Source organism: Frankia sp. CcI49, assembly GCF_001983215.1.
Classification (GTDB): domain Bacteria; phylum Actinomycetota; class Actinomycetes; order Frankiales; family Frankiaceae; genus Parafrankia; species Parafrankia irregularis.
Map to the genome: position 1 here is coordinate 288,357 of NZ_MOWP01000017.1, position 115,343 is coordinate 403,699.

The window sequence follows — 115,343 nt, forward strand, 5'->3', positions numbered from 1 at the left end:
CGGTATGCTCGGCGGCCGCCGCCAGCCTCGCCCGGGTGCCCTCGTCACAGAGCGCACCGGCCAGCCCGGCGGCGAACACCTCCCGCAGCGACACCCCGAGGCCCGCGGCGATCGCGTACTCCCGTTCGAGGTCGGTACCGAACATCGCTGGGTCGTCCGTGGCCAGCGAGCAGCGCAGTCCGGCCGCGACCAGCGCGGGCAGCGGATGGTCGGCCAGGTCGCGCACAACGCCGGTACGCAGGTTCGACACCGGGCAGACGTCCAGCACGATGTTCCGCTCGACGAGCTCCGCGACCAGGTCGGGGGCCTCCAGCGCGCGCACGCCGTGCCGGATCCGCCGCGCGCCCAGCGCGTGCAGCGCGCCACGCACCGACTCCGCCCCGGCCGTCTCCCCCGCGTGCGGGACGGCGGCGAGCCCCGCGTCGGCGGCGGCGGCGAAGACCGGCGCGTACGGCTCCGGCGGATGGCCCACCTCGGGGCCGCCGAGGCCGATCCCGACGACACCGCGGTCGACGAACCGCGACGACCAGCGCACGACGTCCATCGCGGCCTCCGGGGGGAGCACCCGGTCGATGTCGGGGGTGAGCCGCACCTCGACCCCGAACCGCTCGCGTGCCTCGCACGCGCCGTCCGCGTAGCCGGTGAAGATCTCCTCCCACGGCACGCCCCGGTGCACCCGGTACCAGGGGGAGAAGATTCCCTCCAGGTACACGGCGCCCTGCTCGGCCGCGCGGCGGGCGTAGTCGACGACGACCTCCCGGAAGTCGTCGGCCGTCCGCATGACGTGGGTGGTGAGGACCCAGACCTTGATGAAGTGGTCGAAGTCCCGGTACCGGTAGAGCTCGGCGATGCCCTCGACGGTGCGGGCCGGCAGCGCCTCGTTGTTGCGGCGGCCCATCGCGAGCAGTATCTCGGGCCGCACCGTCCCCTCCAGGTGGACGTGCAGCTCGATCTTCGGCCCGGTCTCGGACACCGACCCGACTTCGGACACCGACCGGTGCGCGGGCGCGGACACCGACCGGTGCTCGGACACCGCCGGCCCGGATTCCGCCGCGGCGCCCCGCTCGGGGGTCAGCTCGCCACCAGCGGCAGGGCCGTCGACGAGAAGTGGGAGGCCACCCGGTCGTCGACCGGGTCCAACGCCGGGTCCCTGTGCACGACCAGGTGCCGGTAGAGGGTGTCCCGCTGGGCCGGAATCCGCCCCGCCGACCGGATCAGGTGGATCAGCTCGGCGCGGTTGGTCCGGTGCCGGGCACCGGCGGAGGAGACGACGTTCTCCTCCAGCATGACCGAGCCGAGATCGTCGGCGCCCATGTGCAGGGTGAGCTGCCCGACCTCCTTGCCGGTCGTCAGCCACGAGCCCTGCAGGTGCGCGACGTTGTCGAAGAACAGCCGCGCGACGGCCACCAGCCGCAGGTACTCGAGGGTGGTCGCCTGCGTCCGGCCACCCAGGTGGTTGTTCTCCGGCTGGTACGTCCACGGGATGAACGACCGGAACCCGCCGGTACGGTCCTGGACGTCCCGGATCATCCGCATGTGCTCGATGCGCTCGGCGTTCGTCTCGCCGGTGCCCATCATGAACGTCGCCGTCGACTCCAGGCCGAGGCCGTGCGCCGTCTCCATCACCGACAGCCAGACATGGCCCGGCTCCTTGAGCGGCGCGATCGCGTGCCGCGGCCGCTCGGTGAGGATCTCGGCACCGGCGCCGGCGAAGCTGTCCAGCCCGGCGTCACGCAGCCTGGTGATGACCTCCGCGTGCTCCAGCCCGGACGTCCGGGCGATGTGGACGACCTCGCTGGCCCCGAGCGAGTGCAGTGCCAGCTGCGGGTACGCCGCCTTGATGCCGGCGAACGTCCGCTCGTACCACTCGATCCCGAACTCGGGATGGTGGCCGCCCTGGAGCATGATCTGGGTCGCCCCGAGCTCGACGGCCTCACCGCACCTGGCCACGATGTCGTCCAGCTCGCGCACCCAGCCCTCGGCGTGCTTCGGCGCCCGGTAGAAGGCRCAGAACCGGCAGGCGGTCACGCAGACGTTCGTGTAGTTGATGTTCCGGTCGATGATGTAGGTGGCGATCCCGTCGGGGAACCGGCGGCGGCGCACGGTGTCTGCGGCCAGGCCGAGCGCGTGCAGCGGCGCGGACGTGTAGAGCAGCAACGCCTCTTCCGGTGAGATCCGCCCACCGTCGGCCGCGCGATCCAGCAGGGCGCGGATCTCGCCGTCAGCCACGCGGGCCGGGCCCGCCGGGGACTCACCGTCGGCATCAACAAGGCTCACCCGTCAGATCGTACGACCTGTACCGCTTGAACCGATCGAATCGCGAGCACGTCGGCCCCGCGGCCCACCACCGGCGCAGAACCCGAGGATTGCGACCGGTAACAAACCTGCCACGGACCGACTCGGGATCGTTTCGTGAAGGGTGAAGGATTTTGGTCGTCAGGACGACCAAAATCCTTCACCCATGTCCGGTGGCAACGCGAGCGAGCTGCAGCCGCAGCCGGCGGCAGCCGCCGCGCGACGTTCGCCCTGGGCGGATCCCGGGCTTCGGGGCACCGACCGGGCGGAGGCGAGGCCTGGCCGCCCGCCGTCACGAGTTACGCAAAGAACTACCCGACTACTCAAAAGGGACCGTAGTCCGACGGGTTGTCGCCGGAGCCGCGCCCCGCGCCGCCGATCGGACCGGAGGGCCCGGTGCTCGGCGTGCTCGACATGCTGGACGTGTGGCCCTGGCCGGCCGAGCCGCCGCCGCCCGGTCCCCGGCCCTTGCCGGTGAACTTGCTGGTCAGCTGCTTGAACTTCGCCCGGTTCTCCGGCTTGTTCGCCACCGTCTTGGCCTTGTCGACCATCTCCTGGGCCTTGGGGCTGTGGAGCAGCTCCTGGACCTTGCTGGTGAAGTTCGCCATACCCTCGGTGTACCTGCGTCAGGCCCGGTTCATGCCGACAACCCTGTTCGGCCGGGACACTGCCGCACCCCGGGTCACCCCGAACCGGTCGGCAGCAGGTCGGAGACGCCGCCGCGCAGGTCCTGAAGCCGGTCGCGCAGGCTCTCGTCGCCCGCGGGCGGGATCTGGATCTGGTCGTTCGATCCGGGGAGCTGGTCCCGCGCCTCGTCGCCCTTGCCGCGGAACCAGTCGATCTGATCGTCCACCCAGTCGTGCACCGAGGTGACGGTCCTGTCCCAGATCTGCTGGCGCTTGTTGTCCACCATCGTCGCGATCTGGTCGGCCGCGGACAGCAGGAGCAGCACCATCAGCACGAAGATGATCGTCCGCTTGAACGGGATCCGCAGCCGCCACCGCCGCCGCGGGCGGCGCGGCTCACGGTAGGGAGCTGGTTCCGGTGCGGGCGGAGGCGCGGGCGGCGCCGGGCGGTGCGCGTCGCCGTAGGGCGGGCGGTGGGCGTCGCGGTACGCCGAGCGCGGCGCGTCCTCGTAGTAGGGGGCCGCGGGTGGTGCGGGTGGCGGCGCCGGGCGGGCGGCGCGCGGTGCGGCCTGCCCGGGGCCGGCCGAGCCCGCCGGGTAGGGGGCACCTGACCGGGCCAGGTCGGGTTCGTCGCCGTACTGGACGAATCCGCCCTTGCGTCGACGCGCCGGCTGCGGACCACCCGCGCCTGGCACGGCCTTGCCGGGCTGTCCGGGCTGGTATGCCTGGCCAGCCCCCGCCGAGCCGCCGCGGGCGGCATCCGGGGGCGCCTCCCACCAACGGCCGCTGACGTCACCGGGGCCCGCGACCCGGGTCTGCGCCGGCCGCTGGGCCGCGCCGGCGCCGTACCCGGCACCCGCACCTGCGGCGGCCGCGCCCAGCCCGAGGCCGGCGGCTGCCGCGGCGGCGGACCGGCTGCGGGGCCAGGTGTTGTCGATGACCTCGGTGGCCGCGACCCGGGGGTTCGCCTTGGCACCGCTGCGGTCACCGAGCAGGCGCAGCAGCAGCTGCTCCGCGGACGGGCGCCGCCGCGGATCACGATGCAGGGCGGAGCCGACGATCCCGGCCAGCGCGGGCGGAACCTGGCGCAGATCGGGTTCGGTGGTGAGCACCCGCTCCGACATCTCCAGGTAGGTGCCGTCGCCGTAGGGGTGATCACCAGCCGCGGCGTACGCGACGAGCAGGCCCCAGGCGAAGACGTCGGTGGCCGGGCCGACCGGCGCCGTACCCTCCATCTGCTCCGGAGCCATCCAGCCGACCGAGCCCAGGACCAGCCCGGTCTGGGTCCTCCCGCTGACCGCGTCGAGTGCGCGGGCGATCCCGAAGTCGATCACCCTGGGGCCGGAGTAGGACAGCAGGACGTTGCTCGGCTTGAGATCGCGGTGGACGATGCCGGCGCCGTGGATCGCGGTCAGCGCCGAGGCGACGCCCACGGCCACACCCTGCAGGGTCGACAGCGGGAGCGCCCCGGATTCGTCCACCACCCGGTCGAGGCGGGCGCCGTCGATGAATTCGGTGACCAGGTAGGGGCGGCGTGCGTGCGGGTCCGCGTCGAGGACCTGTGCGGTGCAGAAAGGAGCGACCCGGCGCGCGGCGGCGACCTCGTCGGCGAAACGGTCCCGGAACTCGGGATCCACCGCGAGATCCGACCGGATCACCTTGATGGCCACCTTGCGGCCCTGCTGGTCGAGGGCGAGGTAGACCCGGCCCATGCCACCGGCACCCAGCCGGCCGATCACCTCATACCGCCCGATCGACGTCGGATCGTCCGGGTGCAGAGGTTCTCCCTGCGACCGGAGGGCCGATCGGTCCGCCACGTCTCGCCCGCTCTCCGCTCGTCGGCGCGGCCGCGAACGACGCGCCCCGGTTCACGCGCGTCGCGCGAACACAGCCATCATCACGCTTCGGCGGCGCCCATGACAGACCTCCGAACACGGGTCATGTAACGCACCGCCGACCGCGACGCTAACGCGCCCGCGGCCCCAGGGCCGTGCGCTGTCCGCATTCCGACGCCGCGGCGCCGACCGGTAGCCTGATCGGCACGGTCGCGCTGGTCGCGTTCTCGCGGAGAAGCCGAGGAAGTGGGGGAAGCCGAGCAGGAGGTCGGCTTCGGCGCGGCCCTGGCGCTTCGGGCACCCGGCGAGGAGAGAGCCTACCTGCGGCCGCCGACGGGACAGGGCCGGCGGCAGCAGGTACGGGAAGAGCACACCATCACCGAACTGCCCATGTCGAACGCCTGTTCACACCATTGGGGAGTGAAAGCCCGTTCTCGTGGGCTTGCACCGACTTCGACCACCCGGGCGTGTTACCCAACCGGGTGGCTGGGGCGATTCGCCCGGTATTCTCCCGCTCCGCCCGATACCTGCCATGGCTCCGCCCCCGCCTCCCCCCGCCCCCGTCCCCCGGTCCCCCGCCAGCGGCGGCGCGTCGCGGGCGGAGGCAGACTAGAGGTCATGCGCGGCCTGCTGGTGATCGGACACGGCTCACGCCGAGACGAGGCGAATGCCATGGTGATCGAGCTCGCGCGCGCGCTCAGCCGCGGCGGCGACCCCGCGTGCGAGGAGACGTCCGACGCCGGCACGGCGGACAGCGACGCGGCAGGTGCGGACGCGGGCACGTTCGACGCGGGCACGTTCGACGCGGGCACCGCGGGCACGTTCGACGCGGGCACCGCGGGCACGTTCGACGCGGGCACCGCGGGCACGTTCGACGCGGGCACCGCGGGCACGTTCGACGCGGGCACGACGAGCGCGGACGGGGGCGCGACGGAATCGGCCCCGCGAGCCGGCGCGGGCGCGGGCGCGACGAGCACCGTACCGGCCTGGCAGGCGGTGGAAGCCGCCTTCCTCGACGTCGTCCACCCGGACATCGCCCAGGGCTATGCCGCGCTGGTCCGTGCCGGCTGCTCGGAGATCATCGCGCACCCGTTCTTCCTGTTCGAGGGCAACCACACCACCCGCGACATACCCGCGGCACTGGCCGCCGCCCAGGCGGAGCACCCCACGACCCGCTGGACGATCACCCGCCCGCTCGGGCTGCATCCGGGCGTCGTACAGGCGGTGCGGGCCCGCATCGACGACGCCGTCGGCCGGCCCGGCGCCGACTACGACCCGGGTGTCGGCCGACCGGTCACGAGTTCGCCGACGACCGCCGCGAGTGGGTAGATCCCGGGCTCCGCCGGCACGGCGTCCACCCGCAGCCCCGCCGCCTCGCAGGCCTCGACGGTCCGGCGGCCCATGGCGGCGACCCGGACGGTGTCGGGCAGCGGCCCGTACAGCTCGGACAGGCAGCGCGCCGCGGTCGAGGAGGCGAGCGCGACGGCGTCGAGGTCGCCGTGCCGCAGTTCCTCGGCGATCCTCGGGTCCGGCTTTGCCGCGACGTCCGTGAGCAGCCTGACCCGGCGCAGCGTCCGAATCCCCGCCGGCGGTGGCGCCGACCCACAGATCACCACCCGCAGACCCGGCACGGGCACCTCGGTCACCACCCGGTTGGCGACCTGGACCTCGGCCGAGGAGCGCACCGAGACGAGTCCCAGCGCGTCCAGGGCGGCGGCAGCCGAGTCGGAGGCGGCGACGAGGGTCAGACCGGCGAGGGCCCGTACGTCGGTGCCGGCCGCACGCAGCAGCGTCACAGTCGCCGCGACCTCGTCCGCGTCCGCCAGCACCAGGCCGTCCGCGCCGGGCAGCGCCTCCCGCAGGGCAGCGCCGTCGGTGGCCGGGACGAGACGGCTGACCACGGTCTCGACCGCCTCCGCGCCGAGCTCGCGCAGCCTTCGGGCGAGCAGGCTGTCTCGAGCCCGCGTCCGCGGCACGAGCACTCGGATGCCCGCCAGCGGCCCGGCGGCCGCGGTCCGGTCGCCGTCGGTATCGGCCGCCGCGCCCGTCGCCGCCTGATCAGGCAGAACGGCGGCGTCGCGCCTGGCCGCGACCGGACCGACCACCAGCACGGCCGGTGAACGCAGCCGAAAGGCGACGGCGTCGACAGCGATGGCCTCCAGCGTCGTCCTGAGCACCCGCTGGGCGGGCGTCGTCCCACGCTCGATGACAGCGGCCGGGGTCTCCGGCGGACGTCCGCCGCGCAGCAGGGCATCGGCGATGTCGATCAGTCGGGCGACCCCCATGAGCACGACGACCGTGGCGCGCGAGGCCGCCAGGGCCGCCCAGTCCACCGTCGAGTCGGGATGGCCCGGCGGGACGTGGCCCGACACGATGGTGAGGTCCTGCGCCACCCCGCGATGGGTGACGGGAATGCCGGCGTAGGCCGGCGCGGCGATCGCGGAGGTCACACCGGGGACCACGGTGCAGCGGATGCCTGCGGCGGCGCAGGCCTCGGCCTCCTCACCACCGCGGCCGAGCAGGAACGGGTCGCCGCCCTTGAGCCGCACCACCGTCGCACCGGTTCGGGCCTCATCCACCAGGATCTGGTTGACCTCGTCCTGGCTGCGCGACCGCGTCGGGCTCTTGCCGACATGGATGATGCGAGCGTCCGACCGGACCGCGTCGAGCAGCACGGCCGCGGCCAACCGGTCGGTGACCACCACGTCCGCGGTGGCGAGGAGCTCGCGGCCGCGGACCGTCAGCAGCCCGGGATCACCCGGCCCGGCACCCACCAGCCAGACCTCACCGGCGCCGCCGCGGCCGACGCTCGGGCGCCCCGTCGTCGTGGGCTCCAGGGCCGGGGCCGAGCCCGGGGCCAGGGCCGATCCAGGTTGGTGGGCACCCGGCCCGGTCATCGCGAGAACCACGGCGTGCACGGTACAGGCCAGAGGTCACCACAGGCCGGGGTCACCGTCCACCAGGCTCGCAGGATCCCGAGCTACGGGCTACGAGCTACCGCTGTCGCTGTCGCCGAGCAAGGGTCGCCAGGCCGCTGCGCTGGCCTCCACGGATGCAGGCGATCTGAGCATCCCGGTCGGCAGAGGGCGCGAACCCCACCCGCACGACCACCCATGGAGGATCCCGCGCCACCGCACCGCACTAGCGATCCACCTCGAAAGGCGCAAAAGGGTCAGAGATTCACCTGACAACCCGCAAGAAGTGAGGATTCTGGTCGTTGGAACGACCAGAATCCGTCACTCTTGCGACTCGCCAAACCGGGCCGCCGGCCGAAGCCGCTGCGCTGCAGTACTAGTGGATACCGCACTCGGTCTTGCTGGTGCCGGACCAGCGGCCCTCCCGGCCGGTGCCCCGCCTGGTGCACGGCCAGCAGCCCACCGAGTCGTAGCCGTCGCTGAGCAGCGGGTTGACGATCACGTTGTGCTCCTGGACGTACCGGCTGACGTCCTCGTCCGTCCATGCGGCCAGGGGGAGCACCTTGACCTTGCCACGGCGCTGGTCCCAGCCGATGACCGGCAGGTCCCGCCGCCCCGCCGACTCGGCGCGGCGGGATCCGGCGGCCCAGGCCCGGTACGGCGCGAGCGCACGGTCCAGCGGGACGACCTTGCGCATCCGGCAGCACAGGTCCGGGTCGCTCTCGTAGAGCCGCGGGCCGTGCACGGCGTCCTGCCCGGCGACGGTGAGCTGCGGGCTCGCGCTGATGATCGGCAGGGAGTAGGTCTGCGCGACGGCGTCGCGGGTGCCGATGGTCTCGGCGAAGTGGTAACCGGTGTCGACGAAGATCACCGGGACGTCCGACCGGATCCGCGACAGCATGTCGGCGAGAACCGCCTCGGCCATGGAGGCCGCGACAGCCAGCCCGGTGCCGAACTCCTCCACCGCCCAGCCGAGGATCTCCTCGGCTGGCGCGCCTTCGAGCTCCTCGCCGGCCCGCAGTGCCCGGGCCTTCAGCGCGGCATCCATCAGTTCGTCTCCTCCACGTCCGACGGCGCTGCGGCGGTGCCGTTCGCCGAACCCGGTGTTCTGGCCGTCGTCCCGACGGCGACGTCCCTGCTGGTCTGATCGGTGCTGGTCTGATCGGTGCTGCTGTGATCGGTGCTGCTGTGATCGGGTGTCGCCGCCACCAGCGCCGTGAGGCTGAGCCGGAAGGCCCGCCGGCAGGCCCGGCAGGCCCAGTGCCCGTGCCCCTCGCCCGTACCGCCCGGGGCGGGCTCGGGCACGAGCTCCTCCTCGCCGCAGTACGGGCAGTAGAAGGGGACGGCGCGGGCGCTCACGTCGCACCTCCCGAGCCGCCGTGGCTGGGCGCGGTCAGCAGCGCCTCGTCGGCGTGCTCCGCCCAGTCGGCGAACGTGTCGCCCTCGGCCCGGTTCGCCTGGTAGGTCTCCAGCAGCCCGACGACGTAGTCGACGAGGCCGTCCGCGGTCACCTTGAGCCCACGGGACTTGCGGCCCAGCCGGGAACGGGTGCCGAGGTGCCCACCGAGGTGGACCTGGAAGCCCTCGACCATCTCGCCGTTGTCGTCGGGGACGAGGGAGCCCTTGAGGCCGATGTCCGCCAYCTGGAAGCGGGCGCAGGCGTTCGGGCACCCGTTGATGTTGATGCCGATCGGCTCGTCGAAGTCCGGCAGCCGGCGCTCGAGCTCGAGGATGAGGTCGCGGGCGTTGCCCTTGGTCTCGACGATCGCCAGCTTGCAGAACTCGATGCCGGTGCAGGCCATCGTGCTGCGGCGGAACACGCTCGGCTTCACGACCAGGTCGAGCTCGGCGAGCTCGGCCTCGAGCGCGTCGAGGTCGCTCTCCGGCACGTCGAGGATCACCAGCTTCTGCATGGTGGTCGCCCGGATCCGGCCCTGGCCGAAACGGTCCGCCAGGTTCGCGACCGCGGTGAGGATGGTGCCGCTCACCCGGCCGGCCCGGGGTGCGAAACCGACGGCGAAGCGCCCGTCGCGCTGGCGGTGGATCCCGATGTGGTCGCGGCCCTCGTTGCGCGGCGGGGGCGGCGGCGGGCCGTCCGGCAGCGGCGAGGCGAGGTACTCCTTCTCCAGGGTCGACCGCACCCACTCGACACCCATGTCGGCGACGAGGAACTTCAGCCGGGCCCGGGTCCGCATCCGCCGGTACCCGTAGTCGCGGAACAGCTGGATGACGCCGTGCCACACCTCGGCCACCCGGTCGGGGGTGACGAACGTGCCGAGGCGCACGCCGAGCTTCGGGTTCGTCGACAGGCCGCCGCCGACCCACAGGTCGTAGCCGGCGCCGAGCTCGGGGTGCACCACGCCGACGAACGCGATGTCGTTGATCTCGTGCAGGGTGCACTGGTCCGCGCAGCCCGACATCGCGCTCTTGAACTTGCGCGGCAGGTTGGACAGTGACCGGTCACCCACGAACCGCTCGACGACCTCGTCGATGACGCCGGTGGCGTCGATGACCTCGTCCTCGTCCACGCCCGCCAGCGGGCAGCCCAGGATGACCCGGGGCGTGTCGCCGCAGGACTCCTCGACCGTCATCCCGGCGGCTTCGAGCGCGCCCCAGATGGCCGGAACGTCCTCGATGCGGATCCAGTGCAGCTGGATGTTCTGGCGGTCGGTCACGTCGGCGACGTCGCGCCCGTACCGGGTGGAGATGTCCCCGATGACCCGAAGCTGGTCGGACGTCAGCCGGCCGCCGTCGAGGCGGATGCGCTGCATGAAGTAGCGGTCGTCGAGCTCCTCGGGCTCCAGCACGGCGGTACGCCCGCCACTGATCCCCGGCCGGCGCTGCGTGTAGAGCCCCCACCAGCGGAACCGGCCGCGCAGGTCCTGCGGGTCGATCCCGTCGAAGCCCGTCTGCGGGTAGAGGTTCAGAATGCGGTCACGGACATCGAGACCGTTCTGGTCCTTCTTCATCCGCTCGTTGGCGTTCAGCGGCTCGGTGTAGCCCAACGCCCACTGGCCCTGCCCCTTCGGTCGGGACGGAGCGTTCGAGCGCGCGGCACGCGGGTTCGGAGCAGGAGAAGTCATGGTATCTCTCGGTGAGCAGGGTCCACCCAGGCGTGACACGCCGAGGTGGGCGGAGTCAGCGGGAGCGGCGACAGCCGGCGCTGGAGACGCGCAACAGGTCGACGTGGAGACGCGCGACCAGGCGAGGGTCGATGGGACCGACATCAGTCGGCCGCGGCATGAGCCCGACCCGCGAGGAGGCCCCGAGGCCTGACAGCCCGGCCACAGGGAACGCGCCAGCACGCCGGCGCCGAGCGGCCATCCGCCGCTCGCCCGACGGCTCCAGCGCGTGGACCCGGGCAGTCACGCTGGCCATGTTCCCACAGATGAGGCGCAGACGTCGTGGATACGTCGTCACACCTCATCTGGGTCACAGGCCAGCCACAACCGGCGACCAAGCCCGCGTTCGGGCGGGGCGGGTTCCGATCCCCGGGCAGGGCTCAGACCAGACGGGGCCTGCGACACATCTGGCGAATCCGGTCCAGCAGGGCCCCGGTGGACAGGTCCTTCTCCATGAGCTCGTCGGCACCGAGCGCCATGGCCTCCTCACGCAGGCTTCGCTCCGAGAAGCCCGTGAAGATCACCACTCGCGCCTCGGGCACGGCCCGGCGGACGCGTGGCAGCGCACCGAGCCCGTCGAGGACGGGCATCGCCACGTCCAGCAGCACCAGGTCCGGCTCCGTCCGGGCGACGACCTCGACCGCTTCGGCACCGTTGGCCGCCCGGCCGACCACGGTGAAGTCCGGCTCGGTGTCGAACAGGAGGCACAGAAGCTCGCGGAGCCCGTCGGCGTCGTCCGCGACGACCACACGGTAGGGACCCCGCCGGCCGCCGCGTCCGCGGGCCACCGAAACCCGGTGCGCAGCCCCGGCGATACCGGCCTCGGGAAGGCCGGCCACCGAGACACCAGCCTCAGGGACATCAACCCCGGGGACATCAACCCCAGCGAGGTCGATCTCCTCATCCGTCGACGGCCAGGAGTCCATCACTCGTCTTTTGTACGCGCTACCCGGCGCCGCGCCCATCGTCATTCGGGATGGTTCCACGGTATGACCCAAACGCGCTGGACACCCACCCGTTCGCTCCGGCTTGAAGCACCTCTCGGGCCATCCACACCGGATACCCGTGACACTGCGACGAATTGTGGCGACGCGACGGCGACCAACGCTTTTTCAGTCCCATTTCCGGCGCGTCAATAAAAACGCCCAGCACACAACCAATTCACAATAGAACGGCGCCCACCGGTACGGACGCGAGACGCAGGGCGGGACGCCGATCCAGCTCGCGGCACAACTACATGGACCGCGGGAGCACCTCACACCCTAAGCCCTGAACGGCCGTCCGACTACGAAGAGTAGCCATCACGAAGGCAACACCGCTACCACAGGCCCACACGAGAGAGGTAACTGTCCGTGTCCAGGACCTTTGACCCAAGGCACTCCTTGTGCCGGGAGGAGTATTGTCATCACTCCAGGTGATGCTCCACCCGGTCACCTCTACGCACAGGTACAGCTAGCCGCAGGCGCAGCAGCGTCAGAGACAGCCCAAGCAGACACAGATAACCCGTACGCACACGGTGGCAGGCATCGGATTGTCCGGAGCGTGGGCGCGACCTCAGCCAGGGAGCATCCACCCCGTCGTCAACGGTGTCGCCACGCCCCCACGACAGTGAGCGGGCAGCCGACAGCGGCGCACGACCGGCGTTTCATCCGCCCCGCCCACTGGATGAGGCACGCCGGAGTGGTCGCGTCTCGGAGCCCCGGGCAGCGGAAGGATCGGCGCACATGCGGCAACGAAGCCGGGGCCGGCAGGGTTTGAGTACCGCGGAGGACATGCTCCCGACGGAGATTCGACGGCGCCGTTGCGAACGTGGCCTGACCCGGGAGGAGCTTGCCGGCCGGACTGGTTACAGCCGCCAGTACATCAGCCAGTTGGAGCAGCCCAGCCGCGGCATCCCCGCCCGGCCGGTCCTGGCCGCGGTGGACGCGGCACTGGAAGCCGGCGGCGCACTCGTCGACCTGCGCGAGGCCGCCGTCGCCGAACGCGCCGAACGGCGCGGGCAGCAGCCGGACGCCGAGGTCGAATCCCGCCGTCGGATCGGTGACCTGCTCGACCACCGCCGCTCCGATCGCGAGCTGGACTACCTCGACCGGCTTGCCGCTGATCTCATCGCCGCCGCGGACGCACTGGAACCGGCCGACGTCACCGCCCGGGTGCTCGACCAGCAGACCTTCGTCGACCAGCTCCTGGCGACCCCGATGCTGCCGCATCAGCAGTTCCGGCTCTTCATGATCGCCGGTCACCTCGCAGGCCTGCTGGCGATCTCCCTGCTCGACATGGACGAGCTGGCGAAGGCGAGCACCTGCTGCCTGGAGGCCGCGGTCTTCACCGAGCTGACCGGGCACGAAGGGCTACGAGCGTGGACGCTGGCGATCAACAGTCTCATCGACGCCGCGGCCCGGCATGCGGACGAGTCCGGAGCCTCGGCGGTGGCGGGCGCGGAGGCAACGGCCGAACGCTCGGAGCCGAGGCTGGTAACGGCGCGAACCGTCAGGAATCCCGACATCGGCTCGGGGGGTCGCGCTTCTCGGCCGCCGGTCAGCCGCGACCCCGACGGCGCCGACCTGGCACTGGAAAGTCCTCCCCGTAACTCCGGGTACACCGACGAGCAGCAGAACCGTGGGGAGACTCCGCAAGCGGGTGGCCCGTCCGACGCCCGTCCGGTGCTCCCCCACCGGCAGGCGGAGGACCTCTCGTCACTGTCCGCATCCAGTTTCGGCGATTCGCCGTTCGGCCCGCCGCCGAGCGTCGACGAGATGTTGATTGCTCCGGGCGGGCGCGCGACTCCGCCCCGGCTGATCGCTCTCGTCAAAAGGCGGATCGCTCGCTTCGCCACGGCGTCGGCCCAGCGAGCTACTCCACCGGTGGGCATCTCCCAGGCTTTCCGCCCGCCGGTCTGAATCTATAGACCGATTGATCGAAGCAATCGAGGAAACGAGATCCCGCCGCGCCGATTATCGGCGACGGTGCGTCACACCGCGGCGAAGATGATCTCGTCGAGTGGGGGTGCGTCACCGCGCGCCGCCGCCCGGCGGGCGAATTCGAGAATCCCCGCCTGCTGCCTGGCTCCCAGGCGAAAATCCAGGGTCGTGAAGTAGCGCGCGAGGGTCGCGGGGTCGAAAACCTCGAACCTCGCCGCCCGCCGGGCCACCTCGTCCACCTCACGCAGCGCCACATCGAGGCTCGACCGGAACGCGGCGTGCACCTCCTTGACCACTCCGGGATGGTCGGTGGCGAAGGAACGCCGCGCGGCCCAGACCGCGAAGACCATCGGCAGGCCAGTCCATTCGCGCCATTCGTTTCCGAGGTCGACGACCTGGAGGGGGTGGCCCTCACCGGCCCGCTCCGCGTCGTAGGTCGCCCGCAGCGCCACGTCACCGATGGTCACGGCCGCATCGGCCTCACGCAGCATCAGCGGAATCTCCGGCGGCATCGTGACGTACTCCGRCCGCAGCCCCCATCGCTGCTCGAACAGCATCCGGGCCAGCAGCACGCTCGTCCGGGACGTCGACCCCAGCGCGACGGTGCGGATCTGCTCGAACGGGACAGCGCTGCTGACGACGACGGACAGCACCGGGCCGTCCGAACCCACCGCCAGGTCAGGCAGGAGGACGAGCTCGTCCGCATGCCTCAGATACTCGACCAGGCTGATCGGGCCGATATCGAGATCGCCGGCGACCAGGGCTTCGTTGAGCCGGTCCGGGGAGTCCTTGGTCAGATCCAGGTCGAGCAGCGCGTCGGAATGGACCAGACCCCAGTACAGCGGAAGACAGTTGAGGAACTGGATGTGGCCGACCCTGGGCCGCGCGGCCCGCGCCAGGAGCCCGGCCTCCGTCGGCACTCCCGCGACCTGCTCGGGCACCCCCGCGCGGGTCGGCGCCGCCGGCCGTGTCTGGGCCCCGACCTGCTCGGGCACCCCTACCTGCTCCGGCACCCCGATCTGCTCGGGCACCCCGACGTGCTCACGCGCCCCGGCCCGGCCCGCTGTCTCCGGCGACCGTGCCCACGGCGCCGGGTCCGCCGCCGTCATCCGGACTCGCCGCCGCGCCGCGCGGCAACGCTGTCCAGCACTGCCCGGCGCTGCCGCAGCGCGAGTGGATAGCTGAGCAGCCCGCTGACAACCAGCGCAAGGGCGAAACCGAGCAGGCCACCCACACCGACGAGCAACAGCACCGCGAGAACCGCCGCGAAGAGCGCGGCGCGGATCGCGAAATACCGCAGGTTGAGGCCCCACATGCCGACCTCGCCAGCCGGCCGCTGGCTCCCTCGCGATCCACCGCGACGCGGCAGGCGGGACACCGGACCGGCCGGCGGTACGTCGTCAGCGGACATCATGCGCTCCGGTTTCTGGAGGTACGGCGTGCTCGGCGGCGTACCCAGCCAAGGCGCTGCAGCAACGCCGGATAGAAGCCCAACCCGAGAAAGATGATCAGCAGCCCGAGCAGACCGGCCGGGCCGATCGCGAGGCCGGCCCAGCGCAGCAGGCTGTAGGCGACCAGCCCCGGGACGAGGATCACCAGGAACGCCAGCACGAAGATCGAGCCCATGCCGGGCGCACCCGCCGGCCGGGCCGGACGAGCCTGACCGGCCCGCACGGGGCCCGCCGCGCCGCCCGAGGGGCCATCAGACCCGGACACAGCCACCGCCTCGGCCCGCACGGGCCCGGCCTCGCCCCCGGCAGGCCCGGCCGGGGATCTCTCGTCGCTGGTCATGACCGGTCAGGCGTCGATCGCGACGGGCTTGTCCCGCCTGGTGGAGTCCGGACCGTCATAGGTGCGAACGACCCGGTAGCGGGTGTCCCGCTCGACCGGGCGGAACCCGGCGTCGCGGATCACGCCGAGCAGGTCGTCGCGGGTCATCGTGGTGGGCGTGCCGAACCCGTCCGCATCATGTGTGATCTTGTATTCGACCACCGACCCGTCGAGGTCGTCCGCGCCGAAGTTGAGCGCGAGCTGGGCCGTGGTCAGCCCGTGCATCACCCAGAAGCACTTGATGTGGTTGACGTTGTCGAACAACAGCCTGGAGACGGCGAAGGTCTTCAGCGCCTCGGCGCCCGTCGCCATCGGCTGCCCCATCAGCCGGTTACGCGGATCCCCCACCGAGTCGTGCTGGAACCGCAGCGGGATGAACACCGCGAAGCCACCGGTCTCGTCCTGCAGCTCACGCAGGCGAAGCACGTGGTCGACCCGGTGCCGCGGCTCCTCGACGTGCCCGTAGAGCATGGTGCACGGTGTCCGCAGGCCCTTGGCGTGAGCGAGCCGGTGGATCCGCGACCAGTCCTCCCAGTGGGTCTCGTGCCCGACGATGTGCTGCCGGACCTCCCAGTCGAAGATCTCCGCGCCGCCACCCGTCAGGGACTCGAGGCCGGCGTCGATGAGCTCGTCGAGGATCTCGTCGGCCGGCAGGCCGCTGATCTTCTCGAACCAGTGGATCTCGGTCGCGGTGAAGGCCTTGAGCGCGACGCCGGGCAGTGCCTTCCCCAGCTCGCGCAGCGAGCGCGGGTAGTAGCGCCACGGCAGGGTCGGGTGCAGGCCGTTGACGATGTGCAGCTCGGTGATACCGGCCGGCTCCATCTCCTTCGCGAGCCGCACCGCCTCCTCGATCCGCATCGTGTAGGCGTCCGACTCGCCGGGCTTGCGCTGGAACGAGCAGTAGGCGCAGGACGCGGAGCAGACGTTCGTCAGGTTGAGATGCCGGTTGACGTTGAAGAAGGTCCGGTCACCGTTCTTCCGGGTCCGCACCTCGTGAGCAAGCCCACCGAGCCAGGCGAGGTCGTCGCTGGCATACAGCGCCTCGCCGTCGGCCCGGCTGAGCCGGGCTCCATCGTGGACCTTGGCTTCGATCTCTCGCTTGAGCCCGGCATCCATGGATCCCAGACTAGCGCCGCGGACCGTCGGGCCATGGCGGCCGCATCCGCCATCGGAGCCGTGACGCAGGACGCAGTTCGTTCCCGCCTGCCCCCGAAAGTGGACGTCAACCGCCCGACGGGGGTCCCTGGGGGCCCACGTCGCGGGAACGCGCGGCGGCCCGGCGCTGCATGCGCCCCAACGGCCAGGTGAGCAGTCCCGCGACCGCGAAGGCGATGAGCAGCGCCAGCACCAGGTTGACGCCCGCGACGATGAGGACCACGGCAAGGACCACCAGAACGGCCAGCCGGCCCAGAAAGTACGGCAGCTGAACACGCAGGTCGGGGGCGACCTCGGCCGGCTTCCCGGACTGCGCCGCCTTACCGGACTGTGCCGCCGGCCCGCGCCCCGGCTCCGGCTGCCCCTTCATGGAACGTCCCGCGGCCGGCCCCTTCCGGGCTGCCGACTTCCCGGTGCTCCCCGGCCGCTCCGTCCGCCTCCCTGCCATGGCCCCTGTCCGCTCCTCATCGCCTCGGGTGGCCGCGGTGAGCGGCCTGTTCATGCGGTCTGTTGTACCCGGATCGGGCCCACCCGGGTCAGGTCGGATCGGGCCCGGGCCCGGCCGCGGCGGAGCGGGCCTCGCCCAGGGTGCCCGTCCAGCGGCGGAACAGCTCGTTGGGAACCCCGGCGGCGTCGAGGACCCGGCCCGCGACGAAGTCGGCGAGGTCGTCGACATCGCGGGCGCCCGCGTAGAAACCGGGGCTCGCCGCCGCCACGACCGCGCCGGCGGCATCGAGATCGAGCATGTGGCGCAGCGTCGCCCGGGTGTAGGGCATCTCCCGGGGCACCACGACGAGGCGCCGCCCCTCCTTGAGGGTGACGTCGGCCGCGCGTTGCAGCAGGTCCTTGGACAGGCCGAGCGCGACCCCGGCGAGCGACGCCGTGCTGGCCGGAACGACGATCATGCCCCGGGTCGGGTACGACCCGCTGCTGGGGCGCGCACCGAGATCGGCCGGCGGATGCACCTCGACCAGACGGTCGACCCGGGCGCCTACCTCGTCGGCGTCCGGGCGGCGTGTCCCGTCGGCGCGCCTGCCCAGCCAGGTCGACAGCGGGTCGAGCCAGGCCGCGTCGCGCCAGCCGATGCCCGTCTCGTCCAGCAGGGTGAGTCGGGCGGCACGGGAGAGCACGAGATCGACCGGCAGCTGGGCGGCGAGCAGACCCCGCAGCACGGAGGCCGCGTACGGGGTTCCGCTGGCGCCGCTGACCCCGACGATCCACGGCACCCTGACCGCCTCGCCGGCCGCCGCCGTGACCGTGCCAGCCGCCGGCGCGACCGTGCCGGCCGCAGTGACCGTGCCAGCCGCCGGCGCGACCGTGGCGGCCGCGACCGGGGCCGTGGCGTTCGTCCCGCCGGTTGGCACTTTGCCGCCCGTCAAGCTCAGGCGCCGAGGCCGCGGTCGATCAGGTCCACCAGGGCGAAGGCGAACAGGGTGATCCCGACGAACCCGTTGGCGGTGAGGAAGGCACGGTTCACCCGGGAGAGGTCGGTCGGCGACACGATGGCGTGTTCGTAACAGAACGCGGCGGCGGTCAGTGCCAGGCCCGCCCACCACCAGACACCGAAGTCCTCGACCAGACCGAACCAGACGAACAGGGCGAAAGTCACGACATGGGTCACGACCGAGCCTGCCAACGCGGCCCGGATCCCGAAGCGGGCGGGCACGGAGCGAACGCCGATCCGCCGGTCGACCTCGGCGTCCTGGCAGGAGTAGATCAGGTCGAAGCCGCCGATCCAGGTGCCCACGGCCAGCCCGAGCAGCACCGCCGGCCAGGACCAGGTGTCGGTGATCGCGATCCACGCGCCGACCGGGGCCACCGCCTGCGCGATCGCCAGCACCGCGTGCGGGAAGTCCGTGAAGCGCTTCGCGTACGAGTAGACGATCAGCGGTGCGACCGCGACCGGAGCGAGCGCGAGGCACAGCCACGACAGCATCGCGGCCGAGCCGAGGAACACCGCCAGCGCGACGATCGAGCCGATCACCGCGGTGCGCACCGACACCACACCGGTGACGAGCTCCCRGCCCGCCGTCCGCGGGTTCCGGGCGTCGATCGCCCGGTCGATGATGCGGTTGGTCGCCATCGCGAACGTGCGCGCCGCCACCATCGCGACCGTCACCAGCGCGAGATCACGCCAGTGGACGGACCGGGACATGTCGAAGCACGCCGCGAACGCGGCCACGTAGGCGAACGGCAACGCGAAGACCGAGTGCTCGATGACGACCAGCCGCAGGAAGGCCCGCACCCGGCTGTGGGCCGGRCCACCGGAGGCACGTCCCGGCAGACCGGACGTACCGGACGCGCCGGACGTTCCGGAGGCGCTGGGCGCGAACGCGGCGTCGCTCACAGGCCGTACTCCTTCCACCGTCGGGTCACGGTCTCCCGGACGGCGTCATCCATCACGATCTCCTCGGGCCAGCCGCCGTCACGCCGGTATCCCTCGGTCGGCAGCTTGCGGGTGGCGTCGACCCCGATCTTGCCGCCGTAGAACTGCTCGTAGGAGGCGTGATCGAGGTGGTCCACCGGCCCCACCGTGGTGACCAGGTCATGCGCGTAGTCCACATTGCCGAAGGCCCGCCAGGCCACCTCGTGGTAGTCGTGCACGTCACAGTCGTCGTCGACGACGACGATCAGCTTCGACAGCGACAGCAGGCCGGCCCCCCAGACCGCGTTCATGACCTTCTGCGCGTGCTTGGGGAAGCGCTTCTCGATCGACACGATCGCGCAGTTGTGGAAGACGCCGGCCTCGGGCAGGTCGTAGTCGACGATCTCGGGGATCATCATCCGGATCAGCGGCAGGAAGATCCGTTCGGTGGCCTTGCCCATCGGCCCGTCCTCCTGCGGGGGACGCCCGACCACGATGCTCTGGAAGACGGGGTCGCGCTGCATCGTCATCACGTCGATGTGCAGCGCGGGGAACGGCTCGATCGGGGTGTAGAAGCCGGTGTGGTCGCCGAACGGGCCCTCGGGGATCCGCTCCCCCGGCTCCAGCCAGCCCTCGAGCACGACCTGGGCGTTCGCCGGGACCTGGAGCGGAACGGTCAGGCAGTCGACCATCTCGACCCGCTCGCGGCGCAGGAACCCGGCGAAAAGGTACTCGTCGATGTCGGCCGGCAGCGGCGCCGAGGAGGCGTAGGTCACAGCCGGATCACAGCCGAACGCGATGGCGACCGGCAGCCGCTCGCCGCGCCGCTCGGCGACCGCGTGGTGCGCGTTGGAGTCCTTGTGGATCTGCCAGTGCATCCCCACCGTACGGGAGTCATGCTGCTGCAACCGGTACATCCCGAGGTTGCGCGCGCCGGTCTCCGGATGCTTCGTGTGGGTCAGCCCCAGGTTCAGGAACGGCCCGCCGTCACGCGGCCAGGCGTGCACGCCCGGCAGCAGGTCCAGATCGACGTCCGACCCCTTGAGGACGACCTCCTGGCAGGGAGCCGTCCGGACCTTGCGGGGCGGCAGCGAGGTGAGCTGGGCCGCCTTGCCCAGCGCCGAGCGCAGGCCACCGAGCCCCACCGGCAGCTCGGGCCGCAGCAGCTCGCCGATGCGGGTGCCGATGTCGTCCAGGCGCTCGACGCCGAGCGCCGCCGCCATCCGTGCCTCGGTGCCGAAGAGGTTGATGGCCAGCGGCATGTCGGCGCCCTTGGGCTTCTCGAACAGCAGCGCGGGACCGCCGGCGCGGACGACCCTGGTGACGATCTCCGTCACCTCCAGGCGGGGGTCGACGGGAACCCGCACTCGGCGCAGATCGCCGCCGCGGTCGAGATGCGTGAGAAACGCGCGGAGATCCGCCCAGGCCATGACGTCCATCTTTGCAGCGTCGACCGGCAGCCGCCGGACGTACCCTGTCTGGGGACGCTTCAAGCGCCTGACGCGCCCCCCTTCGCGGCGAGTGAACATCGCCTTCGCCGACCGCTGGGACACGGCATCCGGCCGGGAGGCACACTAGGGGCACACCAGGCGTCCATCTCAGGCGGCATGGATCCGGGACAGAACCGGCCGAACCTCGGTGCGCGGTTGGGGAGCCACAGTCAGTGACCGGGGCTCGGAGCCGTCACCGGGCCGGGGCCACGCGCTGCCTGCGGCGGCCGGGTGAAACCGGCAGATCTTCGACCATGGGCACGCCGCGCGGCGATGCCACGGGAGCCGAACCGCGTACGCGGTCACGGCGTGAGGGAGAGGAGCGGTCGACCTGTGCTTGGTCTCGCGCTGACATTCCTGGTCATCGGTGTCTGGGCGTTCTCGGTCATCGACGTGATCGGCACACCCGCCCAGGCCGTGCGGGTCGTGCCCAAGCCGATCTGGTTGATCGCGCTGATCGTCTTCTTCTTCTTCGGCTCGGTCTGCTGGTTCCTGTTCGGGCGGCCGAGGGCCGCCTATGGCGTTCCCGGCTACGAACGCCACCGCGCGTCGGACCACCCGGCGTTCGGGGGCCGCGGGCCGTGGGGAACCGAGCGGCGAACCGCCGGCTACAGCCGCTCCGGGCTCTCCCGGGCCCAGATGCGTCGCCAGTCGATCCGCCCCGTCGGGCCGGACGACGACCCCGAGTTCCTGCGCGAGCTCTCCGACCGCATTCGTGGCGGGGACGCCGAGCCCCCCAACGCACGGGGCTGAACCCGCTCGGCAGGCGGGCGGCGACCCCCCTTGGCCGCCGCCCCGCTGCCCTGATGTTCTGCTGCCCTGACGCCCTGCTGCTGCCCTGACGCCCTGCTGCCGGGCAGGAATTGAGGATCGCGGTCGTTCTGGAGCCCGGCACAGACTGGCGCCGGTCAAGATCGCTGGTCGGTGTGCGGGGAGGTTCGCACTCCATGAACGTGACCGGACCTTCGGTAGCCCGACATCCCGGTTTGACGAGTCGCAGGAGTGAAGGATTTTGGTTGTTCCGACGACCAAAATCCTTCACTCCTGCGGACCGCCAGGCGAATCTGCGCCCCTTTTGTCGCTCTTGATGTGAATTGCTGGAGCTGCGCGATGGTGCGGGATCGCCGGTGGGCTCGGGAGCGGCGACAGCCCGTGGACGCAGCATGCAGCCCGAGGGTCTGGGGTCAGACGCCCGCGTAGGAGTGCAGGCCGTTGATGACCAGGTTGACCAGGTAGTAGTCGACGAACAGGGCGCTGAACGCCAGCAGCGAGACCGCCGCCGCCCGCCGCCCGCGCCACCCGGCTGTCGCCCGCGCGTGCAGGTAGGCCGCGTAGATGACCCAGGTGATGAAGGACCAGGTCTCCTTCGGGTCCCAGCCCCAGTAGCGCCCCCACGCCGCCTCCGCCCAGATGGCGCCGGCGATGATGGCGAACGTCCAGATCGGGAACGCGAAGGCGATGACCCGGTAGGTGATCGTGTCGAGCGTCGCCGAGGAGGGCAGCCGCATCACGATGCCACCACGGCTGCGCATCGCGCGCGACGTGTCGGCCCGACCGGAGGCGACCTCAGCCAGGCGAGTCTCCCAGCGATCCTTGAGCAGGAACAGCACCGTCGTCACGGCGGACAGCAGAAAGACACCGCTGGCGACGATCGCCCCGGCCACGTGGATCTTGAGCCAGTACGAGTTCAGCGCCGGGACGAGCGGGCCCGCGGCCACGTAGAGAACCGTCCCGGCGAAGCCCATCGAGAGCACGACCGGGACCATCACGAAGACCCCGAGCCACCGGACCGACTGGCGGGCCATCAGGACGAGGAACCCGGTCACCGTGATGAGGCAGATCATGGACGAGAACTCGTACATGTTGCCCCAGGGGACCCGGCTGGCCGCGATCGCCCGCGTGACCACCGAGCCCACGTGCGCCGCCCAGCCGACGATCGTCAGGACGACCGCGATCCGGCCGATCCACGTCGACAGCCTGGACGCGGCGGGGTCCTCGTCGGCCGCACCGCGACGCCGGGACAGGGAACCGCCGTCCGCCCCGTCGAGCGCGCCGCCCGCCTTCAGTCCGGGCCGGCCGTCGCCGGAGGGACCGGGGGTCAGGACATCGCTGCCACCGCCGGTGGAGGCCGCACCGACCAGAACCGCCTGCTTCGTCACCGCGGACGTCGGGCCGCCGGCCTGCACCGATCCGGCGGCATCGGCCTTCCCGGCCGCCTCCTCGGTGGCGGGCCCGGCAGCCCGGCCCAGCCGGCTGAACGCGAACTCGGCGGCATAGCCGAGCATTCCGACTGCGTAGACGGCCATCGAGGTCCCGAACAGCACATCGGAAAGATTCGCCATGCCTTCGTTGACCGGCATCAAGGCTCCCGTTCGCTGGTGGTGCTGGTTGCCGCGTCTTCGCTGGTGGTGCTGGTTGCCGCGTCTTCGCTGGTGGTGCTGGTCGCCGCGTCCGTCTCGGCCGCGCCGGTTCCGACAGCGTCGGTTCCGGCCGCGCCGGATCCGCTCATGTCGGTTCCGGCCACGTCGGTTCCGGCCACGTCGGTTCCGGCCACGTCGGTTCCGGCCACGTCGGTTCCGGTCACGTCGGTGTCGCCCGGCACGGCAGCGGCCCCGGCGGCGTCATCCCGCGCGGTGCGGTCTTTCGCGGTGTGATCCTTCGCGGTCTCGTCCCGCGCGGTCTCGTCCCGCACGTGCTCGTCCGGCGCTGGCGCGTCCGGTGCGGATTCGTCCGGTGCGGTGTCGTCCGGTGCGGTGTCGTCCGGTGCGGTGTCGTCCCGGATCGCCTGGGCGACGGTGGTCAGCTCGGTGGCGAAGCCCTGGGCGTCCGAGCGGGACAGCCCGCCGATCTCCACGGTGCAGCCGCCGCCGGCCAGCGGCGTCGCCCGCACCCACACCCGTCGCCGCCGCACCCGCAGGCTCGCGATCAGGCCCGCGATGATCGCTATGGACGCTCCCAGCACCAGCCCTTTGTAGGGGTCGGACTTGGTCTGGAAGGTGGCGAACTCACGCACGCCGTCCACCTCGAGGGACAGCCCGCCCGGCAGGCCGGTCAGCGTCCGCTGCTTCGGGTTGTTCGGCGCGACGACCTGGGCGATCAGGTTCTCCCCTGCCGGCCCGGTCATCGTGAACTGGGTCATGTCCCGGGTGTCGACGGTGTAGACGTTCTGCGGGATGCCCTCGTTGAGGTGCAGGTTGCCGACGAATCCGGTGATGGTGAGGCCCGGAGCGGTGGCGGCCGGGTAGGTCGAGACGTAGCCGTGGCCCGGTTTGAGCACGGTCGTCGGGGTGAACACACCGCTGAACGCGAGCTGCTGCGGCTCCTTGAGCGCGCCGGTCGCGGGCAGCCCCGTGTCGGGGATCTTCACCGTGCAGGTCGAGGTGAACATGCCGTCCCGGGGGGTGCACGGCACGTACGACTCCCAGACGACCTCACCGGCCTTGTCCCGCAGGACGAAGTGCGGCGCGTACCCGTGGCCGACCAGATAGATCTTCGCGTTGCCGACCTTCAGCGGATGGTTGACCCGCACGGTCGCGGTCTTCGTCGGAGAGTCGAGGTCCTCCGCGTACGTGACGTCGGCCCTGAAGTCGGCCGGCTGGCCGTTGTCCTGGTACGTCGCCTCGAAGGTGTCGAGGGTCATCGAGAACGGCGGCAGATCCACCGGATCGACCAGCGCGCCGCCGCTGTAGGTGTCGTAGGCGATCAGCGTGTTGGCGAAACCGTTGCCGGTGATGACCAGGACGGAGCCCTGATAGCCGAACCAGGAGCCGAGCCCCACGCCGGCCAGCATCACGACCAGCGCGATGTGGAACACGAGGTTGCCGGTCTCGCGCAGGAAGCCCTTCTCCGCGGCCGCGGAGTGGTCGGGGCTCCCGTCGGGACGCCGGGCGTCAGCACCGGCGACCGCGACCCGGAAGCGGCGTTTGCGCAGCACACCGCGGGCACGCGCCACCGCCTCGGCGGCGTCGAGCGAACTCGTCCAGGAGCTGCCGCCGGGCAGCCGACCCGGGCGGGCCGGTGCCTTCGGTGGCGCGGTGAACAGCGCCCGGGCATGCCAGATCACCCGTGACCACAGGCAGCCGATCAGCGAGATGAACAGCAGCAGATAGACGGCGGAGAACCAGGGCGAGCCGAAGACCCCGAACGCGGAGACCCGCTCCAACCACGGAGCGATGGTGGGATGGTCGGCGATGTACTGCTCGACCTTCATCGGGTTGATGTTGCGCTGCGGGATGAGCGAGCCCGGCACCGCGAAGAACGCGAGCAGGAACAGCAACACCAGCGCCGTGCGCATGCTGGTGAGCTGGCGCCAGGAGCGCACGAGCAGCGCCACCGCGCCGGACCGGGTCCGCAGGCTCGCGGCGGCACCCACACCGGCACCCGCGGTGCCCACGGCCCAAGGATTCCCAGCCGCCACGCCTCCAGCCGCTGCACCTCCAGCCGCCGAAGCGCCCGCGACCGAAGCGCCTGGCGGGGCCGTTCCGGGCGGCGCCCACGGACTGCCCGCCGTGTCGGATGCGTCCGGTGTTCCGCTGGATGCGTCCGGTGTTCCGGTGGATGGGTCCGACGCGGCGGGCGGACTGTCCGCGCCGGGCGACCGTGTGCTTCGCGGGTCCCTCGGGGCCGGCGGGTCGAAGGCCTCCGGTGCTTCCAGCACCGTCGGGTCGTCTGGCATCAGCCCGTCGACGTGTCCGGACGGGGCGGTGGGGCGTGCGGTCACAGCGGGGTCTCCGAGAATCCGGGCGCGTACGGACGCAGCTGGTCGACCAGGTCGGTCCAGGCTCCGCTGAGCTGAAGCGCTCCGACCGCGACCAGCAGGGCGCCGCCGGTCAGCGCGAGGAACCGGGCATGGCGCCGGACCACCAGCAGCGCCCCGGCGGCGCGGCGGAAGGCCAGTCCGACGACGAGAAACGGCAGGCCGAGGCCCAGGCAGTACATGGCGGAGAGGAAGGCCCCGCGCTCGGCGGTGGCGCTCGTCGCGGCCAGGCCGAGCACGGCGGTGAGCGTCGGGCCGATGCAGGGAGTCCAGCCGAGGCCGAACAGCACGCCGAGGGCGGGGGCACCGAGCAGCCCGGGTGAGGGCAGCCGATGGAAACGCCATTCGCGGTTGGCCCACGACATCCGCGAGAACACGCCGGCGAACCCGAGGCCCATCAGAATCGTCACCGCGCCGAGCACCTGGCTCAGCCCCACCTGATGGATCTTCAGCCACCGGCCGAGGCCGCCGAACGCGACTCCATAGGTCACGAACACGATGCTGAACCCGAGGACGAACAGCCCGGTCCCCGCCGTCACCCGGCCGGCATGGCGGATGTCTCCGAGCCAGCGCGACGACCAGGGTGGCCGCCGGGGCGACGCACCGTGGCCCGGCGCGGCGGGTACGCCGACCGCAGCCGCCGATGTTCCAGCCAGGACCGGCGTCTCGTTCGCGGGCCCACCGGCCACTGCCACCGCGGCGACCGCGGCCGGCACGGCACCGGTCAGGACCGCCGGCTCGCCGGACCCGGCCGATCCGAGTGACGGGGCCGACCCGGCCGACGGGGCCGGTTCACTCGCCCCGGCTGTCTCCGCGACCTCGGCCCGCGCGGAGCGCCGCTCGAGGTCCTCACCCGACAACCCCGTGATGAAGGACAGGTAGCCGGGCACCAGGGGCAGGACGCAGGGTGACAGGAAGGACAACAGCCCGGCCGCGACGGCGACCGGTGCCGCGATCAGCAGCGGTCCGTCCGAGACGACGTCCACGACACCCATCGGGAGGTCAGGCCTCCGTCCGGAGCTGGGTGAGGATCTTGGTGAGGTCCTCGGGCACGACACCGCCGGTGAAACGCGCGGCGATGCGGCCCTCGGCGTCGAGGACGATGGTCGACGGCAGCCCGATGGAGATCGGCCACCCCGCGGCAAGTGTGCCGAGGCGGTCGATGACGCTGGGGTAGGTGACCTTGAAGTCGCGGACGAAGGCTCTGGCGCTGGCCGGCTCCTCCTTCTCGTCCACCCCCACGAAGGCGACATCGGGATTGTCGGCTGCCAGCGTCACCAGGTGCGGGGTCTCGGCCCGGCACGGCGCGCACCAGGAGGCCCAGAAGTTCAGCACGACGGGTTTGCCGCGCAGGGACGCGAGGTCGAGCTGGTCGCCGTCGAGCGTCTCACCGGCCAGCTTCGGCGCGGCCCGTCGCTGCTCCGGGGCCACGAAGTCCTGCCCGGGGGCCTGTTGGACGAATCCGTAGCCCCCACCGCCGGTGGCGTCCACGCTGCTCGCGTCGGTAGAGCAGGCCGCGAGCCCGCCGCCGGCGAGCAGCACGGCGGCGACGGCACCAGCCACCGTGGCGCGTGCCCGTCTTGTGTCCCGCACCCAGCCGAGGATGAGCCCGCTCCCTTCAACCCGCCGGAGTTCTACGACCAACTGTAGAACTACGTCTCCCAGAGTAGGTGCCCCGGCGGCCGCATGGGCCGGGGCTTCGCCGTCCGAACCGGGGCCGTCCGTCCCGGGACCTTCGTCGCTCCCCGCCGCCGGACCGGCACCGGACCGGCACCGGGACCGCCGCGACGCGGCCGTGGGGGCGGCTTTGCCCGCTGGGGCGTGGGGCTTTGCCCGCCGGGCCGGCACGATCTGAGGTCAGGCTGGGGTCAGGCGGGTGTCACCGGCGCGTGGTCGATGACGAACGAGGCTGTGACATCCATCCCGGTACGTCCGGGTGACAGCGCGGTGGCGAGCCGGCGCCGGAGCTCGGCCGCGTCGGTGTGATGGCCGCTGGGGCCCATCAGGGCCAGCTCGACCAGTTCGTCCGCCGCCAGGTGGAGGGTGAAGGTCAGCGTCTCGGACGTCGGCTGGGCGAAGTGGCCGGCCAGCTCCGCCGCCAGGCGGTCCCGCTTGCCCGGGTGGATGCCGACCAGCCCGAGCGCGTCACGCAGCTCCACCAGGTGATCGTCGCCAGGGGTCACCAGGAGCAGCACGCCGCCGGGCCGCAGCAGCCGGCGCATCTGGGGCAGATTGCGCGGCGCGAACACGTCGAGCAGGACGTCGACGGAGGCGTCGGGCAGCGGCCAGCGGTCCGCGACGTCGAACGCGACCGCGCCGATGCGCGGATGGGCCCGGGCCGCCCGGCGCAGCGCGAACTTCGACACGTCCGCGGCGAGGCCGAGACGGTCAGGACAGTCGTCCACGATCGCCGCGAGGTGGTGCGCCGTCCCCGCGCCGATCTCAAGGGCCAGCTCGGGGCCGGCCGCCGCCCCCGCCGCCCCCGCCGCGAGCCCGGCGGGGCGGGCGGGGCGGGCGGGGCTCGCGCCGGGGGGCTTCCGGGCGAGCTGGGTGAGCCGGGAGGTGAGGGGTGCGAAGTGGCCACGGCCCAGGAAGTCCGCCCGGGCCCGGACCATCTCCGCGGTGTCCCCGACGACCCGCCTGGCCCGGCCGGTCCGCAGGTTCAGGTAGCCGGAACGCTCGACGTCGAAGGAGTGGCCTTCGGCGCAACGGAGCGCTCCAGGCGCCCCGGACCCGCCCGATGAGGGCGGGCCCGGCACCCCAGCCGGGCCCTGTGCTCCTGCCGGGCCCGGGGCGCCCGCCGGGCCGGGAGCGCCGGCGAACGGGCTCGCGCAGACCGGGCACCGCAGGCACCACAACGCTGGGTGGATCACTGCCGCGGCGAACCGGCGTCAGGCGCCGACGGAGCCGGCCGCGTTGCCCGTGGGCCCGTTGGGCTCGGCGTAGTCCACCCGGACGAGCTGATCGCCCCGGTAGACCGCGGAGGTGACACTCGCCAGGGCGCACTGCCGCCGGTCCGGGCGATGCCACAGGTGCTGGCCTTCCAGCGCGCGCCGGGCGGTCCACACCGGCAGCTGGTGGCTGACCAGGACCACGTGCCGCCCCGGGAAGGCGTCCCGCCACTCGGCGACACTGGCCAGCATCCGCTGCGCGATCTCGGTGTACGGCTCACCCCAGGACGGCTTCAGCGGGTTACGCAGCAGCTTCCACATCCGGGGGTAGCGCAGGACGGCGGGCCCGGCCTCGAACGACCGGCCCTCGAACGCGTTGCGGCTCTCGATCAGCCGCGGGTCGATCTGGAGCTCCACTCCGTGGGCTTCCGCGATCGGCGTGGCGGTCTGCCGGGCCCGCTCCAGCGGGCTCGCGACCACCACCGCGACGTCCTGCGCGGCGAGGTGCTCGGCGGTGACCTTGGCCTGCCGCTCACCGGTCTCGGAGAGCCGGTAGCCGGGCAGCCGGCCGTAGAGCACCTTCTCGGGGTTGAATACCTCCCCGTGCCGGACGAGATGGACCGTGGTGAGCTGTGGGCCGCTCACGCGGCACCGCCACCGGCCGGCTCCGAGCCGACGGCGACCGCCGCGGCGGCCCGCGCGGCCGCCGGGGCCGCGGACGCTATCCGTTCGACCGCCTCGTCGTCGTGGGCCGCCGAGAGGAACCACGCCTCGAACGCCGACGGCGGCAGGTAGATGCCCTCGTCCAGCATGGTGTGGAAGAACGCCGCGTAGCGCTCGCTCGCCTGCTCCTTCGCCCCCGCGTAGTCCACCACCGCGGCCGCCTCGGTGAAGAACACGCTGAACAGGGATCCGGCGCTGTTGACCAGGTGCGGCACGCCCTGCTCGGTGAGGGCGGTGGAGACGATGCCGGCCACGTCGGCGGCCCGCGCGTCGACGGTCGCGTAGACCTCGTCGGTGCAGGCGCGCAGGGTGGCCAGCCCGGCGGCCACCGCCAGCGGGTTCCCGGAGAGGGTGCCCGCCTGGTAGACGGGCCCGGCGGGGGCGAGCCGCGCCATCACGTCGGCCCGGCCGCCGAACGCCGCGGCGGGCAGGCCACCGCCCATCACCTTGCCGAAGGTGAACAGGTCCGGCTCCCAGCCCTGCTGGGCACCTTCCAGCCCCCACCAGCCGTCCCGGGAGAGCCGGAAGCCCGTCATGACCTCGTCGAACACCAGCAGGGCGCCGTACTCGTCGCACAGGCGCCGCAGGCCGGCGTTGAAGCCGGGCAGCGGCGGGACGACGCCCATGTTCGCGGCGACGGCCTCGGTGATCACTGCCGCGATGCTGTCGCCGCGCTCGGCGAACGTCGCCTTGACCAGTTCGAGATCGTTGTACGGCAGGACGATGGTGTCGGCGGTGGAGGCCCCGGTGACGCCCGGGGTGTCGGGCAGGCCGAGGGTCGCGACACCGGAGCCCGCGGCGGCGAGCAGCGCGTCGACGTGGCCGTGATAGCAGCCCGCGAACTTGACGACCGTGGAGCGGCCGGTGAACCCCCTGGCCAGCCGGATCGCGCTCATCGTCGCCTCGGTGCCCGAGTTGACCAGGCGCACCTGCTCCACGGGCCGGATCCGCTCGACGATGAGCTCGGCGAGCTCCACCTCGCCCGGGGTCGGGGTGCCGAAGCTGGTCCCCCGGGCCGCGGCCGTGGTGATCGCCTCGACGACCTCCGGATGGGCGTGGCCGAGGATCATCGGCCCCCAGGAACAGACCAGGTCGATGTAGGACCGGCCGTCGGCGTCGACGAGCCGGGGCCCGTCGCCGCCGACCATGAAGCGGGGAGTGCCGCCGACAGCGCGGAACGCGCGTACCGGGGAGTTCACTCCACCGGGGACAACCCGCTGGGCGCGCTCGAACAGATCCTCGGACGCCGGTGCGGCAGATGGAACCACCATGCTCCGATCCTCGCAGGTCTCGCCGGCCGGCACGCGTCCGGCGCGGCTACCCGAATCCGGGACGACCGGCCGCACCCGCCGGGTGGCTGGCCTGCCACCGAAAGCGGATGCGGTCACACCAGCCCGGCTACCGGCGACGGCAGCGGAAGTCACGGCAGGTGGCTGTGACAGGTGGCAGGAAGCAGGTGGCCGTGACAGGGCTACCCGCTCGAAGGCCGCCGGCGGACGGGGGTCTGCCCCGGCCGCCCACCGGCGGCGGCTCATGACGGCCAAAGGCGCATCCGCGCTCCACGCCGCACGCTCCGAGGGAGCCGCGCGGATGACGCCGCGTGGGTTCCGCGGCAGGCAGCCCTGGTCCGGTAGCGACCAGGAGCCTTGCCCGGCCGCTGGGTCGATGATATTCCGCCGCGCCGAACCCGGCTGAACGACGACGCCGCTTCCCCGCCAGGCGAATGCGCTGGCAGAGCCCGACCGCGGCCGACGATACGGCCCGCCGGAGGGTGATCGACAGGCATGGCTGTCCTAAGCGGCCTTCCTCACAGGAGCCGCCCTGTAGGAGCTTCTGCCTTCAGGGCGGCGGGTTTCGTGGGCCGCCCCGGTCACGGAACCGTGCCGGAGCCGCGCCCGTACCTCGTGCCGCGCCCGCGCCGCGCCGTGCCCGCGCCGCAGTCCGGCCGCGGTGTCAGACGCGCCCGGCGAGGGTGTACCCGGCCTCCGTGACCGCGGCGCCGACCGCGGCGTCGTCGAGCTCGCCGGTGCTGGTCACGCTCACCCGGCCGCTGGCGACCTCGATGTCGACCGAGCTCACGGCCGGCAGCTGGGAGATCTCCTCGCTGACGGCCGCAGCGCAGTGACCGCAGGTCATCCCGGTGACGTTGTAGGTGGTCACGATGCTGGTGACGGACATGGCGACGCCTCCCGATGATGTACTCGCGTGCCCCGGCGACATGCGCACGGAGCCGGGTTTCCGACCGTCAGAACCCTACGCCCATACCCTCCCCCCGTAGGGTTCCGACCGGGGGTCAGCCAGGACACACGGCACGTCGGCGCCCTCTAGTGGTACGCCTCGGCCCCCTTTCGCTTCCGCCGCTGCTACCCCGAGCAGAAGCAGGAACTGGCCGCGGCGGAGCCCGTCACGGATCGGTGGCCGATCAGGATCGCCAGCTGGCGGGAGGGGAAGTTCGCACTCCACGAACGCGGCCGGGCCTTCGAGCGCCCGGCGGCCCGCGAACCCGGTAGCCCGGTTTGGCAAGTCGCAAGAAACAAGGATTTTGGTCGTGCCGCCGACCAAAATCCTCAACTCTTGCGGGGTGGCAGATGAATCTGCGCCCCTTTTACGCCTTTTGCGGTGAATTGCTGGTGCTGAGCGGCGCTGCGCGGCGATGCGGGATCCTCGATGAGTGGTCATGCGGTCGGGGTTCGCATTCCGACAGCGCGACTCCGCCACGCTCATGCGCTGGTGGACCGGATCCGCCGCGCCTCAGAATTCCGCCACAGGCTCTGCAGCAACCGAAAATCCGCACTTCCTGCGGATTTTCAAGCGCCTTCGTGCCCGTTCATGCCTCCCGGACGGACGTCAGCCCCGGCTTGCGAGCAGGCCCGCGACCTCCGTCGCCCAGTAGGTGAGGATGACGTCCGCGCCGGCCCGGTGGATCGAGGTCAGCGTCTCCAGGATGGTCCGTTCACGGTCGAGCCACCCGTTGGCCGCCGCCGCCTCGACCATCGCGTACTCCCCGGAGACCTGGTAGGCGGCGACCGGGACGTCCACGGCGTCGGCGACGGCCCGCAGGATGTCCAGGTACGCCAGCGCCGGCTTCACCATCACGGCGTCCGCGCCCTCGGCCAAGTCCAGCGCCACCTCGCGCAGCGCCTCTCCGACCGACCGGGCGGGATCCTGCTGGTAGCCGGCGCGGTCGCCGAACTGGGGGGCGCACAGGGCCGCCTCCCGGAAGGGGCCGTAGAAGCCGGAGGCGTACTTCGCCGAGTAGGCCATGATCGGAATGTCGGTGTGCCCACCACCGTCGAGCGCGGCCCGGATCGCCGCGACCTGGCCGTCCATCATGCCGCTGGGGGCGACCATCTCGACGCCGGCCGCGGCCTGGGCGAGCGCGATCTGGCCGTAGCGCTCGAGCGTCGCGTCGTTGTCGACGTCGCCCGCGGCGGTGAGCAGGCCGCAGTGCCCGTGGTCGGTGTACTCGTCCAGGCAGAGATCGGCCATGATCACGATGCCGCCGCCGACCTCGGACACCAGGTCGGCGAGGGCGAGCTGGACGATGCCGGCCGGGTCGTCGGCGGCGGAGCCGCGGGCGTCCTTGTGCTCGGGCACGCCGAACAGAATGATCCCGCCGACGCCGGCCGAGACCGCCTCCGCGGCGGCCTTGCGCAGCGTCGAGCGGGTGTGTTGGACGACCCCGGGCATCGACGAGATCGGAACCGGCTCGGACACACCCTCCCGGACGAACATCGGCAGGATCAGGTCGGCCGGGTGCAGGCGCACATCGGCCACCATCCGGCGCAGGGCCGCTCCGCGGCGCAGCCGCCGCGGGCGCGCCGCCGGAAAGCCGGCGGGAGGACCCGCGGGCAGGCGCCCGGGTATGCCGCCGCTGACGCCGAAGCCGCCGGTGGCGCCGAAGCCGGCCAAGCCGCCGGTGCCGCTCACCGCCGGGAGCCTCGCCTCGGCTTGGGCAGGCGGGCGGCCAGCGGGCCGACCTTGCCGAGCTCCTCCCGGTGCTCGGCGGCGAAGTCCGCCAGCGCGGTCACCAGCGCCGGCACGGACGCCTCCGCGGCCTGGACGTCCACCCGCAGCCCGAGCTCCTGCGCGGTGGCGGCGGTCGCCGGGCCGATGACCGCGATGACCGTCGTCTCGTGCGGCTTGCCGGCGATGCCGACCAGGTTGCGCACCGTGGAGGACGACGTGAACACGACCGCGTCGACCCTGCCCCCCTTGAGGGCCTCCCGGATCGGCGCCGGCGGCGGGGCCGCCCGCACGGTGCGGTAGGCGGTCACCTCGTCGACCTGCCAGCCGCGGTCCTTCACCCCGGCGACCAGGGTGTCGGTGGCGATGTCGGCACGCGGCAGCAGCACCCGGTCGAGCAGGTCCAGCGACTCGTCGAACTCGGGCCAGTCCTCGAGCAGGCCCTCGCTGGACTGCTGGCCGGAGGGGATGAGGTCGGGCCGGATACCGAAGGCACGCAGCGCGTCCGCGGTCGCCTCACCGATCGCGGCCACCTTGACGCCGGCGAACGCCCGCGCGTCGAGGCTGCGCTCCTCGACCTTCTCCTGCACGGCCTTCACCGCGTTGACCGAGGTGAAGGCAACCCACTGGTAACGGCCGGAGACCAGGCCGGTGATCGCCCGCTCCATGGGGGCGGCGGTACGCGGCGGCTCCACGGCGATCGTGGGCACCTCCAGCGGGCTCGCGCCGTGGGCACGCAGCGAGTCGGAGAGGATCGCCGCCTGCTCCTTCGTGCGGGGCACCAGCACCGTCCAGCCGAACAGCGCGCGGGTCTCCCACCAGGACAGCTTCGGACGGGACCCGACCACCTGGCCGATCGAGATGACGACCTCGCTCGGCGGGGTCGCGGTCGCGTTCAGCATCGGGGCGGCGTCCGCCTCGATGCGGTCCAGCGTCGAGGCGACGGTGCGCTGGTCGGTGGTCGTTCCGTCCACGGTGACCGCGACCGGGGTGTCACCTGGGCGCCCGTGCTCGACCAGCGCGGTGGCCACCTTGCCGATCTCGGTGGGTGAGGCGGTGACGATCAGCGTGCCGGGCGCCCCGGCCAGTGCGCCCCAGTCGACGTCTCCCGGCGTGCTGGGCACACCGAGGCCACCGAAACCGGTCGGGGCACCGAGCCCGAGCGGTGCGCCGAAGCCGCCGACTCCCAGCGGGCCGCCACCGAGGCCCGACATCGGCCGCGCGCCGACACCGAGGCGGGAGGTGCCGAACGGGGGCGGCGTGAGCGGCCCGACCGGCTCGCTGCCCCCGAACGGGGAGCCGCTGTTCACCGAACCCGAGGACGAGAAGACACCCGACGTGCTCGCGAAGGTCACCGGCGAGCCCGGCGCCACACCGGCGTAGGTCGCCACCGCGGCCGACGTGGAGACACCCGGGACGACCCGGTAGGGAATCTTGGCCTTGGCCAGCGACTGCGCGTCCGCGGCGCCGATCCTCGTCAGCCACGGGTCGGACGCGTACAGCCGGACGACCTTCTCCCCGGCCCGCGCCCGGCTCACGACCGCGGCGGTCGCGGCCTCGGCGTCCCGGACCGGCTTGGGAGCGTCGAGGTCGCCGATCTTCAGGACCTCCGCCGACAACGACTCGATCACGGCCGACGGTACGTCCGGGTCCGCGACCACCACGTCGGCGGCGGCGAGAGTCTCCACGGCAAGGACCGTGAGCAGCCCCGGATCATGGGGTCCGGCGCCCACCAGGGCGACCGGGGACACGGGCTTCTTGGTACGTCGGGTGGCCATGCTCAGCTTGTTCCCATCAGCGTTTGTGCTCCGGCGGACAACATCTCGTCCGCGAGGCGCTGCCCGAGCGCCTCCGGGTCGACGGCAGAACCGGTGAGTTCGCACCGCAGGACCCTGCTGCCATCCGGCGCCGCGACCACCGCCCGCAGGCGGAGGTCACCCACGGCGGGCGCACCATCGCCACCTGTGGCCGGGCTCGAGCCGGTACTCGGGAGGACCCGGCCCAGGGCACCCACCGGAGCGGTACAACCGGCTTCGATGCCCGCCAGGAAAGCACGCTCGGCTCTGACCGCGACAGAGGACGGTGCGTCGTCGAGCACAAACCGTAGCAGCTCCGCGAGCCCTCCATCGATTCCCTGGCTCAGATCTGGTCCGCTCCGGACGTAGGATTGTCCGCTTTCCGCCAGCCCGCCACCAGCCGACCCACCACCAGCCAACGCGGCACCCGCCGGCCCGCCACTCGTCGGACTGCCACCGGCCAAAGCACCGTTCGTCAAAGCACTGCCCGCCAACGGAGCCACCGCGGTGCCCGCCGTCCGGAGGCACTCGATTGCCAGCGCGCCCTGGCCGGGAGCGGGCAGGATCACCTCGGAGGGGATGATCTCGGTCACCGCGTCGAGGCGGTCGAGCCGCTCCAGGCCCGCGTGCGCGAGGATGACGGCGTCCACCTCCCCGTCGATGGCCTTCTTGATCCGGGTGTCGACGTTCCCCCGGATCGGGACGACGTCGAAACCGAGCCCCATGGCGCGCAGCTGCGCCGCCCGGCGCGGCGCCCCGGTGCCGATACGCGCGTTCGGGCCCAGCCTGACCAGCCCGCGGCCGCTGGGTGAGACGAGGACGTCCCGGGTGTCGACCCGGGGTGGGACGGCGGCCAGCACGAGCCCGTCCGGGGTGGCGGTCGGGAGGTCCTTGAGCGAGTGGACGGCGAGATCGATCTCGCCGGACAACAGCGCCTCACGAAGCGCGCTCACAAAGACGCCCGTACCACCGATCTGGCTGATCGCCCCCTGCGACCGGTCACCGTCAGTCACGATCGGGACCAGTTCCACCTGGCAGCCGAGCCGGGCCCGCAGCGCCTCGGCCACGTGCCCCGACTGGGCCAGGGCCAGCGCGGAGCGCCTGGTGCCCAGGCGCAGCGGGCGACGTGTGAGCCAGGCGAACGACCGGGCGTGCGATCGGGCGTCGGGCTCTCGGGTGTCTGTCACGTTCTCTCCACCAGATCCAGGTCAGGTGCGGAGACAATGGCCGGCACGTCCCGTGGAAGGTCGAACAGCTCGCGCAGCGCCTCGGCGTAGCTGTCACCGCCCGGCGCCTCCGCGAGCTGCTGCACCCGCACAGTGGGCGCGTGCAGCAGCTTGTCGACGACTCTGCGCACCGTGCCGGAGACCATGTCCCACTCACGGTTGTCAAGATCGGGCAGGCGGGTGCGCAGCCGGTCGAGCTCGTCGCGCACCACAGCCGCCGCGTGTGCCCGCAGCGCCACCACGGTCGGGGCGACCCGCTCCGCCCGCCGCCGGTCGAGGAACCCGCCCACCTCGGCGGCGACCAGGGAGCGGACGGCCTCCACGTCATGGGAGACCTGCGCCCCGTCCAGGGCGACCCGCAGCGCCTCGATGTCGATCAGGGTGACCCCGGGAAGTTCCCGAACCGCGGGGTCGATGTCACGGGGAAGCGCGAGGTCGAGGAAGACCAGCGGGCGGCCGCCGCGGCCCTCGACGGCCGCGCGGACCTGGTCGTGGCTCACCACGTGCCCGGACGCCCCGGTCGACGAGATGACCAGGTCCGCCCGACCGATCTCGTGGGCGATGTCGCTCAGCCCGACCGCGCGGGCGTCATGGGTCTGGGCCACCCGCGCCGCGTGCGCCGCCGTCCGGTTCGCGACGACGACCTCGCCGGCGCCGGCACGGCGCACGGTCTGGGTGGCCAGCGAGCCGACCGCGCCCGCGCCGATGATCAGAACCCGGGCGCCGGCGAGCGGTTCCGCGTCGGCGGGCTCGGCCGGGGCGGTGAGCTCGGGCCGCAGCAGGTCCTCGACGGCGTCGGCGGGGTCGGTGCCCATGCCCGAGACAGGCACGGCGAGCACGTCGGGCCGACGGGCCTGCAGGTCGAAGGCCGCCATCCGGACACCCACCGAGACGATCGAGGCTCCCGCCGCGTCGATGGATGTCTCGCTGTGGGCCCGCTTACCCACCCGCAGCGCGTTCTGGAACAGCGCGCCGAGCGCCCCGCTCGTCACCTCGGCCGCCTGGGCCGCCCGGAAGGCCACCCGGACCTGGCCGAGGATCTGGGCCTCGCCGACGAGCATCGAGTCCAGGCCGCATACCACCGAGAAGAGGTGGCTGACCGCACGCGCCTCGTGATGGACGTACAGATGCGCCGCGAGATCGTTCATCGGCACGCCGCACACCCGGCTGAGCTGGTCCGAGATGTCGGCCAGCCCACCGTGGAAGGTCTCCACCTCCGCGTAGATCTCGGTGCGGTTGCAGGTGGAGAGGATCACCGCCTCGCTCACGTGATCGGCGGCCACCAGGTCGTGGAGCACCTTCGGCGTCTCGTCGGCGGAGACGGCGGCCAGCTCCAGCAGCGACGTCGGCGCGGTCCGGTGGTTGAGGCCCACCGCGAGCAGGCTCATTCGGCCTCACTCCCGCCGGCGACCACGGGCAGGGACACCCGCGACGGCCGCACAGCCGGCGTCGGCCGCGCGGCGGGGGTCGACTGCGCAGCCTGGGTCGACTGCGTAACCGGCGGCGACGGCTGCGTTACCTCCAACGGCTGCGCAGCCTGCTCCGGCGCCACCCGCGACGACGGTGACAGCACCCGACGAGTCATCCGCACGACCTCACCAGCCTCGTCATCCACGATTCCGCCCGGCCCCGGCTCACCACCGACGGCCCGCACCCCCGGCCGGGGGGGCAGGCCTGGCGACGGACGTTTGCGCGCTTCGTGAAAGGAGAGAATCTGCAGCTCCAGGGCAAGGTCGACCTTACGCACATCCACTCCCTCGGGCACCGAAAGCACCGTAGGGGCGAAATTCAGGATGCTGGTCACGCCCGCTGCGACGAGTCGATCGCAGACACCCTGGGCCGCCGCCACCGGCGTACAGATCACGCCGATGGTCACCTGGCAGTCCTCGATGACCGCTTCCAGCTCGTCGGCCGGACGGACGACGACCGCACCGACCCGCTCGCCCACCCGGGACGGATCGGCATCCACCAGGGCCGCGATCCGGAACCCGCGGGCATGGAAGCCGCCGTACCCGGCCAGTGCATGCCCGAGGTTACCCACGCCCACGAGCACCACCGAGCGGTCTTCGGTCAGGCCGAGCTCGGCCGAAATGCACTCCAGCAGGATGCCGACCTCGTAGCCGACCCCGCGGGTGCCGAAGGATCCGAGCTGGGAGAGGTCCTTGCGGACCTTGGCCGAGGTGACCCCGGCAGCGGCGGCGAGTGTGTCCGACGACACCGTCTGCACGCCACGCTCGCCGAGCCCGGTCAGCACACGCAGGTAGAGCGGCAGCCGGGCCACCGTCGCCTCGGGCATCGGCGATCTGCCCGACAGCCGCCCGGTACCCCGCCGTGGTGAACCCATCCGCGGCTCCCGACATCCCTCGACAGTGCGGACGGATCGCCGTGCCGCTGGGCACCGACCAGATCCGCGTGCCGACGCATTCCGCGTGCCGACACCCGAGCCTGCCGGCACCCGACCAGGCGTGCACGCCCGATTGGACGTCCACGCTCGACCCGGCGGCTACCACGGCCGACGACCGCGTCTGCGGACGCATCGATTCTACGACTTCGTGAAGTGATTCACGATGTTCTCGGAGCCTTCGGTCCGCCATCGCGATCGGACCCGCCCCGCTGCCGGGAGCCATCGGACCGCCCCGCCCGCCCGGTCCGCCACGACCAGCGGTCACCCGCCAGGGCACGACGCAACCGCTCCTCCTCGACCCGCCAGTACCCGTGTTCCCGGCCGTCCACGAGGATCACCGGCAGCCGGTCTCCGTAGGCGTCGGCGGTCTCGGGGTCGGCATCGGCGTCCATCTCCCGCCAGCCGACACCGAGCTCGGCGCTCACCTTCGCAATCACCACTCGTGCGTCATCACACAGATGACAGCCCGCCCGGGTCACCAGGACGATCCGAACGCCGGACTCCCCCGCTCCGCCTCCCTTACCGGGAGCGGAGCCGACCGCGGAACCGTCCTGGGGAGTCTGCGGGCTTCGACTGTGGTTCCGTTCGGACATCTGTGCACGGACGTCGATCACCTCAGCGACGATAGTGCTTCGACGCCGTCCGGTTACCTACCATCGGGTGACGATCCACTGCCCGTCGGCAGTCAGGCGCGCCGACGGTGCCAGGTCTGGCGTGGATGGAGACCCGGCTACACTCAGCTACCCGGCGGCTATGGTGGTGACGGTCACCAGGCCGTTTCCGGCATCAGCTCGGCCCGCGAACCGTCTCCGCCCGCGAACCGTCTCCACCCGCGACGTCCACGCTCGGGAGCCCGCATGTGCGCCACGACGTGCCTCACTCCCAGCGGGCTACTCGCCGGCAGCCCACTGGCTGTTGGGCCACTGGCTGTTGGGCCACTGGCCGTCGGGCCGCGCGCCGGCACCCCACGCGCCGACAGCTCATCGGCCCGTCATCTGCTCGGCCTGCTGCCGCTGCTCGGCGCGGCCGTGGCCATGGCCCGGGCGACCGCCGGGAACACCGCCAGCGTCGAGCCATCCGACCTGCTCGCCCAGGCCTCCGACGCCCGCGGTGAGGAGCTGGCCGGCCCGCGGGGGGAGGACGACCTCGTCCGGCGGGCCCGCCGCGGGGAGCGGGAGGCGTTCGGGCTCATCTACGACCAGCACGCCGACCTCGTCTTCCGCTATGCCTACTACCGCGTCGGCGGCAACCGCGCGGTCGCCGAGGACGTGGTGTCCGAGACGTTTCTGCGGGCCCTGACCCGGATCTCGAGCTTCGAGTGGCAGGGGCGCGAGATCGGCGCCTGGCTGATCACCATCGCCCGCAACCACATCGTCGACCTGGCTCGCTCAGGCCGCGCCCGGCTGGAGTTCCCGACCGCCGACCTGCTGGCCACCGCCGACGAGCGGGTGGGCTCGGGCACGGTGGTCCCCGGGCCGGAGGACACCGTGCTGTCCGCCATCGAGCTGCGGGAGCTGCTCCAGGCGCTGAGCTCGCTGGGCGCCGAGCAGCGGGAGTGCGTCACGCTCCGGTTCCTGCAGGGGCTCTCCGTGCGCGAGACCGCGCTGGCGATGAACAAGAAGGAGGGCGCGGTGCGAGCGCTGCAGCTGCGGGCCGTGCGTACCCTCGCCCGGCAGCTGCCCGCGCCCCGCGGGGACTGACCCGCACGGTCAGCCGTTCCGTCCGTGGGCCGTCGCACGTCGTAGGCTGACTGCGCCGCTCGACGAGCCGGGACGGCCGGAGGCAGTGCCAGCCGGAGGCACTGCCGGGGGCATCCGCGGGCGAGGCGCGGCGGGCCGGGCCGGAGGCCACCGGCGACGGTGATCGGACGGGGGCGGAGATGACATGAGGGTGCGACGACGCAAGGACCACCTGGATGGCCGGGAGGCGGCCGAGGTCGCGGCCACCGCCGCGTTGAAGGTCGCCGCCGAGGAAGTGGCGAAGGCTCCGCCGGACGAGTCCGCCGCGGCGTTCTTCGACGTGGACAACACCATGATGGCCGGCGCCTCGATCTTCTACTTCGCGCGCGGGCTCGCGGCCCGCGACTTCTTCGACTCGCGGGACCTGCTGAAGTTCGGCTGGCAGCACATCAGCTACCGGCTGCGCGGGCTGGAGGACCCGAACGGGATGCGGGACGCCCGCGAGGCCGCCCTGGCCTTCGTCGCCGGGCGCAACGTCACCGACATCGTCCGCTACGGCGAGGAGATCTACGACGAGCGGATGGCGCAGCAGATCTACTCGGGGACGCACGCGCTCGCCCAGCAGCACCTCGACGCCGGGCAGCGGGTCTGGCTCGTGACCGCGACGCCGGTCGAACTGGCCTCGATCATCGCCCGGCGCCTCAGCCTGACCGGCGCGCTCGGCACCGTCAGCGAGGTGGCGGACGGCTGCTACACCGGGCACCTGGTCGGCGAGCCGCTGCACGGGCCGGCCAAGGGGGCGGCGGTGCGGGCACTGGCCGAACGCGAGGGCCTGGACCTGTCGCGGTGCTGGGCCTACTCGGACTCGATCAACGACCTTCCGATGCTCTCGCTGGTCGGCCATCCGGTGGCGATCAACCCGGACCCGGACCTGCGCGCCGTCGCCAAGGAACGGGACTGGCTGATCAAGGATTTCCGCACCGCGCGCAAGGCCGCCCGGATCGGCATCCCGACCGCGGCCGGGCTGGGTGCTCTCGGTGGCGGTGTCGCGGCCGGAATGGCTCTGCGCCGCCGATACGGCGGGACCTGAGCGGGACTCGCGGACCGCGGCTGGCCCGAATTCCGGGATTCGGGTCAGAAGAACTCAGAAGAACACCGACCGACGCTGCATCAGCAGGCCGTACAACGTGTGCTGAATCGTCTCGCGAATGCGGTCGTTGAGTTCGAAGACGAGCATCGGGTCCTCGGCCGCCGCGGCGGTGTACTGGCTCGTGTCCACCGGCTCACCGAACTCGATGATCCATTTGCTCGGCAGCGGGAGAAGGCCGAAAAGACCCAGCCAGGGAAACGTCGGTGTGATCGGCACGTAGGGCAGCCCCAGCACCCTGGCGAGGGTCCGGGCGTTGCCGACCATCGGATAGATCTCCTCCGCGCCCACCACGGTGCAGGGAATGATCGGCGCACCGGCACGCAGCGCCGCCGAGACGAAACCACCGCGGCCGAAGCGCTGGAGCTTGTAACGCTCGCTGAACGGCTTGCCGATGCCTTTGAAGCCCTCAGGCCACACCCCGACGAGATGACCCGCTCCCAGCAGGCGTTCGGCGTCCGCGTGGCAGGCCAGCGTGTTGCCGGTCTTTCGGGCCAGCGGAGCCAGGAACGGAACGGCGAAGACCAGGTCGGCGGCCAGCATCCGCAGGTGGCGGTGGGCCGGGTGATGGTCGAGAACCGCCAGGGCGGTCATCAGCGCGTCCAGCGGAAGTGTCCCGGAGTGGTTCGACACGACGAGCGCGCCGCCCCGGTCCGGAATGTTCTCCAGGCCGCGGGTCTCGACCCGGAAATAGCTGCGGTAGATCGGGCGCAGCAGCGGCGCCACGACATGCTCGGTGAGATCGACGTCGAATCCGTGCTCGTCGACCGTGTAGTCCCCGGTGATCCGGCGGCGCAGGAACGCGAGCAGTTCGGCCAGGACCCGCTCCAGCTCACCGGCATCGGCCGGCGGGTCGCCGGGACCCGTTCCACCACCGGCGTCAGCGTCGGCCCCGGTGCCGCTCTCCGCCTCCGTCTCCGTCTCCGTCTCCGTCTCCGTCGCAGCATCGGCACCGGCCTCGGCCGAGCTCGTCCCGGCGTTGCCCTTGTCGGGCTCCTTGTCGGTACCGACCACGCGTAGGCCGACCGCGCCGCTCCTGCCGTTCGAGTCGGACCGCCCGTTCGAGTCGGTCCTTCCGTGCGGTGTCAACGGCATCTCAGCCCCTCTCCACCGGTCGCGGGCGTGCGGTCATCGGGGCGTTCCCGCGGGCCGGTGGCCGGCCAGCAGGCCGCGAAGGCCCTGTTCGACCCGCTCGACGAGCTCGTGGTCGATGGTGAACCGCAGCTCCCGGTCATGCACGAAGCTGTCGAACGTCGCGACGGTCGAGTACCGCGGAACGTACCCGAACACTTCCTTGAGCTTCGTGGTGTCCACCGCGCGCCCGTGCGCGAGAAAGCCGAGCTGCTCGGAGGAGAAGTCGACGAGCCGCAGGCGGCGCGCGATGTTACCCAACGACCCGATCGCCGGAAAGGGAATCGGCAGCGGCGGCCGCCCGGCCCGCCTGATCGCCTGCGACAACAGGAGCACGCCATCACCGGCGACATTGAAAGTCCCGGCGTGGTCCTCCCGGGTGGCCTTCATCAGGACGGCCATCGCGTCCTCGGCGTGCAGCAGCTGGATGCGGGGATCGAAGCCGAGAAYGGTCGGAACAACCGGCAGGTCGAGATAACGGGCGAGCGGGGAGTCGACTCCCGGGCCGAGAACGTTCGCGAGCCGGAGCACCGTCACGGCGATATCGGGGCGCCGGCGACCGAAGCCGCGAACATAGCCCTCGACCTCGACCGCGTCCTTGGCGTACCCGCCACCGGGAAAGCCGCGCGGCTCCATCTCCTCGGTGAACAGCGCCGGATCCCGCGGGGACGAGCCGTAGATCGACGTCGTGGACTTGACCACCAGCTTCCGCACCCCGGGCGCCTTCTGGCAGGCCGCGAGAAGCTGCATCGTCCCGATGACGTTGATCTCCTTCATCGCCGTGCGCCCGCCGGCGCCCAGCGGCGTGGCGAGCACGCTCAGATGCAATACGGTGTCGATCGCGGCGGTGGAGATCACCTTCGCGATCAGGGGATTGCGGATGTCCACCCGGACGAACTGGGTTCGCCCCAGATCCTCCGCCGGCGCGATCGTGTCGACACCGACCACGTCGACGATTTCGGGATCAGCGGCCAGTGCCAGTGCCATCTCGGCGCCCAGCGGGCGTGACACCCCCGTCACAAGCACGCGACGTGGCCTCATGGACGCCTCCCGCGCAAAGCTCTCCAAGTCGACCGGCGGCCGGACTTGCGGGGCCATCGTACGCCGGATGCGACCCCGCCAGCTGCGCAGCGTCACAAAAAACTTCCAGATCGACACCTAGAGTAGCCAGATGTCGATCCCGTCCCCGCGGCGGCGCCGCCCGACCACTGACGTCAGAGCTCGGAACGGCGTCGGGAACCGGAACGGCGTCGGGATGAGGTGCCGCCGGTGAGGCCGGGTCGGCAGAGCCGGAGTCGACGGAGTCGGCGGATCATCGCCGGCCGCGGGCCGCGACCATGGCGGGACGCGGACCGTTGCGGGGCACCTGGGCGACCACGACCGCGTCACCGCGCCGCAGCCGCAGCACCTCCGCGGCCCGACCGCAGTTCACCGCGATCATGACCTGGCGCAGCGCGTCCTCACAGAGCGCCAGTTCGCCGGGTGCGACCTCGCCGTAGGTGTGGGTGAACGGCATCGTGAGCTTCCGGGCATCCGCCCGGACCTCCACCGGATCACCGAGCAGCACCCCGGCGGCCTCCAGCTCGGACCGGGTCATGTTGAGCGAGAGGTTCCCGAAGTGGTCCACCGAGACCACCTCGCCGTGCACGTGGTCGTCGTCGACATGGCATCCGCGCGGCTCGACGACCACCAGTTCGGCGGGGTCGAGCCGGGGGCCGACATCGGCCGGGGACAGCCCGACCGCCAGTCGGGCCGCGACCGGCGCGTACACGTCCCGACCGCGGAACACCGCCGTCGGCAGAGGCAGCCACAGGTCCGGGTTGGAGATCTCGTAGGCCTCCTCGACCCCGCCGAGCAGCTCCCAGCCCAGCGAGGCGACCCCGTTGTCGGGCACGACGAACAGCGAGCCCTCGGCGGTGCGCACGACGATGCCACGCGTGTATCCGCTGGCGTCGAGCTGCTCGACGACGACGAGATGGATTCCGGACGGGAGGTAGCCGACCGCACCCACCAGAGTCACCGCCGCCTGGCCGACGTCCTGCGGCTCGATGGAGTGGCACAGGTCCAGCACCCGCGCCTCGGGCGCGTGCCTGGCGATGATCCCATGGCAGACACCGACGCAGGCGCCGTCCACTCCGTAGTCCGACATGAACGTGATCCACCCGCTGGCCATAGGACCCCCTGCGCCCGGCCGGCGCCGTTGCCGGCCACGCGACCAGGGTGCCATACGGTCACCACATCGGCACGAACGAGCACACGGAGTGAAACAGCCTCGTTACACGGCTACAGGCCGCCCGCGAGTCGCTCCGCGAAACCAGGCCACGACACCAGGCGGAGGGCGACGACCAGTCTGCGACGGCAGGGGGGCGACAGCAGCCCGCGCCCGGAGGCGCACCGCAAGGGACCACCGGGACCGCCGAGACCGGCACCGCCCGGCGGCCGTGGGCCGCCCGCGGGTCGGTCGCCGGCCTGGGTCGCCCCCCGCGAGTGCTACTTCTTGTTGCGGCGCTGGACCCGTGTCCGCTTGAGCAGCTTGCGGTGCTTCTTCTTGGCCATACGCTTGCGACGCTTCTTGATTACGGAACCCACGTACCCGACCGATCTGTTGAAGATGTTTTTCCGAGCGAGCCTACCCGTCGAAACCGTGTGGCCCGGCAACCGGTGCACGGTACCAGTGCCGGCGATGCCGGCCTGGCAACCACCGATTCGCCGTCAGGACGCACCGAGCTCCCGGGAGCGGGCGCACGCGGCCTCCACCGCGTCCAGCACGGCGGCACGCACCGCGGCGCGGTCGAACTCCCGCAGGGCCGCGATGGTGGTCCCGCCCGGGGAGGTGACCGCCTCACGCAGCAGCGACGGATGCTCCGCACCGGACGCACCGGAGCCGTCCCCCGCAGCTCCGCGGGCCATCAGCGCGGACCCGGCGGCGGTCTGCACCACCAGCTCGGCCGCCAGTGCCCGTGGGAGGCCCAGCAGCACCCCACCCTCGATCATCGCCTCGATCAGGTAGAAGAAGTAGGCCGGACCGCTGCCGGACAGCGCTGTCACCGCGTCGAGCTGGCTCTCGCTCACCCTGACCACCCGGCCGACCGGGCGGAGCATCTCCTCGACGGTCGCCAGGTGCTCGTCGCCCGCGCCCGGCCCGGCGCACAGGGCCGACATCGCCTCGCTCACGAGCAGCGGGGTGTTCGTCATGACCCGCACGACGGGCGTGCCCGCCGGCAGACGCTGCGCGACGAAGGACGACGACACCCCGGCCGCCACGGAGACCACCAGCGTGCCGGGCTTGATGTGCGCGCCTATCTGGTCCAGGACGCTTCCCATGTCCTGCGGCTTGACGGCCAGCACGACGGTGCCGGCCGCCGCGACGGCCGCCGGCGGGTCCAGCACCTCGACGCCGTACTCCGCGGCGACCTGCGCGGCCCGGCCCGGATCGCGCTCCGCGGCGAGCACCTCGGACGGCGCGCGGCCGGCCCCCAGCAGCCCGGACATCAGCGCACCGCCAAGGCGCCCGACCCCGACGATCGCCAGAACGCTACTGCCCTGCACCACCACTCACTCCCCTTCACCACCGATCCGCCACTGCCCGTGGCGGCCACCGCTGCTGAAGGCTATGACCTCGGCGGACGGACGCGGCTACCAGTCGCCTCCGGCTCCGGGAATCGGACCGAACAGCGGATCAGGCTGGGCCGACTCCCGCTCGGAGCGCCCGGCGCGCGCGTCCCGACCGTCCCGCGTGCCGGCCGGCTGACGGCCCGCCGGGTACTCGTGGTCCGGGCCCTGCGCCGGTCCAGGGTGGCGATCCCGGCCCGGTCCGGGCCCGGGACGTCCCGCAGGGGGCCGCCCACCCGTGTCGTGCCCGCTGACCGGCCCGTGCGCGTGGCCGGGGCCCTGACCGCTGACCGGCCCGTGCGCGAACGCCCGCCCGTGGTGCCCCGAGTCGTGGCCGGGYCGTGGCGTCGGTGTGGGCCGGCGGCCCGGGTCGGCCCGCGGATCGGTGAGCGCCGGCAGCTGCAGGTTCATCGTCTCCCCGACGACGGACGCCGCCGCCCGCGGGTCCCCCGCCGGGACGCGGTCGTCCGGACCGTGCCGTCCGGTGGACGGATAGCGGGCCCAGTCCGGAACGGGCGTCGGTTCCATCCCGGCGGTGCGGACGGCACCGACCGCCGGACCGTGCTCGTACACCGCGGGCCCGTCCGGCCGGTCGTAGGTGACGTCACCCGGTTGCGGTCGACCGAACCCGGAAGCCACCGGCAGGCCCGTGGCACCTCGCCACCCGCCCTGGGCCGGCAACGGGTCCCGGTCACGCTGTGGGTACCCCTCGTCCACCCAGTCGACGTCCCCGTCCGAGCGGGACATCGCCGCGACCGGCTCCCGGTCCCAGTCCCGGTTCCGCTCCCGGTCCCGCGGGTCCGGCAGTTCCAGGGACTCGGGAACTTCCGCCAGCTCAGGCAGGTCCGGCAGATCGCGGCCAGGCGCGGGTCCGGAGCGGTCCGCCCCGGAGTCCGGGCGGGGCGCGTCGGCCGGCGACGGGCCCGCCGCGTCATCCCGGGGCCTCGCCGGCCCGCGCGGGGTGTCGGACCACTTAGGCCGGCGCGCCTGGATGGGCTTCTCGATGAATCGGTTCGCGAGATAGGCGGCGATCGTCGTGCCCACCGCCGCGACGAACACCCCGGGCCACAGTCCGATCCGCGGGACGACCTGGCCCGCGGAGGCGGAGATGAACGGGTAGTGCCACAGGTAGATGCTGTAGGTGATCTTTCCGAGCCAGGCCATCTTCGGCGCGCCGAGCAGTTTGACCCAGCGGGCCTCCCGGTTGACGTCACACCCGAGGATCAGGATCGCCCCGAGCGCCGCGGTCGGCACATAGGCGGCGTAGTCGATCCAGTTGGGGAGGTACTGCTCCTTGCTCGGGCCGGCGAAGCACAGGACCAGCATCGCGATCCCGGCCGGCAGGCCCAGGACGGCCAGCCGGCGACCGGTCGTCCAGCGCTGCACCGCGGCCATGGTCACCGCGGACGCGGCCCCGCGTGCCGGGCGTTCCCGCCCCTTCCCCTCGCCTCCGGTGGAGTCACCGGCCGGTCCCGTCCCAGCCGGCCCGGCCAGGGCCCGCAGGCGGTTGTCCCGCCAGATCGCGACCATGCAGCCGATGAGCAGCGGCGCGATGTGCGTGTCCAGGCCGAAGTAGACACGGGTGCGGACGGCCCCGCTGGCGGCGCAGACATACGTCCAGCCGATGACGAGCCCGACCGAGGCGACCAGGAACATCAGCAGGTACGGCCGCAGTCGGCGCGAGCGCATGAAGAGCAGGAACGCCCCCGGCCAGATCAGGTAGAACTGCTCCTCCATCGACAGCGACCAGACGTGCGGCAGCCAGCGGCCGCCGGCCTCCGGGTTAACGATCCGGTACCAGTTGTTGACGTTGAAAAACGTGCTGATCGCGGTTTTGAAGAAGTCGTCGCGGTACGGGATGTCGTCCCATTTGAAGGCGACCGTGACGGCTAGGCCCACCAGGAGGTAGAACCACATCCCCGGCATGAGGCGGAAAGATCGGCGCACCAGGAACTTGCCGATGGCGATCGTGCCCGTTCGGGCCTGCTCGGCGAGCAGCAGGGTCGTGATCAGAAAGCCGCTCAGCACGCAGAACATGTCCACGGCGACGTTGCTGGCGCGGATCGCGCCCATGTGCCCCGCGAGAATGATGTAGATGCAGACCACGCGGAGGCCGTCGAGCGCCGGATTGTAGGCGAACTTGGCCGCGGCCAGCGCCTCCGCCTCGGTCGGCCCACGCCGCGACGACTCTCCGGCCGCAGAACGTCGCGTGACCGCGGAACGCTCGGGCTGCGGCGGTCCGTCGGTCCTCGGCCGAGAACCAGCTCTCACGATCGCGCGTCTCCTCGTCCAGCCAGGGACACCGCGGCGAACCCGGCATGGGCGCCTGGCGATCCCTGGTCCGTCGTCTGTCCACGGCCGGCATCGGCGCCTGGCCCCGCGGACAGGGCACGGCCGAGCTCGGCTGTCGTATGACTACGTCAGCGAACCGACCAGAACCCCACGAACCTGCTAGACGAYAGCGGACAGGTTTTATCAGACTTTCATTGCGTACCGGACAGCGGCACCTATGGCTTTCTGATGAACTCGATCAGGACCCCGCGTCACCTATGGGCCATTACCAGGCCAGAAGCACCGCGAAGTGGCGTAGATCGCGCGGATCGTGCCATTCTCACGCAACGTCATGGTTACGCGCGTGCGCAACCGGTGTCACGGTGAGCGATGCGCACTCGGCGGGCGGATGACGCCGCCAGTGCCGGGACAGTCGCGCTGTCGGAAGACCGACCACTCACCGCACCCGGGTCAAAGCACCCAGGTCACGACACCTGCTTCACGACACCTGCGTCACGGCACCTGTGTCACGGCACCCGCGCGACGACCAGCATCGTGCGGAACGGCTCGATGACAAGACCGTCGGGAAACGACCGGAGCAGCGAGCGACGTTCGGCGACGAGGAAGTCGTCCAGCCGGTCCCCGATCGCGGCGACGAACGACTTCGAACGCAGCCAGGTCTCGTAGAGATCCACGTCGATCTCCCGGAACCACCGGCAGGTCACGGTGACGACCTCGGCGAACAGCCCGGTCCAGCGCAGTTCCTCCGCGAAGGGCCGGTTGCGGTAGTCCCTGGTGTAGCCCGGGCTCATGGCCTCCAGGCGGTCCTGCTGGCGCTGGTACCAGTGGAACTCGTCGGCGTCGACGTCGTTCCACCACACGGCCAGCGAGCCGCCCGGGCGCAGCACCCGGGCCGCCTCCGCCGCCGCCACCGGAACCCGCATCCAGTGCCAGGCCTGCGCGTAGCTGACCAGATCGACGGTGGCGGACCGCAACGGCAGCGCCTCACCGTCGCCACGCACCACGGGCAGGCCGGGGTTGTGCCGGCGAAGGCGGTCGAGCATCACCGGGCCGGGCTCGACGGGCAGCACCTGGGCCCCGCGGGCCTGCATCGCCCGGGTCGCTATACCCGTGCCGGCCCCCACATCGACCACCCGGGCGCCGGCGACGGGCCGGCCGGCCAGCATCTCCAGATCGACGAAGAGCTGGTCCGGGTAGCCGGGCCGGGCCTGGTCGTAGGCATCCGCCAGTGGGTCGAAGAGTGATCCGGGGCTCACCCCCCGATAGTGGACCGCCGCGGCGGGTCATCGCCAACAACGCAGGCACGACCACGACCACATCATTGCCCCGCGCCCGGACCGGCATCACCGGACCGGCGTCACGGGGCCGGCGTCACCGAACCGGCATCGCCGGACCGATGTCACCCGGCCGGCGTCACTTCGGCGGGGGCGGCGAGGTTGAGCCGGGTGAACGCGAGCGCCTCCGCGAGGTCCGCCTCCCGCTGGTCACGCGACTCCGCCCGCCTGGTGTTGATCTCGACCACGACCGTTCCCGCGAAGCCGTTGACCGCCAGCCGCTCCAGCAGCTCGGCACACGGCTGCGTGCCACGGCCGGGCACCAGGTGCTCGTCCTTGGCCAGCCCGGTCCCGTCCGCCATGTGGATGTGCGCGAGCCGGTCACCCAGGTCGTCCGCCATGGCCAGGGCGTCCGACCGGGAGACGCTGGTGTGGGAGAGGTCGAGCGTGACATGCCGGTAGCCGTCGTCGATCGGCGACCAGTCGGGCGCGTAGGCGGAGACCTCACGGCCACGGGCCCGCAGCGGGAACATGTTCTCCACCGCGAACCGGATGTCGGTCTCGCCCGCCATCCGATCGATCCCCGCGACGAAGTCGCGGGCGTAGTCCCGCTGCCAGCGAAACGGCGGGTGGACGACGACCGTCGGCGTCTCGAGGGACTCGGCCACCGAGCGCGCCCGCTGGAGCTTCGCCCAGGGGTCACTCCCCCAGACACGCTGTGTCAGCAGGAGGCACGGTGCATGAATGGCCAGGATCGGGATGCCGTGGTAGTCACGCAGCTGACGCAGTGCCTGCGGGTCCTGGCTGACGGGATCCGTCCAGACCATGATCTCGACGCCGTCATAGCCCAGGCGGGCGGCCATCTCGAACGCGGTCGCCGTCGACTCCGGGTAGGTCGACGCCGTCGACAGCGCCACGAGGCCACCGGCCAGCGGCCTGGCCGCAGGCACCTGGGGGGCCGCGACCGCGGCCACCTCCTGACGTGGGGTCACCATCAGACCCGGCAGTGGCGTGGTCGACGTGGTCGGGGCGGCCTCCACCGACGCCACGGGCGCCGACCGCCTCCTGGCACCGTTTGGCTGCACGTGGACTCCCCTGTCGCAGCTTCGGGGCACGGTGACCAGCTCGGCCAGCCGATCATCTCGGCCAGCCGACCAGCGCAGCCAGCCAGGACGGCCGCTCACGGACCTGCCCCGGACCGGTAAGGAACCGGGCCCGTCTTCCAGGCTAGGCCATACTCCGCGGACCGCCTCCCCGGCCGGGCCACGAAGATCCGTTCGCGGGCCGTCGGTCGCTGCGGCACCGGCTGGGCCGGTCCCACACCTTGACGAAGGTCATACCCCGCCGACCGGCGGCAGAGCTCGTGGGCCGTCCAGACCGGAGGTCAGCTGGTCGAGCCGGCGCAGGATCACACCCTCCCGCAGCGCCCAGGGGCAGATCTCCACCTCGTCGAGGTTGAGCAGGTCGAGCGCCTCGGACGCGACGACCGCGCCCGCGACCAGCTGGCCGGCCCGGGACGCGGACACCCCGGGCAGCGCCGCGCGCTCGGACGCCGACATGCGGCACACCCGGGCCGTGACCTCGGCGAGGTCCGCCCGGCGCAGGGACCGCCGCACATAGGTGCCGCGCCCGTACGGCGCCGCGCCGGCGATCCTGGCCAGCGAGCGGAACGTCTTGGACGTCGCGACCGCCCGGGTCGGCTCGCCCACGTGGTAAAGGGACCCGACCACCGGGGCGATCTGCGCCCGGACGTAGCGCCGCAGGGCGTTGAGCTCGGAACGCTTGGGCGGGTCGTTCTCGCCGAGCCAGTTCCTGGTCAGCCGGCTCGCGCCGAGCGGCAGCGACGCGACGACGTCCGGATCCTCGTGCATGCCCGCGCCGATCTCCAGCGAGCCGCCGCCGATGTCCAGCGCGAGCAGGCGGCCCGCGCTCCAGCCGAACCATCTGCGCACCGCGAGGAACGTGAGCCGGGCCTCCGCCTCGCCGGGCAGCACCGTCACCGCGAGCCCGGTGTCGGCACGCACCCGCGCGAGCACGTCGTCCCCGTCCGGTGCCTCCCGGACCGCCGACGTGGCGAAGGCCACCAGGTCGACCACGTTCAGGTTCTGCGCGTGCGTCCGCAGCTCGTGGATGCAGGCGGTCAGCGCGCGTTCACCGTTGTCCGCCAGCCGGCCCTCACCGTCCAGGAGCTCGACGAGCCGCAACGGGATGCGCACGCTCGCGGCCGGCTGCGGCTGGCCGCCCCGGTGTGCGTCGACCACCAGCAGGTGCACGGTGTTCGACCCGATGTCGATGACACCGAGCCGCATCGGCTCGTCACGCTGGGAGGCGTGGACCTGCGCCGGCCGGCCGCTGCCCTGCGGATCGTTCTCGACGGCGCCCCCGGGCGAGCCCGGCCCGGCGGCGGCACGGGACGAGCCCGGCGCGGCACCGACAACGGGCACGAGTGCGCGATCCTGCATCACCACCGGTGCCGGGTCCTGCGCCGACACCGGTGCCGGGTCCTGCATCGGCGCCGGCGCCGAGCCCCAGCCGACCTCGGCGGGCTCGGGGGCGTCGACCTCGCCGCCACCCGGCCCGCGGCGGGACAACGCTGGCCTCAGCCGCACCGTCGATCACCAGCCCGGTCCGCGCCGAAGCCGGCGGCCCGGCGGCCACCCGCCCCGTGATCGACTCCGTGAACGACTCCGCCGTCGCGGATCACTGCGCGAAATACCATTCCGTGACACCCCACTCCGTGACCAAAAGCCACCAAATGGTCACCCCCTGCGTATGGTGCTGCTGACGTCCCGTGACCAGTACGCCGCACAGCCGGCCAGCCCCGAGATCCGACCGGCGTGGGATCTGGCCGACCCGCGCACATGTCAAGGTAGCGGCACGCTGACCAGGCACGTTGACCAGGCACATTCACCGGGCTCGCCGCTGGCCGTCAGACGCCGGGGGAACGGCGGCTCAGGGCTCGAACTTGTAGCCCAGTCCGCGCACGGTCACCAGGTGGCGCGGGGCCCCGGGTTCCGCTTCGATCTTGGTCCGCAACCGCTTCACATGGACGTCCAGGGTCTTGGTGTCGCCGACATAGTCCGACCCCCACACCCGGTCGATCAGCTGGCCGCGGGTGAGCACCCGGCCCGCGTTGCGCAGGAACATCTCCAGCAGCTCGAACTCCTTGAGCGGCAGCGCCACCTGGTTGCCGTCGACGGTGACGACGTGCCGTTCGACGTCCATGCGCACCCGGCCGACCTCCAGGGTGGTGTCGGACACCTCCTCGGTCTCGACCCGGCGCCGCAGCACCGCGCGGATCCGGGCGACCAGCTCACGCGCGGAGAACGGCTTGGTCACGTAGTCGTCCGCACCGAGCTCGAGCCCGACGACCTTGTCGATCTCGCTGTCCCGAGCGGTCAGCATGATCACCGGAACGGTCGAACGGGCGCGCAGCGTCCGGCAGACCTCCGTGCCGGACAGCCCCGGAAGCATCAGATCGAGCAGGATGAGATCGGCGCCGCGCCGGTCGAACTCGGCCAGGGCACTCGGTCCGTCGCCGACGACCGCGACCTCGAATCCCTCCCGCTCCAACATGAACGACAACGCATCGGAGAAGGACTCCTCGTCCTCGACCACGAGCAGCCTGGTCACCGTCACGCTCCCTGTCTTTCCCGCGTCCCCGGGGTTCTCCGGGAACAAATGTCACGCCGCACGATCGCGTCGTCTCAGATTCCGGCGCCGGGAACAGGGGGCACCGGAAAAGCTGCCGGGTGAATCCGGCCGAAGGTCACGCGCCGAAAAAGATCAGTGTCCAGCATTGTGGGCTCCGTGTACGCCGAACCGGTCCGATCGGACCACGGCGGCCCCACTTCACCGTGACCCGGGTGCCGAGCCGGCACCCACGGCACCGCTCACGGCGCCCCCTGTACGGTCCTCCGCCGCCCGGTCATCGGTCGCTCGCTCGTCAGCCGAGCGGTCATCGGCCGAGCGGCCGTCCGTCGCAGCCGGATCGTCCGACCCCGACGGTAGCCGGAGCGTGAACGTCGAACCACGCCCCTCCGCACTCCAAACACCCACCGACCCACCGTGGTTGGTCGCGATGTGCTTCACGATCGCAAGTCCCAGACCGGTTCCGCCGGTAGCCCTGGAACGGGCCGGATCCGCGCGGTAGAAACGCTCGAAAACGCGCTCCAGATCCTTTTCCGCGATACCGATTCCCTCGTCGGCGACGGAGATCTCGACTATTTCCCCGACCTGCCGGACCCCCAGCACCACCCGTGTTCCGCGCGGCGAGTAGCTGATGGCGTTGTCGAGCAGGTTCGCCACCGCGGTCACCAGCTGCCCCTCGTCGCCGCGCACCCGGAGCCCGCCGGCACCGATGACCGCGACCGAGATCTCGTGGGCCTGCGCGTTGTACCGGTTCCGGTCGACCGCCTCCGCGAGCACCACCGACACCGGCACCGGCGCCAGCTCCGGCATCGGTTCCGCGCCCTGCAGCCGGGACAGATCGATGATCTCCTGGACCAGCCGGGCCAGGCGGGCGGACTCGTGCGTCATCCGCGAGGCGAAGCGACGCACGGCGACCGGGTCCTCACTGGCCTCGCTGACCGCCTCGGCGAGCAGGTGCAGTGCCCCGACGGGCGTCTTGAGCTCATGGCTGACGTTGGCGACGAAGTCGCGCCGCACGGCCTCCACCCGCCGCGAGTCGGTGATGTCGTCGAGCAGAACCGACACGTACCCGCTGTCACCGAGCGGCCTGGCGTAGGCCCAGACCGCGAGTGCGGTCTGGTCGGGCCGGGCCCGGGTCAGCGGCGGCTCGGGCACCGGCGGAAGATCCAGCTGGCGGTTGCGTTCCGCGCCGGCGAGCCGGCAGGCCGTCACCAGATCGGCCACGTCCGGGACGCCGAGCTGGTCCCCGGCCACGACACCCATCCGCCGGGCGGCCGAGTTGACCAGCACGACGACATTGGTGTTGTTCACCACAACCAGCCCGGAGGGCAGCCCGGCGATCACCTGCCGGACCAGCGCGGCCGGCAACGAGTGCGGACCGGTCGCCCCCGCGCGCACCGCCGCGGCGCCGTGACGGTCTTCCGGGTCGGGCCGGGTCACGGTCACCTGGCCGACCCCGCCACGCCGGTCAGCCGCGCCGCGCCGGTCAGGCCCGCGATGCCGGTCAGCCGCGTCGTGCCGGCCAGCCGCGCCGTGTYGGTCCGCTTCATCGTTCCGCCACCCCACAACATGAACGTTTCACGAGGCCGGGTCCCACCATCAGGGATGCCCACCCGGGCACACGGGGCACAACTGTCGCGAAACAAGAGGTGACCAGCAGTCATCGCGACGCCCGACCTGTCCACCACGTGCCGAATGCTAGGCCTCGCCAGGTCGTTTGTGCTTTGCCATGAGTTGATTCACTGCCGATGGTCGCCAGCTGTTCATCCGGCCTATCGTCGATGTTCACCGTGCGGCGAGGGCTGCGCATCATCGTCGGACGTCAGCCCCCCGAGGCCCACCGGCCAACTGTGATCGAATGGTGCTCCGGACCTCGCCTAGTTGTAAGGAGCCGTCTGTGCGGGACGTCTTCCAGGAAGAACTGGACAGCATCAACCGGTCACTGATCGAGATGACCAACCTGGTCGCGTCCGCGATGGCCCGGGCCACCACGTCTCTCCTGGACGCTGACCTTCAGCTCGCCGAGAACGTCATCAGTGCCGACGAGACCGTCGACCTGCTCCGCAACGAGATCGAGGAACGCGCCTTCGACGTGATGGCGCGCCAGGCCCCGGTCGCGACCGACCTGCGCACGATGGTCACCACGCTGCGCATCGTCGCCGACCTGGAGCGGATGGGCGACCTCGCCCTGCACGTCGCCAAGGTCGCCCGCCGGCGCTACCCGGGGCGCGCGGTTCCRCCCGAGCTGCACTCCACGATCCTGCAGATGGGCCAGGTCGCCCAGCGAATCGTCGCCAAGGCCGGATCCGTGATCGCCAGCCGTGACACCGAGCTCGCGAAGGAGCTGGAGGCCGACGACGACGCGATGGACGGGCTGCACCGCGCCCTGTTCCACGTGCTCATCGAGAAGCCCTGGCCGCACGGCATGGAAGCCGCCATCGACATCACCCTGTGCGGGCGCTACTACGAGCGGTACGCGGACCACGCCGTGTCGGTCGCCCGGCGAGTGATCTACCTGGTCACCGGAGACATGACGGCCTGACCGGCTTCGGCCGGTCGGCCCAGGCCGACCGGCCCAGGCCGGCCAACGCGGCCGGTCCAGCCGGCACGGATGAGCTGACCGGCCCCGCAGGGCAGGCCAGCTCCGCGCGTCCGCTTTCGGTGCGGTGCTACTTCTTCTTGCCCTGCGCCGCGACCGCGGCGGCCGCGGCCTCGGCCGCCTCCGGGTCGAGGTAGCCCGAATCCACCACCTTCAGCTCCTCGTCCAGCTCATAGCGCAGCGGGATGCCGGTGGGGATGTTCAGACCCGCGATGTCGGCGTCGGAGATCCCGTCCAGGTGCTTCACCAGCGCCCGCAGCGAGTTGCCGTGCGCGGCGACCAGCACCGTGCGCCCGGCGCGCAGGTCGGGAACGATCGTGTCGTACCAGTAGGGCAGCATCCGGATGACCACGTCCTGCAGGCATTCGGTGAGCGGCACGACATCCGGTGCCAGGTCGGCGTAACGCTCGTCGACACCGCTGACCTGCCCGGGCTCGATGACCGGCGGGGGCGTGTCGTAGGAACGGCGCCAGAGCATGAACTGCTCCTCGCCGTACTTCTCCAGGGTCTCGGCCTTGTTCAGCCCCTGCAGGCCGCCGTAGTGCCGTTCGTTCAGGCGCCAGCTGCGCCGGACCGGGACCCAGTTCCGGCCGGCCGCGTCCAGGGCGAGCCACGCGGTGCGGATCGCACGGATGAGCAGGGAGGTGTGGACGACATCCGGCAGGACACCGGCCTCGCGGAGCAGCTCACCGCCCCGTGTCGCCTCCTGCAGGCCCTTCTCGGACAGATCGACGTCCACCCAGCCGGTGAACAGGTTCTCGCGGTTCCAGGTGCTCTCGCCGTGGCGGAGCAGGACGAGCGTCGGCATAGGTGAATCCTGCCCGCTCGGCACACTCCTCGGCCAGTGACCCCCACTCACGGCGAGTGCGCCGGACGCCACGAGATGTGCGGGCTGGCGGCACGGGTGGACGGTGTGGGTGGTGTGGGTGGTGTGGGTCGTGCGGGCGGCGGGCCGGGGGGAGCGCCCGGCCGGGGCGTCCACCCGGTCCGGAAAAGCAGTGACCCCCGGGTGCTCCACCCCGCCCAGGATGGGAGGGATGGGCCGTCGGGACTGATCGACGGCACCCGGGGGTCCGGTGTCTGCCTGGTACTCGCCGGTGCCGGTGCCCGAGGGCCACCCGGCAAGAGGGTGAGGACCACGAGACCGGCTAGCGGACAGTCACCTCACGAGTCCTATGTGCATACAAAGCTTGGACCACCTCCCTTCTCGTGTACCGGGAACGCTACGCGCGCAGCGGGGGCCGCCGCAAACTGTTTTTTCGAGATGATCGCCGCTCTCGCGCTCCGTGGTGGCGCTCGGTGGTGGCGCTCCGTGATCGCGCTCGCGCCCCGGGGCCGCGACCGCTGCGCCCCGACCGCTGCTGTGATCGGACTTAGACTCGAGATATGACAGCCCACGTCGACGACTGGCACACCCGGTTGCGCGCGAGCGGTCACCGGCTCACCCCGCAGCGCCAGCTCGTGCTGGAGGCCGTGGCGAAGCTGGGGCATGCCACGCCGGAGGCGATCGTCCACGAGGTCCGGCAGACGGCGAGCGCGATCAACATCTCGACCGTCTACCGCACGCTCGACCTGCTGGAGGAGCTCGAGCTCGTCTCGCACGCGCACCTCGGGCACGGCGCGCCGACCTACCACGTCACCGGGGTCGATCCCCATGTGCACCTGGTGTGCGGCAGTTGCGGGTCGATTCGGGAGATCTCGCCCGACCGGCTGGCCGCCGTCGTCAGCGAGCTGCGATCGGAGCTCGGCTTCGTCGTCGACATGGCCCATCTGACCCTGGCGGGCCGGTGTGCGGAGTGCACGGCCCTCGGCCGGCGTTGAAGGAGTCATGAGTACCGACACCCAGGACCTCCGTCCGGCCCCGGCCCCGTCCTCGCTGCTCGGGCGTCCCGGTGCCGTCGCAGCCCCCGAGCCGGACACAGCCGTCGCGGCGCACTACGGCGATCCGCTGCGGGAGCAGCGACTTGCCGCCACCGGGGCCGCGCTGGTCGACCGCTCCAACCGCGAGGTGGTGCGGATCACCGGCGCGGACCGGCTGACCTGGCTGCACAGTGTCACCTCGCAGCACCTGTCCCAGCTCGCGCCGATGCATGGCACCGAGGCGCTGGTGCTCTCACCGCACGGCCACGTCGAACATCACCTCGTGCTGGCCGACGACGGCACCGCCACCTGGATCGACGTCGAGCCCACGACCGCCCCCCGGCTGCTGGCGTTCCTGCAGTCGATGCGCTTCCTGATGCGGGTCGAGCCGGTCGACGTCACCGCCGAGGTCGCGGTGCTGTCCCTGACCGGTCCGCGTGCCGACGAGGTCGCGGCGGCGGTGTTCGGGCCGGCGGCCCTGCCGGCGCCGCTGGCCGGCACCGGCACCGGCGGTGCTACCGGTGCCGTCCCGCGCACGAGTGCGGGAGTGGTGACGTCAGGCCCCTACCCGGTCAGCCACGCGGCGCCGGCGGGCACGCAGGCCGCGCCGGATGAGCAGAGCGCGTCGAATGCGCTGAGTGCGCCGGATGCGCTGGCGGGTGGCCGGCTTCCACTGATTCGCCGGATGCCGCACGGGCTGGACCTGCTCGTCGCCCGCTCCGATCTCGCCGCGACCGCCGACCGGCTGACGTCCGCCGGCGCGGCCCTCATCGGGCTGAGCGCGTTCGAGGCCCAGCGGATCGCGAGCCGCCAGCCCCGGCTGAACCGGGAGACAGACCACCGCACGATCCCGCACGAGGTCGGCTGGCTGGCGTCCGCCGTGCACCTGGACAAGGGCTGCTACCGCGGTCAGGAAACCGTGGCACGGGTCCACAACCTCGGCCGGCCGCCGCGCCGACTGGTGCTCCTGCACCTGGACGGCACGGTCGCCGCCCCGGGCTGCCCGGTCACCGCGGCCGGGCGGACCGTCGGGTTCGTCGGCTCGTCCGAGATGCATCACGAGCTGGGCCCGATCGCGCTCGCCGTGGTGAAGCGGTCCGTCGCGCTCGACGTCCCGCTCGTCGTGACCGATCAGGACGGGGCTCAGGTCGCGGCGGCGATCGACCCCGATGCCGAGCCGGAGCAGCCGAGTCGCCCGGCCGGGCGACTGCACGGGCCGGGCAGCGACGGCTGACCACTCCGCGGCAGGGGCGGTCTGACGGCGCCCGCAGCCGTGCACGCGCCGGCAACCACGGCCGCGAGCAACCCCACAGCCGCGGCTGCGGGTGCGGCTGCGCGGGCCGCCGGTCGCGGGCGGGTGGGGGCTGGCCGCGGGCGGGTGGCAGCTGGCAGCGACGGCGCGCCACCCCCGGCCAACGGCCCGAGCCGCGGAACTGGCTCGGGCGCCAGCAGAGGATGGCACGCCGTCGCTGCTCAGGCGGTACGGGCGAGCAGCTGGTCCAGTTCCCGGGCCAGCGGGTCGGCCGAGTGCCGCCGCAGCCGCCGGCGGACCTCGTCGGCCCGCCGGCTGTTCCGCTTCGAGCGCGTCGCCTCCAGCATCGGCACCGCGTCCTTCGCGAGCTCGCAGCCGAGGTCGAGGTTGCCCAGGTCGATCTGGACCGCGGAACGCCGCAGCAGATAGGTGGCACGGTCGCGGGTCCGCTGGTGGGAGTGGATTGCCAGCGACCGCTCCAGCCAGCGATCGGCGTGCACGAGGTGGCCGAGGTCGATGTAGCAGCTTCCGACCTGGGCCTGGTACTCGGCCTCGTCGAAGTAGGCGGACCAGGCCGGGTCCTCGGCACGTGCCTCGAGGAACGCCGCCTCCGCGCAGGCGAGCGCCTGGGCGCAGGCGCTGGACTCGCCGAGCGCCGCGTGGGCACGTGCCCGGCGCATCTGCAGCATCGCCGCGACCCGCCCCGGCGCCCGCCGCGCGCTCGCGACCGCGGCCTCCGCCAGGTCCACGGCCTCCCGCGGCCGGGCGAAGTCGACGCACTGCAGGGACATGTTCTTCAGAACGTTCGCCCCGAGCAGCCGGTCCCCCGCGGCGTGCGCGGCGTGCAACGCGGTGACCCAGTACCGCTGTGCCGCCGTCTGGAAGCCCGCGTCGAACGAGACCCAGCCGGCGAACCGGGCGAGCTCGGCGGCGACCAGGTGCAGATGGCGGCCGATCCCCTCGGTGTAGGAGCCGCGGGCGAGCAGGTCGGCGACCACCCCGAGCTCGGCGTCGACCAGGCGGCGGACGCTCTCGCCACCGAGCCGCTCGTCCATCACCCGCAGGCCCGGGATGTTGTGCTCGATGCGGTTGACGATCTGCTCGTCGACCCGGCCGCCCGCGAGCGCCGCCTGCATCCGGGCCGGTTCCAGGCCGAGCCACTCCGCGGACAGGGAGGCGACACCGGTACCGGTGATCGTGAGGAAGCCACGCCGGTCGGTCAGCGCGTCCTCGACGACGTCCATGAGAGCGGTGACGCTGCCCGAGGACGTCCACGGGTACTCGGTGCGTACCGCGTCACCGGTGGGCAGCCAGGCCGGCCACGGGTGGGATTCCAGCCGGTCGGCCGGCACGCCGAGCTCGGCCGCGAGCGCCAGCTGGGACACCCGGTCGGGGACGACCCCGCGGTGCTCCCACCGCCAGACTTTCTGGCGTTCCGCGGCCATGTTCGCGACGCCGAGATCTCGGGCGCGACGCGCGACGACGCGGGCAAGCCGTTGGTAGGACCACCCACGCTGCGCGCGGACGAAGGCCAGTGGGTGAGTGCAGGCATGGGCGTTATCCGTCAGCATCGGCGCATCTCCTCTGAGTCCCTGACACAGTCGATTGCGTGACCAGCTCGCAACGCTATGTCGCGACATCTTTGTGACCCAGGGGTGTGGAGAGTGCGATGTGCGCAGAGAGGTCACACACGGACCACTTCAGCGCTGTGATTGCACGCTTCGCGCATCAACCCGCGTGCGACGATGCCCGGCATCGTCCCGCAGAAGCGAGATGCAGCCCATCAGCGGACAAGTCCGACGACGGCCCCACCATCGGATGCGCCCGAGAAAGTCGGGTGACACACCCGCAGCACCACCAAGTTCCCCGGCCGGGAACGGCGTGCCGAGCAACCGGTGCAGTTGTTCCCGCCAGCCGCGCACCAAGCCGCCTGCGGCGCGAGAACGACACCTTTGCCCGAAATAAGCCTTCATCATCGAAGGCCCGACCAACAGGGGCAAAGGTCCATCCCTGAGCCCGCCGACAGGCATTTCAAGCAACGGACGATCTCCACAGTAACTCCGGAACACAAATTCCGGGCCGAAGGACCTCCGTGCGCCGAGAGCCTTCGGCGGGACAGGCCCCGGCGACCGGGATTCTCGGGTTCTCGCCTCGGGGCGGCCGGGCCGGGCCGGGCCGGGCGGCCGGGCCGGGCGGGGTCGCGACTCCGCAGGATCCGAGGATTCTCGTCGTCGGAACGACCAAGATCCTCAGGTTTCGTCTGAAGGCTGCCGCCGGGCGGCGCGGGTTCGCCCRCCAGCGGCGATCCCAGCCGTACCCGCCCACTCATCGATCTTGATCGGCGCGGTTCTGCCTGCTACACGCTCCGGGACGACGAACGCCCCTGACTCCTGGAGCTGGCTACGGTCAGGACGGCTGCCGAGCGGCGGGCACGGGAAGGGAGCGGCCGTCGGCCCCGAAGCACAGCAACGCCGAGGCGGGCGCGGTCACCGTCACGACCTCGTCCGGCACCACCGGGACGCTGACATCCACCCGCAGGCCGAGCATGCCCGCCGCGGACCGCACGAACATGGTCCGTTCCGCGCCGAGCCGCTCCGCCACGACAACCTGCCCGTGCAGGCTCAACCCGCTGTCCGGCGCGTCCGGACCGGCGCCGTGGGCCGCCCTGTCCGCCGCCCGACCGGCCGCACCGGCCGTATCACCGGCACCACCAGCCGCACCACCGGCAGCCTGGCCGGCAGCTTCGCCCGCCGCCCGGCCTCCCGCACCGCCGGCCGGCTGACCTGTCACCTCACCGGTCGACACCGCCGGGGCACCCGGGCCGGCGGACGAGCCGGGGACCTCCCGGGACGTCCCCGGGGAATCCCCGGCTCGGACCAGCCGCAGGTGCTCCGGCCGAACGCCGACGGCGACCGCGGACGACGGCGCCGCCACCGAGAAGCCCGGGCCGTTCAGACGGCCCTTGGCCCACGTGCCCTCGAGCACGTTCATCGGCGGACTGCCGACGAAGGTCGCCACGAAACGGGTGGCCGGCAGGTCGTAGATCTCGTCGGGCGTCGCGATCTGTTCGATGGCGCCCTGGTTCAGCACCGCCACCCGGTCCCCGACGGCCATCGCCTCGGCCTGGTCGTGGGTGACGAAGACGGCCGTGGTGCCGAGCTGGCGCAGCAGGTCGACGATCTCCACCCGGAGCTCGACCCGCAGCTTCGCGTCGAGCCCGGACATCGGCTCGTCCAGCAGGACGACCCGGGCCCGGGTCGCCAGCGCCCGGCCGATCGCCACCCGCTGGCGCTGGCCGCCGGACATCTGGGCCGGCCGGCGGCGGGCCAGCTCCGCGATGCCGAGCATGCGCAGCGTCTCGTCGGCACGTGCCCGCGCCGCCGCGCGTGACATCCCGCGGCCGTAGCGCAGCGCCAGCACGAGATTGTCCAGCGCGGACAGGTGCGGATAGAGCGCGTAGTGCTGGAACACCATCGAGACGTCCCGCTGGTGCGGCGGCACCCCGAGCTGGCTGCGGCCGTCGAAGCGCAGCTCGCCGGTGGTCGGCTGCTCGAGGCCGGCGAGGATGCGCAGCAGGGTCGACTTGCCCGAACCGGACGGGCCGAGCAGGGCGACGATCTCGCCCGCGGCGATCGTCAGGTCAACGCCCGCGAGCGCGCGCACGGAACCGAAGTCCCGGCCGATGCCGACCGCGTCGACCTGTGCGCCCGGGGTGGCGATGACCGCGTGTGTCGTCACTGGTTGAAGCTCTCCGCCTCTGCCTGGGCCGCTGCCAGGGTCTGGTCGATGTCCGCACCGCCCATGATGCGCACGACCTGGTTGTTGATGGCCTGCGGCAGCTCCGGGCCGCGGGCGCCGGCCCAGGACGGTGGCGCGACCAGCGACGGTGCCAGCTCGTTGAACGCGGTGAGCTGGGGGTACTGGCGGTAGAACGGCGCCAGCCGGGCCAGCGCGTCGGAGTCGACGGGCAGGTAGCTCAACGACTCGGTGCTCGCCACGACGACGTCCGGGGCGAGCAGGGCGACGACCAGCTCGGTCGCCATCTCCCGCTGGCACCGGTCGGTGGCGAGCACGGTCAGCGCGTTGCCGCGGGCCACCGGCGCCTGCCTGCCCGCGGGCAGCGTGGGGAACGGCACCGCACCGGCCCGGAAGCCACGCGTCCCCTGGTCCTGGATGAACTTCAGCCCGCCGGCGAGCGACTCGACCGTCATCACGGTCATCGCGGTCTCCTTGCGGTACCCGAAGCGGAGCAGGCCCTGGTTCGTCGGATCGGTCGACTGTGGTCCGTAGGTGGCGGCCTTCGCGAGGAACTGCGCCGCCTCGCGGGCCTGCGGCGTGTCCAGCCGGGGCCGGCCGTCGTCGCCCTGGATCGGCGCGCCCTTGGAGCTGGCGAGGGTGTTCAGCACCCATTGCCCGAACTGCTGGCCGGTCGGGATGTCGATGGGCTGGACGTCCTGCCCGGACGTCCTGATCTTCTCGGCCGCGGCGAGCACTCCGGCGGTGGTCGTGAGCGAGCCGGGATCAACCCCGGCCTTCTCCAGGACGTCGAGGTTGTAGACCAGCGCCAGGGTCGAGACCTGCTGGGGTATCCCGATCTGGCGACCGCCGATCTGGCCGAGCCCGACCAGCCGCTGGTCGTAGGAGGCTCGCAGCAGCCGCGGCGACACCTCCTGCGCACCGAGCCGCCCGGCGAACTCCGGCAGCAGGTCGAGGCCGGCGACCGCGACGTCGGCCCGCTGGCCGGCGGCGGAGTCCGTGCTCAGCTGCTGGGCCAGCCCGGCGTAGCTGGTGGCCGATGTGACGAGCTCCACCGTGAGCCCCGGATGCGCCTTCTCCATGGCGGCCTTGCCCGACCTGGCGACGTTCTCGAGGTTCTCGATCGTGTACAGCCGCAGGGTTCTGACCGCGGCGGCGCACTGTGACGACGCCTTCGAGCCCGTCGCGTCGTCGACCCCGGTCGTCGCGGAACGCGCCGTCGGGCCGAGGCTCCGGGCCGGATCAGGCGGTGCTGAGCCGCCTCCGCCGCAGGCGGCGAGGGTGAGCAGGGCCGCCACGGCGACCGGCACCGCGCGTCGGCCACGGAGAGTTCGACCGCGGAGAGTTCGACCGCGGGGAGTTCGACCGCGGGGAGTTCGAATACCAGTGATCATGCCGCCTGCCCCGTGCCCGAGATCCCCGCCGACAGCCGCCGCTGGGCGACGACGAACACGAGCAGCGTCGGCAGGCTGATGATCAATGATCCCGCGGCGAGCTGGGCGAAGTCGGGAAACGCCGAGTTCTTCGTGGCGAGGCCGGCCAGCGCGAGCGGCGGGGTGGCGATGTCGGGCGACCGCGCGACCAGCAGTGGCCAGAGGTACTCGTTGAACGAGAGCAGGAAGCTGAACACGCTGACCGTGGCGATCGCCGGTGCGCAGAGCGGGACGATGACCAGCCGCAGGGTGCGCCAGGTCCCGAGCCCGTCCATCCGTGCCGCTTCCAGCACCGACGCGGGAATCGTCGTCATGTACTGACGCAGCAGGAAGATCGCGGCGGCATGGCTCATGAACGGGAGGACCAGGCCGACCCGGGTGTCGGCGAACCCGAGCGCCGAGATCGTCACATAGTTGGGGACAGCCGTGACCTGCGGCGGGACGAGCAGGGTGGCGAGCACGACACCGAAGAGCACCGAACGGCCACGGAACGGCACCCAGGCGAACGCGTACGCCGCCGGGATCGCGGTGATCAGCTGCAGCGCCAGGATCGCCAGGCTGACCAGGACACCGGTGACGAGCGCCGGCCCCAGATCGGCCGCCGTCCAGGCGTTCTCGAACGAGTCGAAGCTGACCGAGGACGGCAGCGGGTTGGACGAGAACGTGAGGGCGTTCTGCGGTGGGCCCAGGGCCGTGCGCAGCATCCACACGAACGGGAGCAGTGCGGCGGTGACACCGACCGCGAGAAACGCGAACCGGMCCGTCGTCGACACCACCCGAGCCGGGCGCAACGACGGGCTCACCACCGCTCCGGCGCCCGCGCCCGAACCCACACTCGACCTCGCTCTCACCCTCGGCCTCGCCCTTGCTCTCGCGCCCGGGCCCGCATCCCGGCCCGTCACGATCGGCGTCCTTCCGCCGCGGAGGCAGCGCCGGCGGAACCCGCTCCGGAGGTCGCGGGGACGGTGACAGCCGGTGTCGACGCGCCGGCGTCAGTGCCCGCCGCGGCGTCCTCCCGGGCCGTTCTGAGCCGGCGGCCCAGCAACGCGCCCGCGGCGCCGAGAAGCACCACTGCCACCAGCAGCAGGAGAGCGATCATCGACGCGTAGCCGATCCGGTAGGAGCCTTTGAAACCGACCTCATAGATGTAGTAGATGATCGTGGTGCTGGAGTCCAGCGGTCCGCCTTCGGTCAGCACCGCCACCGTCTCGAATGTCTGCAGTGTCAGCACGGTGACGAATACCGCCAGGAACACCGTCGTCGGAGCCAGCAGCGGCAGGGTGATGTGGCGCAGCCGGGCCAGCCCACGGATCCCGTCCACATCCGCCGCCTCATGGACGGACCGTGGAATCGCGGTGAGCCCCGCGAGGTAGACCACGAACACCAGGCTGGTCAGGCGCCAGCCACCGACGAGCGCGACCACCGGCAATGCGGTGGCCTTGTCACCCAACCAGTCCACCGGGTCGATACCGACGACCCCGACCAGGGTGTTCGCCAGTCCGTCCGGGTTGCTGTCGAAGATGTATTTGAAGACCACGGCCATCGCGACCATGTTCGCGCTGGCCGGCAGAAAGAGCGCGAAGCGGACCAGCGGGCGGCCCCGGGTGACCCGCTCCGCCGCCAGCGCCAGCAGCAGGCCGAGCAGCACGGACGGAATAACCGTCAGCAGGCAGTAGACGAGGGTGTTACGGACAGCGCGCCCCAGATCCGGGTCTGCCAGCGCTTCCCGCAGATTCGCCGTCCCGACCCAGTGGAAGTCGAGACCGGTCAGTTTCTTGTCGGTGCCGGCCACGAAGGCGGACACAAGTGCCGGCCCGATCACGAACACGCACAGCCCGACAAATGCCGGCGCGACCAGTGCGGCCGCCCGCCAGCCATCCCGTCCGGCTCCCGTACCCTCCGCCACGGTTATGCATCTTGGCCCCGGCCGGAGCGACACGCACGCACCGGGGTGTGTGGAAATCATGAACAGCCCGGGTCATTCCCACCACAGCCTGGTGAGGCGCGGGCAGCAGGGGCAGCGCCGGTGCCGGCGTGACGCTGCTCGCGGCACCCGCCCACACCGCCAGGCCACCGCCGGCGCATACCGCCGGCCCGCAACCAAGTCCGCAGCCGAGTCCGCAACCGCGCCACCGCCAGGCCACCGCCGAGCCACCGCCAGTCCGCTCGCAGGCCTGCAGCCAGGCCTGGTTGCAGGCCACCGCCGGGCGCCCGAACGCCGCCAGGCCACCGGGCCGCACGGGTGCCGCGACGCGCGACGCGCTCGCCGCGACCACGGGCTCCGGCGGGCCCGACGCGGCCGGCGGCACGGCGCGCGGGCGCTGCGCCAGATCCGGTGCCCGCCGACGGTCCCCTTCTGGCCGAATGCCTGCAACAATGACAGGCATCTTGATGTCGATCTTCGGGAACGCGATGAGTGACCGCAGCGACGGCGGACGCGACGACAGCGCACGCCTGGGCACCGGGCCTGATGCGGCTGCCCGCCACCACGACGGGGACGGACGTCCCGGCGGAACCGGCGGCAGCGACCAGGTAAGCAACGACCAGGTAAGCAACGACCAGAGCKAATGGGGCCGAGTCTCGTCCGACGGCACGGTCTACCTCCGCACCGCCGAGGGCGAGCGGGCGGTTGGTTCCTGGCGCGCGGGCAGTCCCGAGGAGGGGCTCGCCCACTTTCGCCGGCGGTTCGACGACCTGGCCGCCGAGGTGGTGCTGCTGGAGCGGCGGCTGACCGTCAGCGGCGTCGACCCCGCCGGCATCGCCGGCAGTGCCCGGCGGCTGCGCGACGGGCTGGCCGAGGCGGCCGTGGTCGGTGACGTGGGCGCCCTCGCCGCCCGTCTCGACGCGGTCCTGGCCGCGACGGACGTCCGGCGCACGGAGCTCGCGGCCCAGCGCGCCCAGCGGGTGGCCGCCGCCGTCGCGGCGAAGGAGGAACTGGTCGCCGAGGCGGAGCAGCTCACCCGCAGCTCCGAGTGGAAGGCGACCAGCGAGCGCTTCCGCACCATCGGCGAGGACTTCCGCGCGATCACCGGTGTCGACAAGCGAACCGACTCGGCGCTGTGGCGGCGGATCGCGGTGGCCCGTGACGAGTTCACCCGCCGCCGAACCGCACACTTCGCCGCGCTCGACACCCAGCGCACCCGCTCCCGGGAGCGCAAGGAAGCGATCATCGCCGAGGCGGTCAGCATCTCGGGCTCGAGCGACTGGGGTGCGACGACGGCGCGTTACCGGGCGCTGATGGTCGAGTGGAAGTCGGCCGGGCGGGCCGCGAAGGATGTCGACGACGAGCTGTGGAACCAGTTCCGCGCCGCGCAGGACGCGTTCTTCAGCCGGCGCAACGCCGTCAACGCCGAGCGCGACGCGGAGCTGCGGGTCAACCAGGCCAGCAAGGAGGAGCTGCTCGCCGAGGCGACCGCGCTCGACCCCGCGGACGTCGAGCGGTCACTGCGCCGTTACCGGGAGATCCAGGACCGTTGGGATGCCATCGGGCATGTCCCGCGTGACGCTGTGAACAGCCTGGAGCGCCAGCTCAGCGCCATCGGCGACAAGCTGCGTGAGGCCTCGGACGCCCGCTGGGACCGGCGGGAGATCGAGGAGTCACCGTTCCTGCGCAAGCTGCGCGAGTCGATCACGAAGCTCGAGGCGAAGCTGGAACGGGCCCGGGCCAACGGGCGGGCCCGCGAGATCGCGGAGGCCGAGAGCGCGCTGGCCACCCAGCGGGCCTGGCTCGCCCAGGCCGAGCAGCAGAACTAGCCGCGCTTCCTTCGCAGGTGCGTGCAGCGGTGCTGCGGCGGGCTCTGCCGGCCGACCTGGGCGGGCGAGTCCGAAGAGTGGAGGGTTTTCGTCGTTCCGACGACCAGAATCCTCCACTCTTCGTAATTTCCAGGTCACCCTTTGCCCCTTTTGTTCGATCCATCCACCCGAGCGAGACCGCCTGAGCCGGCCACGTCCGCGTCTCGCCGCCGACGACACCACTCCGAACGCGGCGGTTGTGCTAACTGTCCGCTTGCCAGAGCTAGCATGCGGCCGTATGGTCCGGGGTGTCAGGGCGTAGTTGCGGAGGTGGGTGACTGCCGTGGCGGCAATCCACGTGAAGGATGTCGGCGACTTCATCCGCGAGCAGCGGCGCGGAGCGCAGATCTCGTTGCGTCAGCTCGCCCGGCAGGCCGGCGTGAGCAATCCCTACCTGAGCCAGATCGAGCGCGGCCTGCGCCGGCCGTCGGCCGAGATCCTCCAGCAGATCGCGAAGGCGCTGCGGATCTCCGCCGAGGTTCTGTACGTGCAGGCCGGGATTCTGGAGGAACGGGAGGGCGGCGAGGACCTGATCGCCGCCGTGCACGCCGACGACACGCTGACCGAGCGGCAGAAGCAGGTCATCGTCGACATCTACGACGCGTTCCGCCGGGAGAACGCGCTCACCGGGGCGTCCTCGGTCGCGAAGCCGGCCGAGACCCCGCTGCCCACGGCCAGCGGCCTGAAGCCAGAAGCGCCGGCCGCTCCGGAAGCACCGGCTGCACCCGCACCGGCTGCTCCAGAAGCACCGGCCGTGGAAACCGGTGCGGAGGCCGTCTCGCCCAGGGCCGGCAAGGTGCGGAGGACCCGGAAGGCCGGAACCACCCCGCCGAAACCATCCGGTACGTCCGCTCCGGACGGCTCTGGCAGCTCTGACGGATCTGACAGCACTGACGGATCTGGCAGCACTGACGGCGAGGGATCCGGCGCCGCCAGGCCGGCCGGGCGCAGGTCGGCGTCGGCCGGCACCCGACGCACCACCGGCGCCGCCCGTTCGGCCTCGAAGGCGGGGGCCGGGAGCAAGACGCCGCGTAGCAGCGGTACGAAGCGCACGTCGGCCACCGCCGCCAGTGGTTCCAACGCCAGTGGTTCCAACGCCGCTGGTTCCAAGACGGCGGCCGCGGAGGCCGGCGGCGAACCCACCCCGGCATCGGCGCCGCCGCAGGACGACAGCACCACCTGACCCAACAACATCACAATCAGCGGAGATCGCTAGGAGATCACATGGCCACCACCCGAACCAGCGCAAAGGCGAAGAGCGAAGTTCCGGCGCCCAGCTCCGACGTCCGCAAGCCGCTCTACGCCTCCGTCGGCGCCGCGGATGCCGCGGTCGAGAAGCTCCTGACGCTTCCCGCGGCCTACGGCACGGAGGTTCGCCGGATCTCGGACCGGGTGAGCCAGATTCCCGCCCAGGCGGTCCGGGTACCCGTCCAGGTCAGCTCGGCCGTCCTGGCGCTGCCGATCACGGTCGGCTCCCAGATCTCCGACCTGCAGGGCCGGGCGACCGAGCTCTACAACTCGTTCGCCAGCCGCGGCGAGAAGCGCGTCGCAGGCATCCGCCGCAGCCCCTCGACCGAGGAGGCCGTCAAGCGCACGCGGACGGCAGCCAGCCAGACCCGGGCCGCTCGCACCTCGACGCGCCGCGCGGCCAGCGCGACCGGACGCGCCATCAGCGACGCGGTCACCCAGTAGCAGCGGTCACCCGGTAGCAGCGCTCACGGTCATCCGAAAGCAGCACAGCCACACAAGAAGGACCACCAGCACACAACACGGCCAACCCGCCGACTCCGCGCACCACGAACCAGGCACCCTGAGTGCCACCGGTTCGTGGTGCGCGTGTTGTATCGGGGCATGCGCTATCGTCCCCTGGGTTCTTCGGGCCTGATGGTCTCCGTCGTTGGGCTTGGCTGCAACAACTTCGGCTCGCGGGTGGACCTCTCCGGTACCCGCGCCGTCGTCGACGCCGCACTGGATGCGGGCGTCAACTTCTTCGACACCGCCGACACCTACGGGAACAAGGGCGGCTCCGAAACGCTGCTGGGGCACGTGCTGCGTGGGCGGCGCGACGATGTCGTCCTCGCCACCAAGGTCGGCAAGGACATGGGCGGCATGTACGGCCAGGACTTCAACGCGCGGGCGTCGCGCCGCTACATCCGCAAGGCCGTCGAGGGTTCGCTCAGCCGGTTGCAGACCGACTACATCGACCTCTACCAGCTCCACTCCCTCGACCCGTTCACCCCGATCGAGGAGACCCTGGAGGCTCTCGGCGAGCTCGTCCAGGAGGGCAAGGTCCGCTACGTGGGCTCCTGCAACCTCGACGCCTGGCAGGTGGCGGACGCGGAGTGGACCGCCCGCGCGTCCGGAACAACCCGCTTCATCTCGGCACAGAACCACTACAACCTGCTCACCCGGGAGCCCGAGGCCGAGCTCGTGCCCGCCACCCTCAAGTACGGCATCGGTGTCATCCCCTACTTCCCGCTCGCGAACGGCGTGCTGAGCGGCAAGTACCGGCGTGACGAGATGCCACCGCCCGGCACCCGCCTGTCGGGACGTCAGGACGAGCTCACCGACGAGCTGTTCGACCGTGTCGAGGTGCTGGAGGCCTTCGCGCGGGAACGGGACCGCTCCCTGCTCGACGTCGCGATCGGCGGACTCGCCGCCCAGCCCGGGGTGGCCTCCGTGATCGCCGGTGCGACGACCGCCGAGCAGATCCGGGCCAACGCCGCAGCCGGCCAGTGGCAGCCGCGCCCGGACGATCTCAGCGTGCTCGACAAGATCGCCCCGACCCGACGTCCGGTGTCCTGACCCCCACGTCCTGAGCAGATGCGCTGAGCCGACGTTCTGCGCCCAGGTTGGCCCCGGGGCCGCTCCCCGGGGCCATGAAGGCCAGCACAGCCAGCGCCGTCAGCACAGCCAGCGCCTCAGCGTGCGGTCGGCTCGCCCCGCAGGGCGCGGATCAGGGCGCCCTCACGTTCCGGGGACAACGACGTCCTGATCACCATCGGCCGGTACTCGCGCAGCGCGTCGACCACCGCCGGATGGGACCGCCGGACGAGCAGGAAAACCGCGGCACGACCTGGCTGGAGGCAGCCGACGACCCGGCGGACCATGGCGCCGTCGATCGGCTCGGTCACCAGCAGCCGCCCCGCGATCGCACCGCACCCGGCGCCTACCAGCAGGCCGGCCATCGGCGCGAGGAAGAGCGCGCCGACCGCGCTCCCGCACGCCGCGCCGCTCAGCGCCGCCGACCGGGTCCGGTGCGTCAGGTGCCTCACCTGCACCGTGCCGTCGTCGTCACGCCAGGCCAGGGCCTCGTCCGCCAGGTTGATGGTGCCCGCCCGGGACATTCGCTGACACCGGGCCCAGGCCTCCTCCGCCTGCTGCCTGCTGTCGAACTCGAGCACGACCAGTTCCGCCACCGGCCCATCGCATCGCAGGCCATTGACATCTGGCAAACCGAGGGAGTCGGTTAGAGTGTCCGTATGGTCACGGTGAGCCTGCTCCAGGGTGACATCACCAGCCAGTCCGTCGATGCGATTGTGAACGCCGCGAACTCGTCGCTACTCGGTGGTGGTGGGGTCGATGGGGCCATCCACCGGGCTGGCGGGCCCGAGATCCTCGCGGCCTGCCGGCGGCTCCGGGCCGGCGCGCTGCCCGACGGGCTGCCCACCGGCGGCGCAGTCGCCACCACGGCCGGCCGGCTGGCGGCCCGCCACGTCATCCACGTCGTCGGCCCCGTGCACGCACCCGGGCAGGACCGTTCCCATCTGCTCCGTTCCTGCTACACGCAGGCCCTCGCAGTGGCGGACGAGATCGGCGCACGCACCGTCGCCCTGCCCGCCGTCAGCGCCGGCGCATACGGCTGGCCGGCCCGCGATGCCGCCGACATCGCGCTAACCACCGTGCTCACGGCTCCCACCTCCGTCAAGGAGGCCAGGTTCGTCCTGTTCGACGAGGCAATGCTCCGTATCTTCACCGAGGCTCTCGGCGCTCTCCAGCCACGATGAGCCCACGCCGGACGGCGGCAACCCCTCGGGGCCCGGCGGCGTAGGCCCGGCGTCCAGCCGCGTGCGCCCGGCATCCAGCGGCATAGGCCCGAGGCCGGCTGGCGTGGTGGTCCCAGGACCGGGCGGCGTGGTCCCGGGACCGGGCGGCCAGGCGACGGTGAGCTCACCGAGCCGCCACCGGTGCGGGCCGTCGAGGACCAGCCAGCCGTCCCGGCGCAGCAGCCCGGCGGCGGCGATCCAACGCTGTCGCGGCCCGAACGCGCCTCGCGGCGCCGAAAGCTCCCAGGCCGTATCGAACGAGGTGAGCAGCGCGTGGACGTCCTCACCGGGCACATTGCGCGCGATCAGGCTCTTGGGTAGCCGCGGCGCGAGGTCGGACGGCCGGCTCAGGCTTCCCAGATGCGCCGAGAAGGTCAGGCTCCGCGGCCGGCGATCGGGCCCGAGAGCGAACCAGCAGGCCCGGCGGCCGATCTCGTCACAGGTCCCCTCGACCAGGATTCCGCCCGGCTGCAGGCGTCCCACCAGGGCGGCCCAGGCCGACTCGACCGCGCCCTCCTCGTACTGACGCAGCACGTTCATCGCCCGGATGACGACAGGCCGCAGGCCCGCCAGCTCGAATCCGCCGCGGGTGAACGTGAGCCCGGGCGGGCGGGCGGCCGGTTCGGCGGCGGCGACCCGTTCCGGCGCCAACTCCAGCCCGACAACCCGGACATCGGCCCGCACCGGGCGGAGCCGGTCGTACATCTCGACGGTGGTGACCGGCGACGATCCGAAACCGAGATCGACGACGAGCGGGTCCGCGGCACGCCGCAGCACCGACCACCCCGCCGACGCCAGCCACCGGTCGACCCGGCGCAACCGGTTCGGCGCCGTCGTGCCCCGGGTGGGCAGACCAAGCGCCCGCGCGCGGCCAGCGGCCAGGCGCGGCCGGCGCCGCGAAACTGTCACTCCGCTCACATCCCTCTCGAAACCCCGGCCGTAAATCCCTTGTTCGCACAGGGTCGGTCGGATGGCGCCCACCCGGTACGGGCACATACAGCTCATGCCGAGTGTGCCGGGCGGGCATAGGAGGGCCGCCGCCCGGGTTGAATGACGTTGGCGCAGGTCGTCCGCTTGGTCGCTAGTGGAGGTGGTTGGTGCACCTGGTCGATGGCCGTCCGCCGGACCGGCGTGACGCCGCTGCGCCGAGGACGCAGAGGACGCCGAGGTCACCGTCACGGGTGGCGATGCTCTCGATGCACACGTCGCCCCTCGAGCAGCCGGGAACCGGTGACGCGGGCGGCATGAACGTCTACATCATCGAGCTCAGCCGCCAGCTCGCCGCGCTCGGCACCGAGGTCGAGGTGTTCACCCGCGCGGTCAGCAGCAAGCTGCCGCCGACCGCCGAGATCGCCCCCGGTGTGACGGTGCGGCACATTCCCGCCGGCCCGTTCGAGGACATCGGCCGCGCCGAGCTGCCGGCCTGGTTGTGCGCGTTCACGGCGAACGTCCTACGCACCGAGGCCGGGCAGGACGCCGGCTGGTTCGACCTGGTCCACTCCCACTACTGGCTGTCCGGCCAGGTCGGCCTCTCCGCCGCCCGGCGGTGGGGCGTGCCGCTGGTCCACACCTCCCACACCCTGGCGAAGGTCAAGAACGCCTCGCTCGCGGACGGCGACCGACCGGAACCGGAGCTGCGCCTGCATGGCGAGCAGGAGGTGATCTCGGGCGCAAGCCGCCTCATCGCCTCGACGGAAACCGAGCGCCGTCACCTCATCGACCTCTACGGGGCCCCGCCTGACACAGTGGACGTGGTCGCCCCCGGCGTCGACCTGGATGTCTTCCGGCCCGCCGGCGACGGCGACGAACGGGCCGCGCGAGCCCGGCTCGGCTTCGACCCCGACACGCAGCTCCTCCTCTTCGTCGGACGTATCCAGCCGCTCAAGGCTCCGGACGTCCTGCTCGCCGCCGCCGCCGAGCTCATCCGCCGGGACCCGGAACGACGCAGCCAGCTCGCCGTGGTCGTGGTCGGTGGCCCCAGCGGCTCCGGGCTCGAACGCCCCGACGCCCTGGTGAAGCTTGCCGCGGAGCTCGGCATCACCGACATCGTCCATTTCCAGCCACCTGTACCGCACGATCAGCTCGCCTCCTGGTATCGCGCGGCCACGGCCGTGGTCGTGCCCAGCCACAGCGAGAGCTTCGGTCTGGTCGCCGTCGAGGCACAGGCCTGCGGCACCCCGGTGGTCGCCGCATCCGTCGGCGGCCTGCGCACCGCCGTCGACCACGGGACGTCCGGGGTCCTCATCCGTGGCTGGGAGCCGGCGGACTACGCCACCGCGCTGGAACGCATCCTCACCGAGGAGCGGTGGCGACGGCATCTCGCCGCGGGCGCCCGGGCCCGCGCCGCGGGCTTCGGCTGGACCGCGACCGCACGCGGTGTCCTGCGCAGCTACCAGGCCGCCATCGCGCCGAGCGCCGTGGCAGTCTGACGACATGACGCCCTCCATCGACGTCGCCGAGCGCGAACGCCTCGACAAGCTGATCAAAGCCGGGCTGGACGACCTCGGTGTCGCCTACGAACACTCCGACACCGGCGCCTTCCTGGTGACGTTGGAGGGCGAACACAAGCTGCGCACGATGACGTGGCTGGTGGTGCAGGACCACACGTTGCTCGTGGAGGCCTTCTTCATGCGCGCTCCGGCGGAGAACGCCGCCGGTACCTACGGCTTTCTGCTGAGCCGGAACTCCCGCACCTACGGAGTGCACTTCTCGATCGACAACATGGGCGACATCTTCCTCACCGGGCAGGTCCCGCTCAGCGCGATCAGCCCCGACGAGATCGACCGGCTGCTGGGCTGCGTCGGCACCTACGCCGACGAGAACTTCGACCCGGCCATCGCCATCGGCTTCGCCGGCGCCATCCAACGCGAACGCGCCTGGCGGGCCAAGCTCGCCGCCGACAGCGGATCCGCCGCGCGCCCCGCGTAGCGCCGCCACGACCAATGGCACACCCCGGCACCCCGCACACCCACACACTTCTCGCACCCGCACACTCCCTGCACCCGCACACTCCCTGCACCCGGCCGGCCCGACAGGTTTCTGACCCTCGGCTCAACATGCCCCGATCGCCCGCTTCCCGAGGTCACACACAGCGTCGACAGCCGCTGCGAGGGTGGCGGGGGCGCGGGTGAGACCCGCGACGACGTCGTGTGTTCCGCCCATTCCCGCATGCTCCAGCAGTTGCTTCTCGTTGGTGACCCACTCCCCCCGCGCGGCGAGGACCGCGTGTGCGTATTCCGACGCGCCGACAACGAGCAGGCTCGCGCACTGGGCGGTCCGCCCGTGCGACGCGTGATGACGCCTGGCGTATGCAAGTGTCATCGCCGCACGATCGGACCATGTTCGCGAGGCCGATATCCGCAGCGCCTCGGGATACTCCGGCCTGGGCAGCGCACCACGAAGCACACGGTTGATCGCGAGCTCCCCGACGACGAGATAGCTCGGAATTCCCGCCAGATGGAACATGAGTGGCTCGATGTGGAACTCACCGCGCTCAGCGCGGGCGAGTTGCTCCTCGACGACATCGAGGTCGCGATAATGCACGTCCACGGACCGGTCGGCGACAGTCAGCCACGCGCCACCGTTGAAGACACCTCCACCCCAGCCGCCAATCTCCGACACCTCCCCCGGAAATCCAAGGCCTCGCAGCGACGCCGGATCGAATTCACCGCGATAATAGATCGCAAGATCCCAGTCACTGTCCGGCCGATGCGTCAGCTGTGCCCGCGACCCGCCGAGCACCACCGCCTCCACCCTAGGCAGCCCGAGCAGAATTTCAGCGATCCCGTCGAGGAAATGGATGTCATCCACGGCCCCATAGTAGATACACGGCCATATCGGCACAAATTATTATTGACAGGAATCCCAGGAGTCCCGCATTCCAGGGAGGAGAGGGCGACTTTCACTCCTCCGACAATGCGATCAACGTTTCATATCGGACAGGCCGTTTTCGCTCGTCGCGTCAAGCTCGACGGTGGCACATTCCCCATCGAGGTACGAATGCGGCCGCACCTCATAACGGCGGCCGGTCGGACTCATCCAGCAGAACACCCCCGGCCGGGGCTGGACCACCCGCCACCGGCTGTGATGACGCACCCGGTGATGCCGCCTGCACAACGGCCCCAGGTTCTCCACCAGCGTCTTCCCACCCGAGGCGTAGGGCCGGGTGTGGTCGAGATCGCAGCGCCACGCCCGGCGGGTGCAGTGCGGGAAGGTGCAGCACGGGTTCCGGGCCCGCACATGACGCTTCTGCGCCGGGCTGGGATACCGCCGTTCTCCCAGCTCCACGAGGTGCCCCTGCTCGTTGGTGAGCATTCGCCGCCATGTCGAGGTCGGCCGTGACGCTATCTCCCGCGCCACCGTCGCCGGGATCGGCCCGTACCCGACCAGTTCACCCGGCTCGGCGTCCAGGCCGAGCAGGGTCCCGATCGGAACGATCACCTGCACATCCGCACCCGTCGCACCCCCCGGACCAGGCTGACCGTCCCGGCCCAGGATCAGATCCATCAACGTGTCCGCACGCACCTCGTCCCGACTCCGACCCTCTCCCTTCTCTGCCATCGTCGCGTTGGTGACCTGCTCGATCCGCGCCTGGCAGGCCAACGCCCCGTCCGCGGGCAGCAACGCCCCAGCACGGCCATCCCGTCGTCCTCCGGCTCCACCCACACCCGCCGCTCCGGACGACGTTCGTCGGACCGTCGGGCCGCACCCTCGGGATCAATCTTGATCACCCCGTAGCGGCACGCCGCCGTGAACGCACGCCGATGCGCCCGCGGCCCCTTCCCGAGGACATGGTCCGCGACCCGGCCGGCGAGCCCGTCGTCCAACGGGGAGGTCGCACGCTCCAAGGACGTCAACCGCGGCAGATCCAACACCCCCGCCGCCAACGCCTCCAACCCGACGGGGAGACGCCGAACCACCTGATCAGCGAAATCCAGATGCCACTCCGCGGACCCGGTCGAGATCCGCATCACCCCCGCCACCTCACCCGCCACCACCGAACCGAACAGGCCCAGCTCGTCATAGCCCTCCGGCGGCCGGGCAGCGGCAAGCTCCGCCTGAACCCGGATCGCCACCGCCTGCGCCGCCGCGATCCCCGCCACCGCCGCCCGGAGCCTGTCCAGACACTCGCTCAGCCACCCCTCGAACACCCGATGCTCGACCGGAACCCCCACCTCCTCCTCACTGCCGGGAACCGTCGCGGCCGACGGGCCGGTCGTGCCAGTCGCGTTGATGACGATCGAGGGCGTGCGGGGAGCCATGGCACCACACCTCCGGTCCGGAAACACACACCACACGATCGAACGGACGTTCGATCGCGTGGTGATGCTAAACCCGGAAACGACCCGCAGGACCGGGCCGGCCAAGGGAGGACACAGCGAGTTCACCGGCCACCCAGACCGCCTTGACAGACAGACCTCCCTGCCGGCAACCTCGCATTCTCAGACCAGCTAGAAGAGCGACTCCTCACACCCATGCGACCCATATCGCACACCTTGTGGGCGCCGTCACCACATCGTGATCCCCTGTGCCCATACAGGGCACAGAACGACCGACCAGGTCAATTTAGTCAGCATTTATAGTTCGCCGGAATCGCTGCGCCTCACGGTAGCGAACTTCTCGAACTCAGTCGCCAAGGGCCGGCCTGAAAACCGGAGAGGCTGCAATTATTGTCAACAGCAAATAGCGGGCGATGCCCGCAGGAGACCACATCAAAATCTGGTGCAGCAAATCGGGCGTCGAAAAAGCCATGCCGAGCTAGATATTCACCCGATCCGCAGGCGGGAGTCATGGTCGCGCGGAATCCAAACACCCCGAGGAGGCTCAAGCCTCCGCCGGGTTACTACTTCATAACCGGTCGACTATTCCTTCACGCGGTGAAGACGAGCCGAGAGGTGGGACTGGAGTGGCTTGCCACTGGCCTCCATGTCGATCGCATACGCCAGATCGCCGCCCTCGACGAGGCCGTACAGCCGCACCGAGCGGGTGACCTCACGGGCAGTGGTGGTCCTGATCAGAACGTTCGAGTCGAGGTCCACCCTGGTTCCGGCGATGGTCCCGACGTAGATCTCGGCGATGCCGAACGGGTGGGCCAGCATTACCTCGACGACCGGGTTGCGGTTCACCTTGCCGTCGGGGCCGAGCTCGGTGGCGGGTGGCTGCACCCGCCAGAATCCCGTCTCGGTTGCCAGGGGGCTGCCCGGCTCCCGTCCGTCCCGAGGCTCGTCGGCCCACCAGGTGTGCGACACATAGCCGAGCGCGGGACGCCCGTCGGCGGCGAAGGTGATCTCCTGGCCGTAGTGGAAGGACTCCATGCCCTCATAACCCCCGACGCCCTCACCGCGCCAGGTGCCGACGAGGAACGCCAATGGCAGCAGACTCGGATGAAGCTCTGACGAGGACGAGGACGAGGACGCCCCCTTGCCCGTCCGCACGTCGTCGGTCGTGTCGGTACCCATCGGCTTCCCGCTCCCCCCATGCCCTTCTGCCATCGGCGCGCTCACCTGCGCGTTCCTGCCCTGCCTGCGCGCCGGCCCGCTCAGCGCCGGCCCCCGTACAGCTTGTAGACGGCGTACCCGGAGAACCAGGCGATGAGCATCGCCATGGCCACCAGCAGACCGCTCGCGAAGTAGTGCAGCACGGAGCACAGCCTAGGCTTACCTCCTGCACGCTCCGCAGCCGTGTACCAGGCAGGGCACACTGGGCGGGTGACCCGCTCGCTTGTCATCAAGGTGACCGCCGGTGCCGACGCCCCGGAACGCTGTTCTCAGGCCTTCACCGTGGCCTCGGTGGCCGTGGCCTCCGGTGTGGATGTCTCGCTGTGGCTGACGGGCGAATCAGCCTGGTTCGCTCTTCCCGGGCGTGCCGCGGAGTTCAGCCTGCCGGAGTCTGCACCGCTCACCGACCTGCTGGACGCGGTTCTGACCGGCGGCCGGGTCACCGTCTGCACCCAGTGCGCGGCACGGCGCTCCTTCGGTCCCGAGGACGTAATTCCAGGGATCCGCATCGCCGGCGCCGCGGTGTTCGTCAGCGAGGCCCTCGCCGAAGACGTCCAGGCCCTCGTGTACTAGCCGTGTGCTGAGCCAAATGCCTGCTGAGAGGCGCACACCCGCCTCCCGCACGTGCGATGAGCACATGCGGGAGGCGGGCGACGTCTTTCTGCACGCGCAGCACAGACCACTGATGGCACACGACACGTCACGTTCACCGCGCGATTGCAATGCGCTTTCATGATCGCATGATGCCGGAGTCCGAGATGCTCTTCGCCGTGGTGCAGTTCGAGGAGGCGGGTCGACATACGGTCCGTCGGGTGGTCGCGCCGTTCCCGGATCGCAGTGCCGCGGCGACCTTCGCCACCGATAACGACCTGCGCCACTTCACCGTGGGCCCGATGGCCTTCGCGGTCCCCACCAGCATCCCGTTCGATGGTCCGCCGCGGGCTACCACGCGCCCTCGCGACCTGCCCGCCCCCCGCGACGCGCCGACCTAGCCGACACGCCGGCCCAGCCGACACGCCGAGCCAGCCCCCGACAACGCCGAGCTGGCTGACGTGCCGAGCTGACTGACGTGCCGAGCTGACTGGCATGCCGAGCTGACTGGCATGCCGAGCTGACTGGCATGCCGAGCTGGTCGATGCGCCAGGCTCGGGTTAGTGGCCAGGCCGGGGCTTCGGGTCCGCGGCTGTCGGCGGGGGCGACGTCCGCAGGGAGTGGCCGTAACGGCCGAGGGCCAGAACCGGCCAGATCAGGCGATACCCGTTGTAGTTGAGGTAGAAGTCCCCCGGAAAGCCGGTGCCTGTGAACTGGTCCTCATCCCAGGTCCCGTCCGGACGCTGCTGATCGGCAAGCCAGTCCGCGGCCCGTGCGAGCGCCACCGCCACGTCGGGCCCTTGCTCTCCCGCCAGCAGCCCGAGCATCCCCCATGCCGTCTGCGACGCTGTGGACATGCCCTGGCCGTTCCACCGCGGATCGCTGTAGGAACGCAGGTCCTCACCCCACCCACCGTCGGAGTTCTGGCGGGACARCAGCCAGGCGACGCCACCGCCGATGGCCGGATGGGTCGGCGCCAGCCCTGCGGCGGCCAGCGCAGGCAGGACGGATCCGGTGCCGTAGACATGGTTGACGCCCCATCGGCCGAACCACGAACCGTCCGGCTCCTGATGGTCCAGCAGCCAGGACACCCCACGCTGCGTCCGGGGATCATCGGTCAGCCCGGCGTCGACAAGAGCCTCGACAACGTGGGCGGTGACGTCCGCAGACGGCGGATCGGTGAGAGCGCCGAAGTCACCGAACGGAATCTTGTAGACAAGCGTGCTGGTGTTGTCCGAATCGTAGGCGCCCCATCCACCGTCACTGGACTGCAGGCCGAGCAGCCAGGTCACGGTCCGATCGGTCGCGGATTCGATCTTCTCCGGCGCGGGATGACGGACATGCCGCAGAGCGAGGAGCACCTCGGCGGTGTCGTCGGTGTCGGGATAGGTGTCGTTCTCGAACTCGAACGCCCAGCCGCCGCCGGGCAGGTCCGGGTGGTTCACCTGCCAGTCACCGCTGCGATCACGGATCTCCTGGCCGAGCAGCCAGTCGGCGGCCCGCAGCAGCGCCGGGTCGTCCGGCTCGATGCCGATGACGTCGCCCGCCTCGACGATCGCGTTCACCGCGAGCGCCGTGTCCCAGACGGGAGACTGCGAGGCCTCGATCATCCGCGCCCCGTCGGGGAGGGTGACCGAGTAGTCGTCGAGAGCTTCCAGCGCCGCTTTCAGCACCGGATGCGCAAGGTCATAGCCGAGCAGCCGTAGCGCGATGATCGAGTACACGGCCGGCGGCTGGATCCCGCCGAAGCAGCCATCGGCCTCCTGCCGCGCGATGATCCAGCGTTCCGCCGTACGCATCGCGTGCCGGCGCAGCGGGCCGATCGGGTGATGGTGATAGCGGTGCAGCCCGGCATCGACCCACCGGAAGAAGGGCTTCCAGCCGAGCGGCACCATGCCGCGCAGCCCAAGGATGCCGCGCAGTGCGGATCCGACACCCGCGCTGACACCGTGGCCAGCACCGCCGCTGCCCCCGGCACCGCCGCTGYCCCCGGCACCAACGCCGGTTCCAGCGCCGGCAGCGGCTCCAGCACCGGCGCCGGTTCCAGCGRCCACCGACGTCGCGGAACCGGAACAATCCGGATCGTCGACCGACAGCTCTTCCAGGCCGAAAGGTGCCGGACGGACCGGACGGAGCGCGAAGACGATGGTGAGGGGAACAATGGTCTGCCGAGCCCAGGATCCGAACGAGTAGATGCTCAGCGGGGCCCGGTCGGGCAGCAGCATGATCTCGGGTGGCAGCACGGGCAGATCCTCCCAACGCCACCAGCCGAAAAGAGCCATCCAGATTCTGGTGAACACCCGGGTGGCGGGAACTCCGCCGTTCTGCCGGATCCAGGACGCAGCACGTTCCATATGTGGGGCCGACAGTTCGTCACCAGCCAGCCGAAGGGCTATGTAGGACTCGACCGTGATGGACAGCTCACCCGGTCCACCGAAGTACTGCGGCCAGGAGCCGTCCGCCAGCTGACGGGAACGAATGAACTTCGCGGAGGCCGCGGTGACGGACTCCGTACGAATTCCGAGGAACTCGCGCAGCAGCAGGTCCTCGGCATCCATGGTGGTGTTGCTTTCCAGGTCGAACTTCCACCAACCGGTGCTGTCCTGCAGGGACAGCAGGTGCTGGGTGGCCCGGCGCAGCGTGCCGGCCAGCCGGTCCGCGCCGTCACGAACATCGCGAACATCGCGTTCCGCCCGGTCACGCACCGCGGCGGAAGCATCGACAACCTGCTCGGGAATATGGTGCCCGATGGCCTCGGAAACCCGGGAGACAGACATGATTAATCCTTGCGTCTTCTGGATGAACGCAATCGCGTCGCCAGCTCTGGTCCGACCTTGAAGTACTTGCTGGCGTGCCTGAAATTTCGCGCTTCCACCGGCCTGCTGGGCCGGTGGAAGGTTTTCTGGTGCTGGCCGGTCGCGGCCAGCACGGCGGTTCAGGTTCTGAGGCAGATCCGATCGAGACACTTCTCCACCACGGCGAGAAGCTCCACCAGGTCGGTGCTGCCTGATCGGCACCAGGAGCGGATTGCCACCTGAATGGCACCGAGAAAGCTGACGACAATCATCTGGGCGTCCAGTTCGGTGACCGTCGAAAGGCTCGTCTGGGTTGGCACGGTGCCGGCAACCGACCCGTCGAGGCCGGCGCCACCCCCGGTTCCACCCCCGACCAGGAGCACCTCGTTGTCGACAAGCTCCATGGCGAGACGGTCACCGATGACGATCAGCCGGCTCAGCACCGCGCCGGCCAGTGGGGTGGCCTCGTCGCTGGGCAGCAGCTGATCGGCGTAACGCCGCAACGAGCCTCCGTCCGGCGACATCAGTGCCCAGGCGCTGAGGGCCGCGCATCGCAGTGCAGTCAGCGGCGGCTCGTCGGCGGGCCGGCGGCGCAGTGCCGCAACAGTCAGATCGCCCATCTCGTCCAACGGTGCGAGCGCGATCGCCTCCTTCCCGGTGAAGTACCGGAACAAGGTGCGCACCGACACGTCCGCACCCGCGGCGATCTCCTCGAGAGTCGCGCTGTCGAAGCCCTTCTCCTGAAACAGCTCGTGCGCCACCTCGATGATCGTCTGACGGGTGCGCCGCTTCTTCCGTTCGCGCAGGCCCTCCGCCTCAGCCACCGCCCACCCCCCTTACGCCCCTTGCTACCGCCGCCCGATGCCACACGCCCCATCCGCGACAACCTCGATCCCCCCGGATCGTGGTGTCATGGACGAACATACGCCACCATCGGACAACTGTCAGCTCATGACACTTATATTTTTACCCCCGGCGACGGGACCACGGCAAGTCGACCCGGCCCCCGATCACCCACTCAGGCACCCACGCCCACGCCCACACGCACACCCGCACCCGCACCCGCACGAAAAAGCGGCCGGGCTCCGGGGAACGTGCTCCCGGAACCCGGCCGCCGCCGAACCTGCGATCTACCGGCCCCGTGGGCCGTGGCACTTGGCCACCACCGGTCTCAGACCATCGCCGGCCTCAGACCGTGACGTCGACCTGGGTGTCGACCGGCTCACCCTGGCGGGCGACGACCTTGCGCTCGCCGGTCGCGCCCGGAACCAGGGCGCGGACCGTCCACTCGCCAGGACGCGCGAAGAATCGGAACTGGCCGGTCGCCGAAAGCGGCACCTCGGCGGTGAAGTCGCCACCGGAGTCGAGCAGGCGGGCGTAACCAGTCGAAACCGGCTCACCGCCGGAGACCACAACTCCCTGGATCACGGTTTCCTTGGCCACGTCAATTCCTTCCACCGATGGTCCACCACTGGTCGCACCGCACATGATCAGGCGCCCTTCTCGATCGGCACGCCCACGAGCGAGCCGTACTCGGTCCACGAGCCGTCGTAGTTCTTCACGTTCGCGAGACCAAGCAGCTCGTGCAGGGCGAACCAGGTGTGCGCGGAACGCTCACCGATCCGGCAGTAGGCGATTGTGTCCTTGGTCAGGTCGACCCCGACCTCGGCGTAGAGGGCCTTCAGCTCGTCGTCCGACCGGAAGGTGCCGTCCTCGTTCGCGGTCTTCGCCCACGGGACGTTCTTGGCCGTCGGGATGTGGCCGGCCCGCTGCGACTGCTCCTGCGGCAGGTGCGCCGGGGCGAGCAGGCGACCGGAGAACTCGTCGGGCGAGCGGACGTCCACCAGGTTCTTCGAGCCGATCGCGGTGATGACCTCGTCGCGGAAGGCCCGGATGTCGGTGCGCGCCTCGGAGGCGGTGTAGCTGGTCGCCGGACGCGGCGTGACGTCGGGGGTCAGCTCGCGGCCGTCGAGCTCCCACTTCTTGCGGCCGCCGTCGAGCAGACGCACGTCAGCGTGGCCGTACAGGACGAAGTACCAGTAGGCGTAGGCGGCGAACCAGTTGTTGTTGCCGCCGTACAGCACCACGGTGTCGTCGTTGGCGATGCCCTTCTCGGACAGGAGCTTCTCGAACTGCTCCTTGTTCACGAAGTCGCGGATGATCGGGTCCTGCAGCTCGGACTTCCAGTCGAGCCGGACGGCGCCGGGGATGTGCCCCTTGTCGTAGGCCGAGACGTCCTCGTCGACCTCCACGAGCACGACCTTGGGGTCGCTGGCGTGCTCTTCTGCCCAGGTCGCGTTGACCAGCGCGTTCTCGCGGCTCATGCGCGCGTTCCTTTCGCGGTTGCGGAACAGGGGACGAGACAGGTATGGCATCCGGGACCGTGCCCGGAGGTGGCGTTGCGGCAGGCCGCGGCCCGAGGGGAAGCGGGGGACGGAGACGGAGCGGAGCAGGCGGAGGTACGAGGTCGAGGCTCGCTCGGTACGCCCAAGGAACCCGGGCGCGGACTAGGTCAACGCGCTGTCAGGAACCGCAACACAAGCAGCTGCCCACGCGGCACAGGTCGACCGCGCGGCGCTTCACAAGCAGGACGCTGCACATGGTTCGTGTCACGGTAGCAGCGAATGTCACTTCTGTGTTAACCCTTACCCTAAAGATCTACCGGGGCACCATCTGAGCCCGGCTCCCGATCTCCGGGCGCGACCTCGACCAACGACGCCAGGGTCGCGATCACCGCCGCCTTCGTCGGCGGGGCACCGGTCACCCGGCGCACCTCGGTGCCCGATCCGTCGAGGATCACCACCGTCGGGGTGCTGCGAACGCCCAGACGCCGCACCAGCTCCAGGTGGGACTCCGCGTCGATCTCCACATACCGCACGCCGGGCACGAGCGCCGCGACGTCTGCCAGCTGGCGCCGCGCGGCCCGGCAGGGCGCGCAGAAGGCCGTCGAGAACTGCAGCAGCGTCGCGACCTCACCGGGCACCTGGCCGAGCGCGGCGAGCTCCGCGACCAGATCCACGGCGGGGTCCACGGGGTCCAGGGGGTCCATGGCGCGGCCCGCTGCGTCAGAGACCGGAGGAGCCGGCCGGCACCCCGGTCTGCGCCAGGTCGGCATCGAGCAGCACGTTCTCACCGCCCGCTGTGAACGTGAGCCGATCTGCACCCACCACCACGGACCGCAGCCCCATGTTGAAGGGCAGCCCGGTGACCGGCACCTTGACGGTGAGAAGTTCCCGCAGCGGTTCCAACAGCTGGGTCGGGATCACCGCGCCGAGACCTGCCGTGAGGTCGCGGGGAGTGAAGGTGACCGAGTCGGCGGCCACGCCGATGTCGGCGATGCCCGAGACCGGGTACTGAGAGCCCAGCACCTCGACCGTCCCGCTGATCTCGAGGCCCTGCCCGGCCGGGGCGACTCTGGCGGGTGGGTTCTGCGTCGCGAGGTAGGCGTTGAGGTCGTCGAAGGTGAGGTCGACCTGTGCCTTCACCTGGTCGACCGGTACCTGCTGGACATCCTGGTTCAGGACGTCCGAGAGTGGCAGGTGGACGCCGGCCAGTTCCGCGCGGAGCCGGTCGACCCGGACGCCGTCCCGCTCATAACCGCGGATCTCGATGTTCACGTGACGGTACTTGCCCGCGGTGACCTGGGTGAGGAACGGAAAACCGCCGAGCGACACCGTCGGCCGCTCGGCGAGGTTCTGCGAGGTCTGCGCCCTGGTGGCGATCTGATCCGCGACGACCCGGGCCGCGACCCGGTCGAGCACGCCGAGAATGACCAGCGCCACGACGATCGTGACGCTGAAGGCGATCAGGCCCCGCCGCGCGGTGCGGCTCATCCGGGAAGCTGACGACCGAGGAGGTACACGACGGGCGCTGCCAACGCCAGCGGGAGCAGCACGTCGAGCAGCATCCCGGCCGCGGGGCCGAGGCGGGGTGCGGTGAGCGCCCCGCCGAATCCGGCCGACGCGACACAGGCGGCGGCGACACCGCCGGCCGCGGCGAGGACGGTGGCGGTGGCGACACCGAGGCCCGTGAACTCGCCGAAGATCACCCCTGCCGCGGTGCCCGCGGCGGCCGCGGACACCGCGCCGACGACCGCGCACACCCTCGCCCGACCGAGGCCCGGAACGGCATCCGAATCCGGGACGTCATCCGGCTGCGGTACGACATCCGGATCCGGGACGGCGCCCAGGGCCGTGCCCGCACTGCGCGCGAAGGTGGCTGCGAGCAGTGCCGTCACCAGACGGCCGACGAGCACCGCGGCACCGGCACCGAGCAGGCCCGCGATGACCATCTCGTCGGCGGGGTGCTCGGCACCCGCCTCGGCGCGCAGCACCAGGAAGCCGGTGAGGAAGGCGGCGATGCCGACCCCGCCGAGCGCGGCGGTCATGTCGCCACTCACCCTGTCGGCAGCCCGCTGGGCACGATCAGCCGCGACGGCGCCGGCCGCTGCCATACCGGTTGTCCCGGCCGCCGGCACGCCCTCCGCCGACACACCCGGCGCCGGCGTAGCGCCGCCGCGTAGGCGGCGGGCCAGCTGGTAAAGGACCGTGACGCCGAGGGACACGCCCACGACGCCCGCGACCGTTCCGATGCCGTTGTCGTCGTAGCCGTGCGCGCCGAAGCCGTGAGCATTGTCGCCACCGAGCGGCCAGAGCACGGCGAGATCGCAGGCGAGCGCGCTGCCCGCCACCACCACCATCGTTCCCGCGGAGGCGCGCAGGGCCCCTGTCCAGGCCCAGGCCAGCGCTATCTGTGCCACGAGGAGCACACCCGCGAGCGCCCATGGGCCGGCGATCGCCGCGAACGCGGCGCCGGTGACCAGCACCGCGATGCCTGCGCCGACCGCACCCGCACCCGCGAGAGCGGTGGCGAGCCCGGCCTCACCCGGYAACGCGGCCACGCCGGCTGGCCGGACCAYGTCCGAAGATCCGGACAGTCCGGACGAGCCAGGCTCGGGAACAGGCACCGCACCATGCTGCCACGGGCGAGCGAACCGGAATCCACTGCCCTGGGTGGACGTACGTGTCCTTCCGTCGTGTTCACCCCCCGGCGAACGGGGGCAGCACCTCCACCACCGACCCTTCTCGCAGGTCGACGTCCTGCGGGTCGCGTCGACCGACCGGCATCTCGTCGAGCAGGAAGGCACAGCGGGCCAACACCGTGGCGAGGGCGGCGCCGCGGCGGCGCGCGACGTCATCCAGCGCCACGGCGAGCGTCGGCGCGTCCACCTCGTCCTGCTCGACACCGGCCGCCTCGCGGGCCGCCGCCCAGTACCTGACCACGATGCGTGCCACTGCGCATCCCTCGCTTCGCCGTAATCGTCGCCGTAGTCGCTCGCCTGGTCGCCCGGGTGCTCGCGCCTGGCCGGCGGTCACCGGGTCGGTGCGGGACCGGTCTCCCGCGCCATCCGTCGCGCGCACTGCGCCCACTCCGGGCGACCGGCGAGCAGATCGGGCAGGTGTGCCCCGATCCGATCGACCAGCCCCGGGACGACGCCGGCCTCGGCGTGCCCGAAACCGGGCACGAGCCACAGCTGCCCGGTGTCGCCGGCGGCGGCCGCCAGCGCACGTGGATGTTCCACAGTGAAGTACGCATCGCGGTCACCGTGCACGATGAGGACAGGGGTTGGCGCGATCCGCCCGATCACCTCGACGGGCGAGGCGGGCACGGCCGGCCAGGGGTCCGTCGCGATTCGCACTCCGAGCCCGACCCGGGCGGCGACCCGCCCGGGCGCCGTCTCGGCGAACCAGTGGATGCGCCGCATGGGCGCCGTGTCGCGGACGAACCACCGGCTCGCCGCGCTGACCGAGACGACTGCGTCAGGCCGGTGCCGAAGCCGGTGTCCGTGTGTGACCTCCCCGGAGATCGCGAGGCCGGCGTGCCGCAGAACGGCGGCGCCACCCATGGACCACCCCATCGTGACCACCTTCTGGTAGCCCATGCGACGTGCCTCACCCACGGCCGCGTCGACATCCAGGACCTCGCGGTCCCCGAAGGTGCAGGTGCCCGTCGACCTGCCGTGACCTCGAAGGTCCATGGACAGCACACCCACGTGCCGGCGCAGTTCCTCTGTTACAGCACGCAGCGCAGGCCGCCCGATCGATCCGGAGAAGCCGTGGGCGACGACCACGCAGACGGCGTCATGCCCTGTCACCGCGGGGTCACGATGAAGCAGCTCCGTGGCCAGGATCTCAGCGTCTGCGGTGGGAAGAAGTCGATAGACCGTAGGAGCGGAGTAGGGCACTCCGCTATCCTCCCCTGCAGACCGGTACTCGTTTCATGCCCATGACGGTCGTGGAACGTAGGACACCGGAGACAAGGATCGCCTGGGTCGACGCTGCCCCAACACACATCGCACCTGGAGGAGCCGTCTTGAGCGTCGTCCTGTTGCTCACCAACGCCCCCGGTCCGTCGGCCGAGTCCTTCCCGTCCCTTGGCCTCCTCACCCACACCGTCCGTGTGGCGCCGTTGGAGGCAAGCGCACTGCTCGACGCACCTCCAGTCGATGTGATCGTCGTTGACGGCCGCCGCGAGCTCGTCATCGCGCGGGGCCTGTGCCGGCTGCTGCGCACGACCGGGCTCACCACCCCGCTGCTGGCGCTGGTCACCGAGGGTGGCCTCGCCGCGGTCTCGGCGGACTGGGGCGTCGACGATGTGGTGCTCGACACGGCCGGGCCGGCCGAGGTGGAGGCTCGTCTGCGGCTTGCCATCGGGCGGGTCGCGGCCGCGGGCGGTACGGCAGAGGCCGGAGTGATCCGGTCCGGTGACCTCTCCGTCGACGAGACCACCTACTCCGCCAAGCTGCGGGGCCGTCCGCTCGAGCTCACGTTCAAAGAGTTCGAGCTGCTGAAGTACCTCGCGCAGCACCCGGGGCGGGTCTTCACCCGCGCACAGCTCCTGCAGGAGGTCTGGGGCTACGACTACTACGGCGGCACCCGGACGGTGGACGTGCACGTCCGCCGGCTGCGCGCGAAGCTCGGCCCCGAGCACGAGGCAATGATCGGCACTGTACGTCACGTCGGGTACAAGTTCGTCGCCCCGCCGATCTCGCCGCTGCCCGACACCGCCAACCGCCTGGATCGGGACGACATCCGCACTCCCGAGCGCGTCTGACCGGTCCGCCACCTCGACGCACGACCAGTACCACCGCACCGCTGGCGCCCGCTCAACGACCGGTGCCGGCGCAGCATCACCAGCTCCAACGCGCAGACAGCGAACCGTGCTGAGAACCGCGCGCACCGGGAAGGGCCCGGTGGCCGTCCGGAGAACGGCCACCGGGCCCTTCCGGCGTGTTCGGGGTCCGAGGCCTTGGCCTGTCGGCCCTTCGCCCGGCCACGCTTCGCCTGGCCGCGACGCTCCCCGGCACCCGGCCTCCTGCTCCGGCCGTGCACGCGCTCCGGCCGTGCAGCGCCGACTGATCGGCGGACCCCACCCGCTGCGCTGGCGACATGCATCAGGACGGGCCCGGTAACCTGCCGGTTACCTGATGACATCGACGCGTTCGCACCCCGGCGGCTCCGCTCGCGCACGACGGCCAGCCCCCACCGACACTGCTCACTTTGACAGTGCATATTTCGACAGCTCACTTTGACGGTGCATGTTTCGACAGCGCACTGGCTAGCGTTGAAACATGACCTCGCTGAGCTGGCTCGACACCCTCGACGCGACTGACGTGGCGGCCATCACCGAACTGCTGACGAGCGCGGAGCAGGTCGACGGCAACGGCGGGATCTCCGAAGATGTGCGCCTCACCCTGCGGCCGGGCGGGAGCCCCGGTGGTGTGGCCCACCTGGTCGCGCGGGACGGATCGACGATCGTGGGCTTCGCCGCGGTGGGCGGGGACCCCTCGGAGCGGCAGGCCGAGCTGGTCGTCCACCCCGATCATCGCCGCGCCGGAGTCGGCAGCGCGCTGGTGCGGGAACTGTCCGCGGCGGTGGCCGGGTCGTCGCAGCTCAACATCTGGGCCCACGGCGACGCACCGGCAGCCGCGGCGCTGGCAGGCAGTGCCGGCTTCGAACGGGCGCGGGTACTTCTCCAACTGCGCCGCCCCCTGATCGCGGCCAGCAGCGCAACGCCCGGCAGTGCAACGGCCGGCAGCGCGACGACCGGCAGCGCAACAGCCGCGGCGGACGACGACCTGCCGAGCCCGACCGTCCCCCCGGGTTTCACCCTCCGGACCTTCGAGGTGGGCAGGGACGAGGAGGCCTGGCTCGCGATCAACGCGGCGGCATTCGCCACGCACCCCGAGCAGGGCCGCTGGACGATGGACGACCTGCGCGCCCGCGAGGCGGAACCATGGTTCGACCCGGCCGGCTTCTTCCTCGCCGAACGGAACGGTCAGCTGGTGGGATTCCACTGGACGAAGGTTCACCCCATCGACCCGATGCCCGCCGGGGACCCGCAGGCGGCGCCGGGACCGATCGGTGAGGTCTACGTGGTGGGCGTCGCACCCGACGCGGGCGGCGCGGGCCTGGGCCGGATTCTCACGATCGCCGGCCTGCGACATCTGCGGGATCTCGGCCTCGCCACGGTGATGCTCTATGTGGACGAGGACAACGATCGCGCGGTCCGGCTCTACACCCGCCTCGGTTTCCATCGCCATACCGCCGACGTCTCCTACCAGCGGGTCGCCCCGGGGCGTGATCGAGGCTGACCGGCGAGAGTCGGCTGCCCGGTGCGAACCGGCTGCCCCTGGGCCGGCGCCACCGGCGAGTGGGCCGGCGCCACCTGCGAGCCGTGGTCGACATCGATCACGGTGGTCAGATTCGTCACGGAGAGCAGCCGGTAGGCGTTCTCGTTGAGATTGCGCAGGATCAGGCGCCCACCGGCCGACCGCTGCCGCTGGTGGGCGTAAAGGATCACGGCCAGCCCCTGTGAGTCCAGGAACGTGACCTCACGAAGATCGACGACGATCTCGCGGACACCGGCGATCCGCGCGTCTAGCAGTGCCTGCCGTAGCGGTTCCAGCGACGAGTAGTCGATCTCGCCTTCCGGGTGCACCACGACGGCATCTCGGCCGGTCACTTCCACACGCACGCTGGGGACCATGGCTCCGGTCGGCCGGACGATGGTGCGAGGCGGGAAGCCCGGCCGAGCTGGCCTCCCGCGGCGCGACGCGCTCCGGACAAGCGCGATCGCCCAGCACCTACCCCGGGGGTATCGGCCTCACACCAGGTTCAGGGGTGGGTTTTCCCGGCATCTGCTCTTTACGTCATCACCGGCCCGGCTTCACCAGCTCTGTTCGCCGCCCGTTCGCGCCGCCGGCCGTTCCCAGTTCGCCTGCCGTTCCCAGTTCGCCTGCTGTTCCCTGTTCGCCTGCTGTTCGCCGTTCAACGAACGGTGGCCCTTCGTGTTCGCCGGACGGCACGGTGGACACCTGATGCGGAAGGTGACCGTTCCGGCTGGTCGCGGCGCAATGGCACCGTTGCTCCACCGGACGTGCTCCACCGGACGCGGCACGGCTTACCCGACCCGCTTGTCCGACGCGGACGAACAGCGAAGCCCACCGCACCGCCGCGCCTTCACCGCGCGCTTTCGTCCTGTCCGCTCGTCCTGCCCACAGGTCACCCGACAAGTCCCGGACCCGAAACCTGCGATATATACCTCATCGACACATTGGCACCATCAGGCCGGCCAGAAACTCCCCGTCTCGCGGGGTGTTATGACCAGAAACACCGTGAGAGCGTCCTCGGTGAACAGCTATTCCGCGAATTCCTGCCACGCGAGGAGAAGGCACGATGTCACGACCAGGAACACCAGCACAACCGGGCTCACCCGGTACGTCACGGGATGCCGGCAGCGATCTCGGCGGGCGAGATCTGACGACCGAACCGCGCGAGATCACGGTCTTCGTCGGCCGGACGGACGGTGCCGCGATCACCGTGGCCGCGGCGGCCCGCTCGCCCGATCAGGATCCGGCCCGCGCCCAGGCTCCAGAGGAGTGTGGGGCGCGGCCGGCCGAGGACGAGAACCAGCTGCTGGTCCGGCTCCGCATCGCCGCGGCCGACCCCGGCACCACGACGTCCGCCGATCTCGAGTCGGACGAGGTCCGCCGCATCGTCGACCATCTGCTGGCGCTCGACACCGCATGGAAATCGATGGCCGGCGAGAGCGACACAACCGGACCCGCCGAGCCCGCGCGTTCGCCTCTGCCTGTCAGCGGGAGCGCCGAGGGCTTCGAAGGCGGCACACGGATCACCATCGTGGCCGCCGAAGGCACGACGGCCGGTGGTCTGCGCCATGCGCTGGCCAGCGTGCCTGCCAGCGCGCGGCTGCGGGACTTCAGCACCGACGCCGAAGTCGTTCTCGTCTTCGACGACGCCCCCCGTCAAGGCGTCGACCCCACAGCGACACCGGCCATCACCGGCCCGGCCTAGGCCAGCCCACACGGCAGGCCTGGCACCGCGACTGGTCCGGCCACCCTGGCCGCAGTCCTGCCGCCCAGCCCGCCCCGCCCCGCCCCGGCTGCCGGGCGGTGGCGAGGCAGGACGGCCGCGCAGGGATCGGCGCCGGTGCCGGACGGTGCGGATCAGCCTCTGGCAACGCTGGCGCGCCGTGCCTCCAGTTCGGCACGGTCGGCAACCCAGTACGGGCCCTCGTCCTCGACCATGTCCGCCATGATCACATGATGGTGGCCTTGATGGCCGGAGGGCAGCAGGCAGGTCATCCCGTCGACGCGGCAACCGGGAGCGGTGATCGTTCTGGGGGCGGACCAGGACAGCCAGACCTCCTCACTTCCCCACCCCTGCAAAACGGCCATGTGGTTGTCCGGGTGGCCCTCCTGCAGCGCACAGGTCACCTCACTGGGCACCTCGTAGGCCGCTCCCGGCACATCATCAAGCCGTACGACTATGTCCTCGGGCACACGCTGCCAGGCTCCGCAGCCGCCCTCCTCTGTGATCATTTCCTCGTCGTCCCCTCCGCTCTCCATCGGCAATACCCGGCGCCACACGCTAAATCAGACACCTAAGACACACTTCGTGTCCACATAGCCACAAGCGCGCTCGACGCACCGATATAAGCACGCACCGTCGGGAGGCCTCCCAGCAGGGCTAATTCGCCCTTTTTCTGTGCTGTCGCGCCATTGAGCCGCTCCGAATTCTGATCCTGCCATCCAACGCCAACCCACCGACGCCGGCGCTCACGAGCACTACCAACTTTTCGGGCCTTACGGATCACTGGGAAACGTTCAGACCACGGATATTCCGAGTGCGGCAGCCATCGGCCCGGTAAGGGTCAGCAGGCTGTCGGCATCCACCTCCGCGTTGGTGAGGCCGGTCACGCCCACGGCACCGTCGAAGCGACAGCCGCGGAAGGACGCCGCCCTGATCGTGACATCGGTGAAGACGGCCTCCGTGAGGTCGCACTCCTCGAACCGCACATGATCGAGCCTGGATCCGGTCAGATCCAGCCGCGACAGCTCGCACCGGCTGAAGCGGGCCCGGCCCAGCGTGCACGACCGGAGCGTGACGTCGTCCGCCCGCACACCGTCCAGGACGACGTCGTGGAACTCGCCACGGATCCACACCGCCCCGGAGATCCTGCCACCGGTAATCTCGACCCTCGTGCCACCGCCCCCGTCGATCACAATTCCGGCGAGAACCGCCTGATCGACCAGGATGTCGCGCAGGTGCAGGCCAGCCAGCTCGCCCCCGAGAACACGGGTGGATGCCAGCACCGCGGATTCGATCCGGATGCCGCCCAGAACGTCGGCCTCCGGGTCGTCGGCAACCGCCGCCCCCAGGTCCTCGATGGTCCCACGGATGACCCGCGGCTGCCCCGGGCCACGGGTCGACCCGTCGGCCGGCAGGGATACTCCGGCCACGGACGGCCGCACGGGTTGCCAGGGATCGGACCTGCCTCGTCCCACCCGGGTTCGCTGAGTCATGGACCGATTCTGATGGTGGCCCCGATGCCGGCTCCGCAGGGTGTGGAGCCGGCGCGGATGTCGGGCGCCGGCCGGCTCGGTCAGCCGCGGATCGCGTCTATCAGTGAGATCACCGCCAGCACCGCGAAGGCGGTGGCGGCCACCCGGGTGATCAGACGCACCGACAGGACACGGAGAAGGCTACGGCCGCCCGCGATGGCCAGAGCTGCCACCGTCCACAGCGCGAGGACCGCGCCGATCCACACGGCCACCGGCGCGGAGTAGCGGGCAGCGAGGTTCGCGGTCGAGAACTGGGTGAGATCGCCGAGCTCCGCGACGAACACGACCACGAAGGACGTCGCCGCGACCCGCAGGAAACCGGACTTGCCGGCGTTGTCGGCCTCGGCAACGGCTTCGGCGGCGGCGACGTCACCGGCCGTTCCGCCCTCGGCCGCTCCGCCTTCGGCCTCGTCGTCGGGGTCCTCTCGCCCCTCCCTGAGGACAAGCACCGCGCCCAGGGCGAACAGCAGCGCCGCCACGATGTCGACCGCCCGGCCTGGCAGCAGCGAGATCGCGCTGCCGGCGGCGACAGCCAGCGTGACCTGCACGGCGAAGGCCGCGGCGACTCCGGCCCAGACGTAGAGGGGACGGAAGCGGCTCCCCAGGACGAGGCTCGCCACCATCGTCTTGTCCGGAAGTTCGGCCAGAAAGATCACGCCGAAGGTGACGAACGCGGCGGTGAGATTCACGGGCCCGGTAGTCCTCTCCTCGAGGCCGGGCCGGGACGGGAGCCGCCTTCGACCCGGCATGACAGCCAGATCGAAGGTCTCGCCCACCTGACGAAGGTCAGGCCCGGCGGCCGGGCTCGGAATCCGAGCCAGTATGTCGACACGCCGGACCGTGCTCAACCCAGCACTCCGACGTCAGCACGGCCGGCGACCAGCCGCCAGACGGCGGCGTGGGCCGGACCGGGGCCGGAAATCGGGCTACCAGGTCACCACGGCGGGGCTACTCCCCTTCGGGAGGAGACATTACCGCCTGATGAGCCGTGGTGAAGGTTTTGAACCAGGTCAGACGAGACGACAGCAAGGCCACACGTAGGCGGTCCGCTGCGGAGCGCCGCCCATTCTTCACAGATCTGCCCCCTTAGCATCACTCAAGGTGATCGTCGAATCTGGTCGACCGTCCGTCGAGCCGACACGCTTCCTCACCATGCCCACCAGGCCGGGTGCCAGTGACGGTCATCCGACTGGCGCAAGCCAGACTGCCGGCCACGCAGCCAGCCAGCCGATCGGCTATCTGGACGACGCCGAGCCGAGACCGGCGTTGGTGGCCCCAGCCCGGCTGCCCGGGCACCTCCGCCCGGTGATCAACGCCACCGGCATCCTGCTGCACGACGGACTCGGCCGGGCGCCGCTCTCCCCCGAGGCCCGCACCGCGATCGACGCCGCCGCCGCGACCTGCGACGTCGAGCTCGATCTGGCGTCCGGGCGGCGCGGCCGGCGCGGCAACGCCGCACTGACCGCCCTGGCGGCCGCCGTCCCGGCGGCCCGCGCCGTGCATGTGGTCAACAACAACGCCGGCGCCGTCATGCTCGCCGCGATGGCGTTGGCGCCGGACCGGGAGATCGTCATCAGCCGCGGCGAGCTGGTCGAGACCGCGGACGGTTTCCGGCTCCCGGAACTGCTGGCCGCGACCGGTGCCCGGCTACGGGAAGTGGGCACGACGAACCGAACCACCCTGGGCGACTATGCCGACGCCATCGGCCCGCGAACCGGCTTCGTGCTCCGGATGCACCCGCCCAGCTTCCGGGTGGTCGGGCTGACGGCGAGGCCGGCGCTCAGTGATCTCGCGGAGCTGTGCGCCCGACGCGGAGTCCCCCTGGTCGGCGATCCCGGATCCGGTCTGTTGACACCCGACGAGACGCTGCCCGACGAACCCGACGCCTCCACCTGGCTACGCTGTGGCGCCAGTCTGGTCATCACCTGCGGCGACAAGCTCCTCGGTGGTCCGCAGTGCGGTCTCGTCCTCGGCCGCGGCGACCTGGTTGACCGGATGCGCAGGCATCCGCTGGCCCGCGCGCTGCGGGTCGGCAAACTGACGCTGGCCGCACTCGAAGCCACCCTGCGGGGCGAGGACAACCCCGTCCGCCGCTCGCTGCGCGCGGATCCAGCCGAGCTCCGGACCCGCGCCGAGCGCCTGGCCGCCTGGCTGCGCAGGTCCGGCGTCCCGGCGTCGGCGGTAAGCAGCCGGGCGGTGGTCAGCTCGGATGGAATCGACGAGACAGGCGGAACGGGCACGCCCCCGCAGCGGGGCGGGGCGGGCCCGAAGGACCTGCGGGATGCGGACGCGGATGCCGGCGGACCCGCATCGATCGGCCCCGGCACGCCAGGCGGCCACGGCGGCCGCCTGGCCCACGGTGGGCATGGTGGCCACAACGGTTCGCCGGAATACGGGGCGGATGGTTGGAAGGACGGGCTGCCGAGCGCGGCCGTCGCCCTCGACGCGAGCCTCGCCGCGCTGCTGCGCCAGGGCCGGCCGGCCGTGCTGGGACGGGTGGAGCAGGGCTGCTGCCTGCTCGATCTACGGTCGGTGCCGGCGGATCTGGATCCGGTCCTGGCCGCGACGGTTCTTGCCGCCGCCACCGGATCCGCGCCCGTGGCAGGGATCAACGAGGCGCCGACCTCGCCGCCGGGCCGCTCCGGCTCCGCGGTGACGGCCCCGCACGCCCGCATCCGCGCCGGCACCAGCACCGACACCGGCGGATGGGCCCGGGTACCGGACTGGGCGCGACGCACGGAACGTTCACCCGGTGCGGGCTGGCTCCCCCTGGTGGACGCCGGACCGGACACCGACGACGAGGTGACCCTCCATTGACATCCTCCTCCGCGTGAACGCGGAGGATTCCAACCACACGAAAACTGGTTCGCGTCGTTGAGGTTCGCGGTTCACCGGCACCGGCAACCCGGCACCTCCCCGCGCAGTCACCGCACAGTCACCGCGCGCCCCGCGGCGATGTTCACAGCAGCGTTCACACCCGCGTTGCCCCGAAGCCCGCAGGCCACACCGGAACCGCGCTTGGCTCTCACGCGACCTCACGCCACCTGTTCCGCACAGAACGGGCATGCCCACGGTGCTCGTCCAGCGCGACCGCCTGCTCGGCAGACAGACAAAGCCGGAAACGGGACACGCAAACCCTACGAAGGGATGTCCACATGGCTGCCAGGAAACCGGTGTCTCCCCGTGTCCAGACAGTTCCGCCACCGGGGACGCCGTCCGCAATGCCGATCCCGCCGAATCGGCGGTCCCCGCCCCGCTGGGCGGGAAACCGGATTCCTCCCCAGCCTGAAGGCCGGGGCATCCTCCGGGGACTTCGGTGAGCCGGGGGCTGCGTTGGGCGGCCGGGTTCGTCCTCATGACGCACGGTCTCGTGCATCTGCTGGTCTGGCCGGGCGCCCCGCTCGGGGCACCCGGCAGCGACGCCCGGCTTCGCTGGAACGGCACATCGTGGTCCTGGGAGCCGAGCTGGCTTCCTCCCGTGGCGATCAGGACCGTCGGCGGGGTGCTGCTCGCGGCAGCGGTCCTCGGTTTCCTGACGGCCGGGCTTGCTCTGCTCGGTCTGCCCGGGGCACGCCGGTTCCCGCTGCTGACCAGCGGGACCGGCGCGGCCTGTTCTCTGCTGATGTTCGGGCTGAGCTGGCCGGGCCTCGAACCGGACCCGTCCGAGTTCGCCACCGGACCGTGCCTGAGCACGGCGGTACTAGGCAGCGTCGGCCTCGCCCTCCTGCTCAGGAAATGGCCAGGCCTGCTGCGCGGCTGGCCCCACCGGCCGGCGGCGGGGAACCTTCCCGGCGCCCCGCCACCGACCAACCGCACCGCCTGACAGCGCAACCGCACGGCACGACGGGCCGGCCGCACCGCCTGACGGACAACCGCTCCGCTCGACGAGACAGCCGTCGGGTGCGGCACGGCTCAGCCGCGGGCCACGTACATCGCCGGCCGGCTCGCCGACGGCTCCCAAACGTTCCACTAGATAGAACGATGTTCCATATCTTCCATCTAGGAATGGATCCTCCTCCACTCGCACCACCAGGCCAGCCCCAACCCATGCGGCTGGCGCTACCCCGGCCAGGTCCCACCTCCCGTGAGAGCATGACTTCGGAACGGCGTCACACAGAGTGGAACATGTCCGCATGTCGATCAGAAGCTGGCTGTACGTACCGGGCAGCGATGCCACGAAGCTGGCGAAGGCACTCGACCGCGGCGCCGACGCGATCATCGTCGATCTTGAGGACGCTGTCCCGCCCAGCGGCAAGGACGCCGCCCGCGCGCTCGTCCGCGACTGGCTGCATACCCTCCCGGACCCGCCCGCCAGCGCCATGCCCGCCCGCGGCCCGCGCGCCGGCGGCCCGACGGCCGGCGCCACGGCAGCCGGCGGCATGGCTCCCGGCGGCACAGCTTCCGGCGGCACGGCAGCAGCCCGGCGGCCCGCCCGCCCGCGGATCTGGGTGCGGGTGAACCCCGGCAGCCTGCGCGCCCGCGATGTCGCCGCGCTCGCCGACGCCCCGAACCTCGACGGCCTCTGCCTCGCCAAGACCGACCACGCCGAAGAGGTCGCGGCCGTCGACGCCGAGCTCGCCCGAGCCGGTGCCACGGCGGCGGTCGCGCCGCTGCTGGAGACACCGGCCGCGATCACCCGGGCGGCGCAGATCGCTGCCGCGCCCCGGGTCCGCCATCTGCAGATCGGCGAGGCCGACCTGCGCGCCTGCCTCGGCGTCGAGCTCGGCCCGGACGAGTCGGAGCTGCTCGGGGTGCGCAGTCAGATCGTCCTCGCGAGCGCGGTGGCGGGCATCATGCCGCCCGTCGCGCCGGTCTCGGTCGTCTACAACGACCCCGACGGCCTGCGAACGTCCACCGACCGGCTGCGCCGGCTCGGATTCCTGGGGCGGGCCTGCATTCATCCGGCCCAGATCCCGGTCGTGAACGAGGTCTTCACGCCGGGCGCCGAGCAGGTGCGGCGCGCGCGTGTGCTCATCGAACGGTTCGAGGCGGCCGGCGGCGCGGCGGCGGCCGGCGACGGCAGCATGGTCGACGAGGCGGTCATCCGCGGTGCGCGCCGCGTCCTCGCCACGCACCTCGCCCTGAGCGATCCCAGCAGAAGCCCCGGCAGCGGCCCCGGCACAGGGCAGCTCTGACCGACGAGCAGCCCTGGCCGACGAGCAGCCCCGACCGAGTCGGGTAGGTACAGCGGGCCACCTCTGACACAAAGAGCTGAGGATTTCGGTCGTTCTGACGCCCGTCGCAGAATCGCGAGCTTCGGACCTCCATCGCCACCGCTATTTCCGAGCGAGAAGTAAGTATTTTGGCTGCTGGAGCGACCAAAACCCTTACTTCTTGCGGATTGCCAAGTGACTCCGAGCACCGTTTAAACCTATTAGTGTGAATTGCTGCACTGTACGGCGCGGATCCGCGGCGGATCGCCGTACGGCGAGTGGCACGCACCGCCAGGGTCAGCAGATCCTGCCCGGCAGCAGCTGGCCGACCTTCGGGGTCGTCGGCAGGGCGCGCACAGCCACGGCCACCGCGAGCGCCTCGGCGGGGGTTCGGACCCGCTCCGCGCTCCGCGGTGCACATCGCGTCAGGCGCCACCGTGATCTTCTCCGCGAGGGCCCGCCGGCGTGGCACCGTCGCCAGGCTAGATCGACCACGCTCACAGAACACCTTCTTCCCGCAGTTTGGCGATCTCGTCGGCGGACATGCCCAGCCGTTCGGCCAGCACGTCCGCGGTGTCGGCTCCGACCGCCCGGCCGGTCCAGCGGATCTCGCCGGGGGTGGTGGAGAGCCGGAACAACAGGTTCTGCATCTTCAGCGGACCGAGATCCGGGTCGTCGACCGTCGTGATGGTGTCGAGCGCCTGGTACTGCGGGTCCGCGAGCACGTCGGTGACGTCGTAGATCGGGGCGACGGCGGCCTGCGCCTCGGTGAAGGCCGCGCTCACCTCGTCGAGGCTGCGCTGGGCGATCCACCCGCCGACGGCCGCGTCGAGCTCCTCGGCGTGCTGCGCCCGCCCCGCCCCGGTCGCGAACCAGGGCTCGTCGATCACCTCGGGGCACCCGACCAGCCGCATCACCCGCTCGGCGATGGTCTGCGCCGAGGTCGACACGGCCACCCAGCGACCGTCGGCGGTGCGGTAGGTGTTGCGCGGCGCGTTGTTGACGGACCGGTTGCCGGTCCGCTCGTGGATCAGGCCGAGCTGGTCGTAGACGGTCGGCTGCGGGCCGAGCAGGGTGACCAGCGGCTCGATGATCGCGAGGTCGATGACCTGGCCGACTCCGGTGGACGCCCGACTGTGCAACGCGGTGAGGATCGCGCCGTAGCAGGTCAGGGCGGCGATCCCGTCGGCGAGGCCGAAGGGGGRCAGGGTCGGCGGCCCGTCCGGCTCACCCGTCATCGCGGCGAAGCCGCTCATCGACTCGGCGAGCGTGCCGAAGCCGGGCCGACGGGCGTACGGGCCGAACTGGCCGAAGCCGGTGACCCGGGCGATCACGAGCCGCGGGTTGATCTCGTGCAGGACGTCCGGCCCCAGCCCCCAGCGTTCCAGGGTGCCGGGACGGAAGTTCTCGATCAGCACGTCGGCGCCGGCCACCAGGCCACGGAGGATCTCCGCGCCTTCCGGGCGGCCCAGGTTGAGCGTGACCGCGCGCTTGTTGCGCCCGAGCATCTTCCACCACAGGCCCACACCGTTCTTCGAGTGCCCGTGGGTACGGCTCGGGTCGCCCTTCTCGGGATGCTCGATCTTGATGACCTCGGCGCCGAAGTCGCCAAGCACGGTCGCCGCGAGCGGACCGGCGAACAGCGTCGAGCAGTCCAGAACGGTCAGGTCCGAGAGCGGCCCCATCGCTACTCCGTTCCATCAGTCGAAATTGCGTTCCAAACCCGTAACAGTCGGATCCGCCGCGGGAAAGTCGCCGGACAGCAGCACCCGATGTGTCAGTGCCCACGCCCGAAGCACGCGACAACACCCCCGTGGCAACAGCGGCCACCCCGCGGCGGCAACAGCAGCGACGCCTGCGGCAACACCCCCACGGCAACCGCAGCGACCCCTGCGGCGACACCGCCGCGGCACGACCATGGGCAGGCGGAAATCCGGCTCGGGCCACCCCGAACCGGATCGAGCTCCGGTCAGATCAGCGCCCGGGGAGGGTCGTCGCCCACTCGCCGGCGAGCACTTTCGCGACCATCGACACACCCGCCTTGCTCCCGCAGTACCCCGACCAGCCCGGCTCCGTCCGACCGGTCGGCGAAGGTCGAGCTGGTGCGGGTAGCTCGGCGGGGCCACGCCGAGGCGGGCGTAGGTGGCCAGGTCCTCCTCGCGGATGCTGTCGGGCATCCGCTGCTGGACACCGATCGGCTGCCCGGACGGGTCCCGCCTCAGGTCAGGGACAACGCCGAAAGCTCGCGGTTGAGGTTGGCCCGGGCGGCCGGTTCCCAGTGCCGGCGGGCCCAGGCCGTCGCGTAGATCGGGCCGTCCAGCAGGTGCCGCAGCACGGCACCACGGCCGGCGGCCCAGGCGTCGCCGCCGGCCCAGGAGTACTCCAGCCGCACCCGGCGGACATAGTGGTCGTAGGACTGCGCGGGGCGGGCCAGCACCCGCAGGTCGGCGTCGTTCACGAACGCCTCGTCGACCGAACGCGAACCGTGGCCCGCGGTGGCCTCCACCAGCCGGCACACGTCGGCGATCACCCCGGCCGGGCAGCCGAGGCCGCCGAGGACCTCAGCGGCCAGATCGGCTGACAGTCGCTCGTTGTCGCGGGCGCGCGAGTCGTACACGGCATCGTGGAAGTGCACCGCGAGCAGGCAGACCGCCGGATCGACCCCGGCGGCCTGCGCACGATCGGCGGCGATCAGCAGGTGGAAGGCCGCGGTGGTCTCCGCCACGTGACGCAGCGTGTGGTAGTGACGGCCGGGTTCCCGGTAGCGCCGGACGAGATCGACGAAGGCCGCCACCCGCTCTCCCGCCTCGGCACTGGCCCCGACGGTCAGTAACGCTCCGTCGAAGGCTCTGGCCAGGGGCGAGCGCGGAGCGCGGCCTGGTTCGCCCGGATCGGCCCACCCGGCCATCGCCGTGCCGACACCGAACTCGGCTTCCATCCGTGCCTCCCGGTGCCTKGTGTCCCGGTCGGGCCACTGCCTTTCCCATCTCGATCGTGAACGCCGAGTGCCGATTTCGCAGCCGATTGCGTGGATCCGCCGATCACACCTTTGGCTCATCGTTTGCTACATGACACGTTGCCGTAGTCGAACACGTGTGCGAAGGTGGGCGCGTGGCAGTTCAGATAACGATTGACGATCAGACATACACTCTGCGTGATGAGGTCGACCCCGAGGAACTCCGGCGGCGCGTCGCGCAGGCCCTGTTCCGCTGCGAAGTCGAGCAGCTACACCTCGTCGGCGGGAAGCGGGTGCTCGTCAACTGGCGCTCCGTCCGCTTCGTCCAGGTCAGTGTCGTCACTTTTGGTGACGACATGGCCGGTGACGCCACCGCCACCGACGCCGCCGCCGGAACCACCGGCGACACCATCCGCAGTACCGTCACCTGACGGCGGCGGGCCCCATCCACCACCACCAGGAGTACGGAGAGTGACCACTGCGCCGGCTGGAAGCTGCCGGCTCGCCTTGGGCGGGAGCGGAACCCCGTCGACGTCGTTGTGGCCGACCGCACCCGGTTCCCCGCCGGCGATCCCACCCGGCGCATGCCGCCGCCGATCACTCAGCACCGACAGCGTCGCCGGTTCCAGGACCCGCACCGAGCGCACGAGCCCCGCGCCCCCGGCATGCCGGCCGCGCCCACCGGTTCCGTCGGCCAGCTCGTAACGCTCCACCCGTAGCGGGTACTCCAGTTCGAGTGCCTCGATCGGGGTGTTGAGGGTGTTCGTCATCCCCACGTGCACTCCGGACGGGCCCGGCCCCCGGGCGGACGCACCCTGGCCGCCACCCAGGGTCTCGTAGTAGGTCCAGGTGGCTCCGCCGATCACCAGGTTGTTCATCGTCCCCTGCCCGGGGGCCGGCAGCACGGCGGCCTCGGAAAGCGCGACGGTCTCGGAGATCGCCGCGGGCAGTGCCTCCGACTCCGATGCCCCGGCCGCATCCGACGTCCCGGCCGAACCTGCATCCGCCCCTGTCGCCAGGCGCAGGGCCGCGAGCACGGTGTCGGCGATCCGCTGCGACGTCTCGACGTTGCCGGCCACGACGGCGGACGGCCGCCGCGCGTCCACCAGCGAGCCGGGCTCGGTCACCACGGTCAGCGGGGCGTAGGTGCCGTCGCCGGTCGGGACGTCCTCGGGCAACAGCACCCGCAGCGCGAAGCAGCAGGCCGAGCGGGTGACGGCGCGCGGGCAGTTGACGTTGCCGCGAACCGCCGGGGAGGTCCCGCTGAAGTCCACCGTCATGCTGTCGCCCGCGATGACGACCGCGACCCGCAGCGCGATGTCCCGGTCGTCGACTCCGTCGCCCTCCAGCTCGCTCTCCACCCGGTACACACCGTCGGGCAGGCTCGCGATCACCGCCCGGCTGCGCCGCTCGCCGTAGCGGAGCACCTCGGCGAACGACTCCAGCACCACCGACCCGCCGTGCCGGTGAGAGAGCTCGGTGAGCCGGGTCTGCGCCAGGCCGGCCGCCGCCGCCTGCGCGCGCAGGTCACCGCGCCGCAGATCAGGCGTCCGCGAGTTGGCACAGATGAGATCGAGCACGTCCGTCTGCCACTGACCGGCTCGGACGAGACGGATCGGCGGGATGATCAGACCTTCCGCGAAGATCTCGGTCGAGTCGGCGGGCATGGAGCCCGGGCGCATCCCGCCCATGTCCGAGTGGTGGGCACGGGTGGCGGCGTAGCCGACAACCTCGTCACCGAGCAGCAACGGGGATACCAGAGTCACATCCGGCAGATGGTTGCCGCCGGAGAACGGGTCGTTGAGCACCCACACGTCACCGGGCTCCGGCCCACGCTCGGCGACCACCCGCACGGACTCGTACATCGCGCCGAGATGGACGGGCACGTGAGCGGCCTGCGCGATCATCCGCCCGCGGGCGTCGAAGAGCGCCGCCGAGCAGTCCCGCCGCTCCTTGATGTTGGACGAGTAGGCACTGCGGACCAGCAGCGTCCCCATCTCCTGCGCGATGCCACCCACCGCACTCGACAACACCGCCAGGGTCACCGGATCCATGCCCCCAGCTTCCCACCCCGCGCCGCGGCCGAGCCGAGCCCACCGAGGAAGTCAACATCCGGAGCACAAGACCAGGTGACAGGATCCAGACCAACAAAGCGCCCCAATAAGACCATACGGACAGATCAGGCCAAACACCTAAGTTAGATCAATCCCCGCCAAACACCACAATGCACCGTCCACTTCGTATTGATTTCTCATTTATCTAGACCAACGGACGGATAAGTGGTTCAGTACGCGATTAGGACGAGGCCTGAGGGTCTCGGGCGCCCGCGGGCGCGACAAGATCCGTCAATCGTCTCCGGATAGCTGCGTCCAGGGAGCAACGCAATGAGTGAGTACGACTATTCGGTCGCCATTCTCGGCAGCGGCATCGCCGGCTCAACACTGGCCAACATCCTCGCCCGCCATGGTCACAGCGTGGTACTCATCGACAGCGGCACACACCCGAGATTCGCACTGGGGGAATCGACGATCGGAGAGACGACCTATCTGCTGAAACTCCTGGCCAAACGGTTCGACGTCCCGGAACTCGGCCACGTCAGCAGCTTCGAGGGAGTCCGTCGGCACGTCTCCTCCGCCTGCGGAGTGAAACGAAACTTCGGCTTCGTCTACCACCGGGAGGGGGAGATCCAGAACCCGGAGGAGGTGACGCAGTGTAGCGTTTCGGAGTTCCCGAACGGCCCCGAGATGCACATGCACCGCCAGGACATCGACTCCTACCTCTTCTACTCCGCGGTGCGGCACGGTGCGCATCCTCGGCAGCGGACCTTCGTCGACCGCGTGGAGATCACCGACAGCGCGGCGATCCTGCACACCAGGGCCGGGGAACAGCTGCGGGTCCGCTACGTCGTCGACGCGTCCGGGCGCAACTCCGTGCTCGCGAACCAGTACGGCCTGCGCGAAGATCCCTGCCGCTTCCGGAGCCACTCACGGACGCTGTTCACCCACATGGTCGGCGTCACCCCGTTCGATCACGTCACCCGGCCGAGCGGCCAGCCGACGCCCTGGTATCAGGGCACGCTGCACCACCTGTTCGACGGTGGCTGGCTGTGGGTGATCCCGTTCGACAACCACGAAGGCGCCACCAACCCGTTGTGCAGCGTCGGGCTCAACCTCGACACACGCCGGTTCCCGAAGCAGCCCGGAGTCGGCGCGACCGAGGAGTGGCAGGCCTTCCTCGACCGCTTCCCCAGCGTCGCCCGCCAGTTCGAGCACGCGCGGCCGACCTGGGAGTGGGTCTCCACCGGGCGCACCCAGTACTCCAGCACCCGCACCGTCGGCGATCGCTGGGCCATGATGAGCCACGCCGCCGGTGCCATCGACGCCCTGTTCTCCCGCGGCATGGCGAACACGATGCAGGTGATCTACTCGTTCGCGCCGCTGCTCATGGAGGCTCTCGCCGACGACGACCTCTCGGCCGAGCGCTTCGCCTCCGTCGACCAGCTCAACCAGACCATCCTCGACGTGAACGACCAGCTGGTAGCCGGCTCCTACACCTCCTTCCGCGACTTCGATCTGTGGCGGGCCTGGTCGAAGGTCTGGTTCATGGGCTGGAACCTCGGGATCGCCCGCATCGTCGGCACCTACTTCGCCTACGAGGAGAGCGGCGACCCGGCGCTGTTCGACCGGCTGTTCGACGCACCCTTCCCCGGCACCTTCTGCCCCGACCTGCCGGAGTTCCAGGACCTGTTCCGCCGGCTCGGCCTGGTCATGGAGGACGTCGAGCAGAACCGGACGACACCGGGGGCGGCGGTGGAGCAGCTTGCCACACTGCTCGGCTCGGCGGACTTCCTGCCGAGTCCGCTGCGGCTCGGGGACGTCCTGCGCCGGTGGCATGACGGCTCGTTCGAAGCACAGCGCCGGATGTACGAGTGGGGCCGGACGACCTCACCGGAGCCGATGCGCCGGTGGTACGGCTACGACCTCGAGGCGTTGCTGGCCCGCAGCGGTGGCGCTCCGGCACCGGCGGCGCTCTGAGGACTGCTACTGACGGCGACCAGATCTGGCCCAGGGTGCGGCCGGTGCCAAGCGCCGCTCCCGCCCTGGGCCCGTCCGGCACGCTGCCGGACAGCGCCCTCTGCCGCTCCTGCCCACCGCCTGGGCAGGAGCTTTTCTCTGTTAACCGGGAACCAATCCCCGCTGCCGCACCGGGCCGGCCGCGCCAGCGTGAACAGTGGACGTATTCCGCGCCATTCCGCGCCGCTGCGCTCCGACAGGAACGTCGGGATCGACACCTGTTCTGCGCCAGAGCGCAGATTCGAAGCGCGGGCCGCCGGCGTTTCCCGCCTGCACCCATGACACCGATCCCGGGGACAGGCGTGCCCGGCACCCGTGAATCCACCCACAGCGCTCGGAAGATCTGACACAGCTCCACCGAATCTGGCAGACCGGTCCCGAGATCCATTCCAGGCCGCCACGGAGTTCCGCTCTGGATTCTCCCAGCCACGCCGCACCGCACGGGCCGGGCCGGATTGGTTCGGGGCTATTGCCGCTCCGGCCGGGCCTTTGGTCCCACAACATGAGCACAATGGCAGACCCTGGCGGGCATCGCGACTCGGCACACCGGGAGAATGCCAGCGACACAGCTTCCCGGGCCACCACCAGGAGTGCGGGATCAGGGGGCGCCGATGACATCAGCTTTACGTCACCGGCATGGTGGCATAATTCGACGGTCACCCACGACGGGCACCGGCGCTCGGGCCGCCTCGTCACGGGTACCACGTCCGAGCGCAACCGAAGGAGCCAGATGGCCGAGCTTGCGGGTGGATCCCGCAACTCCCCTGCGGCCCACCCATGGCGCGGCCCCGAACGTTGCGCGGTTCCCACCTCCCCTGCAGGTCCCAGACTCCCCGTACGTCCACCATGCCCGGGCTCCGGGCGGCCGAAGCGTTGTCGCCTCACCCATCGGGCCCCCGCCGCCCGTCGGCCTGCCGGCGGTCTCCCAGGCGGGTCCGACGATGGCACGAGCACACTCGGCCACAACGAAAGGGTGATCTCCAGATGGCAACTCCCGCGGTCGGCCAACCGGCTCCCGACTTCACTCTTCCCGGCCTGATGCTCAACGGCCCAGAAGCGCTCCGGTCGGACTTCACCCTCTCCCAGGAGAAGGGCCATCCGGTCGTCCTCGCGTTCTACCCCGGCGACAACACCCCGGTCTGCACGAAGCAGCTGTGCTCCTATACTGCGGGCATCGAGGTGTTCCGCGGTCTCGGGGCACCGGTCTGGGGAATCAGCCCACAGGGGCTTGACAGCCACGAGGAATTCGCCCGGTCGCACTCGCTGGGGTTCCCGCTCCTGGCCGACACCGAGCGCACGGTCGTCAAACAGTACGGCATCGCCCTGCCCGGGCTGGGCCTGCGGCGTTCGGTGTTCGTTGTCGACGGGGACGGCGTGCTGCGTTGGAAAGAGGTCGGATTGATCGGCATAACCTATTCAAACGTCGACACGATCGCTGCCGCGCTCGCCAAGCTCTGACCGGCCCGGACCGCACACCAGATGTTCCCCCGGACAGTCACCACCTGACCGGGCGGCTGCGATGTCTGGCAGTTCTGGTGCCGGCGGTTCCGGTGTCTCGATGTCATCTCCTTCCGGCTCTCGTCAGCCGCCGGGCCTGTCACCGCGACAGGCCCGGCTCCGGACAGCCGGCACCGCTTCAACCACCCCACACCACTCCTGACCTGCGGTTATGGAATTGAAGGCAGCAAACCTACAGCGCTCTCAATATGCAGGCTCGCGATACCTCACCCACCTGGTCGACCAACCAGTGTGCAATGCACGCCATAACTGCACGGGCCGGATGCACCTGAATTCTGGTGGAATGGTGCCGGCAGGTACCTGCGAGTTGGCATTGCCGGGAGAGAGGGCGTCTACGGCATGGCGCTCGAAGACCCGGAGAGTGCTCCCATTTTCAAGTGGGGCGAAATGCGAAGAAGGCTCGGGACCTGGTGGTTCGCACGAGAGGACCGGCTCGCCGAAGACGACCATCCCGCAGACGACGGAGGCAGTGACGAACCTGCCAAGGACGAAACCAAAGATCAAGTGGGAGGCGACATGAACAGCGTGGACATCGCGCTGAAGGAATGCCTGGAGATCGAGGGTGCCACCGGAGTCGCACTCGTCGACTTCACCAGTGGAATGACCCTCGGCAAGCTCAGCAACATCCATAACTTCGACCTGGAGATTGCGGCCGCGGGCAACACCGAGGTCATCCGCTCGAAGATCCGCACGATGGAGAATCTGGGCCTGCAGGACACCATCGAGGACATCCTCATCACCCTCGGCAGGCAGTACCACCTGATCAGGCTGCTCAGCAGCCACACCGGGCGCGGGCTGTTCATCTATCTGGTGCTCGACAAGAGCCGGGCCAACCTTGCGATGGCTCGCCACCGCCTACGCTCCATCGAGTCGCGTCTCGACATGTGACGTCGTCCCACTCGACGACCGGCTGCCGCCGAGGCCACCCCACCGAGGGCATGGCCTCGGCGGCAGTCGGCTTTTCGGGGGCCGCACAACGCGACCACCTTCTCGGACCACGCACTAGACCACTCCCGTAGTCCGTCACGGTCGGCCTACCGCCGCGCCGCCACGGCCACAGCCGGGGCCGAGGAGGCACGAACCCGAGACCGGAGCCGGGCATGGACCCGAAACCGGGGCCGGGGCCACAACGGCGCCACAGCCCCACGGCACCGCTCTTGCCGGCTGCATACACGCCGACGGCCAGCTGCCGCCCGCCGGACCGGCCCCGACGGGCACCCCCGTCCGGTCATCGACGCCGAAACGCCTGGCTAGCTGGACAACGGGGCTCCGCCGTCGAGCATGACCGCGGCAGGTCCGACCCACGCCCCTCCTGAGCGGGCACTTCAGACCGGTGGTCGCGGCTGCCGGCACGCCCGGCGCTCGTTACCGGATGGCACGGTGGCCCCACCACCCGATGGCCCGGCACCATTGGGCGCGACGAGATTCCGTCGATCTTGTTACGGTCGTTCCAGTCGACGTGCCTCGCGGGGACCCCATACCGACCGGACGCACCGCCGCTTTCCACCGGTCCACGCGCAGGCAGGTCGAAGGTCCAGGAATCACGACCGGCCGCACGACGGCCCTGGCCGCAGTCCGACGGGCCCAGGGTCCTGGCTGGAATACGAACGTGACACCTGCTCCGGTGGCCGGATGTCACGTCTCGCCCCGGCACGCGGCAGTTGCTGGACAACAGAACCGACGAAGGACGATCTCGCACCAGCCGGTTAAGTAGATCTCAATGAAGAATTTTCCTGGGAATTAGATTAGGTGCCTACCTAGACTGACAGGAGCGGTAAGGCATCGCCGATGATCCTTTTCCATCCCGCATCCGTCGGGCACTGTCGCGGCAGGTCAGAGCCGACAACGGAAAAGGATCACTCCACCCACCAGGCGAACATAGATCACCACCGGAAGGGTGAAAATGAGCATTCCGCGGCGTCAGGCGATCAAGATCGGTGCCTATCTGCTGAAGCAGAAGATCGCACGTCGGGACAAGTTCCCGATCACTTTGGAGCTGGAGCCGCTTTTCGCGTGCAACCTCTCCTGCGAGGGCTGCGGAAAGATCCAGCACCCGGCGGACGTCCTCCGGCAGCGGATGCCGGTGGACCAGGCGCTGGCCGCCGCCGACGAGTGCGGCGCGCCCGTCGTCTGCCTGGCGGGCGGTGAGCCACTCATGCACCCGCAGATCGAGCAGATCGTGGAAGGCCTGGTCAAGCGCAAGAAGTTCATCTACCTCTGCACGAATGCGCTGCTGCTGCCCCGCAAGATCGACAAGCTGAAGCCGTCGCCGTACCTGTCTCTTGCGGTGCACATCGACGGGCTTGAGGAGCGCCACGACGAGTCTGTCGCGAAGCAGGGCGTGTTCGCACAGGCCGTGGACGCCATCAAGGAGGCGCAGCGCCGCGGCTTCCGGGTGACGACCAACACGACGTTCTTCAACACGGACACCCCGCAGACCGTTATCGAGGTCCTGGACTTCCTGAACAACGACCTCAATGTCGACGGGATGATGCTCTCGCCCGCGTACGCGTACGAGAAGGCCCCCGAGCAGGACAAGTTCCTCGGAATCAAGGAGACCCAGGAGCTCTTCCGCAAGGCCTTCGCCGAGGGCCGACGCAACCGCTGGCGGATCAACCACTCGCCGATGTTCCTGGACTTCCTCGAAGGCAAGGTGGACTTCCCCTGCACCGCCTGGGGGATTCCGTCCTACTCGCTGTATGGCTGGCAGAAGCCCTGTTATCTGATGGGCGACGGCTACGCCAAGACCTACCAGGAACTGCTGGACACCACCGACTGGGAGTCGTATGGCCGCGGCCGCGACCCGCGTTGCGCGAACTGCATGGCGCACTGCGGTTACGAGCCGACGGCGATCGCGGCGACGCTGAGCTCGTTGCGGGAGTCGATTCGCGCGACCCGCTGAGCCACCCGCCCGGCAGGGGTGGCGGTCGACCTCGGTGATGGCGGCCCGGCTCCCTGCTCAGTGGCCGACGACCGCCTCACCGTGGTCCCGCCTGCCGGGCTGCCACGGCGTCTCAGACCCCGCGCGGGTGCTGCTTCTTCAGCCGCTCGATCAGCGCGATCGTGACCTGCTCCGACCGCGCCATCGCTCCCCAGCCCTCGATGAAGAGGCCGTCGTAGCTGAGCCCCACCCAGCGGCCCGTCAGCCGGTCTCCGTGCGGATGCAGCGACATGAACAGCGTTCCCTTCGACCGCACCGGACCGTCCATCGCCGTGTACCAGCCCATGACGATCTCGTTGTCGAAGACGCGGAGCTCCCCCGACCACAGGTAGCCGCCCTCCTCCAGCGCCAGGCCGCGCGAGATCGCCGCGATGGTGAGGTGGTCGCCGGCCTGGTCGACGTTGACCTCCTGCGAGGAGTGGATCTCCTCACCGTCCCGGAAGGTCTGCCAGGACGTCCACCAACGGCCGGCGAGGTCACCGCGGACCTGGCCCGGTATACCGGCCAACGCGGCCCGCGACGCGGCGGGCACCGGTGCGTTCTCCATCGTCGCCGACGCGACGGCCGCAGACCCGACGGCTACGGGCGCGACCATCGCGGGCGCGACCGCTGCCGCGCCGCCTCCGACGATGAGCTGTCGACGATTCGTGATGTCCACCTCCTGCGGAACCTCCCTCCACGTGACGCCAGCCTGGCCTCCCTTGTCCTCGAGCCACGCGTGGCGCCGTAGCTCGACGAGCGTGCCGCCGGCGTTCAGCTCCGCGTCGATAGCGGTGATGAGCGACTGCGACGGAACACCCAACAGGCCACGTTCGGCCTTCGAGAGATAGCTCGGTTGGTACCGCACCCGGTTGGCGAGCTGGGCCTGGCTGAGCCCGGCGGCCTTCCTGTACTGGACGATGGCGCCCAGCAGACTGGCGAGACAGGGTTGCATGTCCCGTACATCGTCCACCCGGGACCCCCGGTTCTGGCCCGTGGTCGGCCGCGTCCAACCGGTCTGACTGTTTTCACACCCCTGCATTCGAAACACCACTCCCCCGGTCCACGGACGTTCGTGCGCTGATCTCCCATTCTGATGGTGCCATGCGACCCGGTTCTGCCCGATGACCCTTATTCGGCGTGCCGGTGGCTCTGTGTCGCTTCTTCCCCATGACTGCAGTATGACGACTCTCACACCCTCCCCTTGTGGTCCGTCTTCAGGGACCGTCGGTGCAAGCGGAAGGAGGATGCGATCCAGCAGTCACCGCACCTTGACCGGAGCATCGACATGGCGAAGAGCAACCGGCACGCCGAGGACATCAGCGGAAACTCCCCGTATTCCTCTAGCGAAATTAGACTTTTCCTGGGCGGGGCGAGGCGAACATGACCACGCCGAGCCCACTTCACCCTCCGTCGGAGGAAAGCTGGCGGCACGCCCAGGCGGTTATGGGGAGGAAGTGGCTGGCGCCGACCGCCTACGCGGTCGTGTTCGTGGACACCTCAGGCTCTCCCACGTCCGTCGTGGGCACCTTTCCCGGGCCGATGTCGGCGGAGATGTACGGGCGAATCGTGGGAGTCGACTTCCGGGTCGTCCGGGTGCATCCCTCAAGCCCGCCCCCGTGAGCCTTCGGGGCATGCGGCGCAGCGGACGCGGTGAGCCCGGGTGGCACCCGGCCGGCGCCGCGCCATCGGCGCCGGCCGGGCCCAGGGGCACCCCGCCGGGCCCAGGGGCACCCCGCCGGGCCCAGGGGCACCCCGCCCGAGTCCGGGGCTACCCCGCCGAGCCCGAGGGCGAAGCCGAGCCCACGACCGAAGGCGGGCTCGACCCCAAGCCTCAGGGGCACCGGCCGGGTCGCAGAAACGTCAGGCGAACCTAGGTAGAACTTCGTGCTCGAACAGCCGCAGGCTCGACCAGGCGGCCTCCGGTGGCATCCCACCGCACATCGGGTGGAACTGAACGAACGGGAACGGCGAATCTTTCTGCTCGGCGACAAGTTGATCCGGGGTCAGCACCCGGTACTGCCCCTCAACCCGCAGCTGCTCCACGCCCGATTTCGTGTGAAAGGGCGACGCGATGCCCTGCTGCGCCTGCCAGGCACCGTAGGAGTTCGTCTCGTGCAGGAAGAACGGCGCCATCCGTCGCCAGCCGTCCTCGGCGTCCTCGGCGAGCGCCACCACCTTGTTCGCGCTGATCGGGCACGGTCCTGGATCCGGCCGCCCGAGCTTCTGCACCTCGTCGCGGTAGAACTCCCAGACCTCCGGAACCGCCGGGATGAATCCGTCGGCAATGCGTGCCGCCCGCCGCGCCGCCGCCTCGCTGTTCCCACCGAGTATCAGCCCCGGGCCACCCGGCCGATGCGGCGCGGGAGTGATATGAACGGTGCGACCACGGTATTCGAACGGCTCCCCGCCGAAAGCCGCCTTCAACGTCCGCACCGTCTCGGTCACACGCTTTCCGCGCTCGTTCATCGGGACGTCGTACATCTCGAATTCCTCGCGGACGTACCCGGCCCCGACCACCAGGTCCACACGGCCTCTGCTGATGTTGTCGAGAACAATCATGTCCTCGGCCAGCCGCAGCGGGTCATAGAACGGGGCCACCAGGGCCGCGATCATGAAGCGAACATTCTTCGTCCGGGCCGCCATCGCCGCCAGCATCGGGATCGGGCTGGGCAGATAGCCATCGGACGAGCCGTGATGTTCCGAGACCGCGATCGTCACGCAACCGAGCTGATCAGCCCACTCGGCCATGTCGAGGGCCGCCGCGTAGCGATCGGCCATGGATGTCCCGGCTAGCTCGGGATTACGGAAGTCGAATCGTAAGGCAAACAGCACGGCCGGAGACTAGCAGGAATCAGGTGACCGAATCAGGAGAAATCCCGACGCCTGCTCTCGGCCAACCCGATCTGCCCTGCTCAGCGGCACTGCACGCGCCTCAGTGAGCCACCCGGAGGTGCTCGTGGTGGATCGGCCCGCTCAACGCACGCAGCTGGCCTCCCGATCCACCCTGGCGGGTGGCGATGATCTCCGCGGCTATGGAGATCGCGGTCTCCTCCGGAGTACGGCCACCGATATCGAGGCCGATCGGCGCGTGCAGCCGGCGGAGATCCGCGTCGGAGAAACCGATCTCCCGCAGTCGTCGAACCCGGTCCTCGTGGGTCCGCCGGGATCCCATCACCCCGAGGTAGGCGAGCGGCTTGTTGAGCGCCACCTCCAGCAGCGGCACGTCGAACTTCGGATCATGCGTGAGAACGCACACCACCGTGCGCGCGTCCACCGGGGTCGCCGCGAGATATCGGTGCGGCCAGTCGACGACCACCTCGTCGGCATCGGGAAAACGCCTGCTCGTCGCGAAGGTCGCGCGCGCGTCACAGACGGTCACCCGGAAACCGAGGAAGGCCCCGATCCGGGCCAGCGCCGCGGCGAAATCGATCGCGCCGAACACGATCATTCGCGGTTTCGGCGCGAATGACGACACGAACACGGCGGCGTCATCGCCGCGCCGCTCCCCGTGCGGGCCGTACCGCAGGATGCCCGTACCGCCCTGGTCCAACAGGCCCCGGGCGTCGTCCCGCACCGCCTCGTCGAACCGCTCGCCACCGAGCGTGCCCTCGACCGATTCCGGCCGCACGATCAGATGCGCGCCGACCAGAGCACCAGGCGGCCCGCTCACCAGCGTCGCGACCGCCACCGGACGGCCCGCGCGCACGTCGGCGAGCACATCACCCAGCTCGGGAAACGATCGCCGGTTCACCGGCTCCACGAAGACGTCGATGATCCCACCGCAGGTGAGGCCGACCGAGAAGGCATCGTCGTCACTGACCCCGTAGCGCTGCAGAACGGGCACGGACGTCGCACGGCACTGCTCGGCAAGCTCGTACACGGCGCCTTCGACACATCCACCGGACACGCTGCCGACCGCGGCACCGTCCGGGCCCACCGCCATCGTCGCGCCCGGCTGGCGAGGCGCGGACCGCCAGGTGCCGACAACGGTCGCGAGCCCGGACGTCTCCCCAGCCTCCCACCAGGTCAGGAGATCAGTGAGCACGTCGCGCATCGAGATCGCCTCAGCTCGTCGTCGTGGAGTCCCAGGGACCAGACCCGCCGCCCCATAGGTGTGCCCGGCTCATCGACCGTATTCCGCACCGCGACAAAATGCCCGAATTCGCGCGAGACATCCCGCGGCAATCACGCAACGTGACGTTCGGGCCCAGGAGCGGGCCCAGGAACGGGTCCGGGCGCGAGCCCGGGTGCGGGCCCAGGCAGGCGCCGGAGGATGCGGCAAGCGTGGCCGGCCACGGCACACTAGTCTGCCGACATGGCTGATCATGACGCCGACCTCCCAGCTCAGCCGAGAACCACCCACCTGGTCGCGGCCGTGCTCGCGGCGGGCAGCGGCAGTCGGATGGGCACGCCGAAGGCCACAATCACGGTCGGCGGCGTTCGCCTCCTGGACCGGGCGATCAGCGCCGCCAGCGAGGCGGGGTGCGACCGAATCATCGCGGTGGTCCGCTCCGGAACCACCGCACCGAACGCCGAACTGGTCGTGAATCCCGCCCCCGAGCAGGGTCTGCGCAGCTCACTCGTGTTAGCGCTGGAGCAGGCGGACGCCCCCGGCCACCCTCCCGCGGACGCGGTCGCCGTGCTCCTCGTCGACACGCCGGGCATCGGTGGTCCCGCAGTCCGCGCGGCCCTCGCCGCCTGGAAACCCGGCCGGGTCACCGTGGCCAGGTACGGGCAGCGCCGCGGCCACCCGATCGTCATGGCACCCGCCCTATGGCGCGCCGCCATCGCCCTCGCCGGCCCGGACGAGGGCGCCCGCCGCTTCCTCGCGGCCCACCCCGAACTCCTCGACGAGGTGCGGGCTCCCGGCGACCCAGCCGACCTCGACACCCCCGACGACCTACGACGCTGGACGTCGCCCTGAACCCGGACCGGGTCAGCCAGGCAGGCGTCTGTTACCGCCGCTCACGCTCGTTACGGCCGCTCACCCTCGTTACGGCCGCTCACCCTCGGCGGCGAGGCGGGTAAGCACATCGGCGTGGCACGCTTCGTCCAGCGGGCACCAGCAGGC

The 115,343-nt window shown here is 71.1% G+C and carries 103 protein-coding genes and 1 pseudogene (2 of these 104 cut by a window edge); 29 read left to right on the forward strand and 75 right to left on the reverse strand.

The features are described 5' to 3' along the window. From add to CcI49_RS16650, 4 genes are all read right to left on the reverse strand, one after another. Window positions 1–973 carry the 5' portion of an adenosine deaminase gene (gene add, locus CcI49_RS16635; RefSeq protein ID WP_076827768.1) on the reverse strand. It extends 206 nt beyond the left edge of the window, so only the first 973 of its 1,179 coding nucleotides appear in the window; its start codon is at window positions 971–973; its stop codon lies beyond the left edge, outside the window. A gap of 98 nt (window positions 974–1,071) precedes the next feature. After that, window positions 1,072–2,277, reverse strand: coding sequence for a cyclic dehypoxanthinyl futalosine synthase (mqnC, locus tag CcI49_RS16640; protein WP_054570394.1), 1,206 nt, complete (start codon window positions 2,275–2,277; stop codon window positions 1,072–1,074). Window positions 2,278–2,618: 341 nt separating this feature from the next. Further along, window positions 2,619–2,903, reverse strand: coding sequence for a hypothetical protein (locus CcI49_RS16645; RefSeq protein ID WP_054570393.1), 285 nt, complete (start codon window positions 2,901–2,903; stop codon window positions 2,619–2,621). Window positions 2,904–2,977: 74 nt separating this feature from the next. After that, complete coding sequence (locus CcI49_RS16650) at window positions 2,978–4,738, reverse strand: serine/threonine-protein kinase (protein WP_076827585.1); 1,761 nt, start codon at window positions 4,736–4,738, stop codon at window positions 2,978–2,980. 690 nt (window positions 4,739–5,428) lie between these two features. Here CcI49_RS16650 and CcI49_RS43310 point away from each other — a divergent pair. Next, window positions 5,429–6,085, forward strand: coding sequence for a CbiX/SirB N-terminal domain-containing protein (locus tag CcI49_RS43310; protein ID WP_241840096.1), 657 nt, complete (start codon window positions 5,429–5,431; stop codon window positions 6,083–6,085). Here the strand turns inward: CcI49_RS43310 and cobA are convergent. From cobA to CcI49_RS16685, 6 genes are all read right to left on the reverse strand, one after another. After that, on the reverse strand, window positions 6,025–7,653 hold the full coding sequence (gene cobA, locus CcI49_RS16660) for a uroporphyrinogen-III C-methyltransferase (protein WP_235498365.1): 1,629 nt from the start codon (window positions 7,651–7,653) through the stop codon (window positions 6,025–6,027). The genes CcI49_RS43310 and cobA overlap by 61 nt on opposite strands. 394 nt (window positions 7,654–8,047) lie before the next feature. Further along, window positions 8,048–8,719: a phosphoadenylyl-sulfate reductase gene (locus tag CcI49_RS16665; RefSeq protein ID WP_076827587.1), complete on the reverse strand. Its 672-nt coding sequence runs from the start codon at window positions 8,717–8,719 to the stop codon at window positions 8,048–8,050. Continuing rightward, window positions 8,719–9,030: a hypothetical protein gene (locus CcI49_RS16670; protein WP_076827589.1), complete on the reverse strand. Its 312-nt coding sequence runs from the start codon at window positions 9,028–9,030 to the stop codon at window positions 8,719–8,721. Before CcI49_RS16670 ends, CcI49_RS16665 begins: the two co-directional genes overlap by 1 nt. Continuing rightward, window positions 9,027–10,754, reverse strand: a complete 1,728-nt coding sequence (locus tag CcI49_RS16675) for a nitrite/sulfite reductase (protein ID WP_076827591.1) — start codon at window positions 10,752–10,754, stop codon at window positions 9,027–9,029. The genes CcI49_RS16670 and CcI49_RS16675 overlap by 4 nt, the downstream gene beginning before the upstream one ends. A 55-nt stretch (window positions 10,755–10,809) precedes the next feature. Continuing rightward, the gene (locus tag CcI49_RS44455; RefSeq protein ID WP_076827593.1) at window positions 10,810–11,049 is read right to left on the reverse strand and encodes a putative leader peptide; all 240 of its coding nucleotides are present in this window, start codon (window positions 11,047–11,049) and stop codon (window positions 10,810–10,812) included. A 124-nt stretch (window positions 11,050–11,173) separates the two neighbouring features. Then, window positions 11,174–11,719, reverse strand: coding sequence for a response regulator transcription factor (locus tag CcI49_RS16685; RefSeq protein ID WP_054570388.1), 546 nt, complete (start codon window positions 11,717–11,719; stop codon window positions 11,174–11,176). A 798-nt stretch (window positions 11,720–12,517) separates the two neighbouring features. Between CcI49_RS16685 and CcI49_RS16690 the strand changes: the two genes are divergently transcribed. Beyond that, window positions 12,518–13,693, forward strand: coding sequence for a helix-turn-helix transcriptional regulator (locus tag CcI49_RS16690; protein WP_076827595.1), 1,176 nt, complete (start codon window positions 12,518–12,520; stop codon window positions 13,691–13,693). Window positions 13,694–13,764: 71 nt separating this feature from the next. Here CcI49_RS16690 and CcI49_RS16695 read toward each other — a convergent pair whose 3' ends face one another. From CcI49_RS16695 to CcI49_RS16730, 8 genes are all read right to left on the reverse strand, one after another. Then, entirely contained in the window at window positions 13,765–14,823 is a 1,059-nt protein-coding gene (locus CcI49_RS16695; protein WP_241840097.1) for a menaquinone biosynthesis protein, read from the reverse strand. Beyond that, window positions 14,820–15,125, reverse strand: coding sequence for a DUF4229 domain-containing protein (locus CcI49_RS16700; RefSeq protein WP_054570386.1), 306 nt, complete (start codon window positions 15,123–15,125; stop codon window positions 14,820–14,822). The genes CcI49_RS16695 and CcI49_RS16700 overlap by 4 nt, the downstream gene beginning before the upstream one ends. Beyond that, on the reverse strand, window positions 15,125–15,505 hold the full coding sequence (locus tag CcI49_RS16705; protein ID WP_235498363.1) for a hypothetical protein: 381 nt from the start codon (window positions 15,503–15,505) through the stop codon (window positions 15,125–15,127). The genes CcI49_RS16700 and CcI49_RS16705 overlap by 1 nt, the downstream gene beginning before the upstream one ends. 6 nt (window positions 15,506–15,511) lie before the next feature. Next, window positions 15,512–16,660, reverse strand: a complete 1,149-nt coding sequence (mqnE, locus tag CcI49_RS16710) for an aminofutalosine synthase MqnE (protein WP_076827597.1) — start codon at window positions 16,658–16,660, stop codon at window positions 15,512–15,514. A 106-nt stretch (window positions 16,661–16,766) separates the two neighbouring features. Then, window positions 16,767–17,069 (reverse strand): hypothetical protein, encoded by a 303-nt coding sequence (locus CcI49_RS16715; protein ID WP_241840098.1) that lies wholly within the window; start codon window positions 17,067–17,069, stop codon window positions 16,767–16,769. 166 nt (window positions 17,070–17,235) lie between these two features. Further along, on the reverse strand, window positions 17,236–17,925 hold the full coding sequence (locus CcI49_RS16720) for a UbiX family flavin prenyltransferase (protein ID WP_076827774.1): 690 nt from the start codon (window positions 17,923–17,925) through the stop codon (window positions 17,236–17,238). 155 nt (window positions 17,926–18,080) lie between these two features. Then, window positions 18,081–18,983, reverse strand: coding sequence for a menaquinone biosynthesis prenyltransferase MqnP (mqnP, locus tag CcI49_RS16725; RefSeq protein ID WP_083749552.1), 903 nt, complete (start codon window positions 18,981–18,983; stop codon window positions 18,081–18,083). A gap of 59 nt (window positions 18,984–19,042) precedes the next feature. Then, window positions 19,043–20,494 (reverse strand): menaquinone biosynthesis decarboxylase, encoded by a 1,452-nt coding sequence (locus tag CcI49_RS16730; RefSeq protein ID WP_054570648.1) that lies wholly within the window; start codon window positions 20,492–20,494, stop codon window positions 19,043–19,045. A 393-nt stretch (window positions 20,495–20,887) separates the two neighbouring features. Here CcI49_RS16730 and CcI49_RS16735 point away from each other — a divergent pair, with 393 nt between their 5' ends. After that, a complete protein-coding gene (locus tag CcI49_RS16735) occupies window positions 20,888–21,307 on the forward strand; it encodes a PLD nuclease N-terminal domain-containing protein (RefSeq protein ID WP_054570383.1) in 420 nt (139 codons plus the stop codon). Window positions 21,308–21,738: 431 nt separating this feature from the next. On the opposite strand, the gene ccsB is transcribed toward CcI49_RS16735, so the two are convergent. The 14 genes from ccsB to CcI49_RS43315 form a co-directional block, all read right to left on the reverse strand. Further along, complete coding sequence (ccsB, locus tag CcI49_RS16740; protein WP_054571698.1) at window positions 21,739–22,914, reverse strand: c-type cytochrome biogenesis protein CcsB; 1,176 nt, start codon at window positions 22,912–22,914, stop codon at window positions 21,739–21,741. Then, window positions 22,914–24,947 carry a cytochrome c biogenesis protein ResB gene (locus CcI49_RS16745; protein ID WP_347280123.1) on the reverse strand — a complete coding sequence of 678 codons (2,034 nt, stop codon included), beginning with the start codon at window positions 24,945–24,947 and terminating at the stop codon, window positions 22,914–22,916. Before CcI49_RS16745 ends, ccsB begins: the two co-directional genes overlap by 1 nt. Before the next feature lie 323 nt (window positions 24,948–25,270). Next, entirely contained in the window at window positions 25,271–26,305 is a 1,035-nt protein-coding gene (locus CcI49_RS16750) for a cytochrome c biogenesis CcdA family protein (RefSeq protein WP_076827602.1), read from the reverse strand. A gap of 7 nt (window positions 26,306–26,312) precedes the next feature. After that, complete coding sequence (locus tag CcI49_RS16755; protein ID WP_054571701.1) at window positions 26,313–26,873, reverse strand: TlpA disulfide reductase family protein; 561 nt, start codon at window positions 26,871–26,873, stop codon at window positions 26,313–26,315. A gap of 305 nt (window positions 26,874–27,178) precedes the next feature. Next, entirely contained in the window at window positions 27,179–28,183 is a 1,005-nt protein-coding gene (locus tag CcI49_RS16760) for a methyltransferase domain-containing protein (RefSeq protein ID WP_083749538.1), read from the reverse strand. An 18-nt stretch (window positions 28,184–28,201) separates the two neighbouring features. Next, window positions 28,202–28,846, reverse strand: coding sequence for a histidine phosphatase family protein (locus tag CcI49_RS16765; RefSeq protein WP_054571703.1), 645 nt, complete (start codon window positions 28,844–28,846; stop codon window positions 28,202–28,204). Then, window positions 28,843–30,195, reverse strand: a complete 1,353-nt coding sequence (gene hemL, locus CcI49_RS16770; RefSeq protein WP_054571704.1) for a glutamate-1-semialdehyde 2,1-aminomutase — start codon at window positions 30,193–30,195, stop codon at window positions 28,843–28,845. The genes CcI49_RS16765 and hemL overlap by 4 nt, the downstream gene beginning before the upstream one ends. A 682-nt stretch (window positions 30,196–30,877) precedes the next feature. After that, complete coding sequence (locus CcI49_RS16775; protein ID WP_054571705.1) at window positions 30,878–31,102, reverse strand: heavy-metal-associated domain-containing protein; 225 nt, start codon at window positions 31,100–31,102, stop codon at window positions 30,878–30,880. Between the two features lie 669 nt (window positions 31,103–31,771). Then, entirely contained in the window at window positions 31,772–32,791 is a 1,020-nt protein-coding gene (hemB, locus tag CcI49_RS16780; protein WP_277872737.1) for a porphobilinogen synthase, read from the reverse strand. Between the two features lie 59 nt (window positions 32,792–32,850). Then, window positions 32,851–34,668, reverse strand: a complete 1,818-nt coding sequence (locus CcI49_RS16785; protein ID WP_054567992.1) for a uroporphyrinogen-III synthase — start codon at window positions 34,666–34,668, stop codon at window positions 32,851–32,853. 2 nt (window positions 34,669–34,670) lie between these two features. Beyond that, a complete protein-coding gene (gene hemC / locus CcI49_RS16790; RefSeq protein ID WP_347280125.1) occupies window positions 34,671–35,804 on the reverse strand; it encodes a hydroxymethylbilane synthase in 1,134 nt (377 codons plus the stop codon). A gap of 65 nt (window positions 35,805–35,869) precedes the next feature. Next, a complete protein-coding gene (locus CcI49_RS16795; RefSeq protein WP_054567994.1) occupies window positions 35,870–37,300 on the reverse strand; it encodes a glutamyl-tRNA reductase in 1,431 nt (476 codons plus the stop codon). Beyond that, window positions 37,297–38,256, reverse strand: coding sequence for a redox-sensing transcriptional repressor Rex (locus CcI49_RS16800; RefSeq protein WP_054567995.1), 960 nt, complete (start codon window positions 38,254–38,256; stop codon window positions 37,297–37,299). Before CcI49_RS16800 ends, CcI49_RS16795 begins: the two co-directional genes overlap by 4 nt. A gap of 218 nt (window positions 38,257–38,474) precedes the next feature. Beyond that, window positions 38,475–38,795, reverse strand: a complete 321-nt coding sequence (locus tag CcI49_RS43315; protein WP_277872738.1) for a glutaredoxin family protein — start codon at window positions 38,793–38,795, stop codon at window positions 38,475–38,477. A 378-nt stretch (window positions 38,796–39,173) separates the two neighbouring features. Here CcI49_RS43315 and CcI49_RS16810 point away from each other — a divergent pair, with 378 nt between their 5' ends. Both CcI49_RS16810 and CcI49_RS16815 read left to right on the forward strand, forming a co-directional pair. Next, entirely contained in the window at window positions 39,174–40,016 is an 843-nt protein-coding gene (locus CcI49_RS16810; protein ID WP_054567996.1) for a sigma-70 family RNA polymerase sigma factor, read from the forward strand. A gap of 184 nt (window positions 40,017–40,200) precedes the next feature. Then, entirely contained in the window at window positions 40,201–41,085 is an 885-nt protein-coding gene (locus tag CcI49_RS16815; RefSeq protein WP_006542042.1) for an HAD-IB family hydrolase, read from the forward strand. A gap of 54 nt (window positions 41,086–41,139) precedes the next feature. Here CcI49_RS16815 and CcI49_RS16820 read toward each other — a convergent pair whose 3' ends face one another. The 11 genes from CcI49_RS16820 to CcI49_RS16870 all read right to left on the reverse strand — a co-directional run bounded on the left by CcI49_RS16820 (window position 41,140) and on the right by CcI49_RS16870 (window position 54,548). After that, the gene (locus CcI49_RS16820; protein WP_076827610.1) at window positions 41,140–42,237 is read right to left on the reverse strand and encodes a lysophospholipid acyltransferase family protein; all 1,098 of its coding nucleotides are present in this window, start codon (window positions 42,235–42,237) and stop codon (window positions 41,140–41,142) included. 33 nt (window positions 42,238–42,270) lie between these two features. Then, window positions 42,271–43,314, reverse strand: coding sequence for an NAD-dependent epimerase/dehydratase family protein (locus tag CcI49_RS16825; protein WP_076827612.1), 1,044 nt, complete (start codon window positions 43,312–43,314; stop codon window positions 42,271–42,273). 271 nt (window positions 43,315–43,585) lie between these two features. Then, complete coding sequence (locus tag CcI49_RS16830) at window positions 43,586–44,422, reverse strand: SAM-dependent chlorinase/fluorinase (RefSeq protein ID WP_235498067.1); 837 nt, start codon at window positions 44,420–44,422, stop codon at window positions 43,586–43,588. A 341-nt stretch (window positions 44,423–44,763) separates the two neighbouring features. Next, window positions 44,764–44,862: an AURKAIP1/COX24 domain-containing protein gene (locus CcI49_RS16835; protein ID WP_003948845.1), complete on the reverse strand. Its 99-nt coding sequence runs from the start codon at window positions 44,860–44,862 to the stop codon at window positions 44,764–44,766. Between the two features lie 123 nt (window positions 44,863–44,985). Beyond that, window positions 44,986–45,822 carry a pyrroline-5-carboxylate reductase gene (gene proC / locus CcI49_RS16840; protein ID WP_076827776.1) on the reverse strand — a complete coding sequence of 279 codons (837 nt, stop codon included), beginning with the start codon at window positions 45,820–45,822 and terminating at the stop codon, window positions 44,986–44,988. A gap of 87 nt (window positions 45,823–45,909) precedes the next feature. Then, complete coding sequence (locus CcI49_RS16845) at window positions 45,910–48,156, reverse strand: acyltransferase (RefSeq protein WP_076827614.1); 2,247 nt, start codon at window positions 48,154–48,156, stop codon at window positions 45,910–45,912. 527 nt (window positions 48,157–48,683) lie between these two features. Then, window positions 48,684–49,433, reverse strand: a complete 750-nt coding sequence (locus CcI49_RS16850; RefSeq protein ID WP_054568001.1) for a class I SAM-dependent methyltransferase — start codon at window positions 49,431–49,433, stop codon at window positions 48,684–48,686. 143 nt (window positions 49,434–49,576) lie between these two features. Further along, on the reverse strand, window positions 49,577–50,446 hold the full coding sequence (locus CcI49_RS16855) for a sugar phosphate isomerase/epimerase (protein WP_054568523.1): 870 nt from the start codon (window positions 50,444–50,446) through the stop codon (window positions 49,577–49,579). A 339-nt stretch (window positions 50,447–50,785) separates the two neighbouring features. Further along, window positions 50,786–52,060, reverse strand: coding sequence for a Ppx/GppA phosphatase family protein (locus CcI49_RS16860; RefSeq protein WP_076827616.1), 1,275 nt, complete (start codon window positions 52,058–52,060; stop codon window positions 50,786–50,788). A 343-nt stretch (window positions 52,061–52,403) separates the two neighbouring features. Continuing rightward, window positions 52,404–53,084 (reverse strand): response regulator transcription factor, encoded by a 681-nt coding sequence (locus CcI49_RS16865; RefSeq protein ID WP_054568525.1) that lies wholly within the window; start codon window positions 53,082–53,084, stop codon window positions 52,404–52,406. 219 nt (window positions 53,085–53,303) lie between these two features. Then, a complete protein-coding gene (locus CcI49_RS16870) occupies window positions 53,304–54,548 on the reverse strand; it encodes an ATP-binding protein (RefSeq protein ID WP_054568002.1) in 1,245 nt (414 codons plus the stop codon). Window positions 54,549–54,999: 451 nt separating this feature from the next. On the opposite strand from CcI49_RS16870, the gene phoU reads away from it, so the two are divergent. Continuing rightward, entirely contained in the window at window positions 55,000–55,644 is a 645-nt protein-coding gene (gene phoU / locus CcI49_RS16875; protein ID WP_054568003.1) for a phosphate signaling complex protein PhoU, read from the forward strand. A 127-nt stretch (window positions 55,645–55,771) separates the two neighbouring features. Here the strand turns inward: phoU and CcI49_RS16880 are convergent, their stop codons facing one another. Further along, on the reverse strand, window positions 55,772–56,509 hold the full coding sequence (locus CcI49_RS16880) for a phosphoglyceromutase (protein ID WP_054568004.1): 738 nt from the start codon (window positions 56,507–56,509) through the stop codon (window positions 55,772–55,774). Window positions 56,510–57,087: 578 nt separating this feature from the next. Between CcI49_RS16880 and CcI49_RS16890 the strand changes: the two genes are divergently transcribed. Together CcI49_RS16890 and CcI49_RS16895 are read left to right on the forward strand one after the other, a co-directional pair. Continuing rightward, window positions 57,088–57,522 carry a transcriptional repressor gene (locus CcI49_RS16890; RefSeq protein ID WP_054568005.1) on the forward strand — a complete coding sequence of 145 codons (435 nt, stop codon included), beginning with the start codon at window positions 57,088–57,090 and terminating at the stop codon, window positions 57,520–57,522. A 7-nt stretch (window positions 57,523–57,529) separates the two neighbouring features. Continuing rightward, the gene (locus CcI49_RS16895; RefSeq protein WP_076827620.1) at window positions 57,530–58,795 is read left to right on the forward strand and encodes a folate-binding protein YgfZ; all 1,266 of its coding nucleotides are present in this window, start codon (window positions 57,530–57,532) and stop codon (window positions 58,793–58,795) included. A 239-nt stretch (window positions 58,796–59,034) separates the two neighbouring features. Here CcI49_RS16895 and CcI49_RS16900 read toward each other — a convergent pair whose 3' ends face one another. From CcI49_RS16900 to CcI49_RS16920, 5 genes are all read right to left on the reverse strand, one after another. After that, window positions 59,035–60,384 carry a hypothetical protein gene (locus tag CcI49_RS16900; protein WP_054568007.1) on the reverse strand — a complete coding sequence of 450 codons (1,350 nt, stop codon included), beginning with the start codon at window positions 60,382–60,384 and terminating at the stop codon, window positions 59,035–59,037. 835 nt (window positions 60,385–61,219) lie between these two features. Further along, window positions 61,220–62,551: an ABC transporter ATP-binding protein gene (locus CcI49_RS16905; protein WP_076827622.1), complete on the reverse strand. Its 1,332-nt coding sequence runs from the start codon at window positions 62,549–62,551 to the stop codon at window positions 61,220–61,222. Further along, the gene (locus CcI49_RS16910) at window positions 62,548–63,879 is read right to left on the reverse strand and encodes an extracellular solute-binding protein (protein WP_198955551.1); all 1,332 of its coding nucleotides are present in this window, start codon (window positions 63,877–63,879) and stop codon (window positions 62,548–62,550) included. Before CcI49_RS16910 ends, CcI49_RS16905 begins: the two co-directional genes overlap by 4 nt. Before the next feature lie 80 nt (window positions 63,880–63,959). Then, window positions 63,960–64,808, reverse strand: coding sequence for a carbohydrate ABC transporter permease (locus tag CcI49_RS16915; protein WP_241840114.1), 849 nt, complete (start codon window positions 64,806–64,808; stop codon window positions 63,960–63,962). Between the two features lie 92 nt (window positions 64,809–64,900). After that, entirely contained in the window at window positions 64,901–65,908 is a 1,008-nt protein-coding gene (locus CcI49_RS16920; protein WP_076827626.1) for a sugar ABC transporter permease, read from the reverse strand. A 485-nt stretch (window positions 65,909–66,393) separates the two neighbouring features. Here CcI49_RS16920 and CcI49_RS16925 point away from each other — a divergent pair, with 485 nt between their 5' ends. The 4 genes from CcI49_RS16925 to CcI49_RS16940 all read left to right on the forward strand — a co-directional run bounded on the left by CcI49_RS16925 (window position 66,394) and on the right by CcI49_RS16940 (window position 70,599). Beyond that, a complete protein-coding gene (locus CcI49_RS16925; protein WP_076827628.1) occupies window positions 66,394–67,755 on the forward strand; it encodes a DUF349 domain-containing protein in 1,362 nt (453 codons plus the stop codon). Between the two features lie 322 nt (window positions 67,756–68,077). Beyond that, on the forward strand, window positions 68,078–68,977 hold the full coding sequence (locus CcI49_RS43320) for a helix-turn-helix transcriptional regulator (protein WP_054568012.1): 900 nt from the start codon (window positions 68,078–68,080) through the stop codon (window positions 68,975–68,977). Between the two features lie 41 nt (window positions 68,978–69,018). Continuing rightward, window positions 69,019–69,486: a hypothetical protein gene (locus CcI49_RS16935; protein WP_054568013.1), complete on the forward strand. Its 468-nt coding sequence runs from the start codon at window positions 69,019–69,021 to the stop codon at window positions 69,484–69,486. A 192-nt stretch (window positions 69,487–69,678) separates the two neighbouring features. Next, a complete protein-coding gene (locus tag CcI49_RS16940) occupies window positions 69,679–70,599 on the forward strand; it encodes an aldo/keto reductase (protein ID WP_235498068.1) in 921 nt (306 codons plus the stop codon). A gap of 116 nt (window positions 70,600–70,715) precedes the next feature. Here CcI49_RS16940 and CcI49_RS16945 read toward each other — a convergent pair whose 3' ends face one another. After that, on the reverse strand, window positions 70,716–71,213 hold the full coding sequence (locus CcI49_RS16945; RefSeq protein ID WP_063793164.1) for a DUF1269 domain-containing protein: 498 nt from the start codon (window positions 71,211–71,213) through the stop codon (window positions 70,716–70,718). A gap of 63 nt (window positions 71,214–71,276) precedes the next feature. Between CcI49_RS16945 and CcI49_RS16950 the strand changes: the two genes are divergently transcribed. Then, window positions 71,277–71,801 carry an O-acetyl-ADP-ribose deacetylase gene (locus CcI49_RS16950; RefSeq protein ID WP_076827630.1) on the forward strand — a complete coding sequence of 175 codons (525 nt, stop codon included), beginning with the start codon at window positions 71,277–71,279 and terminating at the stop codon, window positions 71,799–71,801. Between the two features lie 141 nt (window positions 71,802–71,942). On the opposite strand, the pseudogene CcI49_RS16955 reads toward CcI49_RS16950, so the two are convergent. Next, window positions 71,943–72,749, reverse strand: a pseudogene (locus CcI49_RS16955) (class I SAM-dependent methyltransferase); the annotation flags it as partial. 188 nt (window positions 72,750–72,937) lie between these two features. On the opposite strand from CcI49_RS16955, the gene mshA reads away from it, so the two are divergent. Then, complete coding sequence (gene mshA / locus CcI49_RS16960) at window positions 72,938–74,269, forward strand: D-inositol-3-phosphate glycosyltransferase (protein WP_054568016.1); 1,332 nt, start codon at window positions 72,938–72,940, stop codon at window positions 74,267–74,269. A 4-nt stretch (window positions 74,270–74,273) separates the two neighbouring features. Further along, on the forward strand, window positions 74,274–74,768 hold the full coding sequence (locus CcI49_RS16965) for a YbjN domain-containing protein (RefSeq protein ID WP_054568017.1): 495 nt from the start codon (window positions 74,274–74,276) through the stop codon (window positions 74,766–74,768). A 123-nt stretch (window positions 74,769–74,891) separates the two neighbouring features. Here CcI49_RS16965 and CcI49_RS16970 read toward each other — a convergent pair whose 3' ends face one another. From CcI49_RS16970 to CcI49_RS16985, 4 genes are all read right to left on the reverse strand, one after another. Continuing rightward, window positions 74,892–75,650 (reverse strand): nucleotidyltransferase domain-containing protein, encoded by a 759-nt coding sequence (locus CcI49_RS16970; RefSeq protein ID WP_161934781.1) that lies wholly within the window; start codon window positions 75,648–75,650, stop codon window positions 74,892–74,894. A gap of 111 nt (window positions 75,651–75,761) precedes the next feature. Beyond that, window positions 75,762–76,346 (reverse strand): hypothetical protein, encoded by a 585-nt coding sequence (locus CcI49_RS44160; protein WP_347280124.1) that lies wholly within the window; start codon window positions 76,344–76,346, stop codon window positions 75,762–75,764. Then, on the reverse strand, window positions 76,346–77,101 hold the full coding sequence (locus CcI49_RS44165) for a DUF222 domain-containing protein (RefSeq protein WP_131831108.1): 756 nt from the start codon (window positions 77,099–77,101) through the stop codon (window positions 76,346–76,348). The genes CcI49_RS44160 and CcI49_RS44165 overlap by 1 nt, the downstream gene beginning before the upstream one ends. A 600-nt stretch (window positions 77,102–77,701) precedes the next feature. Further along, window positions 77,702–78,298, reverse strand: a complete 597-nt coding sequence (locus CcI49_RS16985; protein WP_076827637.1) for an FABP family protein — start codon at window positions 78,296–78,298, stop codon at window positions 77,702–77,704. Window positions 78,299–78,547: 249 nt separating this feature from the next. On the opposite strand from CcI49_RS16985, the gene CcI49_RS16990 reads away from it, so the two are divergent. Both CcI49_RS16990 and CcI49_RS16995 read left to right on the forward strand, forming a co-directional pair. Continuing rightward, window positions 78,548–78,910 (forward strand): DsrE family protein, encoded by a 363-nt coding sequence (locus tag CcI49_RS16990; RefSeq protein WP_054568020.1) that lies wholly within the window; start codon window positions 78,548–78,550, stop codon window positions 78,908–78,910. Window positions 78,911–79,077: 167 nt separating this feature from the next. Then, the gene (locus CcI49_RS16995; RefSeq protein ID WP_054568021.1) at window positions 79,078–79,329 is read left to right on the forward strand and encodes a hypothetical protein; all 252 of its coding nucleotides are present in this window, start codon (window positions 79,078–79,080) and stop codon (window positions 79,327–79,329) included. Window positions 79,330–79,488: 159 nt separating this feature from the next. On the opposite strand, the gene shc is transcribed toward CcI49_RS16995, so the two are convergent. The 9 genes from shc to CcI49_RS17040 form a co-directional block, all read right to left on the reverse strand. Continuing rightward, on the reverse strand, window positions 79,489–81,705 hold the full coding sequence (gene shc / locus CcI49_RS17000; RefSeq protein WP_116437420.1) for a squalene--hopene cyclase: 2,217 nt from the start codon (window positions 81,703–81,705) through the stop codon (window positions 79,489–79,491). Window positions 81,706–81,863: 158 nt separating this feature from the next. Next, entirely contained in the window at window positions 81,864–82,547 is a 684-nt protein-coding gene (locus CcI49_RS17005) for a TetR family transcriptional regulator (protein ID WP_054568530.1), read from the reverse strand. A 364-nt stretch (window positions 82,548–82,911) separates the two neighbouring features. Continuing rightward, entirely contained in the window at window positions 82,912–83,211 is a 300-nt protein-coding gene (locus tag CcI49_RS17010) for a DUF1416 domain-containing protein (protein WP_006542398.1), read from the reverse strand. Between the two features lie 2 nt (window positions 83,212–83,213). After that, window positions 83,214–84,047, reverse strand: coding sequence for a sulfurtransferase (locus CcI49_RS17015; RefSeq protein WP_054568022.1), 834 nt, complete (start codon window positions 84,045–84,047; stop codon window positions 83,214–83,216). 326 nt (window positions 84,048–84,373) lie between these two features. Further along, entirely contained in the window at window positions 84,374–84,772 is a 399-nt protein-coding gene (locus CcI49_RS17020) for a thioredoxin family protein (protein ID WP_076827639.1), read from the reverse strand. 16 nt (window positions 84,773–84,788) lie between these two features. Continuing rightward, entirely contained in the window at window positions 84,789–85,556 is a 768-nt protein-coding gene (locus tag CcI49_RS17025; RefSeq protein ID WP_054568023.1) for a DUF2993 domain-containing protein, read from the reverse strand. Further along, window positions 85,553–86,623 (reverse strand): hypothetical protein, encoded by a 1,071-nt coding sequence (locus CcI49_RS17030; protein ID WP_116437421.1) that lies wholly within the window; start codon window positions 86,621–86,623, stop codon window positions 85,553–85,555. The genes CcI49_RS17025 and CcI49_RS17030 overlap by 4 nt, the downstream gene beginning before the upstream one ends. A 139-nt stretch (window positions 86,624–86,762) precedes the next feature. Continuing rightward, a complete protein-coding gene (locus CcI49_RS17035; RefSeq protein WP_054568025.1) occupies window positions 86,763–87,017 on the reverse strand; it encodes a MoaD/ThiS family protein in 255 nt (84 codons plus the stop codon). 77 nt (window positions 87,018–87,094) lie between these two features. Continuing rightward, a complete protein-coding gene (locus tag CcI49_RS17040) occupies window positions 87,095–87,967 on the reverse strand; it encodes an alpha/beta hydrolase (RefSeq protein ID WP_241840103.1) in 873 nt (290 codons plus the stop codon). 128 nt (window positions 87,968–88,095) lie between these two features. On the opposite strand from CcI49_RS17040, the gene CcI49_RS17045 reads away from it, so the two are divergent. Both CcI49_RS17045 and mshD read left to right on the forward strand, forming a co-directional pair. Further along, a complete protein-coding gene (locus CcI49_RS17045) occupies window positions 88,096–88,836 on the forward strand; it encodes a response regulator transcription factor (RefSeq protein ID WP_006542391.1) in 741 nt (246 codons plus the stop codon). A gap of 517 nt (window positions 88,837–89,353) precedes the next feature. Next, window positions 89,354–90,376: a mycothiol synthase gene (gene mshD, locus CcI49_RS17050; protein ID WP_054568026.1), complete on the forward strand. Its 1,023-nt coding sequence runs from the start codon at window positions 89,354–89,356 to the stop codon at window positions 90,374–90,376. Here mshD and CcI49_RS17055 read toward each other — a convergent pair. Beyond that, window positions 90,340–90,759, reverse strand: coding sequence for an STAS domain-containing protein (locus CcI49_RS17055; protein ID WP_235498072.1), 420 nt, complete (start codon window positions 90,757–90,759; stop codon window positions 90,340–90,342). The genes mshD and CcI49_RS17055 overlap by 37 nt on opposite strands. A 701-nt stretch (window positions 90,760–91,460) precedes the next feature. Between CcI49_RS17055 and CcI49_RS43330 the strand changes: the two genes are divergently transcribed. After that, the gene (locus CcI49_RS43330; RefSeq protein WP_076827644.1) at window positions 91,461–92,099 is read left to right on the forward strand and encodes a hypothetical protein; all 639 of its coding nucleotides are present in this window, start codon (window positions 91,461–91,463) and stop codon (window positions 92,097–92,099) included. 152 nt (window positions 92,100–92,251) lie between these two features. Here CcI49_RS43330 and CcI49_RS17065 read toward each other — a convergent pair whose 3' ends face one another. From CcI49_RS17065 to CcI49_RS17075, 3 genes are all read right to left on the reverse strand, one after another. Then, complete coding sequence (locus CcI49_RS17065) at window positions 92,252–92,626, reverse strand: hypothetical protein (RefSeq protein ID WP_035952932.1); 375 nt, start codon at window positions 92,624–92,626, stop codon at window positions 92,252–92,254. Between the two features lie 285 nt (window positions 92,627–92,911). Continuing rightward, window positions 92,912–93,610 (reverse strand): pentapeptide repeat-containing protein, encoded by a 699-nt coding sequence (locus CcI49_RS17070; RefSeq protein WP_083749540.1) that lies wholly within the window; start codon window positions 93,608–93,610, stop codon window positions 92,912–92,914. Between the two features lie 80 nt (window positions 93,611–93,690). Continuing rightward, complete coding sequence (locus CcI49_RS17075) at window positions 93,691–94,338, reverse strand: TMEM165/GDT1 family protein (protein WP_076827786.1); 648 nt, start codon at window positions 94,336–94,338, stop codon at window positions 93,691–93,693. Between the two features lie 463 nt (window positions 94,339–94,801). On the opposite strand from CcI49_RS17075, the gene selA reads away from it, so the two are divergent. The 3 genes from selA (at window position 94,802) to CcI49_RS17090 (ending at window position 98,784) form a co-directional block, all read left to right on the forward strand. Further along, on the forward strand, window positions 94,802–96,466 hold the full coding sequence (gene selA / locus CcI49_RS17080; protein WP_054568534.1) for an L-seryl-tRNA(Sec) selenium transferase: 1,665 nt from the start codon (window positions 94,802–94,804) through the stop codon (window positions 96,464–96,466). Between the two features lie 538 nt (window positions 96,467–97,004). Next, complete coding sequence (locus CcI49_RS17085; RefSeq protein WP_241840104.1) at window positions 97,005–97,472, forward strand: hypothetical protein; 468 nt, start codon at window positions 97,005–97,007, stop codon at window positions 97,470–97,472. 310 nt (window positions 97,473–97,782) lie between these two features. Next, complete coding sequence (locus CcI49_RS17090) at window positions 97,783–98,784, forward strand: CoA ester lyase (protein WP_063793165.1); 1,002 nt, start codon at window positions 97,783–97,785, stop codon at window positions 98,782–98,784. Between the two features lie 515 nt (window positions 98,785–99,299). Here CcI49_RS17090 and CcI49_RS17095 read toward each other — a convergent pair. The 3 genes from CcI49_RS17095 to CcI49_RS17105 all read right to left on the reverse strand — a co-directional run bounded on the left by CcI49_RS17095 (window position 99,300) and on the right by CcI49_RS17105 (window position 103,812). Beyond that, window positions 99,300–100,487 carry a CoA transferase gene (locus tag CcI49_RS17095; protein ID WP_076827648.1) on the reverse strand — a complete coding sequence of 396 codons (1,188 nt, stop codon included), beginning with the start codon at window positions 100,485–100,487 and terminating at the stop codon, window positions 99,300–99,302. A 533-nt stretch (window positions 100,488–101,020) separates the two neighbouring features. Then, complete coding sequence (locus CcI49_RS17100) at window positions 101,021–101,740, reverse strand: hypothetical protein (protein WP_054568032.1); 720 nt, start codon at window positions 101,738–101,740, stop codon at window positions 101,021–101,023. A 287-nt stretch (window positions 101,741–102,027) separates the two neighbouring features. Continuing rightward, on the reverse strand, window positions 102,028–103,812 hold the full coding sequence (locus CcI49_RS17105) for a hydantoinase B/oxoprolinase family protein (protein ID WP_076827651.1): 1,785 nt from the start codon (window positions 103,810–103,812) through the stop codon (window positions 102,028–102,030). 330 nt (window positions 103,813–104,142) lie between these two features. Here CcI49_RS17105 and CcI49_RS17110 point away from each other — a divergent pair, with 330 nt between their 5' ends. From CcI49_RS17110 to hpnH, 4 genes are all read left to right on the forward strand, one after another. Then, window positions 104,143–105,792 (forward strand): tryptophan 7-halogenase, encoded by a 1,650-nt coding sequence (locus CcI49_RS17110; RefSeq protein WP_054568034.1) that lies wholly within the window; start codon window positions 104,143–104,145, stop codon window positions 105,790–105,792. 1,023 nt (window positions 105,793–106,815) lie between these two features. Further along, entirely contained in the window at window positions 106,816–107,289 is a 474-nt protein-coding gene (locus CcI49_RS17115) for a peroxiredoxin (RefSeq protein WP_054568035.1), read from the forward strand. A 576-nt stretch (window positions 107,290–107,865) separates the two neighbouring features. Beyond that, window positions 107,866–108,237, forward strand: a complete 372-nt coding sequence (locus tag CcI49_RS17120; RefSeq protein ID WP_006542369.1) for a hypothetical protein — start codon at window positions 107,866–107,868, stop codon at window positions 108,235–108,237. Between the two features lie 1,015 nt (window positions 108,238–109,252). Beyond that, window positions 109,253–110,251: an adenosyl-hopene transferase HpnH gene (hpnH, locus tag CcI49_RS17125; RefSeq protein ID WP_006542368.1), complete on the forward strand. Its 999-nt coding sequence runs from the start codon at window positions 109,253–109,255 to the stop codon at window positions 110,249–110,251. Window positions 110,252–110,363: 112 nt separating this feature from the next. Here hpnH and CcI49_RS17130 read toward each other — a convergent pair whose 3' ends face one another. Further along, the gene (locus CcI49_RS17130; RefSeq protein WP_054568535.1) at window positions 110,364–111,224 is read right to left on the reverse strand and encodes a helix-turn-helix transcriptional regulator; all 861 of its coding nucleotides are present in this window, start codon (window positions 111,222–111,224) and stop codon (window positions 110,364–110,366) included. A gap of 428 nt (window positions 111,225–111,652) precedes the next feature. Here CcI49_RS17130 and CcI49_RS17135 point away from each other — a divergent pair, with 428 nt between their 5' ends. Beyond that, the gene (locus CcI49_RS17135) at window positions 111,653–111,892 is read left to right on the forward strand and encodes a hypothetical protein (RefSeq protein ID WP_054568036.1); all 240 of its coding nucleotides are present in this window, start codon (window positions 111,653–111,655) and stop codon (window positions 111,890–111,892) included. A 240-nt stretch (window positions 111,893–112,132) separates the two neighbouring features. Here the strand turns inward: CcI49_RS17135 and CcI49_RS17140 are convergent, their stop codons facing one another. Both CcI49_RS17140 and CcI49_RS17145 read right to left on the reverse strand, forming a co-directional pair. Next, window positions 112,133–113,104, reverse strand: a complete 972-nt coding sequence (locus tag CcI49_RS17140) for an LLM class flavin-dependent oxidoreductase (protein ID WP_076827653.1) — start codon at window positions 113,102–113,104, stop codon at window positions 112,133–112,135. Window positions 113,105–113,204: 100 nt separating this feature from the next. Then, window positions 113,205–114,326 carry an XdhC/CoxI family protein gene (locus CcI49_RS17145; RefSeq protein ID WP_076827655.1) on the reverse strand — a complete coding sequence of 374 codons (1,122 nt, stop codon included), beginning with the start codon at window positions 114,324–114,326 and terminating at the stop codon, window positions 113,205–113,207. 261 nt (window positions 114,327–114,587) lie between these two features. On the opposite strand from CcI49_RS17145, the gene CcI49_RS17150 reads away from it, so the two are divergent. Further along, window positions 114,588–115,196: a nucleotidyltransferase family protein gene (locus CcI49_RS17150; RefSeq protein WP_076827657.1), complete on the forward strand. Its 609-nt coding sequence runs from the start codon at window positions 114,588–114,590 to the stop codon at window positions 115,194–115,196. Between the two features lie 69 nt (window positions 115,197–115,265). Here the strand turns inward: CcI49_RS17150 and CcI49_RS17155 are convergent, their stop codons facing one another. Beyond that, window positions 115,266–115,343, reverse strand: partial view of a DUF4326 domain-containing protein gene (locus tag CcI49_RS17155; RefSeq protein WP_054568040.1) — the end only. Its footprint extends 276 nt past the window's final position; only the last 78 of its 354 coding nucleotides appear in the window; the start codon falls outside the window, past its right edge; the stop codon is at window positions 115,266–115,268.

Excerpts from the sequence above, each read along its gene's own strand:
- CcI49_RS16645 (WP_054570393.1), bottom strand. The coding sequence starts at position 2,903 with ATGGCGAACTTCACCAGCAAGGTCCAGGAGCTGCTCCACAGCCCCAAG.
- CcI49_RS43310 (WP_241840096.1), top strand. The coding sequence starts at position 5,429 with ATGGTGATCGAGCTCGCGCGCGCGCTCAGCCGCGGCGGCGACCCCGCG.
- cobA (WP_235498365.1), bottom strand. The coding sequence starts at position 7,653 with ATGACCGGGCCGGGTGCCCACCAACCTGGATCGGCCCTGGCCCCGGGC.
- CcI49_RS16665 (WP_076827587.1), bottom strand. The coding sequence starts at position 8,719 with ATGGATGCCGCGCTGAAGGCCCGGGCACTGCGGGCCGGCGAGGAGCTC.
- CcI49_RS44455 (WP_076827593.1), bottom strand. The coding sequence starts at position 11,049 with ATGGCCAGCGTGACTGCCCGGGTCCACGCGCTGGAGCCGTCGGGCGAG.
- CcI49_RS16685 (WP_054570388.1), bottom strand. The coding sequence starts at position 11,719 with ATGGACTCCTGGCCGTCGACGGATGAGGAGATCGACCTCGCTGGGGTT.
- CcI49_RS16690 (WP_076827595.1), top strand. The coding sequence starts at position 12,518 with ATGCGGCAACGAAGCCGGGGCCGGCAGGGTTTGAGTACCGCGGAGGAC.
- CcI49_RS16700 (WP_054570386.1), bottom strand. The coding sequence starts at position 15,125 with ATGTCCGCTGACGACGTACCGCCGGCCGGTCCGGTGTCCCGCCTGCCG.
- CcI49_RS16705 (WP_235498363.1), bottom strand. The coding sequence starts at position 15,505 with ATGACCAGCGACGAGAGATCCCCGGCCGGGCCTGCCGGGGGCGAGGCC.
- mqnE (WP_076827597.1), bottom strand. The coding sequence starts at position 16,660 with ATGGATGCCGGGCTCAAGCGAGAGATCGAAGCCAAGGTCCACGATGGA.
- CcI49_RS16715 (WP_241840098.1), bottom strand. The coding sequence starts at position 17,069 with ATGAAGGGGCAGCCGGAGCCGGGGCGCGGGCCGGCGGCACAGTCCGGT.
- CcI49_RS16730 (WP_054570648.1), bottom strand. The coding sequence starts at position 20,494 with ATGGCCTGGGCGGATCTCCGCGCGTTTCTCACGCATCTCGACCGCGGC.
- ccsB (WP_054571698.1), bottom strand. The coding sequence starts at position 22,914 with ATGCCGGTCAACGAAGGCATGGCGAATCTTTCCGATGTGCTGTTCGGG.
- CcI49_RS16750 (WP_076827602.1), bottom strand. The coding sequence starts at position 26,305 with ATGGGTGTCGTGGACGTCGTCTCGGACGGACCGCTGCTGATCGCGGCA.
- hemL (WP_054571704.1), bottom strand. The coding sequence starts at position 30,195 with ATGGTGGTTCCATCTGCCGCACCGGCGTCCGAGGATCTGTTCGAGCGC.
- CcI49_RS16775 (WP_054571705.1), bottom strand. The coding sequence starts at position 31,102 with ATGTCCGTCACCAGCATCGTGACCACCTACAACGTCACCGGGATGACC.
- CcI49_RS16785 (WP_054567992.1), bottom strand. The coding sequence starts at position 34,668 with ATGGCCACCCGACGTACCAAGAAGCCCGTGTCCCCGGTCGCCCTGGTG.
- CcI49_RS16795 (WP_054567994.1), bottom strand. The coding sequence starts at position 37,300 with ATGAGCCTGCTCGCGGTGGGCCTCAACCACCGGACCGCGCCGACGTCG.
- CcI49_RS16800 (WP_054567995.1), bottom strand. The coding sequence starts at position 38,256 with ATGGGTTCACCACGGCGGGGTACCGGGCGGCTGTCGGGCAGATCGCCG.
- CcI49_RS16810 (WP_054567996.1), top strand. The coding sequence starts at position 39,174 with ATGTGCGCCACGACGTGCCTCACTCCCAGCGGGCTACTCGCCGGCAGC.
- CcI49_RS16815 (WP_006542042.1), top strand. The coding sequence starts at position 40,201 with ATGAGGGTGCGACGACGCAAGGACCACCTGGATGGCCGGGAGGCGGCC.
- CcI49_RS16820 (WP_076827610.1), bottom strand. The coding sequence starts at position 42,237 with ATGCCGTTGACACCGCACGGAAGGACCGACTCGAACGGGCGGTCCGAC.
- CcI49_RS16830 (WP_235498067.1), bottom strand. The coding sequence starts at position 44,422 with ATGTCGGACTACGGAGTGGACGGCGCCTGCGTCGGTGTCTGCCATGGG.
- CcI49_RS16855 (WP_054568523.1), bottom strand. The coding sequence starts at position 50,446 with ATGGTGACCCCACGTCAGGAGGTGGCCGCGGTCGCGGCCCCCCAGGTG.
- CcI49_RS16880 (WP_054568004.1), bottom strand. The coding sequence starts at position 56,509 with ATGCCGACGCTCGTCCTGCTCCGCCACGGCGAGAGCACCTGGAACCGC.
- CcI49_RS16890 (WP_054568005.1), top strand. The coding sequence starts at position 57,088 with ATGACAGCCCACGTCGACGACTGGCACACCCGGTTGCGCGCGAGCGGT.
- CcI49_RS16895 (WP_076827620.1), top strand. The coding sequence starts at position 57,530 with ATGAGTACCGACACCCAGGACCTCCGTCCGGCCCCGGCCCCGTCCTCG.
- CcI49_RS16900 (WP_054568007.1), bottom strand. The coding sequence starts at position 60,384 with ATGCTGACGGATAACGCCCATGCCTGCACTCACCCACTGGCCTTCGTC.
- CcI49_RS16935 (WP_054568013.1), top strand. The coding sequence starts at position 69,019 with ATGGCCACCACCCGAACCAGCGCAAAGGCGAAGAGCGAAGTTCCGGCG.
- CcI49_RS16940 (WP_235498068.1), top strand. The coding sequence starts at position 69,679 with ATGGTCTCCGTCGTTGGGCTTGGCTGCAACAACTTCGGCTCGCGGGTG.
- CcI49_RS16950 (WP_076827630.1), top strand. The coding sequence starts at position 71,277 with ATGGTCACGGTGAGCCTGCTCCAGGGTGACATCACCAGCCAGTCCGTC.
- CcI49_RS16965 (WP_054568017.1), top strand. The coding sequence starts at position 74,274 with ATGACGCCCTCCATCGACGTCGCCGAGCGCGAACGCCTCGACAAGCTG.
- CcI49_RS44160 (WP_347280124.1), bottom strand. The coding sequence starts at position 76,346 with ATGGATCTGATCCTGGGCCGGGACGGTCAGCCTGGTCCGGGGGGTGCG.
- CcI49_RS44165 (WP_131831108.1), bottom strand. The coding sequence starts at position 77,101 with ATGGCTCCCCGCACGCCCTCGATCGTCATCAACGCGACTGGCACGACC.
- CcI49_RS16985 (WP_076827637.1), bottom strand. The coding sequence starts at position 78,298 with ATGGGTACCGACACGACCGACGACGTGCGGACGGGCAAGGGGGCGTCC.
- CcI49_RS16995 (WP_054568021.1), top strand. The coding sequence starts at position 79,078 with ATGATGCCGGAGTCCGAGATGCTCTTCGCCGTGGTGCAGTTCGAGGAG.
- CcI49_RS17010 (WP_006542398.1), bottom strand. The coding sequence starts at position 83,211 with ATGTGCGGTGCGACCAGTGGTGGACCATCGGTGGAAGGAATTGACGTG.
- CcI49_RS17015 (WP_054568022.1), bottom strand. The coding sequence starts at position 84,047 with ATGAGCCGCGAGAACGCGCTGGTCAACGCGACCTGGGCAGAAGAGCAC.
- CcI49_RS17020 (WP_076827639.1), bottom strand. The coding sequence starts at position 84,772 with ATGGACCCCCTGGACCCCGTGGACCCCGCCGTGGATCTGGTCGCGGAG.
- CcI49_RS17025 (WP_054568023.1), bottom strand. The coding sequence starts at position 85,556 with ATGAGCCGCACCGCGCGGCGGGGCCTGATCGCCTTCAGCGTCACGATC.
- mshD (WP_054568026.1), top strand. The coding sequence starts at position 89,354 with ATGACCTCGCTGAGCTGGCTCGACACCCTCGACGCGACTGACGTGGCG.
- CcI49_RS43330 (WP_076827644.1), top strand. The coding sequence starts at position 91,461 with ATGTCACGACCAGGAACACCAGCACAACCGGGCTCACCCGGTACGTCA.
- CcI49_RS17065 (WP_035952932.1), bottom strand. The coding sequence starts at position 92,626 with ATGATCACAGAGGAGGGCGGCTGCGGAGCCTGGCAGCGTGTGCCCGAG.
- CcI49_RS17070 (WP_083749540.1), bottom strand. The coding sequence starts at position 93,610 with ATGACTCAGCGAACCCGGGTGGGACGAGGCAGGTCCGATCCCTGGCAA.
- selA (WP_054568534.1), top strand. The coding sequence starts at position 94,802 with ATGCCCACCAGGCCGGGTGCCAGTGACGGTCATCCGACTGGCGCAAGC.
- CcI49_RS17085 (WP_241840104.1), top strand. The coding sequence starts at position 97,005 with ATGACGCACGGTCTCGTGCATCTGCTGGTCTGGCCGGGCGCCCCGCTC.
- CcI49_RS17090 (WP_063793165.1), top strand. The coding sequence starts at position 97,783 with ATGTCGATCAGAAGCTGGCTGTACGTACCGGGCAGCGATGCCACGAAG.
- CcI49_RS17100 (WP_054568032.1), bottom strand. The coding sequence starts at position 101,740 with ATGGAAGCCGAGTTCGGTGTCGGCACGGCGATGGCCGGGTGGGCCGAT.
- CcI49_RS17105 (WP_076827651.1), bottom strand. The coding sequence starts at position 103,812 with ATGGATCCGGTGACCCTGGCGGTGTTGTCGAGTGCGGTGGGTGGCATC.
- CcI49_RS17110 (WP_054568034.1), top strand. The coding sequence starts at position 104,143 with ATGAGTGAGTACGACTATTCGGTCGCCATTCTCGGCAGCGGCATCGCC.
- CcI49_RS17115 (WP_054568035.1), top strand. The coding sequence starts at position 106,816 with ATGGCAACTCCCGCGGTCGGCCAACCGGCTCCCGACTTCACTCTTCCC.
- CcI49_RS17120 (WP_006542369.1), top strand. The coding sequence starts at position 107,866 with ATGAACAGCGTGGACATCGCGCTGAAGGAATGCCTGGAGATCGAGGGT.
- hpnH (WP_006542368.1), top strand. The coding sequence starts at position 109,253 with ATGAGCATTCCGCGGCGTCAGGCGATCAAGATCGGTGCCTATCTGCTG.
- CcI49_RS17130 (WP_054568535.1), bottom strand. The coding sequence starts at position 111,224 with ATGCAACCCTGTCTCGCCAGTCTGCTGGGCGCCATCGTCCAGTACAGG.
- CcI49_RS17135 (WP_054568036.1), top strand. The coding sequence starts at position 111,653 with ATGACCACGCCGAGCCCACTTCACCCTCCGTCGGAGGAAAGCTGGCGG.
- CcI49_RS17145 (WP_076827655.1), bottom strand. The coding sequence starts at position 114,326 with ATGCGCGACGTGCTCACTGATCTCCTGACCTGGTGGGAGGCTGGGGAG.
- CcI49_RS17150 (WP_076827657.1), top strand. The coding sequence starts at position 114,588 with ATGGCTGATCATGACGCCGACCTCCCAGCTCAGCCGAGAACCACCCAC.